The organism is Geobacter sp. (genome assembly GCF_030834625.1).
Taxonomy (GTDB): domain Bacteria; phylum Desulfobacterota; class Desulfuromonadia; order Geobacterales; family Geobacteraceae; genus Geobacter.
In genome coordinates this window covers 1-92,754 of sequence record NZ_JAUQXO010000066.1, presented here as the reverse complement: position 1 = coordinate 92,754, position 92,754 = coordinate 1, and the positions used below count along the sequence as shown (strand labels likewise).

The 92,754-nt window shown below is 61.7% G+C and carries 78 protein-coding genes and 1 pseudogene; 22 read left to right on the top strand and 57 right to left on the bottom strand.

The window, feature by feature from the left end; genetic code table 11:
* From RCH91_RS16005 to RCH91_RS15940, 14 genes are all read right to left on the bottom strand, one after another.
* Positions 1 to 197, bottom strand: a 197-nt coding sequence (locus tag RCH91_RS16005; protein ID WP_306535987.1) for a Tfp pilus assembly protein FimT/FimU, incomplete at its 3' end; no start/stop codon positions are given.
* A gap of 96 nt (positions 198 to 293) precedes the next feature.
* Complete coding sequence (locus RCH91_RS16000; RefSeq protein WP_306535986.1) at positions 294 to 1,658, bottom strand: sigma-54 dependent transcriptional regulator; 1,365 nt, start codon at positions 1,656 to 1,658, stop codon at positions 294 to 296.
* On the bottom strand, positions 1,655 to 3,247 hold the full coding sequence (locus RCH91_RS15995) for a sensor histidine kinase (RefSeq protein ID WP_306535985.1): 1,593 nt from the start codon (positions 3,245 to 3,247) through the stop codon (positions 1,655 to 1,657). The genes RCH91_RS16000 and RCH91_RS15995 overlap by 4 nt, the downstream gene beginning before the upstream one ends.
* A 10-nt stretch (positions 3,248 to 3,257) precedes the next feature.
* Entirely contained in the window at positions 3,258 to 4,037 is a 780-nt protein-coding gene (locus RCH91_RS15990) for an A24 family peptidase (protein WP_306535984.1), read from the bottom strand.
* A gap of 176 nt (positions 4,038 to 4,213) precedes the next feature.
* The gene (locus RCH91_RS15985; protein ID WP_306535983.1) at positions 4,214 to 6,115 is read right to left on the bottom strand and encodes an EAL domain-containing protein; all 1,902 of its coding nucleotides are present in this window, start codon (positions 6,113 to 6,115) and stop codon (positions 4,214 to 4,216) included.
* A gap of 164 nt (positions 6,116 to 6,279) precedes the next feature.
* Positions 6,280 to 8,943, bottom strand: coding sequence for a valine--tRNA ligase (locus RCH91_RS15980; protein WP_306535982.1), 2,664 nt, complete (start codon positions 8,941 to 8,943; stop codon positions 6,280 to 6,282).
* Positions 8,944 to 9,044: 101 nt separating this feature from the next.
* Positions 9,045 to 10,313, bottom strand: a complete 1,269-nt coding sequence (locus RCH91_RS15975; RefSeq protein WP_306535981.1) for a response regulator — start codon at positions 10,311 to 10,313, stop codon at positions 9,045 to 9,047.
* A gap of 94 nt (positions 10,314 to 10,407) precedes the next feature.
* Entirely contained in the window at positions 10,408 to 11,607 is a 1,200-nt protein-coding gene (locus RCH91_RS15970) for a serine hydrolase (RefSeq protein ID WP_306535980.1), read from the bottom strand.
* A 108-nt stretch (positions 11,608 to 11,715) separates the two neighbouring features.
* On the bottom strand, positions 11,716 to 12,024 hold the full coding sequence (locus tag RCH91_RS15965; protein WP_306535979.1) for a DUF2914 domain-containing protein: 309 nt from the start codon (positions 12,022 to 12,024) through the stop codon (positions 11,716 to 11,718).
* A 136-nt stretch (positions 12,025 to 12,160) separates the two neighbouring features.
* The gene (gene argJ, locus RCH91_RS15960) at positions 12,161 to 13,342 is read right to left on the bottom strand and encodes a bifunctional glutamate N-acetyltransferase/amino-acid acetyltransferase ArgJ (RefSeq protein ID WP_306535978.1); all 1,182 of its coding nucleotides are present in this window, start codon (positions 13,340 to 13,342) and stop codon (positions 12,161 to 12,163) included.
* 80 nt (positions 13,343 to 13,422) lie between these two features.
* The gene (gene secA, locus RCH91_RS15955) at positions 13,423 to 16,122 is read right to left on the bottom strand and encodes a preprotein translocase subunit SecA (RefSeq protein WP_306535977.1); all 2,700 of its coding nucleotides are present in this window, start codon (positions 16,120 to 16,122) and stop codon (positions 13,423 to 13,425) included.
* 131 nt (positions 16,123 to 16,253) lie between these two features.
* The gene (locus RCH91_RS15950; RefSeq protein WP_306535976.1) at positions 16,254 to 17,555 is read right to left on the bottom strand and encodes a phenylacetate--CoA ligase; all 1,302 of its coding nucleotides are present in this window, start codon (positions 17,553 to 17,555) and stop codon (positions 16,254 to 16,256) included.
* A gap of 169 nt (positions 17,556 to 17,724) precedes the next feature.
* Positions 17,725 to 18,273 carry an indolepyruvate oxidoreductase subunit beta gene (locus RCH91_RS15945; RefSeq protein ID WP_306535975.1) on the bottom strand — a complete coding sequence of 183 codons (549 nt, stop codon included), beginning with the start codon at positions 18,271 to 18,273 and terminating at the stop codon, positions 17,725 to 17,727.
* Positions 18,270 to 20,087 carry a thiamine pyrophosphate-dependent enzyme gene (locus RCH91_RS15940; RefSeq protein ID WP_373694402.1) on the bottom strand — a complete coding sequence of 606 codons (1,818 nt, stop codon included), beginning with the start codon at positions 20,085 to 20,087 and terminating at the stop codon, positions 18,270 to 18,272. The genes RCH91_RS15945 and RCH91_RS15940 overlap by 4 nt, the downstream gene beginning before the upstream one ends.
* Before the next feature lie 214 nt (positions 20,088 to 20,301).
* Here RCH91_RS15940 and RCH91_RS15935 point away from each other — a divergent pair, with 214 nt between their 5' ends.
* From RCH91_RS15935 to RCH91_RS15925, 3 genes are all read left to right on the top strand, one after another.
* Positions 20,302 to 21,342: a TRAP transporter substrate-binding protein gene (locus RCH91_RS15935; RefSeq protein ID WP_373694404.1), complete on the top strand. Its 1,041-nt coding sequence runs from the start codon at positions 20,302 to 20,304 to the stop codon at positions 21,340 to 21,342.
* A 75-nt stretch (positions 21,343 to 21,417) separates the two neighbouring features.
* On the top strand, positions 21,418 to 21,900 hold the full coding sequence (locus tag RCH91_RS15930; RefSeq protein WP_306535972.1) for a TRAP transporter small permease: 483 nt from the start codon (positions 21,418 to 21,420) through the stop codon (positions 21,898 to 21,900).
* Positions 21,897 to 23,201, top strand: a complete 1,305-nt coding sequence (locus RCH91_RS15925; RefSeq protein ID WP_306535971.1) for a TRAP transporter large permease — start codon at positions 21,897 to 21,899, stop codon at positions 23,199 to 23,201. The genes RCH91_RS15930 and RCH91_RS15925 overlap by 4 nt, the downstream gene beginning before the upstream one ends.
* Before the next feature lie 94 nt (positions 23,202 to 23,295).
* On the opposite strand, the gene RCH91_RS15920 is transcribed toward RCH91_RS15925, so the two are convergent.
* The 9 genes from RCH91_RS15920 to RCH91_RS15880 form a co-directional block, all read right to left on the bottom strand.
* Complete coding sequence (locus tag RCH91_RS15920) at positions 23,296 to 25,236, bottom strand: CHASE2 domain-containing protein (RefSeq protein ID WP_306535970.1); 1,941 nt, start codon at positions 25,234 to 25,236, stop codon at positions 23,296 to 23,298.
* Positions 25,237 to 25,265: 29 nt separating this feature from the next.
* Complete coding sequence (locus RCH91_RS15915; protein WP_306535969.1) at positions 25,266 to 26,912, bottom strand: FecR domain-containing protein; 1,647 nt, start codon at positions 26,910 to 26,912, stop codon at positions 25,266 to 25,268.
* 160 nt (positions 26,913 to 27,072) lie between these two features.
* Positions 27,073 to 28,410, bottom strand: coding sequence for a TldD/PmbA family protein (locus RCH91_RS15910; RefSeq protein ID WP_306535968.1), 1,338 nt, complete (start codon positions 28,408 to 28,410; stop codon positions 27,073 to 27,075).
* Between the two features lie 19 nt (positions 28,411 to 28,429).
* Entirely contained in the window at positions 28,430 to 28,882 is a 453-nt protein-coding gene (locus tag RCH91_RS15905) for an N-acetyltransferase (RefSeq protein ID WP_306535967.1), read from the bottom strand.
* A 52-nt stretch (positions 28,883 to 28,934) separates the two neighbouring features.
* A complete protein-coding gene (locus RCH91_RS15900; RefSeq protein ID WP_306535966.1) occupies positions 28,935 to 29,852 on the bottom strand; it encodes a diguanylate cyclase domain-containing protein in 918 nt (305 codons plus the stop codon).
* Positions 29,842 to 30,696: an HDOD domain-containing protein gene (locus tag RCH91_RS15895; RefSeq protein WP_306535965.1), complete on the bottom strand. Its 855-nt coding sequence runs from the start codon at positions 30,694 to 30,696 to the stop codon at positions 29,842 to 29,844. Before RCH91_RS15895 ends, RCH91_RS15900 begins: the two co-directional genes overlap by 11 nt.
* Entirely contained in the window at positions 30,686 to 31,015 is a 330-nt protein-coding gene (locus RCH91_RS15890; RefSeq protein WP_306535964.1) for a hypothetical protein, read from the bottom strand. Before RCH91_RS15890 ends, RCH91_RS15895 begins: the two co-directional genes overlap by 11 nt.
* Positions 31,016 to 31,086: 71 nt before the next feature.
* Entirely contained in the window at positions 31,087 to 32,751 is a 1,665-nt protein-coding gene (recN, locus tag RCH91_RS15885; RefSeq protein WP_306535963.1) for a DNA repair protein RecN, read from the bottom strand.
* Complete coding sequence (locus RCH91_RS15880; protein WP_306535962.1) at positions 32,751 to 33,602, bottom strand: NAD(+)/NADH kinase; 852 nt, start codon at positions 33,600 to 33,602, stop codon at positions 32,751 to 32,753. Before RCH91_RS15880 ends, recN begins: the two co-directional genes overlap by 1 nt.
* Positions 33,603 to 33,744: 142 nt before the next feature.
* Between RCH91_RS15880 and RCH91_RS15875 the strand changes: the two genes are divergently transcribed.
* The 3 genes from RCH91_RS15875 to pfkA are packed head-to-tail and all read left to right on the top strand — an operon-like array spanning position 33,745 to position 38,556.
* Positions 33,745 to 36,261, top strand: a complete 2,517-nt coding sequence (locus RCH91_RS15875) for a glycogen/starch/alpha-glucan phosphorylase (protein WP_306535961.1) — start codon at positions 33,745 to 33,747, stop codon at positions 36,259 to 36,261.
* Positions 36,262 to 36,274: 13 nt separating this feature from the next.
* Positions 36,275 to 37,600, top strand: a complete 1,326-nt coding sequence (locus RCH91_RS15870; protein WP_306535960.1) for a replication-associated recombination protein A — start codon at positions 36,275 to 36,277, stop codon at positions 37,598 to 37,600.
* On the top strand, positions 37,597 to 38,556 hold the full coding sequence (gene pfkA / locus RCH91_RS15865; RefSeq protein WP_306535959.1) for a 6-phosphofructokinase: 960 nt from the start codon (positions 37,597 to 37,599) through the stop codon (positions 38,554 to 38,556). Before RCH91_RS15870 ends, pfkA begins: the two co-directional genes overlap by 4 nt.
* A gap of 35 nt (positions 38,557 to 38,591) precedes the next feature.
* Here pfkA and RCH91_RS15860 read toward each other — a convergent pair whose 3' ends face one another.
* From RCH91_RS15860 to RCH91_RS15840, 5 genes are all read right to left on the bottom strand, one after another.
* Positions 38,592 to 39,212 (bottom strand): HAD family hydrolase, encoded by a 621-nt coding sequence (locus RCH91_RS15860; RefSeq protein WP_306535958.1) that lies wholly within the window; start codon positions 39,210 to 39,212, stop codon positions 38,592 to 38,594.
* A 29-nt stretch (positions 39,213 to 39,241) separates the two neighbouring features.
* Positions 39,242 to 39,556, bottom strand: a complete 315-nt coding sequence (locus RCH91_RS15855) for an HNH endonuclease (protein ID WP_306535957.1) — start codon at positions 39,554 to 39,556, stop codon at positions 39,242 to 39,244.
* The gene (gene rnhA, locus RCH91_RS15850; RefSeq protein ID WP_306535956.1) at positions 39,553 to 40,011 is read right to left on the bottom strand and encodes a ribonuclease HI; all 459 of its coding nucleotides are present in this window, start codon (positions 40,009 to 40,011) and stop codon (positions 39,553 to 39,555) included. Before rnhA ends, RCH91_RS15855 begins: the two co-directional genes overlap by 4 nt.
* Positions 39,995 to 40,648 carry a 1-acyl-sn-glycerol-3-phosphate acyltransferase gene (locus tag RCH91_RS15845; RefSeq protein ID WP_306535955.1) on the bottom strand — a complete coding sequence of 218 codons (654 nt, stop codon included), beginning with the start codon at positions 40,646 to 40,648 and terminating at the stop codon, positions 39,995 to 39,997. Before RCH91_RS15845 ends, rnhA begins: the two co-directional genes overlap by 17 nt.
* Positions 40,649 to 40,838: 190 nt before the next feature.
* The gene (locus RCH91_RS15840) at positions 40,839 to 45,218 is read right to left on the bottom strand and encodes a putative Ig domain-containing protein (RefSeq protein ID WP_373694403.1); all 4,380 of its coding nucleotides are present in this window, start codon (positions 45,216 to 45,218) and stop codon (positions 40,839 to 40,841) included.
* Between RCH91_RS15840 and RCH91_RS15835 the strand changes: the two genes are divergently transcribed.
* Positions 45,105 to 45,614 (top strand): hypothetical protein, encoded by a 510-nt coding sequence (locus RCH91_RS15835; protein ID WP_306535989.1) that lies wholly within the window; start codon positions 45,105 to 45,107, stop codon positions 45,612 to 45,614. The genes RCH91_RS15840 and RCH91_RS15835 overlap by 114 nt on opposite strands.
* Before the next feature lie 680 nt (positions 45,615 to 46,294).
* Here the strand turns inward: RCH91_RS15835 and RCH91_RS15830 are convergent.
* The 3 genes from RCH91_RS15830 to RCH91_RS15820 all read right to left on the bottom strand — a co-directional run bounded on the left by RCH91_RS15830 (position 46,295) and on the right by RCH91_RS15820 (position 50,306).
* Positions 46,295 to 47,296, bottom strand: a complete 1,002-nt coding sequence (locus tag RCH91_RS15830) for a peptidylprolyl isomerase (protein WP_306535954.1) — start codon at positions 47,294 to 47,296, stop codon at positions 46,295 to 46,297.
* 17 nt (positions 47,297 to 47,313) lie between these two features.
* Positions 47,314 to 48,786, bottom strand: coding sequence for a S8 family peptidase (locus tag RCH91_RS15825; protein ID WP_306535953.1), 1,473 nt, complete (start codon positions 48,784 to 48,786; stop codon positions 47,314 to 47,316).
* 95 nt (positions 48,787 to 48,881) lie between these two features.
* Positions 48,882 to 50,306 (bottom strand): IPT/TIG domain-containing protein, encoded by a 1,425-nt coding sequence (locus tag RCH91_RS15820; RefSeq protein ID WP_306535952.1) that lies wholly within the window; start codon positions 50,304 to 50,306, stop codon positions 48,882 to 48,884.
* Positions 50,307 to 51,507: 1,201 nt separating this feature from the next.
* Here RCH91_RS15820 and RCH91_RS15815 point away from each other — a divergent pair.
* Positions 51,508 to 51,660 (top strand): hypothetical protein, encoded by a 153-nt coding sequence (locus RCH91_RS15815; protein WP_306535951.1) that lies wholly within the window; start codon positions 51,508 to 51,510, stop codon positions 51,658 to 51,660.
* 30 nt (positions 51,661 to 51,690) lie between these two features.
* On the opposite strand, the gene rodA is transcribed toward RCH91_RS15815, so the two are convergent.
* The 12 genes from rodA to RCH91_RS15755 all read right to left on the bottom strand — a co-directional run bounded on the left by rodA (position 51,691) and on the right by RCH91_RS15755 (position 63,619).
* Positions 51,691 to 52,791 carry a rod shape-determining protein RodA gene (rodA, locus tag RCH91_RS15810; RefSeq protein WP_306535950.1) on the bottom strand — a complete coding sequence of 367 codons (1,101 nt, stop codon included), beginning with the start codon at positions 52,789 to 52,791 and terminating at the stop codon, positions 51,691 to 51,693.
* Entirely contained in the window at positions 52,788 to 54,719 is a 1,932-nt protein-coding gene (gene mrdA, locus RCH91_RS15805) for a penicillin-binding protein 2 (RefSeq protein ID WP_306535949.1), read from the bottom strand. Before mrdA ends, rodA begins: the two co-directional genes overlap by 4 nt.
* Positions 54,716 to 55,201, bottom strand: a complete 486-nt coding sequence (gene mreD / locus RCH91_RS15800) for a rod shape-determining protein MreD (RefSeq protein WP_306535948.1) — start codon at positions 55,199 to 55,201, stop codon at positions 54,716 to 54,718. Before mreD ends, mrdA begins: the two co-directional genes overlap by 4 nt.
* Positions 55,198 to 56,019: a rod shape-determining protein MreC gene (gene mreC / locus RCH91_RS15795; RefSeq protein WP_306535947.1), complete on the bottom strand. Its 822-nt coding sequence runs from the start codon at positions 56,017 to 56,019 to the stop codon at positions 55,198 to 55,200. Before mreC ends, mreD begins: the two co-directional genes overlap by 4 nt.
* 144 nt (positions 56,020 to 56,163) lie before the next feature.
* A complete protein-coding gene (locus RCH91_RS15790) occupies positions 56,164 to 56,652 on the bottom strand; it encodes a dTDP-4-dehydrorhamnose 3,5-epimerase family protein (protein WP_306535946.1) in 489 nt (162 codons plus the stop codon).
* Entirely contained in the window at positions 56,636 to 57,544 is a 909-nt protein-coding gene (rfbA, locus tag RCH91_RS15785; protein ID WP_306535945.1) for a glucose-1-phosphate thymidylyltransferase RfbA, read from the bottom strand. Before rfbA ends, RCH91_RS15790 begins: the two co-directional genes overlap by 17 nt.
* Positions 57,545 to 57,656: 112 nt before the next feature.
* The gene (gene gmhB / locus RCH91_RS15780; RefSeq protein ID WP_306535944.1) at positions 57,657 to 58,232 is read right to left on the bottom strand and encodes a D-glycero-beta-D-manno-heptose 1,7-bisphosphate 7-phosphatase; all 576 of its coding nucleotides are present in this window, start codon (positions 58,230 to 58,232) and stop codon (positions 57,657 to 57,659) included.
* Positions 58,222 to 59,694 (bottom strand): D-glycero-beta-D-manno-heptose-7-phosphate kinase, encoded by a 1,473-nt coding sequence (gene rfaE1 / locus RCH91_RS15775; RefSeq protein WP_306535943.1) that lies wholly within the window; start codon positions 59,692 to 59,694, stop codon positions 58,222 to 58,224. The genes gmhB and rfaE1 overlap by 11 nt, the downstream gene beginning before the upstream one ends.
* A 63-nt stretch (positions 59,695 to 59,757) precedes the next feature.
* Positions 59,758 to 60,705, bottom strand: coding sequence for a hypothetical protein (locus tag RCH91_RS15770; RefSeq protein WP_306535942.1), 948 nt, complete (start codon positions 60,703 to 60,705; stop codon positions 59,758 to 59,760).
* Positions 60,702 to 61,271: a D-sedoheptulose 7-phosphate isomerase gene (locus RCH91_RS15765; protein ID WP_306535941.1), complete on the bottom strand. Its 570-nt coding sequence runs from the start codon at positions 61,269 to 61,271 to the stop codon at positions 60,702 to 60,704. The genes RCH91_RS15770 and RCH91_RS15765 overlap by 4 nt, the downstream gene beginning before the upstream one ends.
* A gap of 66 nt (positions 61,272 to 61,337) precedes the next feature.
* Complete coding sequence (locus RCH91_RS15760) at positions 61,338 to 62,408, bottom strand: glycosyltransferase family 2 protein (RefSeq protein ID WP_306535940.1); 1,071 nt, start codon at positions 62,406 to 62,408, stop codon at positions 61,338 to 61,340.
* 167 nt (positions 62,409 to 62,575) lie between these two features.
* Complete coding sequence (locus RCH91_RS15755) at positions 62,576 to 63,619, bottom strand: rod shape-determining protein (protein WP_306535939.1); 1,044 nt, start codon at positions 63,617 to 63,619, stop codon at positions 62,576 to 62,578.
* A gap of 201 nt (positions 63,620 to 63,820) precedes the next feature.
* Here RCH91_RS15755 and RCH91_RS15750 point away from each other — a divergent pair, with 201 nt between their 5' ends.
* Entirely contained in the window at positions 63,821 to 65,407 is a 1,587-nt protein-coding gene (locus tag RCH91_RS15750) for a peptidylprolyl isomerase (RefSeq protein WP_306535938.1), read from the top strand.
* A 41-nt stretch (positions 65,408 to 65,448) separates the two neighbouring features.
* Positions 65,449 to 66,339, top strand: a complete 891-nt coding sequence (locus tag RCH91_RS15745) for a phosphoribosylaminoimidazolesuccinocarboxamide synthase (protein WP_306535937.1) — start codon at positions 65,449 to 65,451, stop codon at positions 66,337 to 66,339.
* Between the two features lie 71 nt (positions 66,340 to 66,410).
* On the opposite strand, the gene RCH91_RS15740 is transcribed toward RCH91_RS15745, so the two are convergent.
* The 9 genes from RCH91_RS15740 to rpsA all read right to left on the bottom strand — a co-directional run bounded on the left by RCH91_RS15740 (position 66,411) and on the right by rpsA (position 74,721).
* A complete protein-coding gene (locus tag RCH91_RS15740) occupies positions 66,411 to 66,752 on the bottom strand; it encodes a YajD family HNH nuclease (protein WP_306535936.1) in 342 nt (113 codons plus the stop codon).
* Between the two features lie 10 nt (positions 66,753 to 66,762).
* Positions 66,763 to 67,101 (bottom strand): DUF2845 domain-containing protein, encoded by a 339-nt coding sequence (locus RCH91_RS15735; RefSeq protein ID WP_306535935.1) that lies wholly within the window; start codon positions 67,099 to 67,101, stop codon positions 66,763 to 66,765.
* Positions 67,102 to 67,112: 11 nt separating this feature from the next.
* Complete coding sequence (locus RCH91_RS15730; RefSeq protein WP_306535934.1) at positions 67,113 to 67,721, bottom strand: HD domain-containing protein; 609 nt, start codon at positions 67,719 to 67,721, stop codon at positions 67,113 to 67,115.
* Positions 67,721 to 68,191: a flavodoxin family protein gene (locus RCH91_RS15725; protein WP_306535933.1), complete on the bottom strand. Its 471-nt coding sequence runs from the start codon at positions 68,189 to 68,191 to the stop codon at positions 67,721 to 67,723. Before RCH91_RS15725 ends, RCH91_RS15730 begins: the two co-directional genes overlap by 1 nt.
* A 26-nt stretch (positions 68,192 to 68,217) precedes the next feature.
* Complete coding sequence (locus RCH91_RS15720; protein WP_306535932.1) at positions 68,218 to 70,242, bottom strand: monovalent cation:proton antiporter family protein; 2,025 nt, start codon at positions 70,240 to 70,242, stop codon at positions 68,218 to 68,220.
* Positions 70,243 to 70,329: 87 nt separating this feature from the next.
* Complete coding sequence (locus RCH91_RS15715) at positions 70,330 to 71,799, bottom strand: potassium/proton antiporter (protein WP_306535931.1); 1,470 nt, start codon at positions 71,797 to 71,799, stop codon at positions 70,330 to 70,332.
* A 54-nt stretch (positions 71,800 to 71,853) separates the two neighbouring features.
* Complete coding sequence (locus tag RCH91_RS15710; RefSeq protein ID WP_306535930.1) at positions 71,854 to 72,927, bottom strand: mannose-1-phosphate guanylyltransferase; 1,074 nt, start codon at positions 72,925 to 72,927, stop codon at positions 71,854 to 71,856.
* Positions 72,928 to 73,023: 96 nt separating this feature from the next.
* Complete coding sequence (gene greB, locus RCH91_RS15705) at positions 73,024 to 73,512, bottom strand: transcription elongation factor GreB (protein ID WP_306535929.1); 489 nt, start codon at positions 73,510 to 73,512, stop codon at positions 73,024 to 73,026.
* Positions 73,513 to 74,721, bottom strand: coding sequence for a 30S ribosomal protein S1 (gene rpsA, locus RCH91_RS15700; protein ID WP_306535928.1), 1,209 nt, complete (start codon positions 74,719 to 74,721; stop codon positions 73,513 to 73,515).
* Between the two features lie 211 nt (positions 74,722 to 74,932).
* On the opposite strand from rpsA, the gene RCH91_RS15695 reads away from it, so the two are divergent.
* Entirely contained in the window at positions 74,933 to 76,471 is a 1,539-nt protein-coding gene (locus RCH91_RS15695) for a R3H domain-containing nucleic acid-binding protein (RefSeq protein ID WP_306535927.1), read from the top strand.
* 45 nt (positions 76,472 to 76,516) lie between these two features.
* On the opposite strand, the gene ald is transcribed toward RCH91_RS15695, so the two are convergent.
* Positions 76,517 to 77,614 carry an alanine dehydrogenase gene (ald, locus tag RCH91_RS15690; RefSeq protein ID WP_306535926.1) on the bottom strand — a complete coding sequence of 366 codons (1,098 nt, stop codon included), beginning with the start codon at positions 77,612 to 77,614 and terminating at the stop codon, positions 76,517 to 76,519.
* Positions 77,615 to 77,850: 236 nt separating this feature from the next.
* On the opposite strand from ald, the gene RCH91_RS15685 reads away from it, so the two are divergent.
* Complete coding sequence (locus RCH91_RS15685) at positions 77,851 to 78,642, top strand: sulfite exporter TauE/SafE family protein (protein ID WP_306535925.1); 792 nt, start codon at positions 77,851 to 77,853, stop codon at positions 78,640 to 78,642.
* A 357-nt stretch (positions 78,643 to 78,999) separates the two neighbouring features.
* On the opposite strand, the gene RCH91_RS15680 is transcribed toward RCH91_RS15685, so the two are convergent.
* Positions 79,000 to 79,482 carry a ferritin family protein gene (locus RCH91_RS15680; RefSeq protein ID WP_306535924.1) on the bottom strand — a complete coding sequence of 161 codons (483 nt, stop codon included), beginning with the start codon at positions 79,480 to 79,482 and terminating at the stop codon, positions 79,000 to 79,002.
* A gap of 331 nt (positions 79,483 to 79,813) precedes the next feature.
* Here RCH91_RS15680 and RCH91_RS15675 point away from each other — a divergent pair, with 331 nt between their 5' ends.
* Positions 79,814 to 81,223: a cytochrome B6 gene (locus tag RCH91_RS15675; protein ID WP_306535923.1), complete on the top strand. Its 1,410-nt coding sequence runs from the start codon at positions 79,814 to 79,816 to the stop codon at positions 81,221 to 81,223.
* Positions 81,224 to 81,317: 94 nt separating this feature from the next.
* Here the strand turns inward: RCH91_RS15675 and RCH91_RS15670 are convergent, their stop codons facing one another.
* The gene (locus RCH91_RS15670; RefSeq protein ID WP_306535922.1) at positions 81,318 to 82,277 is read right to left on the bottom strand and encodes a hypothetical protein; all 960 of its coding nucleotides are present in this window, start codon (positions 82,275 to 82,277) and stop codon (positions 81,318 to 81,320) included.
* A 176-nt stretch (positions 82,278 to 82,453) separates the two neighbouring features.
* Between RCH91_RS15670 and RCH91_RS15665 the strand changes: the two genes are divergently transcribed.
* The 7 genes from RCH91_RS15665 (at position 82,454) to RCH91_RS15635 (ending at position 90,814) form a co-directional block, all read left to right on the top strand.
* Positions 82,454 to 83,362: a polyphosphate kinase 2 family protein gene (locus tag RCH91_RS15665; protein ID WP_306535921.1), complete on the top strand. Its 909-nt coding sequence runs from the start codon at positions 82,454 to 82,456 to the stop codon at positions 83,360 to 83,362.
* A 64-nt stretch (positions 83,363 to 83,426) separates the two neighbouring features.
* Positions 83,427 to 83,771 (top strand): hypothetical protein, encoded by a 345-nt coding sequence (locus RCH91_RS15660; protein WP_306535920.1) that lies wholly within the window; start codon positions 83,427 to 83,429, stop codon positions 83,769 to 83,771.
* A gap of 246 nt (positions 83,772 to 84,017) precedes the next feature.
* Positions 84,018 to 84,806, top strand: coding sequence for a trehalose-phosphatase (locus tag RCH91_RS15655; protein ID WP_306535919.1), 789 nt, complete (start codon positions 84,018 to 84,020; stop codon positions 84,804 to 84,806).
* A gap of 98 nt (positions 84,807 to 84,904) precedes the next feature.
* Positions 84,905 to 86,053, top strand: a complete 1,149-nt coding sequence (locus tag RCH91_RS15650; RefSeq protein WP_306535918.1) for a Na+/H+ antiporter NhaA — start codon at positions 84,905 to 84,907, stop codon at positions 86,051 to 86,053.
* A 177-nt stretch (positions 86,054 to 86,230) separates the two neighbouring features.
* Positions 86,231 to 87,685, top strand: a complete 1,455-nt coding sequence (gene gabD / locus RCH91_RS15645; RefSeq protein ID WP_306535917.1) for an NADP-dependent succinate-semialdehyde dehydrogenase — start codon at positions 86,231 to 86,233, stop codon at positions 87,683 to 87,685.
* A gap of 13 nt (positions 87,686 to 87,698) precedes the next feature.
* A complete protein-coding gene (locus RCH91_RS15640) occupies positions 87,699 to 89,138 on the top strand; it encodes a putative nucleotidyltransferase substrate binding domain-containing protein (RefSeq protein WP_306535916.1) in 1,440 nt (479 codons plus the stop codon).
* Positions 89,139 to 89,149: 11 nt separating this feature from the next.
* Positions 89,150 to 90,814, top strand: a complete 1,665-nt coding sequence (locus RCH91_RS15635) for a murein L,D-transpeptidase (protein ID WP_306535915.1) — start codon at positions 89,150 to 89,152, stop codon at positions 90,812 to 90,814.
* 19 nt (positions 90,815 to 90,833) lie between these two features.
* Here RCH91_RS15635 and RCH91_RS15630 read toward each other — a convergent pair whose 3' ends face one another.
* Positions 90,834 to 91,205 (bottom strand): tyrosine-type recombinase/integrase, encoded by a 372-nt coding sequence (locus RCH91_RS15630; RefSeq protein ID WP_306535914.1) that lies wholly within the window; start codon positions 91,203 to 91,205, stop codon positions 90,834 to 90,836.
* Positions 91,206 to 91,284: 79 nt separating this feature from the next.
* A complete protein-coding gene (locus RCH91_RS15625; protein WP_306535913.1) occupies positions 91,285 to 91,674 on the bottom strand; it encodes a hypothetical protein in 390 nt (129 codons plus the stop codon).
* A 128-nt stretch (positions 91,675 to 91,802) separates the two neighbouring features.
* Between RCH91_RS15625 and RCH91_RS15620 the strand changes: the two genes are divergently transcribed.
* Both RCH91_RS15620 and RCH91_RS15615 read left to right on the top strand, forming a co-directional pair.
* Positions 91,803 to 92,165, top strand: a complete 363-nt coding sequence (locus RCH91_RS15620) for a hypothetical protein (RefSeq protein WP_306535912.1) — start codon at positions 91,803 to 91,805, stop codon at positions 92,163 to 92,165.
* 279 nt (positions 92,166 to 92,444) lie between these two features.
* Positions 92,445 to 92,754, top strand: a pseudogene (locus RCH91_RS15615) (SIR2 family protein); the annotation flags it as partial.

Sequence of the window (92,754 nt, the reverse complement as noted above, 5' to 3'; positions counted from 1 at the left end):
TTTGCATCCCTGATGATATCCCTTATCTCACGGACCACCGACTTGAGCCGGAAATCGCCGTACAGACTGCTGAACGCCGGCACCGCAATGGCGCTCATGATACTGATGATGGCAACCACAAGGATGAGCTCAAGGAGCGTGAAACCTTTATTGCATCGGACATTCCCAACATAACCTGAAACGTGTACTTGCCGCATCCCGGCACCCCCTGCACAGATAACATAAAAAAAAGCCGCGCAATAATTGCACAGCCCTCATTAAATTACAACACATTTATTAGCATCAACCAACTATCACTCCATGCCATACTCCTTCAATTTGTAGAGAAGAGCCCGGTGGCTGATCTCCAAAAGCCGGGCCGCGTGGGTGCGATTTCCGTTGGTCTTGTCGAGGGCGCGGCGAATGAATTCCCGTTCGAGTCGCTCCTCGGCCTTCTTGATGGAAAGATGGTCTTCCTCCGGATAGACCACCGCCCCACCAATACTACTGCCCCGCAACGCATCGGGAAGAGCCTCGGGGCCGAGGACATCAGCGTCGCACAGGATGAGTGACCGCTCGATGCAGTTCTCCAGTTCCCGAACGTTGCCGGGCCAGCCGTACCCGGCAAGGAGCCGCAGCGCCTCGGGGGAAACCCGCACCCCCGGCCTTCCCAAAGCCGTGCCGTGCTTTTCGAGGAAATGGGCCGCGAGGAGCGGCACGTCCTCAAGCCGCTCCCGCAGGGGCGGAAGGGTGATGCCGAAGACGTTGAGGCGGAAGAAGAGGTCCTCGCGGAAGCGTCCCTCCGCCACCTCCCGCTCCAGGTCCCGGGAGGTGGCGGAGATGACCCGCACGTCCACCTTCGTGGTACGTTCGGCCCCCACCCGCCTCACCTCCCCCTCCTGGAGGACCCGCAGGAGCTTCACCTGGAGCGAGGGGGGCATATCGCCGATCTCGTCCAGGAAGAGGGTGCCTCCGTGGGCCTCCTCGAAGAGCCCGGCCCGGTCGGCAGCGGCGTCGGTGAAGGCGCCGCGCACGTGGCCGAAGAGCTCCGATTCCAGGAGGTTCTCGGGAATGGCTCCGCAGTTCACCGCCACGAAGGGGCCGTCCCGGCGGCTGCCGTTGTGGTGGATGGCCTTGGCCACCAATTCCTTGCCGGTGCCCGATTCGCCGAGAACGAGAACCGATGTCTTCACGTCGCAGACCTTGCGGATAAGCTCGAAGATTTCCCGCATCCGGCCGTTACGGCTCACGATGGCGCCGAAGGAGTACTCTCGGCCGATCTCAGCCCGCAGCCGCCGGTTCTCCGTTTTAAGCCGTTCCCGCTCTTCGGCCTTCTTGAGCACGAGCAGAACCTCGTCGTTCCTGAAGGGCTTGGAGACGTAGTCGTAGGCCCCCTCCTTCATGCACTGGAGCGCCGTATCGATGGTGCCGTAGGCCGACATCATGATGATGGTGCCGCCGATGCCGGCCTCCTGGGCCTTGCGGAGAAAGCCAAGCCCGTCCAGTACCGGCATCCGGATATCGCAGATGATGAAGTCATAGGGATGCTCCCGCGCCATGGCGAGGGCCCGCTCCCCGTTCTCCGCCTCATCGGCATGGTAACCGTTCTTGCGCAGCATCGCCCACAGCATGTGCCGCAGGTTTTCCTCATCGTCAATAACTAGCACCCGTTGTTTCATTGCCCCATCCCTTCATCCGTCACGTCGCCAACGACCGGCAGCCAGATGACAAACCGGGTCCCCTTCCCCACGATGCTCTCCACGGTGATCCGACCGCCGAAGGAATCGACTATGCGGGCCGAGATGGCGAGCCCGAGGCCGGTTCCCTTGCCGGGCTCCTTGGTGGTGAAGAAGGGGTCGAAGATCCGCCCGAGCCCCTCCGGTGCAATACCGCAACCGGTATCAGCCACCTCGATGCGGACGCAGGGGACGGGTTCGCCTTCAGTGGCAAAGGGGGCATGGAATGCGCCGCCGAAATCCCCCCTGCGGCGTCCGCTACGGGGAGATGAATCTTCGGCCTGGACGGGAGGCGTGAACCGGCTTGCGCTGGTCCGGACTTCAAGGCTGCCCCCCTGGGGCATGGCGTCCCGGGCGTTGATGAACAGGTTGATGAGCACCTGCTGAAGCTGGAACGGGTCGGCCTCGAGCAGGGGAACCCCGTCAGCTGCCTTCACGGTCACCACAATCCCCTTGAAGGCCCCCTGCAGTTCAAGCATCTCCACGGTCGAGGTCACGAGAGCGGCCGCGTCGAAGGTCTCCGTGGCCCCCTCGACGGGTCGGGCAAAGTTGAGCAGGTCGCGCACGATCCGGTCGATCCGCTCCGCATCCCGCTCGATACGGCGGAGGTAATCGGCCTTCCGGGGGTCGTCGGCCAGCTCGTCCATCAGAAGCCCCGCATACCCCATGATTGCCGTGAGGGGTGTGCCGATCTCATGGGCGGTCCCCGCAGCCAGAAGCCCCACCGACGCCAGCTTCTCGGAGCGGAGCGCCTCTTCCCGGGCCTCCAGGAGCTCCCGGTTGGCACGCTCCAGGGACCGGACGTGGCGGTCAGCCTCCTCCTGCTTGGCCCGCAGGGCGTCGACCATGCCATTGAACGAATCGGCCAGCTCGGCGATCTCCCGCCCACCGGCCACCGCGGCCCGGTGGCTGAACTCGCCCCGGCCGATCCGCTCGGTGGTAGCCAGGAGCCTGCGCACCGGGACCACGATGAAGCGGGAGAGGAGAAACGAGCCGACCGCCAGAAGAAGAAGAAAATCGAGGACGCAGTAGGCCAGGAACAGGTGCCGCGACTGGGCCAGGAGCTTCTGCTCTCCCCGCAGCGACAATTCGAGCCGGACAGTCCCGACGGTGCTCCCTCCCTGCACAATGGGCGCGTAGCGACGGAGGGTTGCACGCCCCTCGGGGAACCGGCTGGCCTCGGAGCCGGTCGTTATGGTTTCGGCGAGCATCCCGTCTTTGGGCACTTCCTTGCCGAGGGTATAAAGCACCGCGCCGTCGCGCCCCACCACCGTGAGCCCCACGAACTCCCCTTCATGGGCGAGCCGGCGTGCCAGGGTGCCGGCCGGCGATGACGCGATGGTTGAGAGGTCAGGCGGGAGCAGGGCCGTGAAGGAGGCAAGAAGAATGCGGGCCTTGTCGTTTTTCTGCTGCAGGAGGTCGTTCTCGGCGGTCTTGAAGGAGATGAGGCTGAGCAGCACCCAGGTGAGGACCAGGATGAACGAGAGGGATGAGAGGATCAGGAAGCTGAGGCTGAAGCGGAACTGCTTCATGGTGGCCTCCCTAGCGGGCGCCGAGGGTCAGGTACCACGTGATGATCGCCTTGCCATAGAAGATGTAGAGCACGGCACCCGCCGCCAGGAACGGGCCGAAGGGGATGGCGAGTTTGCCGTCCTTTTTCTGGATGAGCATGAGGGTTACGCCGACCACCGACCCGATGAGGGACGAGGCGAAGATGATGAACGGCACGGACCGCCAGCCGAGAAACGCCCCCATCATGGCCAGGAGCTTGATGTCGCCTCCCCCCATCCCCTCCTTCTTCGCGAAGAGTTCATAGAGCCAGGCCACCAGGAACAGACTCCCGCCGCCAGCCACAATGCCCATGAGGGAGCTCTTCCAGCCGAGCCACGGGAGCACGAAGGAGCAGGCAAAGCCGACGACGATCCCCGGCAGGCTGATGACGTCGGGGATGATCTGGTGGTCGAGATCAATGAAGGTGATGGCCACCAGCGCCGAGCAGAAGACGAAGAGGACCAGGAAGGTGGGGGAGGGGCCGAACTTCAGAAAGAGTGCCAGGGTGAGGAGGCCGTTCAGCAGTTCGACAAAGGGATAGCGGGGCGAAATGGGAGCGCCGCAGTCGCGGCACTTTCCCCCCAGGATCAGCCAGCCGAGGATCGGGATGTTGTGCCAGGGCCGTATCCTGGCGCCGCAGGCGGGGCAACGGGACGGGGGCGAGACGATGGACTCCCCTGCCGGGAGCCGGTAGATGCAGACATTGAGGAAGGAGCCGACCGCGGCGCCGAGGAGAAAGGAGAATATGGCGAAAATTACCACTGGGGACATGAAATTATCCTGTAAGTAATCCTGAAACAGTAGTCAGAATAACACGGAGCAACGGAGCAACGGAGAAGTCAATGCTTAGACCAAAAACTTCTAGGTGTGATTCAAAGCAGGGATGCTAGAAAAGCATCTTTCTCAGATATTACTCCGTTGCTCCGTGTTTCAAATTTTTTCTTCATTCAACACCACTTGCTGAAGTTGAGGTACGACTGACCCGCGTGACCGAGGACCGGGGTGAACTGGTCGGCCGGGGCGGGCCTGCTGAACAGAAACCCCTGCATGTCCCGGCAGTTCAACGCCCGCAGCACCTCCATCTGCTCCACGGTTTCGACCCCCTCGGCCACCACCCGCAGATTGAGCACTTCGGCCATGGTGATGACGGCGCCGGCAATGGCCTCATCGTCGGGGTTGGAGGCGATCTCCCGCACGAAGGAGCGATCGATCTTGAGGGTATGGACCGGAAACTTCTTCAGGTACTGGAGCGACGAATAGCCGGTACCGAAATCGTCGATGGCGATCTGGACCCCCATCCGCTCCAGCTGCCGGAAGGTCCGGATCGTTCCCTCGGCATCGTCCATGAGGATGCTCTCGGTAACCTCGATGACGAGCCAGCGGGGGGCAAGCCCCGTCTCCGCCAGGACCCGCGCCACGGTCTCCGCCAGGTTTCCCTGCTGGAGCTGGCGGGGGGAGAGGTTCACCGCCACCTGCATGGTGGGGTAGCCCGCGTCCTGCCATGCGCGGTTCTGAAGACAGGCCGTCCGCAGCACCCACTCCCCCAGGGGGACGATGAGACCCGTCTCCTCGGCCAGGGGAATGAAGCGGGCCGGCGGCACAAGCCCCATGGTGGGATGCTGCCAGCGGACCAGAGCCTCCATGCAGGTGATCTGGCCATGCTCCACGTTCACTTTGGGCTGGTAGTGGAGGATGAATTCGTCCCGTTCCAGGGCCCGGTGCATGTCGTTTTCCAGGGAGAGCCGCTCGAAGGCCCGGGTGTTCATCTCCGGGGTAAAAAGCTGGCAGTTGTTGCGCCCCTGTTCCTTGGCCCGGTACATGGCCACATCGGCATTCTTGATGAGGGCATCGCCGGTGCGGCCGTCGTGGGGATAGACACTGATCCCGATGCTCGTGGTAACGAACAGCTCGTGTTCGTCGATGACAAAGGGGTTTCTGAAGACGTCGACGATCTTCTGGGCCACCTTGAGGGCGTCTTTCACGTCAAGAATCGCCGAAAGATTAACGATGAACTCGTCCCCACCGTGGCGCGCCACAGTGTCACCCTCGCGGCGGCAGCAGTTTCTGAGCCGCTTTGCAACCGCCATGAGGAGTCTGTCCCCCACCGTATGGCCAAGGGTGTCGTTTATGAGTTTGAAGCGGTCCAGATCCAGGAACATGACCGCAAGGAGCTGTTTGTGGCGCTGGGCCAACGCCAGTGTCTGCCGGAGGCGATCGTTGAAGAGGCGGCGGTTGGGAAGCCCCGTCAGGGAATCGTAGTAGGCCATCTGACGGATCTGATCCTCGGCCCGGGTCCGCTCCTCAATCTGCTCTTCCAACATGGCCGCGTGGTCCCTGAGGTCGTCCATCAGGCGGAAGTTGCGCAACACGGCTGAGGCGGTGTGGGCGTACTGCTGGAGAAGCTGTTCGTCAACCTGGTCAAAAGGGTTGTCCATGCGGAACGCCGAGAGGCAGCCGGCCACCCTCCCCTCGTCGAAGATGGGCACCAGCAGGGCCGTATTCATCTCAACGACCTGAAAGAGTTCACAGCTTGCACGGCAGAACGGGGAAAGGTGGTCGACCCTCAGGGGGGTGCCACAGGCAGCCACCGCCGCGCAGACGTTGCCACTACGCAGGGGGACCGTGACCCCCTTCATCATCTGGTTCCAGGCGCCGGAGGCCGCCGTGAAGGTAAGCACGCCTCCCGGACGATCGATGGCGGTGAAAACAGCGGATCCAGCGCGGACAATGTCGCAGGCCCCGTCGCAGAGGACCGTATGGAGGACATCGGGGGCCCCCATGGACAGGAGTCTCCTGATCCAGAGGTCAAGCTTCACGAGGCCGTCATTATAGCGCTTCAGATTTGCCATGGGTTATAGGTGCCGAGTTGTCACTTCCTCAGTGTCTCCCCTGAACAGTCACAAATTTGACAGACAGGGGGTATGGGGACAAGACGATGCAAAACGCTTTCCACCCGCTCCGCAATGGCATAAAAAAACGCCGTTGAGATGCTCAACGGCGCCGGATTCCCCGATTATTTCAGATTTCGAATCTTGTCGAGACTCGCCAGGAGAACCTCTTTTTTCTGACTGAACTCCGCCAGCTTCTCCCGCTCCTTGGCCACCACGTCGGCAGGAGCACGCTCCACGAAGGAGGGGTTTTCAAGCTTCTTTGCCAAAAACTCGACATCCTTGTCCAACTTCCCGATCTCCTTGAGAAGCCGCTTCTCCTCCTCCACCACGTCCACAAGCCCCCGGAGAGGAACGGCGACCTCCACATCTCCCGCAACCGAGATCGCCGCGTCGACGGGCCGTACGAGCCCCGTACCGATGGCAAGGTCTGACACCCGCGCCAGGCTCATTATGTAGACCTCGTTCTTTTTCAGAAGCTGAAGGCTTGCCTCGGAGCCGCAGTTGAGGATCACGGCGATTTCACGGGACGGTGCAACGTCCATCTCGCCGCGGATGTTCCTGATCCCCCGGATCACCTCCATGACCAGCTCCATCTCGGCGGCACCGGCGACAAAATCCCAGGCGGGGTTCGGGGTGGGCCACTGAGCGGTCATGATGGTGGCCGTGGGGCGCTTGCCGGGGATCGCCTGCCAGATCTCCTCGGTGATGAACGGCATGAAGGGGTGGAGTAGCCGCAGGAGATGCTCCAGCACCTGCCAGAGGACGTAGCGGGCCGTCCGCTGACGACCCTCGTCTCCCCGGTAGAGGTCGTCCTTCACGAGCTCGATGTACCAGTCGCAGAACTCGCTCCAGGTGAAGCGGTAGAGGGTGTTTGCGGCATCGTTGTAGCGGTAGGCCTCCAGGGCCTCCCGGGTTTCGGCCGCGGCCGCGTTGAGCCGGTAGAGGATCCAGCGGTCTGCATTGGAGAGTTGCAACTCCGCCGGATCAACGGCGTCGGGATCGAACCCCTCCAGGTTCATGAGGGCGAAGCGGGAGGCGTTCCATATCTTGTTGGCGAAGTTCCGGTAGCCGGCGATCCGCTCTTCGGCGAGCTTGATGTCGCGCCCCTGGGCCGCGAAGGCCGCCAGGGTGAAGCGGAAGGCGTCGGTGCCGTACTGATCGATGACCACCAACGGGTCAATGACGTTCCCCTTGGATTTGCTCATCTTCTGCCCCTGGGCGTCGCGGACCAGGGCGTGGATGTAGACGTCGCGGAACGGCACCTCACCCATGAAGTGGAGCCCCATCATCATCATCCGGGCCACCCAGAAGAAGAGGATGTCGAAACCGGTCACGAGGCACGAGGTGGGGTAAAAGGTCTTGAGCTCCGGCGTCTGGTCGGGCCACCCCATGGTGGAGAAGGGCCAGAGGGCCGAGGAGAACCAGGTGTCCAGCACGTCGGTTTCCTGGCGGATCTCGTCGCTGCCGCACTTTTCACACCGGGTCGGGTCCACCTTGGCCACCGTGGTCTTGCCGCAGTGGTCACAGTACCAGGCCGGAATCCGGTGCCCCCACCAGATCTGGCGCGAGATGCACCAGTCGCGGATGTTCTCCATCCAGTCGAAGTAGGTGTTCTCCCACTGCTGGGGGACGATGCGGGTGCGCCCGTCCTTGACGGCGGCCAGGGCCTCCTCTGCCAGGGGGCCCACCTTCACGTACCACTGGAGCGACAGGTAGGGCTCCACCACAGTCTTGCAGCGGTAGCACCCCCCCACGGCCAGGGCGTGGTCGTCGATCTTCTCCAGGAGTCCCTGGGCCTCCAAGTCGTCCACGATCCGTTTCCGGGCGGCAAAGCGGTCCATTCCCTCGTACTGGTGGCCGGCGGCGTTGACGACCCCCGACTCGTCAAAGACGTTGACCACGTCGAGATTATGACGCCGCCCCACCTCGAAGTCATTGAAGTCATGGGCCGGTGTGATCTTCACCACGCCGGTGCCGAACTCCCGGTCCACGTAATCGTCGGCCACCACCGGAATCTGCCGGTTCATCAGGGGCAGGAGGACGGTCTTTCCCACAAGGTCGGCGTATCGCTCATCCTCGGGGTGGACCGCCACGGCGGTGTCGCCGAGCATGGTCTCGGGACGGGTCGTTGCCACCACCACGAAGCGCCCCGGCTGATCCACCACCGGATAGCGGAGGTGCCAGAGGCTCCCCGCCTTCTCCTCGTGCTCCACCTCGATGTCCGAGAGGGCCGTGTGGCAGCGGGGGCACCAGTTGATGAGGCGGTTGTCCCGGTAGATGAGACCTTCCTCGTAGAGGCGGACAAAGACCTCCCGCACGGCCCGGGAGAGCCCCTCATCCATGGTGAAGCGCTCCCGCTCCCAGTCGCAGGAGGCGCCAAGGCGCTTCAGCTGCCCGATGATCTGTCCCCCCGACTCCCCCTTCCACTTCCAGACCCGCTCGATGAACTCCTCGCGCCCCAGCTCGTGGCGGCTTTTCCCCTCGGCGGCCAGCTGGCGCTCCACCACGTTCTGGGTGGCGATGCCGGCATGGTCGGTGCCGGGCATCCAGAGGACGTTGTGGCCGCTCATCCGCTTCCAGCGGCAGAGGATGTCCTGGAGGGTGTTGTTGAGGGCATGGCCCATGTGGAGGGCGCCCGTAACGTTTGGGGGGGGGATGACGATGCTGTAGGAGGGCTTGTCGCTCACCGCTTCGGCGCGGAAGTACCCTTCCCGCTCCCACGTCTGGTACCATTTCTCTTCAACGGCCTGGGGTTCGTAGACCTTTGCCAGTTCCTTCTCTGCCATTGGCTTGACCTCTTTCATCTGCAAAATGAAAAATGGGGATGTGGCATCCCCATTTCAGCGTCAACAATTCTTGCCGGTCCGTGATCCCCGGTCTCTGGGCTCTAACCGCCTCCCTTTATCCGGCGAATCTCCTCCTTGATGAGGGTTTCGGCCAGATCGGGCACCACTTCCCATGCAATCCGCTCGATGACCTCCCGGGAGATGCGGGAGATGGCCGCCGCAAGCTGTTCCTCGGTGAGGGTAATGGTTCCGCCGGTCTCCACGCCGGAAGACGCTGCCGCAAAGGGCGCGGGCGCCTGCTCCTCCAGGGGAACAAACGCGAGACTCTCTGCAGCCGGGGTAAACTCTTCCTGCCGGGATGCCTCGAACGGCTCAATCGCAGGAACGAGCTCTTCGGAAATCTGCTTCTCGGAAATGGTCCCATAGGGTTCGATGCCGGCAGCGCTTTCCTCGCCGAAGACAAAGGCTTCCTCCAGGGGGGGAGCGGTGAACGGCGTCGGCTCGCCGGAAGCAAAAATGGCAGTTTCGTCCGGCTCCTCCGTGAAAACGAACTCGTCACCGACAGGGGCGACGCCAAACTCCACCGCCTCGGCGGCGGCAGGCTCCGAGCCGACACCAAAGACATCCCCGGTTGGTTCCAGCCCAAGGGGGACAGAAGCCGCGGTTGTGGCTGCGGCTGCCTCACCGGTCGCCACCTGGCCGAACTCGACGACATCCTCGCCGGTGACCTCATCCTCAAGCTCGAAAGCACCCCAAAGATCATCGGTGGGGGATGCCTCCTCGATCTCGAAGGCAAAGGGTTGCGGTTCCGGGATGGAAATACCGGCAGTGGCAGGTTCTAAACGGGAAGGAGACGCCATGGCGGGTTGTGGCGTTACAGGAACGGGCTCGTCGAATTCGATGGCAAAGGATTCCACAGGCTCCGCAGCTACAGGTGCCACGGCTGCCGCAACTGCTGCCGCTGCCGGTGCCACCGCCGGGGCAGCCACGGCCCGGCTCTTGCCGAGGTCCAGGAGACCTTTGACCTTGTCGATGAGCTGCTGGGACTCGAAGGGTTTGGAGATGAAATCGTCGGCACCGCACTGGCGGGCCTTCTCCTCGTCGAAGGGCTCGAAGGCGCCGGTCATGAGGAGAATGGGAACGGTGCCGAGGAGAGGATCCTCCCGTATTGCGGTACAGACTTCGTAGCCGGACTTGCCTGGCATGAGGGCATCCACCAGCATCACGTCGGGCTTGGTTTCGCGGGCCTTCTCCACGGCTGAGTCGCCATTGTCAACGACAGTCAGATCGCAATCCTCGTTGGCGAAAATGATCCCCACGACCTTCTGGATAGTGATGCTGTCGTCGGCAAGGAGAATCCTGTTGCCCATGAAAAAACCTCCTCGGATTGGAGCGTCGCAAGCCCTGAAAAACCGCGAACAACCGCGGAAAAACTAGCACAAGCCCCTGTGGGTGTCAAGATGTTTACCGGACCGGCGGGAGATCCGACATGGCTATTTCGGCGAGCTCCCGGAGGCCCGGATAGAGCATGGCGAAGGCAACCGAGGAGAGGTCGTTTCTGAGCTTCGAGAAGGCACGGGTGTTCCGGTAGTCGAGCCGTGCCGAGAGGAATATCACGAAGGAATCGTTCTCCGGATCGATCCAGATGGAGCTCCCAGAATAGCCGGTGTGCCCGAAGGACGCTTCGGAAAAACCGCTCCCCTTCGGGGAAGAAAAGGGTGACGCGATGTCCCACCCAAGCCCCCGGCGCACGGTGCCGCCGCGGGAGAAATAGGGAGCCGTCATCTGCCGAACGGTCCGGGCCTCGAGCACCCGCCGGCCGTCAAGCTCCCCTTCGCCCAGAATCATGCGGCAGAATCGGGCCAAGTCACCGGCCGTGGTGAAGATCCCGGCGTGCCCCGCCACGCCATCCAGGAGATGGGCCGAGTGGTCCTGAACCCTCCCGAACAGGGGGTTGCCTCCGGCGTCGAGGGTTGCCGCGCAACGGCCGGCCACGGCAGGCCCGGGGTTGAAGCAGGTCGTCCCCATGGAGAGGGGACCATAGACTCCTTCAGCCACCGTGAGATCCAGGGGGGCGCCGGTCACCCGCCGGACCAGCTCGCCGAGGAGAATGAAATTAATGTCGGCGTACCTGAAACGGTTGCCGGGCTCCCCCTTGAGTTTCTGGAGTGCCACTCCCTCGACGGCGCTCAGGAGCGGATTACCGGGGGCGATCGGCAGATCGTCGAGCCCCGAGGTGTGGGTCAGCAGATGCACCACGCGCAGTTCATCCTTCCCTCTGCCTGCGAACTCGGGAAACCAACGGATTAACGGATCAACGAGTGAAAGGCGTCCCTGTTCCACCAGCTTCATGACCGCCGGCGCCGTGGCCACCACCTTGGTGAGGGATGCCGCGTCGAAGATGGTGTCGGTCGTGACCGGTACCGCGCCGGGAACACCGGAAACCCTGCCGAAGGCCGATTCGTAGACGACCCCGTGGCGGTTCCCCACAAGCACCACCCCCCCAGCGATGAGCCCGTCGGCCATTGCCTTGTCCATAAGGTGTGAGACGGCACTCTGCCACGGGGAGGGAGCGATAGGGGTGTCGCCGGCGAACGCCGGCAGAGACGTGAAGAACAGGATGACCAGGGTGAGAACTTTGCGGGACAGCATGGGGGCCACCATTATATATCCTGACGATGGAGTAGCAGGCTACAGACCCTTTGGCAAAACAGAGGCCACAACCACACTCTCCACACACGACAAAGGGGGGTCACCCCCCCCTCCGTGCTCTCAGTTTATCCTGAATTCAACCGCTTTCAACAGCTTTCCCTCGCTGTCGAGGGCCTCGACCCGCCACATGCCGACGGAATCGCGATTAATGGGCCGTTTGCTCCAGGTGCGCCACTTCTTTCCCTCGACCTGAAGCTCCTGCTCTCCCGCTACCTGACCTTCCCGGTACCAGATGTGCCGGATGGTCGCCTCTTCTCCCGAGGGGTTAACGATTCTTGTGAAGCAGTAGAGGGCAGGAACCGACCGGTGGTTGATCCGCCGGACGGCGTCAATGGGGTTGTTGCGGGTTATCTTGGTCGTAACGGCCATCTCGGTAATCCGTAAACCGCCATTCTCGGCAAATACGGGTCCAGTAACCCAAAAAGAACTCAACAGAATTACCGCCACAAACGCAAACAGCCTTCTCATCAGCGTCACCCCCCATGCGGTTGAAGCCATATGCCCCTCAGGTTCGGTAATCGGCGTTGATCTTGACGTAATCATAGGAGAGATCAGACGTGTAGACCGTGGCCTCGCCGTCTCCAAGGTGCAGGTCGACAATCACGCTGAATTCCTTCTTTTTCAGGACCTCGGTCCCCCTCGCCTCCGCGTGGCCGCCAGCGAAGACGCCGTTTCTGACCATCTGCACATCGTCGAAGAAGAGCTCAGCCCGGTCGGGCTCCACCTCTGCCCCCGAGTAGCCCACCGCCGCGAATATCCGCCCCCAGTTAGCGTCCTGGCCGAAGAAAGCAGTCTTGACAAGGCAGGAGTTGGCCACTGCCATGGCGGCCCGCTTGGCGTCGGCGTCCGTCCGTGCCCCCTTGACGGCAATCTCCACGAACTTGGTGGCCCCCTCCCCGTCCTTGACAATGAGCTTTGCCAGGGTCAGCAGCACCTCGTCCAAAAGCCGCACGAAGTCTGCGGCGCCCTCACTCCCGCCAGAGAGCATCGGATTGCCGGCGGCGCCGTTGGCCATGATGATGGCGGTGTCGTTGGTGGAGGTGTCGCCGTCCACGGTGATGGCATTGAAGGAGCGCTCCACGCCGGCGGCGAAGACCGTCCGGAGCCAGGCGGGATCCACCGCCGCGTCGGTGACGATGAAGGCGAGCATGGTGGCCATGTTCGGCATGATCATACCCGCGCCCTTGGCGATGCCGGCAATGGTGTACCCCGTGCCGCCGGCCTTACCCGTTCGCACCTCCAGCTTGGGGAAAGTGTCGGTGGTCATGATGGCGCGGGCAACATCGTCGAGGGTCCCCCCCCCGAGCCCTTGGAGAAGGGGAGGAATCCCGGCGCGCATCCGCTCCATGGGAAGCGGCACGCCGATGACGCCGGTGGAGGAGACAAGCACTTCCTCCTCGGCGACTCCGAGCCCCTCGGCCACGAGCCGCGTCGTCTCCCGGGCGTCGTCCATACCCACGGGACCGGTGCAGGCGTTGGCGTTGCCGCTGTTGACAACAATCGCCCGGCAGGTGCCGTTTTCCGTCCTCTCCCGGTCAAGAAGGACCGGTGCCGCCTGCACCTTGTTGGTGGTGTAAACCGCCGCTACTGCAGCCGGCGTTTCCGAAACGATCAGCGCAAGGTCCAACCGTCCCGGCTTCTTGATGGCCGCCTCAACGGCGGAGAACTGAAATCCTTTGATGTTCATGGCGCATCTCCCTGTAGGGGCAACCCTATGTGGTTGCCCTCAAAAGGCGGCCGCGCGGGGCCGCCCCTACAAGACACAGATTATTTCCCGCAGCACTTTTTGTACTTTTTCCCGCTGCCGCAGCTGCACGGATCGTTACGGCCGGCGGTCTTCTTGCTCTTGGCCGGCTGGGGTGCCGCGGCGGGCTCGTCGCCGAGGTTGAAGACCATCTTCTTCTGGGCCTGCTTCTGCTGCTCCTCTTCCAACCGCTCCACGTCTTCCTCCCGGGCGATCTGGACCCAGAAGATCTTCTCCACCGTCTCCTCGGCGATGCGGGCCATCATGTCCATGAAGAGCCGGTAGGCCTCCTTCTTGTACTCCTGCTTCGGGTCCTTCTGGCCATAACCCCTGAGGCCGATCCCCTCCTTCAGGTGGTCGATGGAGAGGAGATGGTCCTTCCACTGGCTGTCGATGGCCTGGAGCATGATCACCTTGATGAGGTGGTCCATGAGCTCGTCGCCGAAGGAGGCCACCTTAGCCTCATAGGCCTCGTAGACCTTTTCCCGCAGAAGCTTGCGGAAACTTTCAGGGGCAAGCCGGTCCATGGTTTCAGCCGGGATGTCGGCCTGGAAGCCGAAGGTCTTGTAGATCGCCTCGCCGATGGCCTCCCAGTCCCACTCGGAGGCATGGACCTTCTCGATGGCGAAGGCCGAGGCGATATCCTCGATGGTGTCATCGAGCACCTGGGTGAAGTTGCCACGGATGTCCTCGCCTGCCAGGATCTCGCGGCGCTGGGTGTAAATCACCTCCCGCTGCTTGTTCATGACGTCGTCGTATTCGATGAGGTGCTTGCGGATCTCGAAGTTGTGGGCCTCCACCTTCTTCTGGGCATTCTCGATGGCCTTGGTGATCATGCCGTGGGTGATGGCCTCACCCTCCTCGATCTTGAGGAAGTCCATGATCTTGGAAACCCGCTCGGAACCGAAGATGCGGAGAAGATCGTCCTCCAGGGACAGGTAGAACCGCGATGACCCCGGGTCCCCCTGGCGCCCGGAACGGCCCCGGAGCTGGTTGTCGATGCGCCGTGACTCGTGGCGCTCGGTGCCGAGGATGTGGAGACCACCCAACTTCACCACCTCGTCATGCTCCGCCGCACACTCCGCCTTGTACCTGGCCAGAACCGCAGCGTACTCCTCATCGCTCGCCTCGGGGTTCTCGCGGCGCCACTGCTTGGCCAGCGAATCGGGGTTCCCCCCCAGCACGATGTCGGTACCGCGTCCCGCCATGTTGGTGGCAATGGTCAGCATCCCCTTGCGCCCCGCCTGGGCCACGATCTCGGCCTCACGCTCGTGCTGCTTGGCGTTGAGGACGTTGTGGGGAATCCCCTGCCGCTTGAGGAGCTCCGAAAGGACCTCGGACTTCTCGATGGAGATGGTGCCCACCAGGACCGGCTGCCCCTTCTCGTGGCAATCCTTGATCTCTTCGATGACCGCGGCGAACTTCTCCCGCTCGGTCTTGTAGATGACGTCAGGGAAGTCAGGGCGTAACAGCGGCCGGTTGGTGGGGATGACGGTCACGTCCAGCTTGTAGATTTTGTGGAACTCCTCGGCCTCGGTGTCGGCGGTGCCGGTCATGCCGGAGAGCTTCTCGTACATCCGGAAGTAGTTCTGGAAGGTGATGGTGGCCAGGGTCTGGTTCTCGTTCTCGATAACCACCCCCTCCTTGGCCTCGATGGCCTGATGGAGACCATCGGACCACCGGCGCCCTGGCATGAGGCGGCCAGTGAACTCGTCGACAATGAGCACCTCGCCGTCCTTGACCACGTAGTCCACGTCGCGCCGGAAAAGGGCATGGGCCCGCAGGGCCTGGTTCACGTGGTGAAGGATTTCCATATTTTGTGGGTCATAGAGGTTATTGATTTTGAGAAGCTTCTCCACCGTCAGAACCCCCTCCTCGGTGAGGGTGGCGGAACGGGCCTTCTCGTCCACGGTGAAATCGCCGGTGTAGGCCTTTCTCTTCCCCGACAGGGTGTTGGCCTCAACCTCCTTCATCTCCCCCTTCTTCAGGTGAGGGATGATTCGGTCGATGATGTAGTACTTGTCGGTGGAGTCCTCGGTGGGGCCGGAAATGATGAGCGGCGTCCGGGCCTCGTCGATGAGGATCGAGTCCACCTCGTCGACAATGGAGTAGTAGAAGGGGCGCTGCACGTAGTCATCCAGGGAGAACTTCATGTTGTCCCGCAGGTAATCAAAGCCAAACTCGTTGTTGGTGCCGTAGGTGATGTCGGAGGCGTAGGCGGCGCGGCGTTCTTCGTCGTCGATGCCATGGACGATGACCCCCACCGAGAGGCCCAGGAAGTTATAGATCCGCCCCATCCACTCGGAGTCGCGACGGGCAAGGTAGTCGTTCACCGTGACCACGTGGACCCCCCTGCCGGTGAGGGCATTCAGGTAGGCGGGGAGGGTCGCCACGAGGGTTTTCCCCTCGCCGGTCTTCATCTCGGCGATCTTGCCGCTGTGGAGCACCATGCCGCCGATGAGCTGCACATCGAAGTGGCGCATGTTATGGACCCGCTTGCCCGCCTCGCGGCAGACGGCAAAGGCCTCGGGAAGGAGGGAGTCGAGGGATTCACCCTTTGCGCAGCGCTCCTTGAACTCGGAGGTTTTGCCCCTGAGCTGATCGTCGGTGAGCGCAGCCATCTGCGGCTCCAGGCCGTTGATCTTTTCCACGATGGGCCAGAGGCGCTTCAACTCCCGCTCGTTCTTGCTGCCGACGATCTTCTTGATTATGGCTCCAAACATTACCTGGGATCTCCTGGGGGGATATTTTTTAGGGAAATGCAACGGGGAACGGTACCACAACGGGGGGAAATGCTCAATAGAATCGTGCGATGTGCGGCGATGGCATTCCGCCGCACGTTACGGGCCATACATCAATACTTCCTGTTGTCGAACATCCTTCGGGTCTTGCCCTCCGAGCGCGGAAGCTCCCCATAGGGGAGGACTGTCACCTCGCAGGAGACCATGAGGCTGTGCTTGACGGCGGAGGCAACCCGTCGGGCCAGCGCCGGGTCGTCGGCCGGCGCGCCGTCTTCGCTCCGTTCAACGCGGATGGTCATGTAGTCGCGGCCGTCGGCCCCATGGTCGAGAACCACCTGGAACTCGCTCCCAACCCCCTCCACGGTGTCGAGGATCTCGTCGATCTGCCCCGGGTAGATGTTGACGCCGCGGAAGATGATCACGTCGTCGGAGCGGCCCAGGATCCGGTCGTGGCGGGGGAAGGTGCAGCCGCAGGGGCAGTTGCCGGGGATCAGCCGGGTGAGGTCCCGGGAACGGTAGCGGATGAGGGGTGCCGCTTCCTTGCGGAGCGTCGTGAAGACCATCTCCCCCACTTCCCCCGGCGCCACCGGTTCGAGGGTCTCCGGGTCAAGGATTTCGAGGAGGTAGTAGTCGGCCCAGTAGTGGACGGCGCCGTTTGCACCCGGAGCAGCGCAGGAAAGGCCGGTGCCGGGACCGTAGACCTCGGTAAGGCCGGTGATGTCGTGGACCGATTCCGCCCCCAGGCCCTCCCGGATCTTGGCGAGCATCGCCTCGCTGGAGCGCTCGGCCCCGAGGATCACCTTCCGGACGCGAATCCTGTCCCTGAGCCCCCGCCGCAGAACTTCCTCCGCCAGGAGAAGCCCCATGGATGCAGTGCAGCAGACCACCGTGGACTGGAGGTCCGTGAGGAACGTAGTCTGAAGCTCCAGATTCCCCGGCCCCACCGGCACAGCCAGGGCGCCGTAACGCTCGCAGGCGGCCTGGAAGCCTGTTCCGGCGGTCCAGAGCCCGTAGCCGACGCAGATCTGCACCCGGTCCTCCCGGGTCACCCCCGCCAGCTCGTAGCAGCGGCAGAACATCTCGGCCCAGTCGTCCACGTCCTTTTGGGTGTAGCAGAGGATCTTGCGCTTCCCCGTTGTGCCGGAGGAGGAGTGGATCCGGACGATCTCCTCGAAGGGGGCCGACCGCAGCGGGAAGGGATAGCCGGCCCGCAGGTCGTCGGCGGTGGTGAAAGGAAGTCTGCCCAGATCGGCGAGGGTGCGGATATCCTCCGGCGACACGCCGGCCTGCTGAAACCGCTCCCGGTAGAAGGGAGAGTTGTTCCAGGCGTGGGCAACGGTCCATTGCACGCCGGCAAGCTGAAGCCGTTCAAGGTCGGTGGGGGAAGAGAAGGTGGCGGGGAAGCGGGTGAGCATCTGACAATTGTCTCCAGTACCGAATCATTTTTACAGCAATGCGCGCAATTGCATCGGCTGATTTGCAGGGAAAAGCGATCGATGTCGTAGGGGCGAAGCAAGGTTTTCTGCTTCGCCCTGAGTACAGATGGCGTCAACGGGCGAAGCAGATAAAGCGCTTGCTTCGCCCCTACAGCGTGCCCCGTTCTATCCCGAGCCGCAACGCAGCCAACGAGGCGTCCCGAAGCTTCCCCTTCTCGGACAGACGCCGTTCGATGGTCCCGATGACCTGGTCGGCGGTGCAGAAGAGGTTGCCCGCGGCGGCAAGGCGCGCCAGGGCAAAGCCGAGGAGGATCAGGTTGAGGGACTGGGGATTGCCGAGCTCCAAGGCAAGAGCATCGGCGTCGATGACGTGGACCCGATGGCCGTCGAGGCCGGCCGGCGCGGCCTTGGCGTTGACGACGATCCACCCGCCGGGGCTGAGGAAATGGCGGTGGATCGCCACGTTCTCCCCCTTCATGGCGATGAGCCCGTCGGCGCGCCCCGGCCTCACGAGGGGGCTCGGGAACTCCCCCGCCTTCAGGTGGGAGATGACCACCCCGCCCCGCTGGGCCATGCCGTGGGTCTCGGAGGTCATGACCGGCATCCCCTGGCCGATGGCGGTTTCGGCGAGGATGCGGGTCAGGAAGAGAATCCCCTGGCCGCCGACGCCGCTGATGATGAGTTGCTGACCGGTCATTGCCCCACCTCCTCGATTGCCATCCGCGGACAGACATCGACGCAGACCCCGCAGTCGGTGCAGATGAGGGTGTCGATGACGACCCGCTTCTGCTCCTCGTCATAGACCAGGGCCGGGCATTCGAACTGGGTGGTGCAGGAGCGGCAGCCGTTGCAGGCGTCGCTGATGGCAACCTTTCGCCTCGGCGGCCGATCCCCCTTGAAGGTCCGGTCCACCACGCAGGGCTGGCGGGCGATGACCACGGCGAGCCCGTCGGTCCGGGCGAAGGCAACCGCTTCCTTCATGAGGGCAGTGAACGCCGGAAGGTCGCCGGGGCGCCCCACCTTGCAAAACTTCACCCCGCAGGCCCTGACGAGCCCCTCCATGTCGACCGTGGCCGTGGGAACCCCGCCGGCGCCCCACCCCAGGGCCGGGGTCGGCTGGTTGCCGGTCATGGCGGTGGTGGCGTTGTCGAGGATCACGAGGACGAAACGGGCATCCTGGACCACGGCGTCGATGAGGGGGGGAATGCCAGCATGGAAGAAGGTAGAGTCGCCGATGGTGGCGACGATGTCGGGGACCTCGCCGCCAAGCTTGTGGGCATGGTAGAAGCCGGCCGCCTGGGAGACCGCGGCCCCCATGCAGAGGACGGTGTCGACTCCCCCCAGGTTGATGCCCAGGGTGTAGCAGCCGATATCCGACGGGTAGATTCCCTTGGGGGCGGCCCGCTTGATGGCGTAGAAACTGGCCCGGTGTGGGCAGCCGGGACAGAGGGTCGGGCGCCGTCCCGCTTCGGCGGCGGGTGCGGGGGATTCCGCGACTTCGATCCCGGCAAAGGCGGCCATGAGACCCTCTATCAGCTCGGGGGAGAGTTCCCCCACCTCGGGGACGAAGCCGGAGCGCTTCCCCTTCACCCGGTAGCGGTCGGCGAGCTGCAGCTCCATCACCCCGGTGGTCTCTTCGAGCACCAGAATTTCGTCATACTGTTCAAGAATGTCGGCCACGAACCGTGTATGGAGCGGATAGGGCTGCACCACCTGCCAGAGGGGGAGGGTCTCCCGGAGACCCAGGTCGGCCAGCACCTCCCGGGCATGGGCCGCCGCGACGCCGGAGGCGACCACGGCCCGCCGGGCCGTTGCGGCGGGGTTGAGGAGTCGGGGGGCGGTGGGCTCCCAGGCAGCGATTTTGGCCAGCTTCTCCTCCAGTTCCAGGTGGAGACGGTGGCGGAATTTCGGTGTGGCGGCCCAGCGGGCCGGGTTCTTCTCGAAGACGGCCGTGCGGTCCGAAGGGGCCACGGGACCGGGGAGGATGTCCTGGTTGGCGTGGCATACCCGGGTGGTGGGGCGGAGCATGACCGGGATCTGGAAGGCCTCGGAGAGCTCGAAGCCGGCCTTCACCAGCTCCCGGGCCTGCTCCGGCGAGTCGGGATCCAGCACCGGCACCTTGGCGCTCAGGGCCATGAGGCGGCTGTCCTGCTCGGTCTGGGAGGAGTGGGGGCCGGGGTCGTCGGCGCTGATGACCAGAAAGCCCCCCTTCACCCCCAGATAGGCGGCGCTCATGAACGGGTCGGAGGCCACGTTGAGCCCCACCTGCTTCATGGCAGTGGCGGCCCGCAGCCCCGCCTGGGACGCCGCATAGGCGATTTCCAGGGCCACCTTCTCGTTCACCGCCCACTCCACATGCATGGGGAGCCCGTAGCGGGCCTGCCACTGGGCCACGCCGGAGAGGATCTCCGATGCGGGGGTGCCGGGGTAGGAGGCCACCACGCTGCATCCCGCCTCCACAAGGCCGTGGGCCATGGCTTCATTGCCGAGCAACAACATCCGTTCACTCACCTGTTTCATCCCTCCCGGCGTAAAAAAATCACCAGATTTTCCGCGCTCGCCCGGTGTTTGTCAACCTGAAATCATGAACCAGTCAACGTCCCCGCCGACAATCAGCTTGAATTCCCAAGGATATTTCTTTATACATGAGCAGCCCGACGCACCAACAATTCATTAATGTTTTGTTCGACACCACGAAACACCCTTGTCAAGGAGGCCCTCCATGATGAAACGGCTCCACCAGTTTGCCCTGCTCACCCTTCTCGGCACCCTCGTCCTCGCCTCGGGGACCGCCAGCGCCGCAGACGTCATCAAACTCACCTACGCCAACTTCCCCCCGGCGGCCACTTTCCCCTGCGTCCAGATGGAGCGCTGGGCCAAGGAGGTGGAGAAACGGACCGGCGGCAGGGTGAAGGTGCAGACCTTCCCCGGCGGCACGCTCCTCAACGCCAAGAACATGGCCGAGGGGGTCACCTCCGGCATCGCCGACATCGGCAACTTCGCCATGAGCTACCAGCCGGGGCGCTTCCCCGTCTCCGAGGCGGTGGACCTCCCCTTCGGCTTCACGAGCTCGAAAGTGGCGAGCCTCGTCCTCTATGACCTGATCGATAAATACAAGCCCAAGGAGTTCGCGAAGGTAAAGGTCCTCACCGTTTTCACCTGCCCCCCCACCAACCTGATGACCAAGGCGCCGGTGAAGCGGCTCGCCGACCTGAAGGGGATGGAGCTGCGGGTGGCGGGGACGAGCGCCGAAGTGGCCAAGCGCCTCGGCGCGGTGCCGGTTGCCATGCCCCAGTCGGAGACCCCGGAGGCGATCCAGAAGGGTATCGTGAAAGGGATGATCTCGTCCCTGGAGATCCTCCAGGACCTGAAGTTCGCCAGCTACACCCCCTACGCCACCATCGCCAACCTGCCGGTGGTCTCCTTCGCCGTGGTGATGAACAAGGCCAAGTGGGACGCCCTCCCCGCCGACGTCAAGAAGGCCCTGGACGGCCTCTCCCGGGAGCAGGCCGCCTGGACCGGCGAGTACGTGGACCGGCATGTCCAGGAGTCCCTCGCCTGGTCGAAGAAAAACTACCAGCACCAGGTGTTCACCCTTCCGGCCGACGACCAGAAGAAGGTTTCCCAACTCCTGGCACCCATGGTGGACGACTACGTGAAGAAGGTGAGCGCCCAGGGGCTCAACGGCAGGCAGATCGTGGCGGACGTCCAGGCCTTCAAGAAGAAATACGAAACCCCGGCGGCGAAGCCGGCGAAGAAGAAATAACCTACTCCCTCACCCCCAGCCCCTCTCCCCCAGGGAGAGGGTGGCCGCAGGCCGGGTGAGGGGAACCGGGATTCCATGGAACGCCTCTTAAGCATCCTCTCAAAATCCTTCATGGTCCTCGGCAGCGCGGCGCTCCTGGCGCTGGTGCTCCTGGCCACCGGCAACGTGGCGCTGCGCCTCACGGGCGCCCCCTTCGCCGGCACCTACGAGATCGTCTCATTCCTGGGCGCCATTGTCATCGCCGGGGCACTGGCCCACACCCAGCGGAGGAAGGACCACATCGTGGTGGACATCCTCTCGGAGAAGTTCCCGGCACCGGTGAAGCGGGTGCTCGACACGGTGAACTACGCCATCACCTGTGCCCTGTTCGGGATCGTCACCTGGCAGGTCTGGGTCTGGGGGGACAAGCTCCGCCAGTCGGGGGAGTTGTCGGAAACCCTCCAGTTCACCTACTACCCCTTCGTCTACGTGGTGGCGGCCGGCTTTGGCGTCCTGACCGGGGTACTGTTTCTCGATTTCATGAAGGCGCTGCTGCGCGGCAGGGAGGATGGGGAGTGAGCGGTCCGATGGCCGGGATCTACGGAATCCTGGCAATGTTTTTCATGCTGTTCGTACTGCGGGTTCCCGCCGCCTTCACCCTCCTGCTGGTGGGGTTCTTCGGCATCGCGGCCGTGACGAACTTCGACGCGGCCCTGGCCATGGTCGGCTCGGAACTCTGGGGGAGCTTCTCCAGCTACGGGCTCACGGTGATCCCCCTCTTCATCCTCGTGGGGGAGATCGTCCACTATGCCGGCTACAACAACAGCCTCTACCACGCCACCTACAAGTGGTTCGGCCACAAGCGGGGCGGGCTCGCCATGACGACGATCCTCGCCTCGGCGGCGTTCTCGGCCATCAGCGGCTCCAACACCGCCACCGCCGCCACCATGAGCGCCGTGGCCATCCCCGAGATGAAGCGCTACAACTACCACCCGATCCTGAACGCCGGCTCCGTGGCCGCCGGGGCCACTCTCGGGGTCCTGATCCCGCCGAGCATCGTGCTGGTGGTCTACGGCCTCTATACGGGGCAGTCCATCGGCAAGCTCTTTTTCGGCAACGTGATCCCGAGCGCCATCCTCACCACCCTGATCCTCCTGACCGTGGTCTGGATCTGCCGCCGCCACCCCGAATGGGGACCCGAAGGGCCCAAGAGCGGCTGGGGGGAGCGGTTCGCGGCCCTTCCCGAAGCCATCGACATCCTCATCCTCTTCGCCATCATCATGTTCGCCCTCTTCACCGGCGTGGTGACCGCCACGGAGGCCGCGGCGGTGAGCTGCTTCCTGGCTCTCGTGATCTGCGGCCTGCGGCGCAAACTTACCTGGAAGAAGCTCACCGGGGCCTTCGTGGACACGCTCCGCATCTCCTGCATGGTCTTCATGATCGTGGCAGGCGCGGTGATTTTCGCCAAGTTCCTCACCATCACCCGGCTCCCCTACGAGACCGCCGAGTGGATCGGCACCCTCGACCTCCCCCGCTGGATGGTCCTCTGGGTGATCCTGGGCTGTTACATCATCGGCGGCTGCATCATGGACGCCCTGGCGTTTCTCCTGGTCTCGCTCCCCATCTTCTATCCCCTGGTGACCCAACTGGGCTACGACCCGGTCTGGTTCGGGCAGGTGATCACCATCGTCACCACCATGGGCTCCATCATGCCCCCCATCGGCATCTGCTGCTACGTGGTGGCGGGGATGTCGGGGATCCCCCTCGGCACGGTCTTCCGGAGCGGGCTCTACTACATGCCCTCCTACATCGCCTCCATCGCCATCCTCATGGCCTCCCCCTACTGGACGGTTCTGGTTCTTTCGGATCTGGTGAAGTAAGATACCGATCAAGATCATGGTGTAGCCCCCCTGCCGAACAGGGCACAAAAAAACCGCTTCCGGGAGATTCCGAAGCGGCTTTTTTGTGCCCGACTCACAGGGTAAAGTAGAATGTGGCCCCCTCCCCCTGCTTTCCCTCGGCCCAGATGCGTCCACCGTGGCGATGGACGATCCGCTGGATTGTGGCAAGTCCGATGCCGGTGCCCGGAAAATCCTCGACCCGGTGAAGACGCTGGAACGGCACAAAGAGCCTGTCGGCGTAGGCAGGGTCGAATCCGGCTCCGTTGTCCCGCACAAAATAGTGCCGCGCCCCGTCGCTTTCCTCCACGCCGAACTCGATAACCGGACGTGCCGTACCTGAGGTGAATTTCCAGGCATTCTCCAGAAGATTCGTCACGACCACCCTCATGAGGGCAGCATCCGCCAACACCTCGACCTCCTCCGCAACGAGAAAGCTCACCTGGTGCTCGGGGTGGGATTTTCGCAGTTCCTCGGCGATCTCCCGTACCATCTCGCTCAGATCAACCGGCTCACGGTGCAGCTCGGCCCGGGAAAGCCGCGACAGGCGAAGGAGCCCTTCGATAAGGTGCTCCATGCGGTTAATGGCGGAAGCTATCCGCGTCAGGTAGCCTTGGCACGTCTCATCGAGCCGATCGGCACAGTCTTCGCTCAAGGCCGCGCTGTACCCCCCGACCGCCCGGAGCGGGGCGCGCAGGTCGTGTGAGACGGAATAACTGAATGCCTCAAGCTCCCGATTGACGGATTCGAGCTGTGCCGATTGCTCAACCAGTTGGTTGACCACCTTGTCGAGGAGTGCTATCTCCTCGTTGATCCCCCCCGCCGAGAGATAGCCCGGGAAACCGGGGAACCGCATCGCAGGAACGGGCGAATCCCCTTGGGGATTGAGGCGGTGAGCGATAATGGCATACTGTTCCTTGAGCCTGTCGGCAGCTTCGCTGATCCGGGAGATGAATGTGGCGAGGTAGAGGAAGCTGGCCGTGAGAAGCAAGGCAACGGGATCGATCCAGATGGTGCCGACGGTGAATGCTGCGAAGACTGTCACCCCTGTGACCGCAACGCTGGCGGCCCAGAGGAGGGCGGCCCGGATCTCCGAGAGTCTCATGAACGCCACGAACCAGAATACCGCCAGAACCAGACAGAGGCCCATGGATGCGCCCTGTCCGACAATCCGGACAGTGTCCCCCTTCAGGAGGTTGCTCAGGAGATTCGCATGCAGTTCGACGGGGGGCATCCTCCGCCGCTGGTGGGAAAATGGGGTTGCAAGCCGCTCCACAATGCCGGCAGCCGTCACCCCCGCGAGGACGATCTTCCCCTTGAGAGCCTCCGGCGGAACCCGTCCGAGAACGATGTCCGAAAACGGAACCGTCCTGAAGGTCCCCTCGGGTCCAGAAAAGTTGATCTGCAGCGGGTCGTACTGGTCGATTACTCCTTGTCGGGATTCCGACCCCTTTACTGACTCTTCGGAGACGTTAAACGCCAGCCGCTTAAGGGCCAGTGCCAGTGTCGGGAAACGCATCCCATCGGTACCAATGGAGCCGAAAACCCTCCGCACCACACCATCGACATCCTCTTCCACATGGATGTGGCCGACTGCGGCGTGGTCGAGAGACGCAACAGGACGGACCACGCGGAACTGGTCATCAATGTAGACCGGAAGGACCACCCGGCCATGGCGGGCCACCGCCTCGCCAAGCACGACGTCGCCTTCGGCCGGCTCCGCCATGATGACGGAAAAGCCGACTGCCCGGGCGCCACGGGCGGCATCGAGAAACGCAGCGTAGTGGGATCTCCGGATGGGCCATTGCCCCAGCTCCCGAAGCGTTTTTTCGTCGATGGCGGCAATGATGATCCGGTCCGAGGGGCGCTGCACTCCCCGGAGCCTGAAAGAAAGATCATAGAAATAACGGTTGGTCCCGTCGAAGAAGCCGAGATGATCCGCGAGGAGGATCAGGAGCACCCCGGCCAGACAGGTAAGAACGGTGCGGATCCTTCTTTTTTTGGCCTTCAACTCCATTATGCGCCCACCCGTGGCATCTGGCTCATCTAGAGAGCCAACAGGACGATGATCCCCATGATTCCGCCAATCACCCCGAGCGTTCCGTAGGGAAAGCGGGGCTCAATGACGAAGCTCTGGGGAGGGGAAAAGTTACCCTCACTACCCTTCGCGTCGATGCACGATGTCCTGATATAGTAGGTGCCCTCGTCAGGCCGGGGGATGACCAGTTCAGGAGCATCCTTCTTCGTATCGTGCAGAAGATCGGTGAACCGCTCGTCCCGAGCCACCTGAAACCGGTAGGTGAACCCCTTTCCGGCGTCCCTGACCCGGATCCGCATCTGCTTGCCATCGGCCTCGGGCGCCGCCGGGGTGGGGGTCGGCGGCGGCTTGACAAGGCTGAAGGTGAGGGCATCGGACCACTCCCCCTGATAACCGTCCGCAGCCACCGATGCCACGCGGAAATGGTACCTTCCGTAGCCCAGCTCCACTTCGTGCTCGACTCCTTCTACCCGCCGGTCCACCAGGGGGGCCGTGAAGCCGGGCCCGTCGCCGACCTGGATACGGTAGCCGGCCGCGCCGCCGACCCGAAGCCACCGGGCGGTAACGCTCGTGCGTCGGTACTCGGCGCCCTCCTGGGGAGCCTCCAGGTGGGGGGGCGGAGGGTTGAGCCGGATCACCACCGGCACCGGCACAGCCGGCTTCCCCTCAAGCCCCCTGTCGTCGATGCTGGTGGTTTCCAGGAAGTACGAGCCGTCGACGAGACCGGCCACCTCGAACGGCTCGCCGACCTGCACAATCTTTTCTCTGACCACGTCGCGCATCTCCCCGTCTCGGGCAAGGGCGGCCCGGAGCGCGCTGGCCCCTGCTACTGTCGTGAAGGCGATGCGAAGCGGTTCGCTCTTGTAAATCGGCTCCAGCCCAAGGGGAACCGGCGGAGGGAGGAGGGGCCGCGGCGGTTGGGGAATCTCCCCCTTGCGCACGCCGGTACCTTCCCCTTCCTGCAGCCGGACTTCCCGGCGCATCGCCTCAACCGCCACCGTGCCGGTCAGGACTTCCGAACGGGTGGTCTCTTCCGCGTCCACCGAAACCCTATACTCGGTCCCCCGTGCCCCGGCCACCGCCGAAGGAGTCCGGATATTGTACCGCTGCTCGCGGCCCGTTGCCTTGCGTATCCGCGACATCACCCGCCCCGCCCGCAGAAAGAGGTCACGCAGGACGAATTCATCGCCTTTTTGGCGGGACCGGACGAGGGAAAGCACACTGTCCGGTTTCAGGAGAAAGGAGGTGCCATCTCCGAATTGAACCTCCACGGTACCATCCTGGCCCGTCTCGATCCGTCCCCCCTCCTCCAGGGACTCGCCGACCTGGGGTGGACGCCCTTCATCACCATCGGTCCGGTAGTAGCGCACGTCTCCCTTGGTAAAGGCAACGACGCCTTTGGCCGGGATCCCCCGCAGGAGTTCAGCCGGGACCATGACCCGCTGCCCCGGCCTGATCAGGTCGGGATTCTGCATGCGGTTCACCCGGTAGATCTCACGGCAAGCGTCGGGCTCCTCCAGGTGCTGACGACAGAGGGCACGAAGCGTATCACCGGGTGCCACCGTTATCGCCACCATCGGGCCGGCAAGGGCCGCCACCGGCAATCCTGCAACACAGACTGCCGCCAGAAGCAGCACGTATTTCATCGCGCGCATTATCGACTCCCCCGTCAGGGTAAAAACTTTCCAATTGTACCGTCATTTCCCCCCAAAGCAACAGACCGCAACGAAAAAACCGCCATCCGGGATACTTCCGAAGATGGCGGCTCATTCGACCTGCGTAGGTTGTACTCTACGGAAAGTGAGGGGACATCTCCTACTCGCCGCTCACGTCAAGGGCCGCGATCCGCAGCGACGGCGACCCCACGGTGCCGTAGAGGCGAAGGTCATTCCCCACCCCCTCCACCCCCCGGAAAAGCTCCAGGATGTTCCCCGCGATGGCGATCCCCTTGACCGGAGCCGTCACCCGCCCCTCTTCGATGAGGAAACCGGCGGCCCCCACGGAGAAGTCGCCGGAGATGGGGTTGGCGGTGTGCATCCCCATGACGTCGGTGAGGAGAATTCCCCGCCCGATGCCAGCCATGAGGTCGTCGAAGGGGACGGTGCCGTTCTCGATGAAGAGGTTGGAGACCCCCATGTGGGGAGGGGACTTGATGCCGCCCCGGACGGCGTTGCCGGTGGATTCGACGCCATCCTTGCGGGCCCGGAGGGTGTCGTAGAGGTAGCCGAGGAGCACCCCGTCCTCCACGAGGACCGTGTTGCGCTTCGGCACCCCCTCGGCATCGAAGGGGGAGGTCCCCATGCCGCCAGGAAGGATCCCGTCGTCCCGGATGCGGATGAACGGGCTCACGATCCGCTCACCCTTTTTCCCCGCCAGGAGCGACTTCCCCTTCTGGACGCTCTCGGACAGGAAGGCCGAAGCGAGCACCTCCAGGATCTCGGTGGCCACGTAGCTGTCGAGGACCGCGGGACAGCGCATGGTCGGAATCTTCGCGGCCCCCAGAAGCCCCACCGCCTTGGCGGCGGCCCGGGCCGCAAGCCGCTCCACGGACAGGTCAGCGAAATGGTTGGCGAAGTCGAAGTCCCATCCCATCTGGGACTGGCCGTCTTCCTCGGCGATGGCCGAGACGCTGGCCGACACCGATGTCCCCCGATTGGTGACGTCAATACCCCGGGAATTGACGATCCGGCTCTCCACGGTCGACTCGCCGAAAGAGCACTTGCGCACCCTCTTCACGCGAGGATCGGCGGCCATGACAAGCCGCTCCAGCTCCATGGCGCGGCCCACCTTCTCCTCCTCGGGCACGGAGGCGAGCCCTTCGTCGTAGAGACCGGGAATCTCCGGGCAGGGCCGGGGTTCGGGGAAGGCGTGGTGTTCGTCCGGGGTCTGGGTCTCGGCCCCCACGAGGGCGTTTTCCACCATGCGGGCAAGGTCGGCGGGATCCATGCTGGTTGAGAAGGAGAACCCCATGCCGCCGTTTTTCAGGACCCGGATGCTCACCCCAACCGGAGCGGAGCACTTGAAGGTGTCCACCTTCTGCTCCTTCACCTCGATGGAGAGGAGGCGCGACGATGCGGCGGTAACCTCCCACCCGTCCAGGGAGCGGGCTTTCAGGAGAGCTGTGACGGCTTCGATCATCTCGTTCGTGTGCATGGGCATACCTGTCGGATAATTATTCGAGGTCAAGAATCATTGCGATTTCATCGCAGTCGGGAAATTTCACGCACTTCATGCAATCGCCCCACACCTTGTGGGGAAGCTCCGCCTTGTCCACGATCCGCATCCCGAACTTGCCGAAGAAATTGGGCTTGTAGGTGAGGCAGAAAACCCGCTTGAGCCCCAGCTCACGGGCCTCTGCTATACAGGCGTTCACGACCTGCGTACCGATCCCCTTCCGCCCCGCGTCCTCCGACACGGCCACGGAGCGGATCTCGGCCAGGTCTTCCCAGATGATATGAAGTGCGGCGGTGCCGAGGATTTCCCCCTCTTCCTCCCAGACGTAGAAGTCGCGGATCGACTCGTAGAGCTCCGAGAGGGAGCGGGAGAGCATGTCTCCCCGGCTGGCGAAGTGGGTGAGGAGCTTCTGGATGTTCTTGACGTCGCGTATCTGGGCCTTGCGGAGCATGGGCGGGTCTCCTTGTGTGGGATGGGTGGGAAAGTCCGGAGACAGTCTCCGGCTAGTGTCGCCGGTCAACGACGTAGCAGCTCTTCTGGGACTTCTTGGCCAGTCTCTTGAGCTCCGCCGCCACCTCGGCCACCTTGGCGTAGTGGCCGATCTTCGGCGAATTCATGGGAACGATGGAGATGGCGATCCCCATGAGCGGCACCTGCTCCTCGTTCCCCTTGCGGTCATGGGCCACGTAGAACCCCTTCATCTTTTCCTCCTCGCTGAAGAGTTCGGAGACGATGGCGGTGAAGTTGGCAATGATCCGCTCGGCCACGGCCTCGGCCTGCTCCGCCGGGACGATGAAGACGAAGTCGTCGCCGCCGATGTGACCGGCGAACCCCTCACCTGACTCCTTGACGGAGTTGGCCATGATGCGGCCGAGCATCCGGAGCACCTCGTCGCCGTGGGCAAAGCCGTAGACGTCATTGTACTGCTTGAAGTGGTTGATGTCCACGTAGCAGACCGCCATGGGCTTTCCCACCGCATGCTCGATGGCCCGCTGGATGGAGGTGTTACCGGGGAGTCTGGTCAGGGGGTTGTTGTCGAATACCCGCCGCAGCCGCCGCAGCGACAGGGTAATCCGGTTGAAGAGATCCCGGTAATTGAGTGGGATGGTGACGAAATCGTCGAGGGGATACTCCTCCCAGTCGAATCCCTCGGCCCCCAGCTCGGGGAGCATCCCGATGACCGGGATGGTGGAGAAGAAGAAGTCGTCCTTGAGGCTGCGGATGATCCCGAGGATCGTCCCGTCGGGTGCAGCCAGGTCCATGAGGACCACGTCGGGGGGATCCGAGTAGATAAATCCCATGACGCTGGCCGGGGCCGTGAGGGTGACCACCTGGTACCCCTTGCTCTGGAGGCGCAACTCCAGGCTCCCGTCTCCCCCCCGGGGACCGGCGACAACGATTATCCTCAGGTTAGCTCTCATCGGCGGCCTGTATCTCCAGACTGAAGTTTCTGGCCTCCACCAGCCTGTCCTCGAGGGTCTCCACGATGACGGCCAGGTCGGCGTCGGTCATGCCGAGCCGCTCCCAGGCCACGGGTTGGATGCGGGGAACGTAGTCGTCGCCGCTGAAGCCGAAGCCGCTCGCCTTCACGAGCACGTCGGCCAGGTGCACCACGGCGGTCTTCACCTGGTGGGACTGGGCCCGCGCCACGTCATGGTGGCAGGCCACCGGCTCGCTCAACTTGTCGGGGAGGTACCAGCTGCGCACGAGCCACTCCCCCACCTCGGGATGGTCCGTCTGCAGCACCGCCCGCTCCGCTTCGAGGGTGGTGAGCCCGTCCCGCTCCATGACGCCGGCGACCTGGTCATAGTCAACGGCGCACTTCTCCTTGAGGATCACCTTGCCGATGTCGTGCAGCAGCGCCGCGGTGGAAATCTCCTCCACCTCGGGGAGCTTCAGGTGCCGGGCGATGATGTTGGCCGCCACACCGGCCCCCAGGGAGTGCTCCCAGAGGCCGACGATGGTCTTCTCCATGATCTCGAAGATGGATGAGCTGAGGGCCAGGCTCTTGACGACATTCACCCCCAGGAGGATGAGTGCGTTGGAGATGGTGGAAACCCGGTAGAAACCGTAGGAGGGGGAGTTCACGAGCCGGAGCACCCGGGCCGAAAGGATCTGGTCGGAGGATACGAGCCGCGCCATCTCCTCGATGGTCGACTTGCGGTTTTCCGACAGGGCCTGGAGCCGCGTCACCACGCCGGGCAAAGTCGGCAGCGAGCTTGTGTCCCGGATGATTTCGAGGATCTGGTCGCGCTTACTTCCCACTCTCTCCCCCCATGGAACGGACGATGATCCCGCGGTAGATCTCCTTCAGCCGCCCCATGAGCGGCACGCCCGCCACCTTGCTGAACCGGCGGTCCAGATCGGCCAGCAGGTCGTCCAGGGTCTTCTCCCCCTCGACGACGACCGGATGCCCCTCCACCGTGACCGACTTGATCCCGAGGTTCTTGAGCCGCTCGATGAGCGATGCCGAAAGGGTCGTCCCCCGGCCGCAGATGGGGGGGCTCTGGGGATTGTCGGTCCGCCTCACGTCGCGGGCCAGGACCATCTCCGGCTCGGCAAGGGCTATGGGTATCGTCTGCATCTAATTGACTCCGTTTAAGACCGGGACTCGACATTGGGGGGTGGTGAAAAGCAGATGCAAGACTCTGTCCATCAGGGCCCCTGTCCCGAAGAAATCATCTCCCGGGCGTGTTCGAGGGTACGGTCGGTGATGGTAACCCCGCCCAGCATCCGCGCCATCTCCGTTACCCGCGCCTCCCCTGCCAGAGGGGTGACGGCCGTGGCGGTCCTCCCCCCCTCCACGCGCTTTTCGACCAGATAGTGATGGTCGGCAAAGGCCGCCACCTGGGGAAGGTGGGTAATGCAGAGGACCTGCTGCCCCCTGCTCACCCGCTTGAGCTTTTCCCCCACCAGAGCCGACGTGGCTCCGCCGATGCCGGTATCCACTTCGTCGAAGACGAGGGTCGGCACGTCGCTCTCCGGATGGACCTGCTTAAGGGCCAGCATGAGCCGTGAGAGTTCCCCCCCGGAGGCGATCTTCGACAGAGGTTTCGGCGCCTCCCCGGGGTTGGGGGAGAAAAGGAACTCGGCCCGCTCAAGCCCCGCAGCCCGGGGCTCCGGGAACACCTCGAAATCGACCTCGAAGAGGGCGTGTTTCATGGCAAGCTGGTGAATCTCCCGCTCCATGGCTTTTTTCAGCTCCGTCGCCGCGGCGCGGCGTTTCGCCGAGAGCTCCCCCCCCTTCGTTGCCAGCTCCTTCCGCAACCTCTCCAGGGCAGCGTCCAGTTCACCCCGGGTCCGCTCGCGGTTTTCAAGGAGCTCGATCTCGCGCTCCATCTCCTCGCCATAGGCGATGATCTCCTCCACCGTCGGCGCGTATTTCTTCTTGAGTCTCCGGATCAGATCGAGTCGCTCCTCCACCCGTTCGAGCCGGACCGGGTCGGCCTCCACGCGGGACCCATAGTCCCTGAGGGTGAGAGCGGCGTCCTCCAGCTGTGCGGCGGCCCCCGCCAGGGATTCGAGGAGCGGCATCAGGGATTCGTCGATGGCGGCAATGTCGGCGACCTTTCCCTTGACGTCAGCCAACCGGTCGAGAACCGCGCCGTCCTCGCCATAGAGGATTTCGAAGGCCTCCTGGCTCGAACAGAGGAGCTTACCGCCATGGACAAGGAGTCCCCGCTCCCGCTCCAGGTCCTCATCCTCGCCGGGGCGCAGGGCCGCCTCGCGGATCTCTGCGGCCTGGAACGCCAGGAGGTCGAGCCGCCGGGCCGCCTCCCGCTCCCCCTCCTCCAGCGCACGGATCCGGTCGAGGGTTCCCCGGTAGTCGCCGTGGAGGGCCGCATATGCCTCCCGGATGGGCAGAAGCCCCCCGAAGCCGTCCAGAAGCGTCAGGTGGTTGTCGGTCCGCAGGAGCGTCTGGGACTCGTGCTGGCCGTAGATGTTGATGAGTTCCCGGGCGATGTCGGCAAGAATTGCCAGGGTGGAAAGCCCGCCCCCCACAAAGACCCGGTTGCGCCCCGAGCGGGAAACGATCCTCTTCACGAGGAGCTCGCCATCGCACTCGATCCCTGCCTCGGCCAGACGGGCCGTGAGGGGAACCCCTTCGGGCAGGGCGAAGACCGCCTCAACGGTCGCCTCCTCCGCGCCGGTCCGGATCAGATCGGCGGAGGCCCGCCCCCCCATGATAAGGTTCACCGCGTCAATGATGATCGACTTCCCCGCCCCGGTCTCGCCGGTGAGGACCGTGAACCCGGACTGGAACGGAACATGAAGAGTGTCGATGATGGCGAGGTTTCTGATGGAGAGGTCGATGAGCACTACCGCTCACCCCACTTCAGCTTGGTCCGTAATACTTCGAAATAGTCCTTGCTCCGCGACATGACCAGACGCGTGCGGTGCTCGGCCCGTCGCACCCGGATGATGTCACCGCACTTCAGATCCATCCCCACCTGGCCGTCGAGGGTGAGGTAGACATCCTCGTCCTTGGAGATGAGGCGAATGGTTATCTCGGAGCTTGCTTCCAGGACGATGGGGCGGTTGGTGAGGGTGTGGGGGCAGATGGGGGTGATGGTGAGACATTCGAGATCGGGATGGACGATGGGGCCGTTGGCCGAGAGGCTGTAGCCGGTGGAGCCGGTTGGGCTCGAAATGATGAGTCCGTCGGACTTGTAGGTGGTGAGGTAGTGGCCGTTGACCAGGCTCTCCATGTCGACGATCCGGGCAAGGGCTCCCTTGTTGATCACCGCGTCGTTCAGAACCCGGTGGGAGAAAACGGTGTCGCCGCCCCGCTCCACGGTGACGGCGAGCATCATCCGCTCCGAGACCCGGTAATCGCCGTCGAGACATGCTTCGAGGGTAGGATAGAGCTCGTCCAGGGTAATCTCGGTCAGAAAGCCGAGGCTCCCCAGGTTCACGCCGAGGATCGGGATCTCCCGGGCGCCCAGGAGCCGGGCGGCCGAGATGAGGGTGCCGTCGCCCCCCAGAACCACCGCAATGTCGGCCAGGTCGGGAATATCTTCGGAGGCGATTCCGGAGAGCCCCAGATGGCGGGCAAAATGGGCTTCAACGAGCGGAACGATCCCCCGCTGTTCGAGCCAGGCAATCAGTTCCCCGGCCACCCCCTGACAGCGGGGGTCGTGGACCTTGGCGAAGATGGCAATTTTTTTCATCGTGCCGACCCTGCAGTTGTGGTATAAACTTGAAATTTACTAGCATAGATCAGGGGGCATGTCCAATGGAAATTCCGCTGTTTAGGGGACTGACACCCCGCCACAACGGGATTTGCGGCCAGCCCTTCCGTAAGGTGATCCCATGACCGACGAAGCACTCTTTGCCGCTCCCGAGTCCACCGAGCTCGACTCTCTGATGCTCACCATCAAGTCGTTCCTTGAGCATCTCGAATACACCCTCGGCAAAGACAAGTACTCCTCCACCCACCACGACATCTTCAACGCCCTTGCCTACGCCGTCCGCGACCGGATGGTGGAGCGGTGGCTCGACACCCAGCAGGCATACTACAACGAGAACCCCAAGCGGATCTACTACGTCTCCATGGAGTTCCTCATGGGGAGAACCCTGGAGAACAGCCTGGTGAATCTGGGGCTTCTCGGGGAATTCCGGGAGGCCATGAATTCCCTCGGCTACGATCTGGACGAGTTCATGGAGCAAGAGCAGGACGCGGGGCTCGGCAACGGAGGCCTGGGGCGGCTTGCCGCCTGCTTCCTCGACTCCATGGCCACCATGGGGATCCCGGGGTACGGATACGGCATCCGGTACGAGTACGGCATCTTCCGCCAGAGCATCGTCGACGGCGCCCAGGTGGAAATTCCCGACAACTGGCTCCGGTACCGCAACCCCTGGGAACTGGACCGCCAGGAGCACCTCCATCCGGTCAAGTTCTACGGCAAGGTCGTGGAGCGCAAGGATGCCGAAGGGAATACCGTTTTCGAATGGGTCGACACCGAGGACGTCATGGCCATGGCCTTCGACACCCCCATCCCCGGCTACGGCATCAACACCGTCAACACCATGCGGCTCTGGACCGCCAAGTCGACCCGGGAATTCGACCTGAATTTCTTCAATGAAGGGAACTACATCCGGGCCGTCGAGAAGAAGATGGTCAGTGAGAACATCTCAAAAGTCCTCTACCCGGCCGACAACGTGCCGGAGGGTAAGGAACTACGCTTCAAGCAGGAGTATTTCCTCGCCTCCGCAACGGTCCACGACGTCATCTACCGCTTCCGCAAGCAGCACGATGACCTGAGGCTTCTCCCCGAGAAGGCGGCGATCCAGCTGAACGACACCCACCCGGCCCTCTGCATTCCCGAGATGATGCGGGTTCTCATCGACCATCACCGCCTCGACTGGGAGACCGCCTGGGAGATAACCACCAAGACCTTCGCCTACACCAACCACACCATTCTCCCCGAGGCCCTGGAGAAGTGGCCGGTCTGGTTCTTCGAGCATATCCTGCCGCGGCACATCCAGATCATCTACGAAATCAACGACCGCTTCCTGGCCGAGGTGCGCACGCGCTTCCCCGGCGACACGGGCAAGCTGGAACGGATGTCGCTTGTGGAGGAGCACTGGGAGCGGAAGGTGCGGATGGCGAACCTGGCCGTAGTAGGAAGCCACTCGGTGAACGGCGTGGCGGCGCTCCACACGGAGATCATCAAAGAGCACCTCTTCGGCGACTTCTACGAGATGTACCCGGAGCGGTTCAACAACAAGACCAACGGCATCACCCAGCGCCGCTGGCTCAAGTGCGCCAACCCGACCCAGGCAAACCTGATCGGCGCAGCCATCGGCAACGGCTGGACCACTGACCTCTACAAACTGACGCAGCTCCGCCCCCTGGCCGACGATCCCGCCTTCGTTGCCCAGTGGCAAGAGGTAAAACGGGCCAACAAGGAACACCTCGCCGCCTACATCCTGAGGCACAACTGCATCCAGGTGAACATCGAATCCCTGTTCGACTGCCACGTGAAGCGGATCCACGAGTACAAGCGGCAACTGCTGAACGTACTTCACGTCATCACCCTCTACAACCGGATCAAGGCGAAACCCGACGGCGACTTCGTCCCCCGGACCGTGATCTTCAGTGGCAAGGCCGCCCCCGCCTACGCCACCGCCAAGCTCATCATCCGGCTCATCAACGCCGTGGGAGACGTGGTCAACAACGACCCTGACGTGGGCGACCGGCTCAAGGTGGTCTTCCTCGCCAATTACAGCGTCTCTTTGGCTGAGAAGATCTTTCCGGCCTCCGATCTCTCCGAGCAGATCTCCACCGCCGGCACCGAGGCATCGGGAACCGGCAACATGAAGTTCGCCCTGAACGGCGCCCTCACCATCGGCACCCTCGACGGCGCCAACATCGAGATCATGGAGGAGGTGGGGCGCGACAACATCTTCATCTTCGGCATGAACGCTGTCGAAGTGGAGGACCTGCGCCGCAGGGGGTACAACCCGCTGGACTACTACCACCAGAACGCAGAACTGAAGAAGGTCCTCGACATGATCTCCGCGGGGCACTTCTCCCCCGGCAACCGGGACCTCTTCCGCCCCCTCGTCGACACCCTCCTGATCCAGGGGGACCACTACATGCTCCTTGCGGACTACGCCTCCTACGTGGCCTGCCAGGAGGAGGTGAGCCGCCTCTATCTGGACAGGAACCAGTGGACCCGCAAGGCGATTCTCAACTGCGCCGGCATGGGGAAATTTTCCAGCGACCGGACCATTGCCGACTACGCCCGGGAGATCTGGGGTGTGAAGCCCCTTGAGGTGCACCCCGTACTGGAGTACCGCCAGCGCGACGTTACCCTCGACTAAGCAGGCCGGACCGATGCCCGATCTTTTTGACACGACCGCAGCAGTCGAGGCAGGCAGGGACGCCCCGCTCGCCGAGCGGATGCGGCCCCGCACCCTTGCCGAGTACAGGGGACAGGAGCATCTTCTGGGCGAAGGAAAGCTCCTGCGCCGGCTCATCGAGGCCGACACCCTCTCCTCCCTCATCTTCTGGGGACCTCCCGGCTCGGGCAAGACGACCCTCGCCCGGGTCATCGCCAACGCCACGAAATCCCACTTCATCTTCTTCTCGGCGATCCTTTCGGGAGTAAAGGAGATCCGCGAAGTCGTGAGGGAAGCCGAGGACGAGCGGAAGTACCGGGGCTCCAACACCATCCTCTTCGTGGATGAGATCCACCGCTTCAACAAATCCCAGCAGGACGCCTTCCTCCCCTACGTGGAGAAGGGAACCTTCACCATCATCGGCGCCACCACCGAAAATCCATCCTTCGAAGTAATCGCGCCGCTCCTTTCTCGCTGCAAGGTTCTGGTCCTCAATCCCCTGACCGACGACGACGTAACGGCAATTCTCCGCCACGCCCTGACCGACGCGGAGCGGGGGCTCGGCAACCTTGGCCTGGCCGTCTCCGACGAGGCCCTCGCCTTCATGGCCGAGCAGGCCCAGGGAGACGCCCGGATCGCCCTCAACACCCTGGAAACAGCGGTGCGGCTGGCGGAAAACGGTGAGATCGACCTGGACGCGGCCCGGGAAGCGGCCCAGAAGAAGGCCCTCCTCTACGACAAGGGGGGGGAGGAACACTACAACGTCATCTCCGCCTTCATCAAGTCCATGCGCGGCAGCGACCCCGACGGCGCCCTTTACTGGCTGGCGCGGATGATCGAGGCAGGGGAAGACCCCCTCTTCATCCTCAGGCGGATGGTGATCCTCGCCTCCGAGGACATCGGCAACGCCGACCCCCGGGGGCTGCAGGTGGCGGTGGCGGCCATGCAGGCCTTCCAGCTCGTGGGTATGCCCGAAGGGCGGATCATCATGGCCCAGGCGGTTACCTACCTGGCCACCGCCCCCAAATCCAACGCATCCTACGTGGGAATAGACGCAGCCCTGGCGGAAGTGAGGAGAAGCGGCGCCCTTCCCGTCCCGCTCCATATCCGCAACGCCCCCACGCGGCTCATGAAGGATCTGGGGTACCACGCGGGGTACAAATACGCCCACGACTACGATGAGGGGCACACCCTGCAGGAGTACCTTCCCGACACTATCCGGGGGAAGACCTTCTATGCCCCCCGGGGACACGGCTACGAAAAGACGATCCGGGAACGGATGGAATATCTGCGAACCAGACAGGAGAAAAACACACCATGAAGAAAATTGGAATTCTTTCGAGCGGCGGCGACTGCTCCGGCATGAACGCCGCCATCCGATCGGCGGTGCGGACTGCGCTCCGCTTGAACGTTGAGGTGGTGGGCTTCAGGAAAGGGTATCTGGGGCTCATGAAGGGGGATGCCGTTCCCCTCGACACCAAGGCGGTCTCGGGCATCCTCCACCGGGGGGGAACGTTCCTCCAGTCGGCCCGTTCACCGGAATTCAAGACCCCCGAGGGGCAGCAGAAGGCCATGGACAACCTGAAGGAGCTGGGCGTCGAGGGTCTCGTGGTGCTCGGCGGCGACGGCTCCCTGACCGGCGCCCTGGCGCTGCACCGGCTCGGCCTGCCGGTGGTCGGCATCCCGTCCAGCATCGACAACGACATCCCCTACACCGATATGGCCCTTGGAGTCGATACAGCCCTCAACAACATCATCTACGCCGTCGACTGCATCAAGGATACGGCAAGCTCCCACGCCCGGGCCTTCGTGATTGAGGTCATGGGGCGCAACTCGGGGTACCTGGCCAGCATCGCCGCCATCGCTTCCGGCGCCGAGTTCGCCCTGGTTCCCGAGCGCGAGTACGACCTTGCCGACATCTGCCAGCAACTCCGGGCCCGCTATGAGGAGGGGCGCGACAACGCCATCATCATCCTCGCCGAAGGTGCGGGCCATGCCCAGGGAATTTCCGACAGCATCAAGGACGCCATCGGCTTCGAGACCCGGGTCACGGTACTGGGCCACTACCAGCGCGGCGGCGCCCCGACCGTCTTCGACCGGCTCCTGGCAAGCCGCTTCGGCAAAAAGGCGGTGGAACTCCTCGTATCCGGCACCTCAGGGGTTATGGTGGGGCTCTCCTGCAACGCCATGCTCGCCACGCCGCTGGAGGATGTGATCAAGGGCGAAAAACGGCCCCAGGACGAGGTACTGCGGCTGGCGGAGGTTTTGGGGGTTTAGGGACGTTTTCAGGAAAAGCGGTGGGATTACTTGCTTCAGGGCTGAACCAGGCCGAGCACCTCTCCATGGTGGTCGATGCATGCCAGGGCTGGGAGGTCTGCCTTGTAGGCAACAAAAGGGACGCCGGCGGCTTCGGCAGCCATGCGGTCCACGGCCGAGTCACCCACGAAGAGGGCTTCCGGGGGTTCGATGCCAAAGTGTTCAAGCACTCTCAGGAGAGGCTCCGGGTGGGGTTTGGGGTTGGCCACCTTTGCAGCGGTCATGACGAAGCCGAAATAGGGGGTGAGGTCGTAACTCGCCAGGACGGTGTCCATGGAGGTGGACCGGTTGGTGCAGACGGCCAGCTCCACGCGTCCCCGGAGCGCATCCAGGGTCTCGCGGAACCCCCGCTCCATGACCATGAGCGGAATCAGGTCCCGGTAATCAATGCTTCCGGCACAGCGGACCGCCTCTTCCCAGTCACGCCCGTCGGGAAAGAAGTGCGCAAGGACTTCCCGGTTGGCATAGGTGTGGAGGATGCGCATCTGCTCCTCATCAGACCGATCAAGGGGCGCACGCCCCATCATCGCCATGATCTGCTGGTAAAAGGCGAGATTCGCCTCGAAGGAGTCGAACATCACCCCGTCGCAATCGTAGATTACTGCCTTGTACCGCACGTTCACCTCATGCCGCCCGCCGGTAAAAACTACCCTTCCCCTTCGGGCGATTCGCTTTTCAGCGTATCCAGGTACTGCTCCCACTCCACGGGGAGGAGGTACTTCTTGCGATTGTTGCACTCCTTGCAGGCCGGCACCACGTTACCACGAGAGCTCTTGCCGCCGCGGACGACGGGCACCAGGTGGTCCATGGTGAGCTCGTCGGGGGCAAAGGTCTTCCCGCAGTAGTGGCAGACGCCGCGGGCCACCCGGTTTTTCCACCACTGGCTCCGGCGGAGCTCCCGGGCCTTCTCCTTCTCCCGCTTCACCTCCTGCTCCGAAACCTCAACGATGAAGTAAGTCACTGCCTCTCCTGCCCTTTCTTCCTCAATTCATCGATGGCTCCCCGAGCCAGGGCGTCGCAGCGCTCGTTCTCGGGGTGACCGTTATGCCCCCTGATCCAGGCCCACTGGACCCGATGGATCTTCGACAGTTCATGGAGCCGTTCCCAGAGGTCCCGGTTGAGAACCGGCTCCTTCTTGCTGTTCACCCACCCCTTCCTGATCCATCCCGGGAGCCATTCGTTCATCCCCTTCACCAGGTACTGGGAATCGGTGGTAACGACGACATCGCAGGGGCGCTTCAGGGCCTCCAACCCCCTGATCGCACCGGTCATCTCCATCCGATTGTTGGTGGTTTCCCACTCGGCGCCGGAAAGCTCCTTTTCCGTGTCACCAGACCGGAGGATGGTCCCCCAGCCGCCAACGCCAGGATTGCCGCTGCAGGCGCCATCGCTGAATATTTCAATCCTGGTTGACATAGGCTCCTTCCGCCTTGAGGAGATCGGCTATGGCCGTCATGACCCGCTCAACGATCAACTGATGAGTCTCCTTGTTGTCCTCACGAGCGTACAGGTCCGCAAAATCGAGCGGTTTCCCGAAGACGATAGCCGCATCCTGGCCGGCACCGGGGAACTTCCAGCGGTTGAGCCCCACAAGGGCCGTTGGGATAACCACAGGCCGCGTGTCATAGATGATCTTGCCCACCCCCCGGTTCCCCGGTCCCAGTACTCCGTCCCGGTGCCGGGTCCCCTCCGGAAAGAGCATCACTTTTTCGGTCCGGATAAGATCGTTGATAACCTTGCCGGCGCGAATGTCACGCCCCCGTTTAACGGGAAACGCCCCCCACGAAACATAGAGCCACCGCTGGAAGCGGCTGCGGAAGAGCTCCTCCTTGGCGGGAGCCCAGACCATCTGCAGGGGATAGTGCCGCAGGACGGCCCAGGGGATGAAAATGGTTTCGTAGGCAGAGATATGGTTTGAAGCGATCAGCACCCCGCCATCCTTCGGCAGGTTATCAATCCCTTTAACCCGGAACCGGTTGATGGTGGATGCATAGAAACCGATGACATGGGCTGAGAACGTAACCCATATGCGACGAAACAGGGAAGCCTTCAAGAATACCTCTCTGTCATGTGTAATGGACTGGTTATATCATTTTTCCCAAAACAGGGGCAACCGTGAATACCGGCGACTCCCCTGAAGCCAGGAGGAGAGCAGAAAAGAAAAAGCAACGGGGAAGCGTCATAGACACCTCCCCGTCATTCAGCATGAAGTCATCAGGGTTTGTACTTAAAGAATCGAATCCTCAGTTTTGCATTTCCAAAGTGCACTTGCGTGCATCCAGGAGTGTCACAGAGCCGTCCCCGTCGATATCGAGATTGAGGTTGCCTGTCTCCCTCCCCTCAATAATCATCTTGATATCATCGGCGGTTACCAGACCATCGTCGGTAACGTCGCACGAATTAACCGATGAAGCACTCACAGCACCTTCGGCTAGTGACACAGTAACGTAAAAGCTTTGCGATGTTCTTCCTCCCTTGCTGTCTATCACCTCGACTTTTACATATTTCGAGCCGGTCTGGGATGCGGTCGGCGTCCAGGTGATGAGCCCGCTGTCAAGATCAATGGTCATTCCTGACGGTGCGGACGATAACCTGAAGTACACGGTGTCGCCATTGGAATCCGTTGCATTCACATCATAGCTATACAGGGTATCAACGACTGCCTTCGTCACTGCCGTCGAGGTGATCCTCGGCGAGCTGTTGGAAGGCCTTTCGACTACGGATACCTTGAAGCTCTGGCTCGTGGAAAGCCCGGAGGGATCACTTGCTTTCACCGTCACCGAATAGGTGCCCGTGCTCCCCGGACGCCAGTAGATGATCCCCGTCGTGGCATTGATTGTCATGCCCGACGGGCGGGTGGTCAAGGAGTAGCTGACTGCATCGCCATTCGGATCTGAAGCCACAACCTGATAGTAGTAGTAACCGTCCTTGTAGGCAGTGGTCACTGGTTGCGAGGTAACCACAGGGGCCTTGTTGACCACCTGATTGCTAACAGTGATCGTGAAGGTCTGCGTTGCCGTCTGGCCACCAGCCGTTACAGTTACGATGACATTCTGGGTACCGGCCTGGTCAGTCGCCGGGGTCCAGCTGATGACGCCGGTGGTTGCGTTGATGGTCATCCCCGTCGGCGGAGTAACGAGGCTATAGGTGATGATGTCTCCGTCGGCGTCAGTGGCATTGACATCATAGGAATAAGAACTTCCAACGGTGGCAGTTGTTACCGGTGTTGAAGCAATCACCGGCGGACTATTGGTGTTGGATGACTGTGAAACCGCGATGTAAAAGCTTTGAGATGTTTTCCCACCCTTGGTGTCGAGTGCCTCGACATTTACATATTTCGAGCCGGTCTGGGATGCGGTCGGCGTCCAGCTGATGAGCCCGGTAGCCAGGTCAATGGTCATTCCTGACGGTGCGGACGATAGCCTGAAGTACACGATGTCACCATTGGAATCCGTTGCATTCACATCATAGCTATACAGGGTATCAACGACTGCCTTCGTCACTGCCGTCGAGGTGATCCTCGGCGAGCTGTTGGAAGGCCTTTCGACTACGGAAACCTTGAAGCTCTGGCTTGTGGAAAGCCCGGAGGGATCACTTGTTTTCACCGTCACCGAATAGGTACCCCTATCCTGGGGACGCCAGTAGATGATCCCCGTCGTGGCATTGATTGTCATGCCCGACGGGCGGGTGGTCAAGGAGTAGCTGACGGCATCGCCATTCGGATCAGAAGCCGTCACTTGATAGTAGTAGTACCCGTCCTTGTACGCGGTTGTCACTGGTTGCGAGGTTATGGCAGGGGCCTGGTTTACAACCTGATTGTTGACGGTGATTGTAAAGGTCTGCGTTGCTGTCTGGCCACCAGCCGTTATGGTTACTACGACGTTCTGGGTACCGGTCTGGTCAGCCGCCGGGGTCCAGTTGATGACGCCGGCATTGCTGATTGTCATAGTGGCAGGCGCAGTGGTGAGGGTGTAGCTGATGGCATCCCCATCAGGATCGTTGGCCGCGACGGTATAGCTGTATGCGGTGCCAACGTTGGCAGTGGTAACAGCCGCGCTTGTAATCGCCGGAGCACGGTCGGTGTTGGTTACGGTCCAGGTAAAAGAGACGGTGGCGGTGGCGGTGGCATCCTTCGCCGTTACGGTAACGTTATAGCTGCCGGCGGCGCTGTAGCCCAGGGTGCCGCTGATGACGCCGGTGCTGCTGTTGATGGTGAGGCCCGCGGGAAGCCCCGTGGCTCCGTAGGTGAGGGCGTCTCCGTCAGGATCGGTAGCAATAACCTGAAGGCTGACTGCAGCACCCTCGACACTCGTCTGGTTAGCGGGGGCAGTGATTATCGGCTCGCGGTTGGCATTGTTCACGGTCCAGGTAAAGGTGGCAGTGGCAGTAGTGGTGGCATCTTTTGCCGTCACGGTGATGTTGTAAGTGCCGGCGGCGCTGTAACCCAAAGTGCCTGAGATAAGACCGGTGGTGCTGTCGATTGTAAGACCAGGGGGAAGCCCTGTGGCACCGTAGGTAAGAAGATCGCCGTCGGCATCAGTGGCCTGGAGTTGGAGGCTAACTGTGGTTCCCTCGTTACTCGTCTGACTAGCAGGCTTGGTGATGGTCGGAGCCTGGTTCATATTAGCGACTGTCAGTGTGTAAGTCTGGTCGGCGGAGGCTCCGCGACTGTCCGTTGCACGAACGGTCACCGGGTAGCTGTCCGCCTGGTCATATGTCGGTGTCCAACTGATGGCGCCGGTGCTGGTGATGATGGTCATCCCCATCGGCGGAGCGACGAGACTGTAGGTAATGGTGTCGCCATCGGCGTCGGTGGCCTTGGCGCTGTAGCTGTACGCACCCCCTTCGGTGGCAGTGGTGGCCGGCGTGCTTGTGAACGTCGGCGCGTTGTTCTTGCTTACGGTGATTATGAAGCTCTGATCGGCGGTGGCGGTGCCGTCACTGACCCGCACGGTGACGTTGTGGGTGCCGGATTGAGCGGCCGTCGGCGTCCAGGTTATCACGCCATTGGTTATGGTCATGCCCGTGGGCGCAACCGTGAGACTGTAGGCAAGTGTGTCGCCATCAACATCGCTGGCGGTCGGGGTGTAGCTGTAAGGCTTCGCTTCGGTGGCGCTGGTGAGCGGGGTGCTCGTGAAAGCCGGCACCTGGTTAGTATTGGTTACGGTCCAACCAAAGCTGACCGTTACCGGAGCTGTTCCGTCGGTTACGGTGACCTTGGCGGTGTAGCTGCCGGCGGCGGTGTAGCCCAGGGTCCCGCTGATCAGGCCGGTAGCACTGTTGATGGCGAGGCCAGTCGGCAGGCTCGTGGCGCTGTAGGTCAGGGTGTTGCCGTCAAGGTCGCTGGCCGATACCTGCAGGCTGACCGCCGCTCCCTCGGCACCGGTCTGTGCACCCGGGTTAGTGACAGAAGGCGCGTCATTGACGGCACCGACGGTGACGGTGAAGCTCCGGCTGTTGGTGCCACCCTTGCCGTCGTTAGCGGTGACGGTGAAGCTGATCGCGGTGGCGGTGGTGTAGTTGGCGGCGGGGGTCAGGGTCAGGGTGGCGCCGCTGATGCTGGCCGCTACCGTGGCGGCGCTGCCGCCGCTGACCGTGTAGCTGATGGCGTCGCCGTCGGCGTCGGTGGCGGAGAGGGTGACGGTTGCCGCGGTGTCTTCGGTCAGGGTCTGGTTGGCGATCGTTGCCAGGACCGGGGGACTGTTCACCGTGCCATTGGTTATGATCCAGTAAAATGTTGTAGTTACTGCCGCGTTGCTCGGATCCTTGACCGTCACGGTCACGGGAAAGGTGCCCGGTGTCACGGTGGTGGCAGCCTTTCCCATGATGATACCAGTGTAATAATCGATCCCAAGCCCTGACGGCAGACCTGTTGCCGTATAGTAGAGTTCATCATTGTCGGGATCGGATGCAAGTATCTGGAATGAAACTTCCCCCCCCACCGTGCTGGACTGGTCAGTGGGTTTCGACACGGTTGGGGCATGGTTTATATCTACCAACAGTTTGTAGCTCTGGGTGCTAGAGAGAGTTCCACTGGTTGCCTTGATGACCACATCGTAGGTGAGCCCCGCGTCGGTAGTAGCAGGGGTCCAACTGACGACACTGCCGTTCACCTGCATTCCCGCAGGGGCGGTCACCAACGAGTAAGTAATACCCAGACCGCTCGTAGTGGTGGCAGCGATAGAGTAGTTATAGGTCCTCCCGATGAGGGCGGTAGTCTTTGGGGTTGATATAAAGACCGGGGGACCAATGACATCAAGCGTAATAATCTGCTGGGCCGCAAGGGTTAATGATTGCGCCCTTATGGTAACCGTATGCTTACCAACCTGATCGGCAGCGGGAGTCCACGCAATCACGCCCGTCGACTGGTCGATTGTCATGCCGGCTGGTTTCGCGTCCAGATAATACTTAATAGTGTCAGCATCCTCATCCGTGGCAAGTACCGTATAGGAATAGGGTTGCCCCACCGTAACCTTAAGAGTTGAAGGATTTGATGTAATTATCGGGGGATGGTCGCACAGGACCGTCGGATCATAGGCATATACAGGAAAAACTTCGTCACTGTAGATGTAAGCCTGGTTTGTGAAATCCTTCGTTGCACTGTTCTGCAGCGTAGTCTGCACGGTTTTCAGGGTCGCGTTGGCCGGGACGGACGGGATGTTCCATTCAACCTGTTTTTTCAGAGAATTGAAAACACCTCCGTCGGTTACCGCCTTGAACACCGTGCTGGCGGGAAGCGGATCAACGATCTTGACATTGGTGAGGCCACTGCCATTCAGGCTATTATCGTACGAAAGCGTATAGGTGACATCTCCGCCATAATTGACACAGGATGCGTGGCTCTTGGAGAACGAAACCGGCGCGGTTTCAGAAAACTGGTCATTGATCTCGAAGGTTATCGACCCATTGGCGGGAATCTGCAGATCCCACCTCAATATGAACTGGTAATCGGCATTATCCAGCTGACCTTCAAAAAGAAGTGGACCCGTTGCGTTGTTAAGCGTAAGAGGGTCTTGTAGCGCAAAGTTTTGGTCAACGATCGTCCCCGCATCGATATCATAGGCGCTAGGCTTGAGTGTTGAAGTCTGAGTTAGAGTCAGGCTGGCGCCATAGACGGAATAGCCCTTCTGCAGTACCCGCTCGCCATTGATCACGAAAACGTTGTCGGTAACTTCGTCGGAAACTTCAAAATCGGAGTAACTGTAAAAATGATAATCAAGGACGCTGCTGGTAAGGTTGGTGATGGTTATCGTCTTTTTTATAGATGAGTTGAATCCGGCGCCATCGGTAAGCTGAAATTTGACATATGCATTGAATCGCCCTTGGGGATCGGCAAAACTTATTCCATGGGTCGGCGAATTCGCGGTGAATGTATCAGGCGTCATGGTCAGGGTATGAAGGGATAACTCCGGATCCAAAGGATTGGAGCCAACTTTGTACCAAAACCACTGCTTATAGAGACGCGATATCGGGTCGCCGTTAAACGTCCAGGTATTGACGCCGCTTGCAACGTTAGTGGTGGTCTGTGCATCATTGACTACCACTGACGAGTCGCCGCTCTTAAGAATCCATCGCGCAGCGAGGGCGTTTCCGGTCAAAGTCATGATCAGGATTCCGAGGGACAGGATGATTACTGCTACTTTCTTCCCTAGTGAAATCATTCTTGTTGCTCCTTATGTGTTAATTTCCTGTATCTCGATTAATCCAGAAAGATTTGAATCTTCGCGCTATGCTTCAGGTTAGCGATATGGGCATTCATTTGCTCCTGTTGCTTAACGTTACTCAGGTACTTTGCAATAAACCCTTTAACTTCGGCAAGGGATTTGGGCGATTCTCCCTTACGCTCCATCACTTCAATGATATGGTAGCCGAATCTCGTCTTCACCGGCTCACTGATCTCCCCCGGCTTGAGCTCGAACGCGACCTTGTCGAAGGCTGCGGGCATATAGCCGCGCTCGATGAAACCCAGGTCGCCCCCCTCCGCAGCCGATGAACAGGAAGATACCTCCTTGGCCACCTCGGCGAAGTTTTTCTCCTTCAGTATCCTCTCGCGCACTTCCCGGGCCTTCTGGAGGGCCTTCTCCGCCGCCTCGGCACCCGCCTTCGCCTCAGCAGCGATTATAATATGGCGCGTTTTTATCTGTTCAGGGTTCATGAAGGATTTCATGTTCTGCTTGTAGTACTGTTCGATTTCCTGGTCGGAAACGGTGACCTCTTTCAATTTGTTTCGCTTGATGTACTCCTCAAAGAGGATGGTTTCCCGGACCTCCTCCTTGAGAGAGTCGAGATTCTTGTTTGACTTGGCGAGACCTTTGAGAAACTCCTCTTCGGAGTGGGCTTTACTTTTAAGCTCGTTGATTCGCTCGGACATCCGGGCCTCAACATCCGGCACCGGCTTCGCGTGGACCGCCTGACGGACGAGTTCTACCGTGATGAGCTTGTCGAGAATGGAACGGTACTGACGCTGTTCCGCCTCCTTTGAGGCGAACTTCGTGCTGCTTATTTTGTATTTCCTGACCATGGCTTCCCATTCATGAAGGAGGGAGCTACGGTAAATCGGTACGCCATTGACCGAGGCAACCACATCGGCCTGTTGGCTCGCTTGTTCTGTCGAAGCGTGGGCGGCACTGACGCCGACGACTGTCCATCCAAAAAAAACTGCAATGATGAGAACCGCCGAGTAATACACGCACTGCCGCATGATTCGTATCCTCTCCACTAATTCTTCCGGGTGATCAGGATTTCTGCCGAGGCGCCCCGTTTCCCGATAGGCACTACTACTATCTTCCCTTCTCCACCCGGGAACTCGAGGCCGACCGCGAATGTCTGAGACTTATTCCGGCCAAACCAGTGAATGAAAGACTGATTTATATCGATAATTCCATTTACCTCTACTTTGCCGAGCACCGCATTCAGACCACTGTTTGTGACCGACATCTCATAGGTGCCGGCAGGGAGAGTAAACTTTATCGCATTCTTGAGAGGATCGGAGAACGTCGTCTTCAGCGTGTAACGGTAGGTCGCGGGCTGGTCGGCAGTCTCGGTTGCCTTGGCCACGTCGACAAGGCCGTATCCGAAAAACGGGTCGCGGCCGATGGCTCCCAGGTCTGTCGCCGTGGAATTGAGGCGACTCCGCACCTCATCCACGCGGGTACCGTTGCCGTTTGCGTCCTGTATGCCCTGCGAGATCACGAGCGCCGCGGCCCCGACCACATGGGGGACAGCCTGCGAAGTACCGGACAGAGTAGTGTACCCTCCATCCCGAGCGGTTGAGGGGATGTCTACACCAGGCGCCGCCAGTTCCACCGCACTCCCGTAATTGGATGAAGCAGCCCGCTGATCGTTTCTGTCAACTGAACTGACGGCAATGGCCGATTCATAGGCTGCAGGATAGTTAACCTGCTCGATCCCCGAGTTGCCAGCCGCGGCAACTATCACAATACCCGCTGCAACAGCTCTGTCACACGCATCCTTGAAAGGAGGGAGATCTACCGTAAGGCCACCCAGGCTCATGTTGATGACGTCCATTTTGTTGGTAATGGCCCATTCGATTGCGGCGATAAGGCCGCTCAGACTCCCAAAACCCAGATGGTCAAGAACCTTCAGAGCATAAATTTCCGCATCGGGTGCCACGCCGACGACGCCCGTACCATTGTCTTTCGCTGCTATGATACCCGCAACGTGGGTACCATGACTGTTTGAACTGTCATCCAAGGGGGGGGCGGTCTCTGTGATGAAATTGTACCCGCCCCTGTAGTTTTGATTGAGGTCGGGATGGGAGGAGTCAATGCCAGTGTCGATAATCGCCACCTTAACCCCCGCGCCCCTGACATTCCGCGATGCAGCCGTGGCGGCTCCTATCCTCTGGACTCCCCAGGACTCGGCATACTCCGGTGTGACAACCGACTGGGAGGAGACCGGCGGCAAACTGACGGTCACATCCTCGACGACATACGCCACCCGGGGATCACGGCGCAGGGACTCAATCTCGGTGTCGGGCAATTCTGCAGTCAAGGCGGGAATCAGTTTATGGGAGCGTTTGACATGCCCCCATAACGAAGTGATTTTCGCGTGGTCCTGAAGGCCAGGTTTCTGGCGATATCCGACGATCACATTCTTGCGGGCGGCAAAAGCATCCTGAGGAATGAGGGTGGCGGCGCAGAGCACCACAACCAGCATGAAACGAATCATTGCGTTGACCTCATTTTGTGTTCAACGAGAGAGCAGGAGGAGGTATAGGGGAGAGTGTGTCTCTCCCCTATACCTCTCGGGTTACAACCGGTTTACTAGAACTGCTTCTTGGAAGCCGCAGTCATGAGCTTGGAGATGCCACCATTGAGGGTCTTCACCGTAACCGGCTCACCAGCCTTGGCGCTACGGACGGACACCACGATTTTGGCGTCGCTCCAGGAGACGATCTGCGCTTGTACGTTCGCAGCACCAACGATTACACCCATGCCCGAATTGTAGTCGGCCGGGGGTGCCTGGCCAAAGCCAGCGCCGGTGATGGTGACGGTCCTGCCGGAAATGGAAGCGGACTTGATGCTCGTGGGGGCGATAACAACCAGTTTGACCGGGTTGCTGAACGTCCCCTGCTTGTCGATGCGCAGCTCATAGTTGCCAGCGACGAGAGCCGGAACAGTGACCTTCACCTCGGTGTCGGTGATGGAAACCGGCTGCACGGTAAGGGAGACGGAACCGTTGGTTACCGTGACTACCGGCTTGACGATAACAGAACCGGTCGAATCGCTGTTGACGAAGCTCTGGCCTTGAACAGTCAGGACGTTTTCAACATTTGCGGCAAGAACCTGCTTGCTCACGCCGCTCACCGACGGGATAGTCGCCGGAGCAGTGGCCGTATCGGCCATGCCGAAGAAGCCGTGGCAGCCGAAGCAGTCGCTGTTGTTGCCGATGTGGCCGTAGCCGGCACTTTCCTGGCCAGGAACGATCGTACCGACGTTGGCGGCGGCAGGGGTGTCAACCTGGATGTTGTGGAGCGACTTGATACCGTGGCACTGCTCGCACTTCCTGATGTCCAGGAGGGTAGCGTTGTTGGTCACGTTGCCATGGCACCAGCTGCAGTCACCGACCTGCATGGGAAGACCGGTCTGGGAGGGGGGGAAACCGATACCCGTGCCGTGATGGGTATCCTGGTTGGAGAGGATCGGGCGTGGCGTGGTGGTCAGATCCGCTTGGTGGCAAACCGCGCAGCCACCGTAGGTCTTCGGGTCGTTCGGGTTGTTCCCGAACCACTTGGTGTTCGGCGTGACGCTCGACTTGGCGTAGGTGGGGATGAAGTGCCCGTCGCCGGGGTTGTCGATCAGGCTGCCGTGGCAGGCCTGGCAATTCTGCTGCTGTGCCTGCGTGGTAACGTGGTGCGGAGAAGAGATATGGCACCCAACCTGAAGACAGTTTCTGAAGTCGGCGAAGCCGAAGATGCCGGTATTCGGATCCTGGACCAGCCGGTGGCAATCAAGGCACTGCTTACCCTCGGTCTCAACGAGGTTGTGGTGCCGCGGGACGAGAATTTCGTCGCTCACGTGGCAGGGTGCCGCGGTGAGACAGTCCGGTCTCGTAAGCTGGCCGAACTGGGTGTCGAAAATACCGATGGTTTGATTGACCGGGGGAGGCGGAACATTCGCCCAGATGACGGCTGCTCCTAGAAGCGTCGTAACGGTGAGCGCTGCGCTCAGCAATACTTTCTGTTTCATATCCTTTCTGCTCCTTTCGTGTTTTTTCCTGCAATGCACTTCATTAGCTGACTGCAATTGAATGAACTCACCTTCTCTGTTCATCACCTCCTTCGTGTTGTATGTGTGAAAACCCTGCGTAAAACCGCCCATCGCATCTCATGAAACCAACGGGGATTCCACTGCCCGCTTCAACGAACCGCAGCCTTGACGAGGACACACCCAACCTTGGATAGCAACGAATCATTCGCTTGCACGTAACTGGATGCGTTTCTTTTCCCACCTGCGCGGCTCGGCCTATGTACTCTTGAGCCTGAATAACGGGAGGTCGTCAGTGGGAGGGTCTGCAACAGGCTGTCGAGGCAGTTGGCAGTTGAATCAGGTTTCGAGTTAGCTATCGCTAACCTAATAGAATACAGTAACGTGTCGATATCTTTTGTCAAGTCGATTATGAATTGCATTTTAACGGCACCAGCCAAATTAGCAACGAAAAATTCATTATCCTTAAAGTTGTTATTTTGACACGGCATGGTCGACCCTATCTGTAACACAGCAAAAACACTCCGTAATCGCCTCAATGAATACTAACGACTTCTCTCCAATTCGAACCCCCGCACCAAGTGCACCGTCAAATAACCGGATATCCGGTGATATGACTTACCCTGCAACCCCTTTTAACCGGAAAAAGTCAAACTGGATACCATGAAATAACTCAATGATTAGTGCTACATTCGGAAAACAACTGACACGCCCGAACGATTAACCACATCTAAGATATGTTGTAATCTGCAACCTTCGGACCGGAATTGGATAGATACAAAAGGATGATTGGGATTGCGGCGCTAACCGTGCTTGGGGAAAAAGAACGTTAGAACATTGCGGGGAACCAGGGGTTCCAAACAATGGTTCGAAGCCTTAAGGGGGATTTTATTTCACAATCGCAGCAGAAAATTTCAGCAATATGGGTCGATTACTTTAAATTTTCGAATAATTACGTTCTAGATGCAATTTACGATTAATATTCATTATGTTGCAGGTTCTGTCTCAATAGTGTCACCCTGACCATCGTCGGCTGTTTTATAATTGCAACCCACGCGACAAAACAGCAAAACGGTCTAAACTATTGTTTTAGAGCTATTTTATATAAAATGGCCCATTGCAATGCCTGTGACCGTTGCCGTATAGTGCAGCGAATATACTACCGAGAAGGAGATGAAACACCATGAAATGCCCCATCTGCAACGATCACACAAAAATCGAAATCGACATGCATTCTGACGGATATGCCGACAACCTGCTTGAATGCACCACCTGCGGGACCATCTGGATTGCCGGCCTAGAGGGGATCATCTTGCTGAACAACAAGGTGGCCTAACTTAACTAGCGGGACGAAAGGGATACTAGACTAGAACATAAACCTGCGCATGCTGATGTTGAGCAGTATCCCCACGCCAATCATTGATGTGATCATGGATGTACCGCCGTAGGAGAAAAGCGGCAGGGGGACGCCGACCACCGGAAAAACCCCGATGACCATGCCAATATTAATGATGGTATGCCAGAAGAGCATGGCCGTTACCCCAACGGCCATGAGACTGCCAAAGCGGTCGTTACACCTGCCGGCAATGTGGAGCCCCCACAAAATGAGGGAAATATAGAGAACCAGCAATGTCAGGCATCCAATGAACCCCCACTCCTCCCCGAATACCGAAAAAGCGAAATCGGTGTGCTGCTCCGGAAGGAATCGGAGCTGAGTCTGGGTTCCCTGCATGTAACCCTTGCCGAAAAGTCCCCCTGAACCAACTGCAATCTTGCTCTGGATAATGTGATAACCGGTCCCGAGCGGATCGCGCTCGGGATTGAGGAAGTTGAGCACGCGGTTTTTCTGGTAATCCCGCAGAAAGAAGTGCCACCCCAAATAGACCACGGGCACCGTTGCCGCAAGACAGGTAACGAGGGCCGAAATGCGTACCCCCACGTAGGCGATCATGGAGCAGGCGATGAGGATCACGACGATGGCAGTGCCGAGGTCGGGCTGCTTCATGATGAGAACCGCCGGCCCCCCCACAAAGAGGAAGGGATAGACCAGATCCCGCAGAGTCAAGCCGTCTACGGCCGGATAGCGGGAGAGGAACCGGGCAAGGGTCATGATCATAACCACTTTCATCGGTTCGGACGGCTGGATGCTGAAAAAGCCAAGATGAAGCCAGCGGGTAGCCCCCATGGATGTCTTTCCCATCAACAGCACGACAATCAGAACGACACAGAGTATCCCGTAAAACCAGTAGGCCACATCCTCGAAGAGATGGTAGTCGATGCTGCAGGCAAGGACCACAAGGATCAGGCTGGCAACAATCCAGTAGAACTGCTTGAGATAATACGGTGCCCCTGCAAGGGTGTATGAGGCAGATGCACTGTAGATATTAACCACGCCGATGGCACTGATGAGGAGCACGAGCACGAGGAGCGTCCAGTCGAAGTTGGTAAAAAGTCTGCGATCGATCATTGTTCTTCCTGTCCCTGCGGCTCGCCGCCGCTCTGTTCAGTCGACGCCGGCTCCTGCTCAGACCCTCCTCCCGTATCGGCAGCTGCCCCCTGCCTGACTGGCCTCCGGATGGTTCCCTTCCCCTCGAAATAGGCGCGAAGGATTCTCCCTGCAATCGGTGCAGCTGCGGAGCCGCCGTGCTCGCCGTGCTCAATCACCACGGCCACTGCCACTTCGGGTTTATCATAGGGGGCAAAGCCGACGAAGAGGGCATGGTCCCGGTATTGGTAGGGGATGCCACCTTTTCTGTCACGGAGCTTCACCACCTGCGACGTCCCGGTCTTGCCTGCCACGTGCACCTCATAAAGCCGTGCCATCCCGCCGGTCCCCCCCCCCTCGTTGACGACAGCGGAAAGCCCCTCCTTCACCAGCCTGAAACTCCGCGTGCCGATTCCCGACCTGGCAAGAATCTCCGGCTTGAACTCCTGGATAACCCTGCCGTCCTGATCAATGATCCGCTTGATGAGGTGGGGGCGGTACACGACACCATCAGTGGCAACGGAAGCAATCATGGAGGCCAGCTGGATCGGGGTCATGAGGACATACCCCTGACCGATTGAAGCAGGGAGCGTGTCACCTTGCAACCATTTCTTCTTGTGACGCTTCTCCTTCCATTCCGACGTCGGGATGAGCCCCCCCTTCTCATTGTCAAGCCCTACCCCCATGGGGGCACCAAGGGCTAACGCGCGGGAATAAGCGGCAATCTTGTCGATCCCGAGTTTTTCACCCAGTTGGTAGAAATAGACGTCGCACGATTCCTTAAGTGCTCGCCTCAGGTTGACCGCGCCGTGCCCCTTTCTCTGCCAGCAGCCAAACGTGCTGCCTCCAAGGGTGTAGGAGCCCCGGCAGACGACCGTGGTCCGCTCGTTTATGAGCCCCTCCTCCAAGCCGGCCAGGGCCGTTATGATCTTGAAGGTGGAGCCGGGCGGATACTGCCCCTTGAGAGCCTTGTTTTCCAAGGGATGGCGCTTGTCCTCCAGGTACTCTTTCCACTTGTCGGGGGGCATCCGGCCGGCAAAGAGGGCGGGATCGAAATCGGGATTACTGGAGAAGGCGAGGATCTCGCCGGTGTTCACGTCGATCGCCACGGCAGCGCCCGCCTGCTCGCCGAAACTCTGCTCGGTCCTTTTCTGGAGTTCCGCGTCAATGGTCAACACTAGGCTCGAGCCAACGACCGGTGAATTTTCGGAGATGGTCCGCAGGATCCGGCCCCGGGCATCCACCTCGATCTGCCTCCCACCATTCTTGCCGTGAAGCAACCGTTCCCAACTCCGTTCTATGCCACTCTTCCCCACGTAGTCACCCGAATTGTAGCCGGCATAGCCTTCGGACTTCAGCTCATCGTCGGATATCTCGCCAATATAACCAAGGAGGTGTGAAGCGAGTACGCCAGCCTCGTACTGACGCACCGGCTTGACCTCAACATCGAGCCCGGGGAGCCAAAGCCGTTTCTCCTCAAGGAGCTCAAGCTGGTCGCGGGTAATGCCCGACGCGAGGACGATGGGGTAGTACCGTGCGCGCCCCTTTCCCTTTTCCCATTTTTCAAGGAGCTCGGTCCGGTCGATGCCGAGATAGGCTGAAAGCTGGTCCAGGAGGGCGTCGCGGTCCTTCACCTCCTGGGGAATGACGGCAACACTGAAGGAGGGACGGTTGCTAACAAGCACCGTGCCGTTTCGGTCGAAAATGGTTCCCCGGGACGCCGCAACGGGGACCAGGCGCAGGCGGTTGCTCTCCGATTTGCTCTGGAAATCCTGGGTCTTTACAACCTGAAGATACCAGAGCCGCGTAAGGAGCAGAAAAAAGAGGGACGCCACGAAGCACGAAAGAAAAATTACCTGTTTCTGTCTGCGGGGGTCATGGGTCTGCCGGATGAAAATCTTCTCGTTCATCGTGCCTCACCCATCCGAGCCAGCGGTGAGAAGGTAAAGATAACCGAGGCAACCAGGGCGTTGACAAGCGCCTGAGGGATCAGGCTTTCGAGGAGGGTTGCGTAGATGCCCTGGGCAGAGGAGAAGAGAAACAGCAGGAGCAGGTTCAGGAAGCCGTTGACGATGGTCGCGGAAAAGACGCCGAGGATCATGAGGGAGCGCCGGTCGGTGAAGAGGCGTCCGGCCACCATGGTCAGCCCCAGAAAGATGATCAGATATGAAAATCCGTTCAGCCCCAAATAGAGGCCGCTAAAGCTGTCATGAATAAGGCCGAGCACGTAGGCGAGCACGCCCCAGGCCACCCCCTCCCGCAGCCCCATGTAGACGACGAAGATAATCAGGAGGTTCGGCTTGAAGGGATCCGCGAGATAGGTCGGGAAAAGGGTCACCTGCAGGACGAGCGCCGCAAAAACAAAGATGGCGTACCAGAGGGTCTTGATCATGGAGCCTTCTGCAACAGGACGAGGACTTCCTCAAGCTTCGCCATATTCACGGCCGGCCGTACGTTGATGGTCTGGAAGATGCCGTACTCTCCCTTCTTCACCATGGTCACCTCGCCAACGACAAGGCCCTTGGGGAATATGCCCCCAATGCCGGAGGTAACAACCACATCGCCAACCTTCACATCCTCATCCCGAAGGGAGAATTCGAGGGAGCAGAGGCTCCCCCCCTTCCCCTTGACCACTCCCCTGGCCCGGGAACGCTGGACCACCGAGGCGATACCGCTGGCATTGTCGGTGAGGAGGAGCACACGGGAACTTCCCGCCGCAACCTTGACTACCTGCCCCACCACCCCGTTGGCAGCGACCACCGGCATCCCTTCCTGGAGGCCATCCACCGAACCCCGGTTGATGACAAGGGTCTTGAACCAGGGGGAGCTGTCTTCGCCAATGACCATGGCAGCCACGGAGGGGGCCCGCTGTATCGCCTTCAGGTCGAGGAGCATCCTCAACCGCTCGTTCTCACGGACCGCTTCGCGGTTTTCGATCACCCGCGAGTTGAGGGTCTTCACCGCTTCACGCAACTGCTTGTTTTCCGTCCGGACGTCAACCAGGTCGATGTAGTCATTCCAGGCAGTGGAAAAGAAGTCGCCAACCCCGGCACCGACGTTGTGAACCGGCGAAAAGACGTTGAGAACCACGCGCTCGAAACCACTCGCATGTTCCTTATCCCTCAGGCTGAGGGAATAGAAGGCAAGGGCCGCCAGCAAGGCAGCGCCGGTCAGCAGGAAGACACGGTATTTCTTGATCAGATCAAGCATGGGGTGATGTCCGGGCCGCACGAAAACCGGGGGAGGTGCATACAGCCGGGGTGGAGAATATACCCGTCAGGAGAAACCAGGTTAGGATTTCCTTGGTTCCCTCTCAGGGAGCTGGCTGTTGTGCCATCGAGGACGTTCAAGCGGTCAATCGAGGGTGAAGGGTGAGCCCTCAACCTCCTCATGACGGATCTCGTCCACCGGCGACTTTTTTCCTTCGCCGGCGTAGAGGCGGTTCGGCGCGTTGAACACGATCCCGTTCTCCCCGCCGACGTTCTTGTAGGCATGGACCACGCCGGGGGGTACGATCACGGCCATGGGCGCGTCGATGCCGGCGTAGAGGGTCTGTTTGACCCCGAAAGTGGCAGAACCGGGCCGGGCGTCCCAGAGATAGACCTTGAAGTTGGAGGGGCCGATGAAGCAGAACCAGTCGGTCTGGTCCACGTGCTCGTGGGGTCCGCGGGCCACGCCGGGCTGGGTCATGGAGAGATAGGCCATGGTCGGCATGGTGGCCGGATCGGTTTCGTCGCTGCGGAACAGCTCCGCGAGCCATCCCCGCTCGTCCAGGAATTTCGCGAGGGGGCGGACCACCACGTCGTTGATCTTCCCCTTTTTGAACTCAGGAAAATTTTGCATCGTCCCTCCCGCCGCACAGTTCGGTTTCGTTGTGGACCCTCACCAGGTATTCCCGGTACGAGGAGTTTGGGGTCGCGGCAATCACCTCCTCCATCTTCCGGCAGTCGATGTACCCCCTCCGAAGGGCTATCTCTTCGAGGCAGGCGATCTTGAGCCCCTGCCGGGCCTCCAGGGTGCCGATGAAATGGGATGCCTCCAGGAGACTCTGGTGGGTGCCGGTGTCGAGCCAGGCGATCCCCCTGCCGAGCTTCTCCACCATGAGTTCGCCGCGGCGCAGGTACTCCAGGTTAACGTCGGTGATTTCCAGCTCTCCCCGGGGGGACGGTGCCAGGTTGCGGGCGATCTCTGACACCTTTCCGTCGTACAGATAAAGCCCCGGCACGGCGTAATTGCTCTTGGGAGCCGCCGGCTTCTCTTCGATTCCGATGGCCTTGCCGGTGGCATCGAATTGCACCACCCCATACCGATCGGGGTCGTTCACGTAGTAACCGAAGATGAGAGCCCCCCCCACGAACTCGCGTATGGCCCTGTCGAGCCCCATCTTGCCGTAGAATATATTGTCGCCGAGGATGAGGCATACCGGATCGCCGGCAATGAACTCCTCCCCCACGAGGAATGCCTGGGCGATCCCCTTGGGCTCGGGCTGAACCTTGTAGGAGAGCCTGATCCCCCAGCGGGAGCCGTCGCCGAGGAGCGCCTGGAAACGGGGTGTGTCGTGGGGGGTGGAGATGATGAGGATGTCGCTGATCCCGGCCATCATGAGAGTCGCCAGGGGGTAGTAGATCATCGGCTTGTCGTAGACCGGCTGCAGCTGCTTGCTGGCGACAAGCGTAAGCGGATAGAGGCGGCTGCCGGCTCCGCCGGCGAGGACGATCCCCTTCTTGATGGCCATCGTAAACTCCGTAACTCGTTAAATAAAAATAGTCCTTTGACTGAACAGCTATAGCACGACAGGGAGAAATGCGTCAAACCGTAACTCCCCCCTGCCTCTCTTCCGTTTGCCATCAGCTCCGCAGGTGCGTGATGATCGCCCGGGCGGCGGCGAAGATGTCATCGCAGACCGTCACGTCGGGCGGCACCAGGTGCTCTTCCGCGGCGCCATAGCCGGTCCTGACAAGAATCGTTCGGCACCCGGCGGCCAGCCCCGCCTCCACGTCGGCCGCCTTGTCCCCGACGATCCAGGAGCGGGAGAGGTCGATCCCCAGATCCGCAGCAGCACTGAGGAGCATTCCGGGGAGGGGCTTGCGGCAGGCGCATTCGGTGCGGTACGGTCCGATGCCGTGGTGAGGGTGGTGAGGGCAGAGGTAGTAGGCGTCGACGGAGGCGCCGACCGTTGCCAGCTCCAGATCCACGAAGCGGTGGAGGCGGTGGACCGCCGCCTCGTCGTAGTAGCCCCGGGCCACCCCCGACTGGTTGGTCACCACCACCACCAGGAAGCCGGCTTCCTTCAGGAGCCGGATGGCCTCCGGCGCGCCGGGAACGAACTCGAACTCCTCGGCCCGGTGGAGGTATTCCTTCTCCACGTTGATGGTGCCGTCACGGTCGAGAAAGACGGCCGTCCTCCCCTTTTCACTCGTCACCGTAGGCCCTCAGGATCTTGTCGATGATGTTCGTGGTGGAGCGACCATCCACGAAGGTAACGAGCTCGATCCGGCCACCATAGGACTCCACAACATCCTTCCCCACGACCCCTTCCGGGGTGTAGTCTCCCCCCTTGACGAGGACCGCCGGCTTCAGGGTTTCGATGAGGCGCAGGGGGGTATCCTCGTCGAAGATCACCACATAGTCGATGCAGTCGAGGGCCGCCAGGATGTGGGCCCGTTCTGCCTCGCCAATGAGGGGGCGCTTCTCCCCCTTGAGCCGGCGCACCGAGGCATCGCTGTTAAGCCCCAGTACCAGGACGTCGCCGAAACTCTTCGCCTTCTGCAGGTACTTCACGTGTCCCACGTGGAGGAGGTCAAAGCAGCCATTGGTAAAGACGATCCGTCTGCCCCGGGCCTTTTCCGCCTCGATGATACCGGCCAGGACATCCAGGTTCTTGATCTTGGTGTCGCTGTCGCCATGCTGAAACCCCAGGGAGCCGACAATCTCGGCGGGCGAAACCGTGGAGGTCCCCACCTTGCCGACGGCGATTCCCGCCGCAACGTTGGCAAGACGGGCCGCATCGGCGAACCCCACCCCCCCGGCGAGGGCAAGCCCCAGCACCGCCAGCACCGTGTCGCCGGCGCCGGTCACGTCGAAAACTTCCCGGGCAAAGGTCGGGATGTGAACCACGCCGCCATCCCGCAGGAAGAGGGACATCCCTTCCTCGCTCCGGGTGATGACCAGCGCCGTGAGGTCAGCCGCTTCCAGAAGCCGCGCGCCGGCCCGGCAGAGCCCCTCCTCGTCGCGAATGGCGATGTCCGAGGCGGTTTCCGCCTCCTTGCGGTTCGGGGTAAGGAGCGTGGCGCCCCGGTACTTGGCGTAGTCGCTCCCCTTGGGGTCCACCACCACCGGAATCTTCCGCTCCCGGGCAAAGGCGATCACCGCGGCCAGGAGCGACGGCGTGAGAACACCCTTGAGGTAGTCGGAAACGAGGATGACGTTGAACCGATCCCCCTGCTCCCGAAGGTAGCCGACAATCTTCTGCTCGTAGTCGGCGCCGATGGGGTCACGGGACTCCCGATCGATCCGGACGATCTGCTGGTTGGCCGCCACAACACGGGTCTTGCGGCTCGTGGTCCGCAACGGGTCCTCGAATACCGCCGACACGTCGACCCCCTTGCCGGAGAATGCATGGAGGAGGATCGTACCGTTCTCGTCCCCCCCCACGACGCTGGCCACACTCACCCGGCACCCCAGGGCCACCAGATTGTTGGCCACGTTGCCGGCGCCGCCGATGCGGATCTCCTCGCGGGTCACATCCAGCACCTGCACCGGGGCCTCGGGGGATATCCGTTCGGCCCTTCCCCAGAGGTACTCGTCAAGCATCAGGTCGCCGATGATGAGGGCGTTGATATCCCGCGCATGGGCGAAGAGTGATTCGACGTTTTTGCGTTCCATACGTCCTCTCTAATGGCTCCCCGTAGGGCGCCCTGATCGGCTGGGCGCACGACCCGCCCTTGTTCAGTTCAGCCGGTCCAAAATCGCCGCAGCCAAAAGCGGGATCATGATCTCGTGATGGCCGGTGACGGTGTAGCCGCGCCCCTTCCCCGACGTGGGACGCTTCACCACGTTCTGCAGGGGGCGGTAGTGCTGCTGCATGTCGAAGTTGGCGGTGGAGAAGTGGTCCACGTGGTGCCCCAGGTTCTGGGCGATGGAGAGGGCCTTGAGGAATACCTCGGGGAGCAGCACGGCGCTCCCCACATTGAGGTAGACCCCGCCGTCGCCGAGATCGGCCACCACGGAGGTGAGAAGCCGGAAGTCCCGGAAGGTGGCCTCGCCGATGACCGCGCCATCGGCGGCAGGATGCTGGTGGATGATGTCGGTGCCGAGGGCCACATGGACCGTGAGGGGAATATCCCGCTCCACGCAGGTCGCCATGAGGCTCCACTCCCGGAAGGGGTTCCCGTTCTCGATGATGAAGCGCCCCACCGCCTCGCCGTACCCCATCCCCCGGGCAAGCCCCTCCTTCAGGGCCCGGTTGATGTCGCGGCCGGTCTCTTCGGCCATGCCGAAGGTGCCGCAGTGGAGAACCGCCCCCACGTCCTCGCTCGTCTCACCGATGAGCGACAGTTCGTAGTCATGGATAGAGCCGGCGCCGTTCAGGGCCACCGCCGTGATCACGTCGGCCTCGATGAGCTTCTTCAGCACCGGCTGGAGGCCGCACTTGATCACATGGGCACCCATGGCGAGAATGACCGGCTTTCCCTTGGCCCGGGCAGCCACCACGGCGTCAGCAACGCCGGTGAGGGCCTCGGCGCCCAGCTGCCGCGGCAGTGCAGCCATAAGACCGGCAACGCTCATTCCCGCGGCGATCGGACCGGCGAAGTCGTTCCGGATGCTCACCTTGTTCTTCCGCTCGGCGATGGGATAGGTAGAGACCCCCGCGAGATCGACAGGACGGTAGTTCATGCAAAAAGCCCCTTCTCCACCAGGTCGCAGACAATGTGGATGATAGTGATGTGCGCTTCCTGGATGCGGGGGGTATCACCGCTCGGCACGGTGAGTTCCAGGTCGACGATCCCCCGGATTGTCCCGCCGTCGCGCCCCAGGAGCCCCACGGTGATGCAGCCGCGGTCGTTGGCGAGGGCGAGGGCCTCGTACACGTTCCTGGACGATCCGCTGGTGGAAAGGCCCACCACCACGTCCCCCTCGTCGGCCAAGGCCTCCACCTGGCGGCGGAAGATGGCGTCAAAGCCGTAATCGTTGCCGATGGCGGTGAGGATCGAGGTATCGGTGGTAAGCGCCACGGCCGGCAGCCCCCGGCGCTCCATCTTGAAGCGGCCGACGATCTCGGCGGCAAAGTGCTGGGCATCGGCCGCTGACCCCCCGTTCCCCATGACGAGGAGCTTCTTACCCCCCCCCAGGGCCGTGATGAGCATCCCGGCGAACGCCGCGATCCGCGGCGCAAGCTCCCGCTCCACCGTCTCCATGACCTCGCGGTGGGACCGGAGCTGGGTCGTGATTTCCTCGATCATCGCATCCTCCTGGAAAGCAGCGTGGTTGTCTAATCTAGCCGAATCGGCCGGAGGTGTCACCCGATTTCACTCAGGGGGACCGGGGTGGTACAGTGCCCCTTCCCGGTGCCGGATCACATCCCCAAGCCAGCCAAAGGATTTAGCCCCCTCCACCCCCGGGATGGAAAGACCGTCGACACCGGCGACGGTCACCATGTCGCCCCGTGCCGCCAGGAGCCGGCCGATGATCTTGCGGATTTCGCCGGTGGCAAAGAAGCGCGGGAGGAGCACCATGTTGATAGAGCGGTGAAGAGAACCGTGTCCGGTCTCGACGAGGACCTTATGAAGCGTCGGATGAACAATGACGGTAAAGCGGTACCCCATCCGGGCGCCCTTCAGGATGATGTCGAGCTTCTCACGTACCGCTTCGGGCTCGACGTCCTTGGGGAAGTAGACGCAGAAGGCGTCCTCACGCCCCCACCGGGCCTCGCAGGTTTCGGCGCTCCGGCGCACGGTTTCCTCCCTGCGGACAATGGAGCCGAAGAGAACCTCGTCAGCGTAGGTGACCGCCACCCCCTCGGCGGCAAAGGTCAGATACCCGTTCCGGAGGGCACGGCGGGAAAAGTCCCTGAGGCACCAGAGTCCGCCGTCGAGTTCTTCGTCGAAGCCCCCCTGGCGCTCCATCAGCTCCCTGCGGAGCAGAAGGGCAGCAAAGGAACCGTGGGATACCTCAGTAACCGTTTTGGAGGAGAGAGTGGCCCGTTTCCGGCGTCCCTGCCCCCCCTCACGTTCCAGGCGCGGCACGATGATTCCTGCATCGGAGCGGGAATTGGCCAGCTCGACCATTGGCTCCAACCATCCCCCCGCAACCAGCGTCGTGTTCCGCACGATGACAGCAAAGGGAGCCTCGACCTGGGCGAGGCCCCGGTTCACCGCCTTGACGAAGCCTTGATTGGCGCTGGTTTTCAGGGAAAGTGCCCGTTCCCCCAATATGTCGGCAAACTCCTCAAGGAGCCGTTCGGTCTCCCGGTCGCTGCCATTGTCGATGAGGATGAAGCGGGCTGAGGGTGTGATGTCCATGAGGGTAACCAGGCAGTTGCGGGTTTCAACGGGCCTGTTCCAGACGGGGATGAGTATGTCGACGTCAAAGGGTGCCATGGGGAATTGTCACGCCCGAGGGCAAATGGCCTGAGCGGCGGGTCGGGAAAAACGCGGAAACCGCACGGACAGCCCGTCGGTGGAGTCATGACTGCTCCTGCCGACGCGGCATCGATGCGGTTTTCGCTGGACTGCTGCCGCGCTGGACGCGCGGCAGATACACATGGTCAGGACGAGACAGCCACCCGGCGGAGCAGGTTCAGCTCGTCAAGGACCTTGCCGGAACCAAGAACAACGCAGGAGAGGGGGTCCTCGGCGGTTACGACCGGCAGACCCGTCTCCTCGCGGAGCAACGCATCCAGGTTACGGAGCAGCGCCCCGCCGCCAGCCAGCACGATTCCCTTGTCCACGATATCGGCCGCCAGTTCGGGCGGAGTCCGCTCGAGGCAGATTTTCACCGCCTCCACGATGGCGTTGACCGGCTCGGAGAGGGCCTCGCGGATCTCGTCGGAGTTGATCTGCACGGTCTTCGGGATGCCGGAGACCAGATCGCGCCCCTTCACCTCCATGGGCCGAACGTCGCCCAACGAGTAGGCCTCGCCGATCTCGATCTTGATGAGCTCGGCGGTCCGGTCACCGATGAGGAGGTTGTACTTGCGCTTGATGTAATGGACAATAGCCTCGTCCATCTTGTCGCCACCCACCCGGACACTCCTCGTGTAGACGATGCCGGCCAGGGAGATGACCGCCACCTCGGTGGTCCCCCCGCCGATGTCGACGATCATGTTGCCGGAGGCTTCGGTGATGGGCAGCCCCGCCCCGATGGCAGCCGCCATGGGCTCCTCGATGAGGTAGACCTCCCGGGCGCCGGCCGACTCCGCCGACTCCTTCACGGCCCGCTTCTCCACCTGGGTAATCCCCGAGGGGACGCAGATGACGATCCGCGGGCGGACCAGGGTCTTGCGGTTGTGGACCTTGTGGATGAAGTAGCGGAGCATCTCCTCTGTGATGTCGAAGTCGGCAATGACTCCGTCCTTCATGGGGCGGATGGCAGTGATGCTCCCCGGCGTCCGGCCGAGCATCTTCTTTGCCTCCATGCCGACGGCAAGGACCTTCTGCTGGCCGTTGTTCATCTTCTGCACGGCAACAACGGAAGGCTCGCGGACCACGATCCCCTTCCCTTTAAGGTAGACAAGGGTGTTGGCAGTTCCGAGGTCTATGGCCAAGTCGTTGGAGAAAAGCCCGAAGAGGGCGTCGAATATTTTAAGCATGCATTAATCCCTTCCATTCATGGGCGAAAGTGAGCTTTTTCGAAGCGTTGCATCGTAGCAGAAACCCCCTGAGCATGCAAGGGGGAAAAGCTGACGCCACGCAATCATGTTGCTTTTGGGAGGCGGGTTATAGTAGTATGCGGACCCATTGTTTAACGGGTTACGGCACCGATTTCTGCGAACGCAAAGGAGTTCTCGCGAATGCTCGGCATCATGCGCAAGTACAAGCAGTCGATCGTCATCAAGGTGGTTTTCGGAATCATCGTTCTCAGCTTCATCGGCACCATCTTCCTCGTCTGGGGGAAGGGCGATGGGGGACTCACCCCGTCGAGCTACGCCGTCAAGGTGGATCGCACAAAGATCAGCTACGAAGAGTTCCAGCGGACCTACTACCGTCTGCGCGACATCTACGCCCAGATCTACGGCCCGGCCCTCACCCCCGAGGTAGAAAAGCAGCTCAACCTGAAGAAGCAGGCCCTCGACTCCCTCATCCACGCGGCCCTGGTGCGCAGCGCCGCCAAGGAAATGGATATAAAGGTGTCGAAGGATGACGTGCAAAAGGCCGTCGCCGCCATACCCGCCTTCCAGAAGAACGGCGCCTTCAATTCCGAACAGTATTTCCAGGTCCTCAAGGCGAACCGGATTACCCCCAAGGAGTTCGAGGCAAGCCAGAAAGACGAGCTCATGGTGAAGAAGGCCCAGGACCAGATCAAGGCAAAGGTCCAGGTCACCGACGATGCGGCACGGCAGCTCTTCCGGAAAAAGAACGACCGGATAAGCCTCCAGTTCGCCTCCTACTCTCCCGAAGAGGTAAAGGGTGAGATCAAGCTCTCCGACCAGGAACTCACCGACTTCCTCGCCAAGAACCAGAACGATTTCAAGACTCCTGAGCAGATAAGCGTCTCCTTCGTCCTCGCCGACCCGGCCAAGGTGGCCGGCAACCTGGAGGTGACCGAGGCCGACATCCAGTCCTGGTACCAGAAGCACATCGACCGCTACCAGGGCAAGGGCGGCATCCTCCCCCTGGCCGAGGTCAAGGAGCAGGTGAAGGCCGACGCCCGCCGCTTCCATGCGGGGCAGAAGGCCTACGAGCTTGCCGCCGCCTCCCTGAACAAGCACAAGGCAGCCGGTGATCTGGCCGCCATAGCCCGGGAACTGGGCGGCGCCGTCAACGAAACGCCGCTCTTCACTGGCCAGTCTCCCGCACCGGCCCTGGCCGGCGAAAAAGAGGTGCTGTCGCGGGCCTTTCTTCTCAAACAGAACGAACTGGGTGGTCCGGTGGAAACACCGAAAGGAATCTACATCCTGAAGCTCAAGGAGCGCAAGGCTGCCGAAGTGCCGCCCCTGGCCCAGATCCGCGCCAAGGTCGAGGATAAGGCCAAGGCCGTCAGGGCGGTGGAACTGGCCAAGAAGAAGGCCGAGGAGGCCCAGGCGAAACTCGCCAAGGGAGACACGAAAGGTCTCGCATTGCAGGAGACCGGAAGCTTTGGATTCGATGCCAAAGGGAACGTTCCGGTGGCAGGGACCTCCCCTGAACTCATGGAGGCTGCCTTCACTCTGACCGACAAGGCGGCTGCACCCCAGAACCCCATCAAAGTTGGCAACCGCTGGATCGCCGTCAGGCTCAAGGAGCGCACCGAGCTGAACGCAGCCGCCTTCCCGACCGAAAAGGAGAAGATCAAACAGGAACTCCTCCCGGTGAAACAGGAAGAGGAGCTTCAGAAGTGGCTCAAGGAATTGCGCGCCAAGGCAAAGATCGACATCAACCCAGCCCTCAAGGATACGTAGCGGGCACCATCACACGATTACGAACAAAAGGAGACTGAGCCATGGCAAACCTGGTTCTCAAGACCGACTTCCCCGATCTGAAGCTTGTGGCCCGCGGCAAGGTCCGCGACATCTACGACCTGGGCGACGCCCTGCTCATCGTCACCACCGACCGGATTTCCGCCTTCGACGTCATCATGAATGAGGGGATCCCTGACAAGGGATACGTGCTGACCCAGATCTCCACCTTCTGGTTCCGCCAGATGGAGGACATCATCCCGAACCACATCATCTCCACCGAGGTAAAGGACTTCCCGGCCCAGTGCCAGAAGTACGCCGCCGACCTGGAAGGGCGCTCCATGCTGGTCAAGAAAGCAAAGCCCCTGCCGGCGGAGTGCATCGTGCGCGGCTACATCTCGGGGTCGGGCTGGAAGGACTACAAGGCCACCGGCGCCATCTGCGGCATCAAACTCCCGGCGGGGCTCGTGGAATCGGACAAGCTGGAAGAGCCGATCTTCACCCCCTCCACCAAGGCTGAACTCGGCACCCACGACGAGAACATCTCCTTCGACACGATGGTCGAACTGGTGGGTAAGGAACTGGCCGAAAAGGTGCGCGACGTCACCATCGCCATCTACAAGCGGGCCCGGGACATCGCCGACGCCAAGGGGATCATCATCGCCGACACCAAGTTCGAGTACGGCATCCACAACGGCGAGCTGATTCTCATCGACGAGTGCATGACGCCGGACTCCTCCCGATTCTGGCCCAAGGACAGCTACAAGCCGGGCGGGGCCCAGCCCTCCTTCGACAAGCAGTTCCTGCGGGACTACCTGGAGACCCTTGACTGGAACAAGACCGCCCCTGCCCCGCCGCTCCCCGCCGAGATCGTTCAGAAGACGGGAGAAAAGTATATGGAAGCATTAGTGCGGCTCACGGGGAAGGGAAAGTAGCCTCCCGCTACGCTTCGGCACAACATACTCCAGACGCACGAAAGCCCCGGCCTCTTCAGACCGGGGCTTTTTCATTTGTCCCCCATATCTCCGCCGCTCAGGTAATCCCCCAGCACTCCCCGGCTGTGCTCGTCCTCGTGGCACCAGACGCAGAGGTTCTCCCAGTTGCTCCCGTCGGGGGGGTTCCGATCATGATTCCCATCCCGATGATGCACCGTGAGGAGGTGCAGGTTGGCAAGATCGAACTCCCGGCCGCACTTGGCGCAGATCCAGCCGTGAATCTTCAGCGACTGCTCCCGGTAATTGTCTGATGAAGTCTGCTCTCCCCGCATGCGCCGCACCATCTCGTCAAGCTCTGCCTGAGTCTTTTCTGCCGGCTTTCCCGGCCGGCGCGGTCTGAACGTCTGTCCCATGGTTTCCTCTTCAGTATCCCCATTCCAGGCTCTCGATCCGCGCCACGTTGCCGTTCTCGAAGATGACCCGGTACATGAACTCGTTCGACCCGAAGTTGTAGGTCCAGTCGTCGACGGTGATCCGCGTAAACGTCCGGGTGACTCCGGGTTTGGTGCTGCCGCCGACTTCCACCTGATCGCGCTGGGTGGAGAAGGCAGGGGGGCCACACTTTTGGAGCACCTGGGGGATGGCGTCACCGATGGAGACGATGCCACCCTTGCAGATCATGGTTCCGGTGTCGGTGGCGCCGGCGGCACACGGCGCCAACGCAAGCAGGGTGACGGCGATGATTCCCGCTTTCCCGAACATGATATACCTCCTCAGGGCTCCGCCCATCCTTTCGTCACGTCGCCGTACATGTCGGCCAACTGCCCGATCTTCACCCCCTTGTCGCTTCCGCCCCGGGAACCGGCGGCATCGGCGTCACACACTTCCAGAAGCAGCGGGAAGAGCGGGTGCTCCATGAACCGGCGCTGTTTGGGGGAGAGACGGGCGCCGGGAGTAAGGTTCCAGGTAAAGTGAAAGGTGTGATGCTTGACGAGCCACGCCACATCGGCGGCGAACTGCGGGAGGCCGAGCCGCTCCATGATGGCTGTCACTAGGTCGGCACCGGCTTCTGAGTGCCCCCAGGAGCGCCACCGCCCCCTGATGAAGGCGGTAGTTTCGGCCTTGCCGATGTCATGGAGGAGAACCCCCCAGAAGACGCGGGGGTCGGCATCGTCGGGGACGGCGTCCATGGCGAGCATGGTGTGGTTCCATGCGTCCCCTTCGGCGTGGTACTGCTCGGGCTGGGGGACGCCACGCAGACGGGCCACTTCGGGTAGCCTTGCGTCAAAGCTCCCGTCGGCGAGCCACTGCTCGATCAGCTCCCGGCAGTGGCGGGCAGTTTCCAGCCCCCTGATCCCGCTTTGGACATCTCCGGCCGTCATCAGATCCTGTTCACTAGTGCCGCGAATTTCTCCACCATCACCACCACCTCGTTGGCGATCCGCCCGTCGGGGGCACCCACGGCCACGGGTCCGTAATGGCCGGCGCTGGTCAGTCCCTGGACGATACAGCCATGGATGAGGAACGCCTTGAGTATGTCGAGGACTACGGTGTCGCCACCGCCGCCGATCATCCCCTCGGAGGTGAAGGCGGCGGCCGCTTTGCCGTCCAGCCTCTTGAAGTACTTGACGCTTTCATCCACGAACTTCTTCACGGGCCAGGCCATGGTGCCGAAGTAGTTGGGGGAGCCGATGATGAAGCCGTCGTAGGAAGGGAGCGTGTCGATGTCCACCTCTTCCACCGTCTTCAGGTCCACCGCCAGATCCTTCGTCGAAAGCCCGTCGGCGATCATCCGCGCCATCTTCTCGGTGTTGCCGCTGCGGGAGTAGTAGGTTACGAGAACTTTTTTCATTGTTTCCTCCTGTCGGTTGCGTCGTGTCAGTGCGCGCTCGAAGCCTGAGCCGCTTCCGGCTTCCTGTTTCCCGCCGGCGACTCGAAGAGCCGCGCCGCGGCCCCCAGCTGCTCCGGCGTACCAAGGAGCAGCACGATGTCTCCTTCCTGCAGCACCCACACCGGGTCGGGATTGGGGGTCACCTCCTCCCCCCGCTTGATGACCAGCAGTGAAGCACCCGACCGGCTGCGGAGGGTTCCCTGTCGGAGGCTTTCACCCTCAAGAGGTGCCCCCTTCTTCACCCGAAAGGTGCCGATCTCGGCGCCGGTCAGGTAGCCGGCGATGCCGACTGCGTGGCTGTGGCGGCGGCTCAGGGTGCGGAACATGTCGTAGGAACCACTCCGGATCTCGGCGACGCAGTGGTCGATCTGGTCGTGGGGAACGAGGAAGTTGCGCAGCACCCGCGAAAAAATCTCGATGGAGGTCTCGAACTCCTCGGGCACCACCTCGTTTGCCCCTATCTTGTAGAGCGGTTCCATCTCGGCGATGTAACGGGTCCGGACGATGATGTGAATCGTTGGGTTCATCTGCCGCGCCTGGGCCACGACCCGGCGGCTGGCGGCGGCGTCGGAAATGGCAATGACGATGATGCGGGCCCGCTCCACGGCGGCATGGGTCAGGACCTCGGGTCGCGTGGCGTCGCCGAACATGATGCGGGTCCCCTTGCTCTTTTCGGTGGAGACGGTAAAGGGATTGGTCTCGATGACCACGTGGGGTATCTTCTGAACCTTGAGCACCCGGGAGAGGTTCTTGCCGTTGACGCCATAGCCAATCACGATCACGTGGTCCGAGAGGGTGAGCTTCTTCTCCTTTCCCGCCAGGACCCCCCGCCCCCGGGTCAGGGGAGCCGGCAGGATACCCACCAGCCAGGCGGCCACCGGCGCGCCGATCTTCAGGCAGAGGGGGGTGAGGGCCATGGTGGCCACGGAGGCAGCCAGAAAGACCTGGTAGTGTTCCTTGGAGAGAAGGCCGTGCTGCATGCCCGTCTGGCAGAGGATGAAGGAGAACTCACCGATCTGGGCCAGGGCAAGCCCCGCCACGATGGCGACGCGGGCAGGAACGCCCATGGCCACGGCCGCCCCCCCCGTGACCAGAAACTTGACCACCAGGATGGTCAGGACGAGGGAGCCCACCAGCAGCGGATGCTTCACCAGGACGGAGAGGTCCAAAAGCATTCCGACGGAGATAAAGAAGAGGCTCATGAAGGCGTCGCGGAAGGGGATGATGTCTCCCAGGGCCTGGTGGCTGTACTCCGATTCGGAGATGGCGAGGCCGGCGATGAAGGCCCCGAGGGCCAGCGACAGTCCCACCTGGGCCGTGAGCCAGGCGGTGCCGAACCCGATAAAGATGATGGTCAGGATGAAGAGCTCACGGCTGCGGGCCTTCACCACCTGCTCGAAAATCCAGGGAACCGCGAACCGGGCTCCGAAATGGGCCACCACCACGACGGCCACCGCCTTGGCCGACACGAGAAAAATTCCCGTCCAGCCGTTGCCTGCTCCGGCCAGGAAGGGGGTAAAGAGCATGAGCGGCACCACACAGAGATCCTGGAAAATCAGGATGCCCAGGGCCATCTTGCCGTGGGGGGTATCCATCTCCCCGTTGTCCATGAGAAGTTTCATGAGGATGGCAGTGCTGGAGAGGGCCACGAGGAAGCCGAAAAAGGTGGCCTGGGGGAGTGGAATGCCAAATGCCAAGCCCAGCAGCGCCACGATGAGGATGGTGAACCCCACCTGCATCCCCCCCCCCCAGAAGACCAGGTGCTTGATCCGCATCAGTTCCTTGAGGGAAAACTCGATGCCGATGGTGAAGAGGAGCAGCACAACCCCGATCTCGGCCATCTGCTCCACCTGGTGGGTGTCCTTGATGAGCCCGAGGGCATAGGGGCCGGCCAGGATGCCGGTGGCGAGAAAGCCGATGATGGAGGGGAACATGAGGCGGCGCAGGAGCACCACCGTGAACACCGCCAGACCGAAAAGGATCTCCATATCTTTGAGGACTTCGTAACTCATTGCTGTCTCTCGTCAAACTCCCTCAGATTCGATCCCCCTCAAGGGTACTACCATGCCGTCAGGCAAAACTCAAGCCCGTCAGGGGTATCAGGGCGCCCCCTTCCGGGACAGAAGAGCCTGAACCTCGGCCAGGACCTCGTGCCGGGCGAGGAAATGGAGGACATCGCCCGCGGCCAGCACCGTCCCGCCGCTGGGGACGACGAAATCGTCCTGCCGGGTGATCAGCACCACGAGAGTCCCCTGGGGAAGCCCCAGTTCCACGATCTGCCTCCCCACCGCGAAGGAGTCGGCAGGAATCTCCACCTCTACCAAGTCTCCCCTCCCCTGATCCAGGGATTCGAAATCGAGGCGCACCCGGCGCCCCGGCGGGCAGGGGTCCTCAAGGCCGAGCCAGCGTGCCGCCAGGGGAAGCGATGCCCCCTGCAGGAGTGCGGAGGTGAACACGATGAAGAAAACGATGTGAAAGATGGTGTCGGCCATGGCCATGCCGGACAGGAAGGGAAACGTCCCGAGGATGATGGGGACCGCACCCCTGAGTCCCACCCACGACACCATGAGCTTTTCCCGGAGGGAGAGGCCGGTGGCAGCAAGAGCGATGAAAACGCTCGCCGGCCGTGCCACAAGCATGAGGAACGCCGCGGCCGCGAGCCCAACTCCGACGATGGGTACCAGCCGCGACGGATACACCTGGAGCCCCAGGATGAGAAACATGGCAATCTGCATGAGCCAGGCAAGCCCGTCGTGAAACCGGGTCAGGCTCTTCTTGTGAACAAAATCGCTGTTCCCCATGACGATGCCGGTCACATAAACCGCCAAAAACCCGTTTCCCCCCACGACTGCCGCGACCCCGTAGGTGAGGAGTACGAGGGTCAGGGTCAGGACCGGGTAGAGCCCGTCATACTCAAGGCGCAGACGGTTCACAAGGATAACGCCACCCCTTCCCAGGAGGTAGCCGACGGCGGCGCCGCAGGCCATCTGCCAGACCGCCAGTGGCACGAGGGCCCAGGGGTTGGCGGCCGGCTGGGTGACGAGCATAATGAAACCGGTGGTCAGGAAGACCGCCATGGGGTCGTTGCTTCCCGACTCCAGTTCCAGAAGCGGCTTGAGATTGCCCCGCAGGCAGACGCTGCGGGAACGGAGCACCGCGAAGACCGCCGCCGCGTCGGTGGAAGAAATGATGGCACCGAGAACGAACCCTTCGAACAGGGAAAAATCGAGGAAGGTGACGGCAAACCACCCCATGAGAAGGGCGGTGATGAGAACTCCGAGAGTGGAGAGGGAAAGCCCCTGGCGAATGACCGGCCTGACGGAGCGCCAGGAGGTGTCGAGGCCTCCGGAGAAAAGGATGCAGGCCAGGGCCACGACCCCGAAGGACTGCACGAGACGGGGGTCGTCGAAATGGAACCCTCCGGGTCCGTCGGAACCGGCCAGCATGCCGACGCCCAGGAAGAGAAGGAGCGATGGGATCCCGAGCCGGCTCGACACCTTGCTGGCAAGGATGCTCACCAGCAGGAGGAACGACACTCCGAGGAGGATGAACTCAAATGACGACGGCATGGGACTCCCGAGGGGTGGTGGGCGCGGGGCCGGAGGCGGCGCCCCGAGAGCAGATCAGAGGTAGCGCTTCAGACCGCGCCGCTCCAGCTCCTCCACAACTTTCTTCACCTCCTGGGCCCGTTCCCGTGCGCAGACCAGCAGGGCGTCGGGGGTGTCCACCACGACGAGGTCCCGAACGCCGACGAGGGCCATGAGCTTCTCGCCACGGACGATGCAGCCGGTCGCATCGGCAATAACCGTCTCCGACGCGCCGATCACCACGTTCCCGGCGGTGTCGGACTCCATCACATCGGGGAGCGCGCTCCAGCTCCCCACGTCACTCCAGCCGAAGGCGGCCGGGATCATCGCCACATTGTCCGCTTTCTCCATAACGCCGTAATCGATGGACTCACCCCTGACCATGGCGTAGACCGCCTCAATCTGGGGGGCCAGGTCGGCCGGTTCCCAGATGTCAGGCGAAAAGGTGATACCGGCAAAGGCCCGGGCCAGCTCCGGCATGTGGGCCACCAGCTGGTCGAGGATCACGTCGGTCCGCCAGAGGAACATGCCGCTGTTCCAGTAAAACGTATCCGCGGCAAGGAACTCCAGGGCACGCTCCCGATCGGGTTTCTCCACGAAGCGCTTTACCGGGTAGGGCCCCTCGCCCCGTAGTTCCTTGTCGGCCTCAATGTAGCCGTAGCCGGTCTCTGGGCGGTCCGGAGCGATCCCGAGGGTGACCAGGTAGCCGTTCAGGGCCGCCTCCCTCCCTTTCTGAATGGTTGCGCAGAATTCATCCTCGTCGCGGATGAAATGGTCGGCAGGAAGCACCGCCATCACTGCTTCGGGGTCGTGCCGGGCGATGAGGGTGGCGGCAAGGCAAATGGCCGGGGCCGTATTGCGCCCCAGGGGCTCCTCGATCACCTCGACCCGGACCCCCCGCAGGTACTCCAGCTGGCGCCTGGTCTCCTCGGCCTGCAGGTGATTGGTGACTACGAGGATCCGCTTGGGATTCAGGGGAAGAACGCGCTCCACGGTCCGCTGGAGCATCGACTTGCCGCCGAAAACCGACATGAGCTGTTTCGGGTGAAGTTTGCGCGACAGGGGCCAGAAACGGGTGCCGGAGCCGCCGGCGAGGATGACGACGTACATGGGGGAGCCCTCCGGGGTGAAAAGTGAGGAGTCAGAATTCAAGGAGTCAGAATCCAGAAGGCGTTAGTGCAGCGGTTTCATTCTGGATTCTGAATTTTATACCGATAATGGCTGGTAGGCAACTTCGAGCACCGTGAAGACCGCTTCCCCGGCCGGCCGGCGGACGTGAACCTCGTCCCCCTCGTGCCGGCCCAGGAGAGCCTTCCCCATGGGTGAATCGATGCTGATGAATCCGTTGGAGGCGTCGGTCTCGTCGGGGCCGACGACGCGGTAGACCACCTCGTCTCCCTCCTCGGTTTCGAGCCGGATCCAGGCGCCGAAGAAGATCTTGCCGTTGGCGGGGGGAGGGGCGTCGACCACGGTGAGGTGGTCGAGGCGTTGGGTGAGGAAGCGGATGCGGCGGTCGATCTCCCGCAGCCGCTTCTTGCCGTAGATGTATTCGGCGTTTTCCGAACGGTCCCCCTCGGCGGCGGCGTCGGACACACCCTGGGTGACGCGGGGGCGTTCCTCCCTCCAGAGCCAGGTGAGCTCATCGCGGAGTTTTTTCGCCCCCTCGGTGGTTATGTAGTTGGACTGCTTCGCCACCTACCCCTTCTCTTCGATTTTAGCCTTGAGAAGGTCGCCAAAGGAGCCCATGGACTCTTTTGAGGAGGTCGTAGCCTGCTGACGGAAGGAGTCGATACTCTTCTCCTCCTCTTCGGCGGCCCGGCTCACTTCGGCAAGGGCCAGCGAGAGGCGGCGGGCCTCACGGTCGACGCCGTCCACCTTCACTTCAACCGATTCGCCCTCTTTCAACACATCGCTGGGATGGTTGATCCGCTTCCCCTTGCCGAGCTTGGAGATATGGAGCAGCCCGTCGATGCCGGGAGCGAGGGTCACGAAGGCGCCGAACGCCGCAAGCCGTGCCACGGTGCCGGTGTGGTAGGAGCCCTCGGGGAACTGGTCGGCCACCGATGCCCACGGGTCGGCGAGGGTATCCTTGAGGCTCAGGGAGATCTTGCCGGCGTCCCAGTCGATCTTCTTGATGACGACGCTCACCTGCTCTCCCACGGAGAGGACGTCGCGGACGTGCTTCACCCGGGTCCATCCCACCTCGGAGATGGGGATGAGGCCATCCACACCGCCGAGATCCACGAAGGCGCCGAAGTCGGCCAACCGGGTCACCGTACCGGTGACGGTCGTCCCCTCCTTGAGGGTTTCCTTGAGGGCCTCCCGCTTGCCCCGCTGCTCCTCCTCGAGGAGTTGGCGATGGGAAAGGACGATGTTGCGGCCCCGCTCGCCGTATTCCGTAACCCGGAAGAGGAGGTGCTTGCCCACAAACTCGGCCGGATTCTCGGCCCGGCGCAGCGAGATCTGGGAGAAGGGGCAGAATGCACGGGTGGTGCCGCTGAGCCTCACCTCGAACCCCCCCTTGATCTCCTTGACAACGAACCCTTCAACGGGGATTCCCGAGCGATGGGCTTCCTCGAGCTGGGCGTTGGCTGCGGCGCCGGCCCCCAGCTTGGTGGTGAAGCGGAGCTCGTTGCGTACGCTCCCCGTGTACCAGACGGTGACGGTATCACCCTCGGCAATAGTCAGGTTCCCCTCGGCGTCCAGGAGTTCCTTGCGCTCCATGACCCCTTCGCCCTTCTTGCCGATATCAAGGAAAACCCAGTCAGTGCTGATTTTGAGGACCTTCGCCTCCACCTTCGAGCCGGGCCTCAGGCGGGTGGTCTCGCTGTTGCTCTTCTCAAAAAGCTCGGCAAAGCTCTCCTCTTCGGTTGTTTCGATTCCGTCTTTCTCGTCCATGTCCATGTGATATAGCTCCGTCGTGAAATGGCAACAGTTGGATAAAGTTGCGAATAGCACAAAATAGTCGAAATAAGACGATTAGTCAAGCATGTGAAGCCCTTTCCTCTCCAGAGGGGAAACGCCGGACCGACCTTTCCTTGACCAGGGATGGCTGAGGCCGTAAAGTTGAAAGAAGATCACCGTGCAAATGCAGGCCCGGCAGTGGAGGGACGGAATGAGCAGTTCACGAAGGAAACCGAGCGCCGACGGAAACGACACCCTGCTCCTGGTCGCCACTCTTCCGGTGGAACTCCAGTCGGCCCTCCACCGGATACCGCTGGATGAGCTCCTGGAGGTGGTCATGGACCTGGGGCGCCCCGCCGAGGCCCGTCTTGCCGGCCGGACGGTGCAGCTCTCAGACCAACCGGTGAACCACGAGGAGCTTGCCCACGTGACCGCCCTGACGGGAGAATTCGGCGACGACAACCGGGCCGGGATCGAGCGGACCCTCCACCGGATCTCCGCCATCCGCAACCGCAAGGGGCAGATCGTGGGGCTCACCCTCCGGGTGGGGAGAGCGGTCTTCGGCGGGATCGATCTGCTGCGAGACCTGATCGAAGGGGGCCAAAGCCTCCTCATCCTTGGGCGGCCCGGGGTGGGAAAGACCACAAAGCTGCGGGAGATGGCGCGGGTTCTGGCCGACGACTTCGGCAAGCGGGTGATCGTAATCGACACCTCTAACGAGATTGCCGGCGACGGCGACATCCCCCACCCGGGGATCGGGAGCGCCCGGCGGATGCAGGTGCCCCGGGTCGATCGCCAGCATGCGGTGATGATCGAGGCAGTGGAAAACCATATGCCCGAGGTGATCATCGTGGACGAGATCGGCACCGAGGCCGAGGCCGCCGCGGCCCGCACCATCGCCGAACGGGGGGTGCAGCTGATCGGCACGGCCCACGGCACGACCTTGGAGAATCTCATCAAGAACCCTACCCTCGCCGACCTCGTGGGAGGGGTGCAGGTGGTCACCCTCTCCGACGAAGAGGCCCGACGACGACGCTCCACCAAGACCGTGAGCGAGCGTCGGGCGCCCCCTACCTTCGATATCGTGGTGGAGATGGTGGACCGGGACGAGCTGATCGTCCACAGCGATACGGCCGCGGCAGTGGACGCCATCCTGAGGGGCTACGCCCCCCGGGGGGAACGGCGCGAACAGGGGGCCGACGGACAGGTTCACGTTCGTGACGAAGAGCCGGCCGTTGTGACAACCCCGCCACCGTCGGCAACGGAGCTTGCCGAGCGCCGGGGGCCGGCGCGAGTCTACCCCTACGCCCTCTCCCGCGATCTCCTTGAGCGGGTGATCCGGAGCCTGCGGCTCGATGCCCGCACCGTGGGGGGAGTCGAGCAGGCAGATGTCATTATCGCCCTCCGCTCACGGGCCGACGACCTGAGGCTCAAACGGATCATGGACACAGGCGGAGCGTCGCTTCACTTCATCAAGCGCAACACTGCCAACGAGATGCGGAGGCTTCTGGAGCGGATTTTCCACGTGATGGGGGGTGAGGAGGACGACCTGCTCGCCGCCGTGGTCCGCGAGACGGAAGAGGGGATCAGGTCAGCAATGGAGGAAGGTGTGGCAGTGGAGCTCGCCCCTCAGCGGCCGGCGCTCCGCAAGATGCAGCATCGGCTCATCGCCGGTCACGGCCTCGTGGCAGAGAGCGAGGGACGCGAACCGGAACGCCACCTGGTGATCCGGCCGCCGGAGAAGGAGTGAGGCTCTGCTCCCACTCCCGGGTCCGTCCCGCAATCATGGCCCCATTCAGGGGAAGCGGCGACACGGCTCCCCCATGGCCTCCGCCAGGACGGGGTGGGTTATCCCGCCGCGCCAGGTATTGAGGGCGCCGGCCAGGGCCGGGTCGGCCCGCAGCGCCCCTTCTATACCCCGGTCGGCCAGGAGCCGCACGTAGGAAAGGGTGGCGTTGGTGAGAGCCAGGGTCGAAGTGCGGGGGTAGGCACCGGGCATATTGGCGACGGTGTAATGGATAACCCCCTCCGCCGTGTAGACGGGGTCGTCGTGGGTGGTGGGGCGGCTCGTCTCGGCGCATCCCCCCTGGTCGATGGAGACGTCGACGAGGACGGCTCCCCGCTTCATGGTGCCGAGGGCAGGCCGGTCGATGAGAAGGGGGGTCCGCCCCCCCGGCACGAGCACCGCGCCGACGACAAGATCAGCCCTCGCAAGCTCTTCCGCCAGGGTCTCCCGGTTCATGATCACGGTCCGCACCCTGCCCGCCAGGAGCTCGTCGAGGCGCTGGAGCCGGTCGATTCCCCGGTTCATGACCACCGTTTCCATGCCGAGTCCGGCGCAGACCCGCGCCGCGCCGCTTCCCACCACCCCCGCCCCCAGGATGAGGGCCCGGGCGGCAGGCACCCCCGGCACGCCGGTGGGAAGGACCCCCGTCCCCCCCAGGACCCGCTGGAGATGGTACGCCCCCACCAGCGGCGCCATCCGGCCGGCCACCTCGCTCATGGGGGCCAGGAGGGGAAGTGTCCCCCCCTTCTCCAGGGTTTCGTAGCCGATCCCCGTTACCCCCTTGCCCAGGAGCAGCTCCGTGAGGGGGCGGTTGGGTGCGAGATGCAGGTAGGTGAAGAGGGCCTGCCCCTGGCGCATCAGCTCGTACTCGACCGGAAGCGGCTCCTTGACCTTGACGAGGAGTTCCGCCCCCCCGAAAAGCTCGTCCCGGCCGCAGACCTCGGCACCGGCCCGCCGGTATTCCCCGTCGGAGAAGCCGCTCCCCTCCCCGGCGCCGGTTTCCACGAGAACCGTGTGTCCCCCGCGCGCGAGTTCCGCGACCCCGGCCGGGGTCATGCCGACCCGGTACTCGTGGGTCTTTATTTCCCGTGGTACTCCGACGATCATAGCGTTGCCCTCCTGCCCGGTGACTGGTGAGCCTCAATTGCCACGATACCCATGAAAAAGTATACCTGCCCAATCATCGCCGTCCATGGGGCAACCGCCGCACCTCCGGCAAATCTTCGCGACAAGTCGGACCGTTTCGGGTATAACAGCTTCCGCAAGGGCCTCGAACGGCTGAGGACGGAGTACGAACGGAACAACCGAAACGGCAAGAATAACCGAGGAGGGAGAGGATAACCGTGTTTCTGCTCGCCTACCTGGCTCTGGGCGCCTTCGCGGGGGTGCTGGCGGGGCTTCTCGGCGTTGGGGGAGGGCTCGTTATCGTGCCGATCCTTACCTTTCTCTTCTCCGCCCAGGGGCTCCCCGCCCCCTACATCGCCCACCTGGCGCTGGGAACCTCCCTCGCCACCATCATCTTCACGTCGGTGTCGAGCCTGCGGGCCCACCACGGCCGGGGAGCCGTCGACTGGCAGGTGGTGCGCCGCATCTCCGCCGGCATCGTCGCCGGAACCCTGGCAGGGAGCTGGGTGGCGGCCCAGCTGTCGACCCGGTCTCTCAAGGTCTTCTTCGTGATCTTTCTCTACTATGTGGCCCTTCAGATGCTCCTGAACATTCGCCCCAAACCCTCCCGCCAGTTGCCGGGTACGGGGGGGATGCTCGGCGTCGGCGGGATCATCGGCGGGGTTTCCAGCCTCGTGGGCATCGGCGGCGGCAGCCTGTCGGTACCGTTCATGGCCTGGTGCAACATCCCAATGCACACCGCTATCGGCACCTCGGCCGCCATCGGTTTTCCCATCGCCTTGGCCGGTGCCGTCGGCTACGTGGCCAACGGCCTCACCGTCGCGACCCTCCCTCCCTGGTCCCTGGGGTTCGTCTACCTCCCCGCCCTTGCCGGCATCGCCCTGGCAAGCGTCATCACCGCCCCCTTCGGTGCCCGCCTTGCACACAGCCTCCCGGTGGCAGGGCTCAAGAAAACTTTCGCGTTCCTCCTGATGGTCATGGGAACGAAGCTCCTTGCCGGTCTTCTCTAACCTCGGAGCCAACAACCTCCACTCCTGCCCATTAAATTCCTCAGAGATACCGGCACATCATCTCCTGGAAAAAATATAATTATCGCGACAGGGTGACTCCCCTCCTGACAACGGGGGGCAACTTCGCCATTTGGCCAGTTTTGCCGACGACCATGCCCAAACGCGTCACCATCTCTGAGAGATACCCATTCTAACCGATTATTTCTTAACGCCGAGAACCGGCTCCAGGCCCGTCCCGCATCCGCGAGGCAGGACCACGAGTTCGGCCGCTAGCGCCGCCAACACAAAGGGCGGAACGTTTCCGTTCCGCCCCCATGCAATGCTCTGATCTGTTCCTGTTATTGCAGACCCGCGACCCTACCGGCCGCGGGTTTTGACTTGCTCGTCATAGACCTCCTGAAGGCGGCTTGCGTGGGAGTTATCGCACGCCATCATGGCATGGAAGAACTTTCGGTACTGCTCGTCCTCGAAGTTCACGACACAATCCACATGGAGGCATGACAGATGCTCCTCAAGCTTGATGGCCGAACGAAGAGCCTCCTCCAGCGAGGGGCGGCTCCGCTTAACTCCGTCAATGATGGACTGAACAACCCGGAGGGTGTTGTCGACCTTCCACGGATCGACGGTTACCGCCCTGATGGCCCCTTCCTTCATCTTCACGGCCAGCCGGAACTGGTTGGCATGATTTTCCTCTTCACGCGCCACCCTGCGCCACATCCGTGCAACATCCACGTCATGCTCAAAACAGTCGGCATAGAGATCGTAGAGTTCCATACTCTTGAGCTCGATCTCGGCGCACTTGCCGAGTACCACCATCGTATCCACCGACATCCTGGCCATGGCTTCACCCTCCATCTTCTGTAACAATCTGGCCGACGAAAATTGCTGACTCGTCCATTTATTTGCTGCTCGTATCCGTGCAATTCTGATTCCCATCTATCGGCTGATTCCATCGCCACGCCGGTGCCAACGCTTCGCTCCCTCTGACACTGGAAATTGACAAGAGCTCATTATGGGGTATCTATCTATAAGCACCCGTAATCAGTAGCGTTCACACGAATTCCCGATAACCAGGCCCTCACCCGGCGGCAGAGCGGTTTAACAAGGAATTAAGGTGACGAAGGCACGGTGAAACGACGCCGATGCCGCATCAGAGGAAAGGAGAATGCACATGGAAGGGAAAAACCGAATCAGTGCCCGCAGCATATCGCTGCTGGCAGTAACGGCCGTATTGGCGAGCGCAACATTCACCCTGGCCGCAGAACAGACGGTGGGCAAAACAAGCTATGCACCGGTCGCCGCCACCGAATCATTCTCGACCGTCAAACAGGAGATGGAGAAACAGAAAAAGGCAGTTATGAAACGTCAGATGGACCTGCTCGGCATGCGGTACGACCTGGTTGACAAACCGATGCAGGGGGTGACCATGTCCCGGGGCAAGGCCGTGCAGGACGGTGCGCGGGTCAAACTCCCCCCAGGGACGACCTTGCAGCAGCTTGCGGCCATGACCCCGGAGGCAATCCGCGAGAAGGGACTATTCCCCAAGGGCTTCATGCCGCTGCCCCACCCCAATCACCCCGAAGGTGGCATGCTCTTCCCCAAGTTTCATATCGATGAGATCAAGAAGCAGACCGGCCGGGACCTGACCCGTTTCGATCTCGACTTCGATATCCCTGACCATTTCCTCCCCGAGTTTCCGCCTCCCATCTATCTGACTACCCGCCCCGATCTGGGCGACGTCTCCCAGGGCAAGCTGGTGACCACCCAGAACTTCTTCGAGCTGTTCAACGGCATTCTCAACCCGAAGCAGCTCGAAGGGCTGCGGCTTCTGCTCACCCCCTTCCCCCAACAGCAGTTTAACGCCACCAACGACCGCCGCTCGGCCGAACCGAGCCTGGGGGTGACCTGCTTTGACTGCCACGCCAACGGCCACACCAATGCCTCCACCCACCTGGTGGGGGACATCCGGCCACAGGAACTGCGCCACCGCCTTGACACGCCGCCACTTCGCGGGGTCAACATCCAGCGATTGTTCGGCTCCCAGCGGGCTCTCAAGAGCGTCGAAGACTTCACCGAATTCGAGCAGCGCGCCGCCTACTTCGACGGCGACCCGGTGATCGCCACCAAGAAGGGGGTGAACATCCTCGAGCGCGGCAGCCAGGTCCACTTTATGGGAGAGTTCCAAAATATTCTCGATTTTCCGCCTGCACCAAAACTCTCTGTCTTCGGCAAACTTGATCCGGCCAAGGGCAACAAGGCCGAACTGCGTGGACAGGAGATTTTCTTCGGCAAGGCGCGGTGCGCCGAGTGCCACCCCGCCCCCTATTACACCGACAACCAGATGCATAATCTGCGGGTGGAGCGCTTCTACAAGCCGGAGATGATTAACGGCCGACTGGCCAGTGCAGACGGTCCCATCAAGACATTCCCCCTGCGAGGCATCAAGGATTCCCCCCCCTACCTGCACGACGGGCGGCTTCTGACGTTGACCGACACCATCGAGTTTTTCAATCTGGTTACCGGCGTCAAGCTCACCGACGAAGAAAAGAAGGATCTGCTCGCCTTCATGCTGACCTTATAGGTTCTTCCGGCGCCGAACGGTCGGGCCCACGAAACAATGAAAGGGCGGGGAATACCCCGCCCTTTCGTATGCCAGACTCGTCATCAAACAGTCGCTACGGTTTCACCGCCGCGGCCAGAGCCTCGCGCTTCAGCCGCGCCTTGGCTTCGACCTCTCGCGCCAGGTCGTCATAGGCCACCAGGTTCTTGATGAGCGGCAGATCCTTGCGGGCCGTATCCTCGAAGAGCCTGAGCCTGCCATTGAACGTCCCAGCCCGGTTCGTAAGCCCCTCTATGCTGGTGGCCAGGTAGCTCTTGTCTTTCTTGTATGCATCATTGCGGGTGACGAAAGCCTTGGTCTTGGCCCAGTATTCGTCGCTGTTCCCCACATAGTGGTCAAGGGTCTCCAGGAACGAAAGGGTGGAGGCGGAGATGTCTGCGGAGGTCCGCAGCTTGGCCTGCACATCGGTCATGGCCCGCAGGAACTCCCCGTCGGCAAAGCGGGCCGCGGCGGAAACCTTTACGGCATCGGGATGCTTCGGATCAATGGCGTCGACCATGGCCAGGTACCGGCCGGAGGTCTTCAGATAGGAAGCGATAGAGCCCGAGGCGGCGTTCAGGGAGAGGACCCCCTGAGAGACAAACTTGGTCAGCATCGAAGCCTGCCCCGCGTAGGGGATGGGAAGGACCTTGGCAACACCGGCCGCCACGGAGCCCGCCTGGATGTACTTCTCGTAGCCGGCAAGGCTTGAGCTCATCCAGGTGACGAACTTCTCGAAGTCGGCCATGGACTGGCGCTGGGCGCGGGTATTAGCCGCCAGCTCCTGGAGCTGCCGCAAGTTTCTTGCCAGCAGCTCATCGCTGGAAACGATGGGGGCACACTCCATCTCCCGAATCTTTTGCTCCAGCCTGGACTGTTCCGCCGTGAGCGCCGCCAGAGCCTCTTCCTGGCGTTTGAGCGTCTCCTCGCAAAGGGGAGCATCCGGCTGCGGCAGGATAGTTTCGGAGGCGTGGGACGTGGGGAACTGGGCAAGAACGAGAGCCATGCAGGCCATGGCGATCAGCGTGGTTTTCAAGGGTCTGGTTCCTTTTTTCGTGTGATGCACAACGGATTAAAATAGTACCCCCGCCCCACCACCTCTGTCCAGCGTTTCATGGCACCCATGCCGGTTGAAGGCGGCACCCTCCATGATAGTATTGAATCAGCCGAAACATCGTGCCGGGGCAGTCGGACATCACAAAGGAGCTAACCATGGGAAAACTGATCAAGAAGGCCAGGTCATTGGCGAAGAGTTTCCGGGTCGAAGACGGTAGAAAGTTCAGGCTCAAGGACTTCGATCCCGACGAAACCCTCGGACTCGAGCACGAAGAGGGGATCAAGGACCGGGCAGCCAATCTCCTGCAGCAGGGGGTCGACATTCTTGCGGAAATGCAGGAGAAGCTCTATGCTCAGGACCGGTGGGCGCTCCTCCTCATCTTTCAGGCCATGGACGCAGCAGGAAAAGACGGCGCCATCAAACACGTCATGTCCGGAGTCAACCCCCAGGGATGCCAGGTCTTCAACTTCAAGGCTCCGTCTCCGGAGGAACTGGACCACGATTTTCTCTGGCGGACCAGCAAGTGCCTCCCCGAGCGGGGCCGGATCGGCATCTTCAACCGCTCCTACTACGAAGAGGTCCTGGTCGTCAGGGTCCACCGGGAACTGCTGACAAAGCAGAAGCTCCCTGCGTCACTGGTGACGAAAAAAATCTGGAAGGAGCGTTTCGAGGATATCAATGCCTATGAACGCTACCTGACCCGCAACGGCATCGCTATCTGCAAGTTTTTCCTCAACGTGTCGCGGGGTGAACAGAAGAAGCGGTTCCTGGAGAGGCTCGACAATCCGGACAAGAACTGGAAGTTCTCGGTGGCCGATGCCCAGGAGCGCGGCCACTGGGACGACTACATGGAAGCCTACGAGGATATGATCCGAAATACGGCCACCGACTACGCACCCTGGTACGTGGTGCCGGCGGACAACAAGTGGTTCAGCCGCCTGGTGGTGGCGGCCGGCATTGTCGAAGCCCTCGACGGGCTGAAGCTCGCCTTCCCGAAGGTGGACGAGGAGAAACGCAAGGAGCTTACGGCTGCCCGCATAATACTGGAGGAGGAGAAGCCTTGACAGCCGAAGCCGAAATCCCTATCCTTTCATTAAATTGTGTCGCGGCACTCCCTCACTGAAAACCATGAAAAATACGACTATCCCCCATAAAGTACTCGCGTCCGTCCTGGTCGTGGTCCTTCTGCTCATCTCAACGGCAGGTTTCGGCCTCGCCATCTCCCTCTCCCTGAAGGAGCAAGCGCCCTCCAATCATGTCAGCTGCGGCTGCATCTCGGCCGACGACGATGGAGGAGAGTCCGGCTGCCCCACCTCCGAGGCATCCCACGGCGACTTCAATCCATCCTGCGACGCCACGCCGACCATGCCGCTCTATGCACCGCTCGTGGAAAATCTCCGCGCCTACGAGCCGTTCCACGCGCCTCCCCAGGTCTACTTCGAGTTCTTCGTCCCCCCAAAAAACCGCTGCTGATGACGTCTGACGTGCGTACCGCGGTGGTCGTTGCCGCGATCTTCTCGCTTCGCCCCGACCCCGCGCCGACGACGTCCAACGTCCTCTCTGTTGTCACTGAACCCTGACCGGTGATCCGGCCCATGTCACGCACACCATTTCCCGTGACGAAGGCCACCACGAACCCGGGAGCCGCCACCCCATGGCGGCTCCCGGACAATGCCGCACATGGCTGTCACCAGCCATGCTGCGCAGGGAGGTGTAACCATGACGACAAACGACAGGTCACAGAGACTTTGGGTATTTTCTTTTGACGGTGCCCTCACGGCACCGGGGGCGGACCGGACCAAGGCCCGACTGCACCGCCTCACCCGCCAGCTCCTGGAGGAACTCGCCGGCACCCCCGGCGAACTCGTTGCGGTCCTCTCCAGCCGCTCCCTTGAGGACCTCGTCTCCCGAGTTCCCATACCGGGGGTCTTCCTCGGGGGAGGCTGCGGAACCGAATGGCACATCCCCGGAGGAGAATCCATGACCCTCTCCGGGCGCCCCAAGGAACTCCTCATGGAAAAGCGGGACGAACTGCTTCCGACACTGCGGGAGCTGGCCGACCTGCCGGGAGTGACCTTTGACGACCGCCGCTGGTCGGCGGCCATCCATACCGCCGGTACAGTGCCCAAGGTGAAACGGACCCTCGACGACCGGCTCCAGCAGGTCTGCCGGGAAAGGGGCGTCGCCCTCTATCGCTGCCCCGACATGGTGGAGGTCCAGTTTCTCCCCGAAATAACCATGGAATTCGGCGTGCGTGCCCTCTGCCGCTTCCTCAAGCACAAGGGGGCAATGGTTTGTGCCGGCAGCGACGCGAACGACGCCACAGCTCTCCGTTGGGTGGTGCGCCAGGGGGGGACCGCCCTCTCCATCGGCAGACGTCCCCTTGTGCCCGGGGCATCGGCCGTGGTAGACCTGCGGTCACTGGTGCGGCAGACCCGGGACCTCGTCAGCATGAGAGACCCCCTCCCGACGCGGCGGCCCGAACACCGATACAGTAAGGCTGCGTAGCTTAAAGCACTCTTCTCCCGGCGGTGTCGTAGAGGGGACGGGACTCCTGCCTTCCCCTCCCGGCACCGCCGAATTGACACTGCCAGGAACCCGATCACATGAGAAAAAGGATCAACCTGCTGAGGGAGTTTTCCGTCCCCCTCATCGCCGGGGTCATAACGGCTCTCGTCTGGGCCAACCTCAATCCTCAGGAGTATCACTCCTTTATCAACCAGCCGTTTCTGGGGGGATTGAACCTCCACTTCGTGGTCAACGAACTCTTCATGGTGCTCTTTTTCGGAATTGCCGCCGTGGAGATCACCCAGAGCTGTCTCCCCGGCGGCGACCTGAACCCTCCCCGCAAGGCGATCAATCCCCTTCTGTCGACCCTCGGCGGCGTCATCGGACCGGTGGCCGTCTACCTGGGGCTCAACGCCATAATCGGCGATCCGGCCCTGACACGGGGTTGGGGAATCCCCACCGCCACCGACATAGCCCTGGCGTGGCTCGTGGCGCGGCTTGTCTTTGGTGCCGGCCACCCGGCGGTGTCATTCCTCCTCCTGCTGGCCGTAGCCGATGACGCCATAGGGCTTGCCATCATCGCCGTCTTCTACCCCGACCCGAGCCATCCCACCGAACCGATGTGGCTCTTCCTGACGGTGGTCGGCATCGTGATTGCCTACATCCTGCGGGGCGCCAAGACGAAAAGCTACTGGCCCTACGTGCTCCTGGGGGGTGGACTCTCCTGGACCGGACTGTTCATGGCACATCTCCACCCGGCCCTGGCCCTCGTCTTCATAATCCCGTTCCTCCCCCATCCCCCGAAGGAAACGGCACACCTGTTCGAGGACGACCCCCGTGACACCTCAACCCTCGCCCGGTTTGAGCATGACTGGAAGATCGTCGTCGACTTCGGTCTCTTCCTCTTCGGTCTCGCCAACGCGGGAGTCGGCTTCTCCTCCATGGGGACCGCCACCTGGCTCGTGCTGACGGCTCTTCTGGTCGGCAAGACGGTGGGGATCTTCGCCCTGGGCTCGCTGGGGCAGATTCTCGGCTTCCCCCTTCCGGACAGGGTTGGAACAAAGGAACTGGTGCTGACGGGGCTCGTGGCGGGAACAGGCCTGACCGTCGCCCTCTTCGTGGCAGGGGTCGCCTTCGTTGAACCCGACATCCAGGGCTCCGCCAAAATGGGGGCGCTCCTCTCGGGAGGAGCAGCGCTTCTGGCAGTGGTCCTCGGAAGGGTCCTGAACGTGAGAAGGATTCCCTGAGGGAAATAATCGAGGCATCCCGCCCTGGAAACCATCTACTTCGACTCTTGGCGCTGGTATTTCGACCTCGATATGGGAGAATTGACGGAGTACGTACCCGAACGGGAAGCTTTCGAGAAACTCAGGTAATAACGGCCAATCACGGCCGTCACTTTCACGAACAAAGGAGAGGAAACCATGCGCACCCTGTCCGACCCGTCACTTCTGAAACAGCTCTGCTACCTTGACGGCCGGTGGCTCCCTGCCGATGGGGGGCAAACCATCGACGTCACCAACCCCGCCACCGGGGACGTCCTGGGCACCATCCCCCGGATGGGGACCGGGGAAACCCGCCAAGCCATCGAGGCGGCCAACCGGGCATTTCCTGCCTGGCGGGCCAGGACTGCCAAGGAGCGGGCCGTGATCCTCAGGCGCTGGTTTGAGCTGATCATGGAAAACCAGGAGGACCTGGCCGTCATCATGACCGCCGAGCAGGGGAAGCCGCTGGCCGAGTCCCGGGGCGAGATCGCCTATGCCGCCTCCTTCATCGAGTGGTTTGCCGAAGAGGGGAAGCGGCTCTACGGTGAAACCATCCCTGCCCACGCCCGTGACAAGCGGATAGTGGTCATCAAGGAACCGATCGGCGTCTGCGCCGCCATCACCCCCTGGAACTTCCCTGCCGCCATGATCACCCGCAAGGCCGGGCCGGCCCTGGCCGCCGGTTGCACCATGGTGGTCAAGCCCGCCACCGCAACCCCTTTTTCTGCCCTTGCCTTGGCCGAACTGGGAGAACGGGCCGGCATCCCGGCCGGGGTCTTCAGCGTCATTACCGGCTCATCCAAGGAAATCGGCGACGAGATGACCGCCAACCCCATTGTCCGCAAGCTGACCTTCACCGGCTCCACCGAGATCGGCAAGCAGCTGACCGCCCAGTGCGCCGGGACCATGAAGAAGGTCTCCATGGAACTGGGGGGCAACGCGCCGTTCATCGTCTTTGACGACGCCGATCTGGACGCCGCAGTGGAAGGGGCCATCGCCTCCAAGTACCGCAATACCGGTCAGACCTGCGTCTGTACCAACCGCCTGCTGGTGCAGGCCGGGGTCTACGATGCCTTTGCCGGGAAACTGGCGACGGCCGTGGCAACGATGCGGGTGGGCAACGGCCTGGAGGCCGATGTCCAGCAAGGTCCCCTGATTGACGAGGCCTCGGTGCGGAAGGTGGAAGAGCATATTGCCGATGCCGTGGCCAAGGGGGCCAGGATCATCATGGGGGGCAAACGACATGAGTTGGGGGGGACCTTCTTCCAGCCCACCATCCTCTGCGATGTCACCCCCCGGATGCTGGTGGCCAGGGAAGAAACCTTCGGCCCGGTGGCGCCGATCTTCAGATTCACCACCGACGAAGAGGCCATCCAGATGGCCAACGACACCGAATTCGGGCTGGCCTCCTACTTCTACACCCGCGACATGGGCCGGGTCTGGCGGGTGGCCGAGGCGCTCGAGTACGGCATGGTCGGGATCAACACCGGTCTCGTCTCCACCGAGATTGCCCCCTTCGGCGGGGTCAAGGAATCAGGCATTGGCCGGGAGGGATCCAAATACGGCATTGAGGAATTTGTCGAGGTGAAATACCTCTGCATGGGAGGAATATAAGGGAGGAGCCCCCATGACCGAGGAAAACATCCTGTTCCAGCCGGTAAAGGGATTCTGCCAGCGGCAGGTGGTGACCTGCGCCCCCGGCGACCGGCTGGTGGCGGTGGCCGCAACCATGCGAGAGCACAACATCTCCAGCGTGGTGGTCTGCGAGGGTGATGCCCCGACCGGCATTGTCACCGACCGGGACCTGCGGAACAAGGTCGTGGCCCGGGGCGTCGACTGCCACACCATGACGGCGGGGATGATCATGAATGCGCCCCTCATATCGGTCGGCGAGGATGACTCTCTCTTCGAGGCGCTCCACCGGATGTCGCGCCACGGCATCCACCGGGTCTGCGTGCTCGACGGGGCTGGCCGGCTCACCGGGATCATCACCGATTCGGACATCCTGCGGCTCCAGACCCGCTCCCCCCAGCAGATGATCCGGGAGATCGAGGAGGCCCGGTCTGTGGCGGACCTGGGGAAACTCCACGTCCGGGTCCAGGACCTGGTGGTGCATCTTGCCGGGACGGGGGTGCCGATCCGGGATCTGGTCCGGATGATCGCCCACCTCAACGACCAGATCCTGGTGCGCCTGATGACGCTGCTGCGCCGGGAACGCTACCCCGACCTGACGGACCGCTTCGCCTTCATCGTCCTGGGGAGCGAAGGGCGCCAGGAACAGACCCTCACCACCGACCAGGACAACGCCATCGTCTACACCGACGACCTGGCCGAAGCCGACCTCAAACGGCTCGAAGCCTTCTCCCACGACCTGATCGACAACCTCGTCGCCATCGGCGTACCCCCCTGCCCCGGCGGCATCATGGTCAGAAACGACGCCTGGCGGCGGAGCCTCGGCCAGTGGAGGGGGGTGCTGGACCAGTGGCTCTCGGCCCCGACCCCGGAAAACATCCTCAACTGCAGCATGTTCATGGACCTGCGCTTCATCGGCGGCGATCCCGCCCTGGAGCAGACCCTTAAAGCGCACATCACCGGGCAACTGGAGGGGGATTCCGCCTATCTGGCCCACATGGGGGCCAACATGGTGCGGTTCAGCCCCCCCCTTGGCATGTTCGGCAGGATCAAGGTGGAGCGCAGCGGTGACCACCGGGGGCTCCTGGACCTGAAGAAGGGTGGAATCTTCGCCATCACCGAAGGGGTGAAAATCCTGGCTCTGGAGGCGGGGCTCCTCCAGGGGGGGACGTGGGAGCGCCTCCAGTCCCTGGTCACGGCCGCAGTCTTCACCGCCAAGGAGGCGGAGGATCTGGAGGAGAGCTTCAACTTCCTCGTTCTCCTGCGGCTGCGGGGGCAGGTGGAGGCCATCCGGCAGGGAGAGCGTCCCACCAACCACATAGCCCTGGACCAGCTCAACCGGATGGAACAGGGACGGCTGCGGCTCGCCTTCGAGGAAGTCAGGAGACTGCAGGAGCTCATGACCCGCCGGTTCCGGCTGGATCTGTTCACTTAGGGGAAGGTACCATGACAACAATGGGTCTGCGTGGCGTCTTCATCATCCTGGTGCTGCTCGCCAGCAGTCTGGCAATCCCTGTCTACCCCGGGTACGCCGGGGACCTCACCAACGAGGTGGGCAAGCGGCTGCGGGATCGCATCGCGTCTGCCGGTGCTCCCCCGGGGATCGTGGTGGAGCGGGAGCTCATCCTCACCTCGCGACTCATCGGGAGATTCTACCAGAAGCGGGCATTTCGACCGGCCTGGAGTGGCGCCGAAGGGCCTACTCCCCTAGCCGATGCCCTCGTGGAGGCACTCCGACAGGCCGACGCCGAGGGGCTCAGGTCCGGCGACTACCATCTGGAGCAGATCGAGACGGGACTGGCGGCGGCGCGGCAACAACCGTACCTGCCGGAGACGCTGGCGGATCTCGACCTGCTCCTGACCGACGCCTGGCTCCTCTATGCCTCTCACCTCCTGGCGGGCCATGTGAATCCGGAAACCCTCGGGGCGGAATGGTACATCCGTCGTCCTGAAGCCGACCTGGTGAAACGTCTCCGCGACGCCCTCGAATCCGGCGACATCGCCGGGAGCCTCAACGCCCTCATCCCCGACGGACCCGGCTACGGGATGCTCCGGCACGCCCTTAAGCAGTACCGCGACCTGGCGGCACAGGGGGGGTGGCTTGCCATCCCGGACGGTCCCACGCTCAAGGCCGGCGACAGCGACCCCCGCGTAACGGTCCTGCGGGCCCGGCTCATCGTCACCGGAGAGCTGGACCCCGCCTTGGCCGAGGGGGAGGAGTTCGACGACGAGGTGGAGCAGGGCGTGATCCGCTTCCAGCAGCGCCACGGCCTCGATCCCGACGGAACCGTGGGGCCCCGGACCCTGGCCGCCCTGAACGTGACCGCGGAAGAGCGGGAGAAGCAGATCGTGGTGAACCTGGAGCGGATGCGCTGGCTCCCGGCGGAGCTCGGCAGCCGCTACATCATGGTAAACGTGGCGAACTTCGGGCTCGACGTAGTGGAAGAGGGTCAGCCGGTGCTGACGATGCGGGCCATCGTGGGCCGGACCTATCGCCAGACCCCGTCGTTCACCGCCAAAATGAATCACCTCATCTTCAGCCCCTACTGGCACATACCCCACAGCATCGCCGTGAAGGATCTCCTCCCCAAGATCCAGAAAGACCGCCGCTTCCTGGCGAAGCAGAAGATCCGGGTCTTCCGGGGCTCCAGCCAGATCAACCCGGCGAGCGTCAACTGGCGCAGCCTCAGCGAGGCCAATTTCCCCTACCGGCTCCGTCAGGACCCCGGCCCCCTCAACTCCCTGGGGCGCGTCAAGTTCATGCTCCCCAACCGCTTCAACGTCTACATCCACGACACCCCGACACGGGAGTTGTTCGACAAGGCCGTGCGCGACTTCAGCTCGGGCTGCATCAGGATCGACATGCCCGTGGAGCTTGCAGAATACCTGCTGGCCGATGACCCGGAATGGACCAGCGAGAACATCCTCGCCGCCATGGAACAGCCGAGGGAGAAGCTGGTCCGGCTCCGCCGGCCGATTCCCGTCTACTTCCTCTACTCCACGGCATGGGTCGACGCCGAGGGGACGATCCAGTTCCGCGACGACCTCTATGGCCGCGACGCACTGGTGGCAACCGCCCTGGAGGCGCCGCCACCCGGCGCCATCCGATAGCCATCCCGCCGCCCTGAGGTCACCGGCCCCCCGGGAGAGACTTCAGATATCCAGCGGGCTCACCGCCTCCTTCACCGTCCTCACCGGAACGCCGCTGCGGAAAGAACCACTGATGGATCAACTCCCTCGGGGCATTGGGATACTTCTTCTCCACCACGTCGTCGAGAAACACCCCCGCATAACCTGCCGCAAGGTCCTCTTCGTGGAGCCTCTTCACGAATTCTATCTGAGCTTTCATCTCCGGCAGGATCGATTCCGGCAGCGGCAGGGTCCGGTCTTTCTTCCCCTTGCCGTGCACCGTCAGAATGCCGGCGTCGAAGTTGAAATCCCTCACCCGCAGCTGCAAGCACTCGAACAGCCGCAGGCCGCAACCGAAAAGCAGATTGACCACGAGATTGAACGGTCTCCTTGATTTCGGCTGCCAGCGTGGCTACCACTTCATCCCATTCCGGCGAATCGGATTTCACTTGTTATCCGGCCTCGGAGTATTGAGAAACCCTTGGCGACGTCGGTCCCGGTTTCGCAAGCTGCCGGAGAGTCGATGGTGATGGTTCTTGAGTCTTATGGGGCTGGGGCTGGTCAGCCGGTGAAGACGCCCGTTCCAGCCGTCTCATCTCGAAATAGAGAGAAACCGCTCGGGAGGCGCGGCGTAACTGCTCATTCGACTGATTCTTTTCCCGCAACTTGTCCAGGAAAAGGTGAAGGCAGTGGGACTCGGCGGCAGAAACCTTGTACTTATGGCAATAATCCAGAAAAAATCGAAGCCACTTCAGGCATTCCACCAAATTGCCGTCCTTGATCCCGCCTTTGGCGAGATGGGATTGATAGCGTGCGATGAGCTGGCCTGGAAGCTGGAGCATTGCCATTCCTTTACGTGAGAATTTTAATTTACAGCCTAACAAAGAATACGTATATTTTCGAGAAAAATGCCCTGAATCAAAACACTAATGACAACCTTGTCCGGATGGAGGTCCGATGTTGAAAAGATATGAAAACACACTGCCACCTGAAACCGGGGCAGAAGGGAACAAGGCGACTTGTCGAGCAGTACGGCAAGTCGCTGCTTTGTGTCCGTTATCGGTATGACCAAGACCGCGGAATTAGGCTGAAGACCGTTGAGATCATAGTAGAAGAAAAGCCCTGGCGCCCCATGTTCCGCTTTAGGGATGGTGACATGGCTCCGGTTGCTGTAGGGTTCGGAGAGACAGAGTTGAGAGAAAAGCTACGCAAAGCCCGAGCAAAATGGGATCCGCAGGCGAAATTGTGGCTCGTACCGTATCGATTGATTCGTGGCACTGAACTTGAGAAGAGAATTCCAGAGGAGTTCATGAACGGTAGCAAGAGGCTGTAGGTTTCTTATATAGGAAACAAGCATCCTATATAGGAAGCAAGTTTCTTATATAGGAAAACCTATTATTTACGAGTTGAGTGATTTAGTTAGGAAACCCAATAGGGTCTATAGATATTAAAAATTATATCTGTAAGCGCGTCCCCCCACACTTTCACTGGAGGGGAAAATATAGTCTGATGGGCTCACTTGGTACGAATTCTGGATAAACGCTGAGTAAAATACAAACTGACAAAGCCACACAATCTAATTGGTTATATTTATAACAAACAAGGAAATCACATGAAATTACCACAAATTGACAACCTGAAGGTGGCATCTGCTGATACAGAATCTATTGGTAGACTGATATCCATAATAAATACCGGCCGAGCCGTTCTATTTACAGGGGCAGGGTTCTCGCTTGGTTGTGAAAATATTTTCAAAAAAGCACCCCCTATGGCAAAAGATTTAGCAAGGTTGATTTCAAAAAAAGGAGGGTTAGATGAAGATGATGACTTAACATATGTTTCAGATTTTTTTCTAAATTACAAAAGTAAATACGATTTATTACATTTACTGAAAGAAAATTATACGATTATTAATAGTGAAA

Bases quoted from the DNA above. Each gene is read 5' to 3' on its own strand.
- mreC (WP_306535947.1), bottom strand. From the start codon at position 56,019: ATGCTTGATCTGATCAAGAAATACCGTGTCTTCCTGCTGACCGGCGCT.
- RCH91_RS15620 (WP_306535912.1), top strand. From the start codon at position 91,803: ATGAAAACACACTGCCACCTGAAACCGGGGCAGAAGGGAACAAGGCGA.
- RCH91_RS15905 (WP_306535967.1), bottom strand. From the start codon at position 28,882: ATGCTCCGCAAGGCCCAGATACGCGACGTCAAGAACATCCAGAAGCTC.
- RCH91_RS15825 (WP_306535953.1), bottom strand. From the start codon at position 48,786: ATGATTCGTTTCATGCTGGTTGTGGTGCTCTGCGCCGCCACCCTCATT.
- RCH91_RS15995 (WP_306535985.1), bottom strand. From the start codon at position 3,247: ATGAAGCAGTTCCGCTTCAGCCTCAGCTTCCTGATCCTCTCATCCCTC.
- RCH91_RS15985 (WP_306535983.1), bottom strand. From the start codon at position 6,115: ATGGCAAATCTGAAGCGCTATAATGACGGCCTCGTGAAGCTTGACCTC.
- RCH91_RS15715 (WP_306535931.1), bottom strand. From the start codon at position 71,799: ATGCCGTCGTCATTTGAGTTCATCCTCCTCGGAGTGTCGTTCCTCCTG.
- RCH91_RS15650 (WP_306535918.1), top strand. From the start codon at position 84,905: ATGAGAAAAAGGATCAACCTGCTGAGGGAGTTTTCCGTCCCCCTCATC.
- RCH91_RS15835 (WP_306535989.1), top strand. From the start codon at position 45,105: ATGGTCGCACAGGACCGTCGGATCATAGGCATATACAGGAAAAACTTC.
- RCH91_RS15970 (WP_306535980.1), bottom strand. From the start codon at position 11,607: ATGGTGGCCCCCATGCTGTCCCGCAAAGTTCTCACCCTGGTCATCCTG.
- RCH91_RS15730 (WP_306535934.1), bottom strand. From the start codon at position 67,721: ATGACGGCCGGAGATGTCCAAAGCGGGATCAGGGGGCTGGAAACTGCC.
- RCH91_RS15660 (WP_306535920.1), top strand. From the start codon at position 83,427: ATGAAAAATACGACTATCCCCCATAAAGTACTCGCGTCCGTCCTGGTC.
- RCH91_RS15725 (WP_306535933.1), bottom strand. From the start codon at position 68,191: ATGAAAAAAGTTCTCGTAACCTACTACTCCCGCAGCGGCAACACCGAG.
- RCH91_RS15760 (WP_306535940.1), bottom strand. From the start codon at position 62,408: ATGGCACCCTTTGACGTCGACATACTCATCCCCGTCTGGAACAGGCCC.
- ald (WP_306535926.1), bottom strand. From the start codon at position 77,614: ATGATCGTCGGAGTACCACGGGAAATAAAGACCCACGAGTACCGGGTC.
- pfkA (WP_306535959.1), top strand. From the start codon at position 37,597: ATGAAGAAAATTGGAATTCTTTCGAGCGGCGGCGACTGCTCCGGCATG.
- RCH91_RS15945 (WP_306535975.1), bottom strand. From the start codon at position 18,273: ATGACCGGTCAGCAACTCATCATCAGCGGCGTCGGCGGCCAGGGGATT.
- rfaE1 (WP_306535943.1), bottom strand. From the start codon at position 59,694: ATGGAACGCAAAAACGTCGAATCACTCTTCGCCCATGCGCGGGATATC.
- RCH91_RS15680 (WP_306535924.1), bottom strand. From the start codon at position 79,482: ATGGCCAGGATGTCGGTGGATACGATGGTGGTACTCGGCAAGTGCGCC.
- RCH91_RS15975 (WP_306535981.1), bottom strand. From the start codon at position 10,313: ATGGGCAACAGGATTCTCCTTGCCGACGACAGCATCACTATCCAGAAG.
- RCH91_RS15720 (WP_306535932.1), bottom strand. From the start codon at position 70,242: ATGAGTTACGAAGTCCTCAAAGATATGGAGATCCTTTTCGGTCTGGCG.
- RCH91_RS15915 (WP_306535969.1), bottom strand. From the start codon at position 26,912: ATGCGCGCGATGAAATACGTGCTGCTTCTGGCGGCAGTCTGTGTTGCA.
- RCH91_RS15625 (WP_306535913.1), bottom strand. From the start codon at position 91,674: ATGCTCCAGCTTCCAGGCCAGCTCATCGCACGCTATCAATCCCATCTC.
- RCH91_RS15695 (WP_306535927.1), top strand. From the start codon at position 74,933: ATGAGCAGTTCACGAAGGAAACCGAGCGCCGACGGAAACGACACCCTG.
- RCH91_RS15990 (WP_306535984.1), bottom strand. From the start codon at position 4,037: ATGTCCCCAGTGGTAATTTTCGCCATATTCTCCTTTCTCCTCGGCGCC.
- RCH91_RS15765 (WP_306535941.1), bottom strand. From the start codon at position 61,271: ATGATCGAGGAAATCACGACCCAGCTCCGGTCCCACCGCGAGGTCATG.
- RCH91_RS15790 (WP_306535946.1), bottom strand. From the start codon at position 56,652: ATGCAAAATTTTCCTGAGTTCAAAAAGGGGAAGATCAACGACGTGGTG.
- rodA (WP_306535950.1), bottom strand. From the start codon at position 52,791: ATGATCGATCGCAGACTTTTTACCAACTTCGACTGGACGCTCCTCGTG.
- RCH91_RS15935 (WP_373694404.1), top strand. From the start codon at position 20,302: ATGAAACGGCTCCACCAGTTTGCCCTGCTCACCCTTCTCGGCACCCTC.
- RCH91_RS15665 (WP_306535921.1), top strand. From the start codon at position 82,454: ATGGGAAAACTGATCAAGAAGGCCAGGTCATTGGCGAAGAGTTTCCGG.
- RCH91_RS15870 (WP_306535960.1), top strand. From the start codon at position 36,275: ATGCCCGATCTTTTTGACACGACCGCAGCAGTCGAGGCAGGCAGGGAC.
- RCH91_RS15980 (WP_306535982.1), bottom strand. From the start codon at position 8,943: ATGGCAGAGAAGGAACTGGCAAAGGTCTACGAACCCCAGGCCGTTGAA.
- RCH91_RS15745 (WP_306535937.1), top strand. From the start codon at position 65,449: ATGGCAAACCTGGTTCTCAAGACCGACTTCCCCGATCTGAAGCTTGTG.
- RCH91_RS15635 (WP_306535915.1), top strand. From the start codon at position 89,150: ATGACAACAATGGGTCTGCGTGGCGTCTTCATCATCCTGGTGCTGCTC.
- RCH91_RS15740 (WP_306535936.1), bottom strand. From the start codon at position 66,752: ATGGGACAGACGTTCAGACCGCGCCGGCCGGGAAAGCCGGCAGAAAAG.
- RCH91_RS15750 (WP_306535938.1), top strand. From the start codon at position 63,821: ATGCTCGGCATCATGCGCAAGTACAAGCAGTCGATCGTCATCAAGGTG.
- RCH91_RS15820 (WP_306535952.1), bottom strand. From the start codon at position 50,306: ATGAAACAGAAAGTATTGCTGAGCGCAGCGCTCACCGTTACGACGCTT.
- RCH91_RS15930 (WP_306535972.1), top strand. From the start codon at position 21,418: ATGGAACGCCTCTTAAGCATCCTCTCAAAATCCTTCATGGTCCTCGGC.
- RCH91_RS15900 (WP_306535966.1), bottom strand. From the start codon at position 29,852: ATGAGAGCTAACCTGAGGATAATCGTTGTCGCCGGTCCCCGGGGGGGA.
- RCH91_RS15830 (WP_306535954.1), bottom strand. From the start codon at position 47,296: ATGCGGCAGTGCGTGTATTACTCGGCGGTTCTCATCATTGCAGTTTTT.
- RCH91_RS15875 (WP_306535961.1), top strand. From the start codon at position 33,745: ATGACCGACGAAGCACTCTTTGCCGCTCCCGAGTCCACCGAGCTCGAC.
- RCH91_RS15880 (WP_306535962.1), bottom strand. From the start codon at position 33,602: ATGAAAAAAATTGCCATCTTCGCCAAGGTCCACGACCCCCGCTGTCAG.
- RCH91_RS15770 (WP_306535942.1), bottom strand. From the start codon at position 60,705: ATGAACTACCGTCCTGTCGATCTCGCGGGGGTCTCTACCTATCCCATC.
- argJ (WP_306535978.1), bottom strand. From the start codon at position 13,342: ATGAACATCAAAGGATTTCAGTTCTCCGCCGTTGAGGCGGCCATCAAG.
- RCH91_RS15920 (WP_306535970.1), bottom strand. From the start codon at position 25,236: ATGGAGTTGAAGGCCAAAAAAAGAAGGATCCGCACCGTTCTTACCTGT.
- RCH91_RS15710 (WP_306535930.1), bottom strand. From the start codon at position 72,927: ATGTACGTCGTCATCCTCGCCGGCGGCTCCGGCACCCGTTTCTGGCCC.
- rnhA (WP_306535956.1), bottom strand. From the start codon at position 40,011: ATGTCAACCAGGATTGAAATATTCAGCGATGGCGCCTGCAGCGGCAAT.
- RCH91_RS15675 (WP_306535923.1), top strand. From the start codon at position 79,814: ATGGAAGGGAAAAACCGAATCAGTGCCCGCAGCATATCGCTGCTGGCA.
- RCH91_RS15910 (WP_306535968.1), bottom strand. From the start codon at position 28,410: ATGCACACGAACGAGATGATCGAAGCCGTCACAGCTCTCCTGAAAGCC.
- mreD (WP_306535948.1), bottom strand. From the start codon at position 55,201: ATGATCAAGACCCTCTGGTACGCCATCTTTGTTTTTGCGGCGCTCGTC.
- RCH91_RS16000 (WP_306535986.1), bottom strand. From the start codon at position 1,658: ATGAAACAACGGGTGCTAGTTATTGACGATGAGGAAAACCTGCGGCAC.
- RCH91_RS15640 (WP_306535916.1), top strand. From the start codon at position 87,699: ATGACCGAGGAAAACATCCTGTTCCAGCCGGTAAAGGGATTCTGCCAG.
- mrdA (WP_306535949.1), bottom strand. From the start codon at position 54,719: ATGAACGAGAAGATTTTCATCCGGCAGACCCATGACCCCCGCAGACAG.
- RCH91_RS15965 (WP_306535979.1), bottom strand. From the start codon at position 12,024: ATGGCCGTTACGACCAAGATAACCCGCAACAACCCCATTGACGCCGTC.
- RCH91_RS15655 (WP_306535919.1), top strand. From the start codon at position 84,018: ATGACGACAAACGACAGGTCACAGAGACTTTGGGTATTTTCTTTTGAC.
- RCH91_RS15950 (WP_306535976.1), bottom strand. From the start codon at position 17,555: ATGCTCACCCGCTTCCCCGCCACCTTCTCTTCCCCCACCGACCTTGAA.
- RCH91_RS15815 (WP_306535951.1), top strand. From the start codon at position 51,508: ATGAAATGCCCCATCTGCAACGATCACACAAAAATCGAAATCGACATG.
- secA (WP_306535977.1), bottom strand. From the start codon at position 16,122: ATGTTTGGAGCCATAATCAAGAAGATCGTCGGCAGCAAGAACGAGCGG.
- rfbA (WP_306535945.1), bottom strand. From the start codon at position 57,544: ATGGCCATCAAGAAGGGGATCGTCCTCGCCGGCGGAGCCGGCAGCCGC.
- gabD (WP_306535917.1), top strand. From the start codon at position 86,231: ATGCGCACCCTGTCCGACCCGTCACTTCTGAAACAGCTCTGCTACCTT.
- RCH91_RS15890 (WP_306535964.1), bottom strand. From the start codon at position 31,015: ATGCAGACGATACCCATAGCCCTTGCCGAGCCGGAGATGGTCCTGGCC.
- RCH91_RS15755 (WP_306535939.1), bottom strand. From the start codon at position 63,619: ATGCTTAAAATATTCGACGCCCTCTTCGGGCTTTTCTCCAACGACTTG.
- rpsA (WP_306535928.1), bottom strand. From the start codon at position 74,721: ATGGACATGGACGAGAAAGACGGAATCGAAACAACCGAAGAGGAGAGC.
- RCH91_RS15735 (WP_306535935.1), bottom strand. From the start codon at position 67,101: ATGTTCGGGAAAGCGGGAATCATCGCCGTCACCCTGCTTGCGTTGGCG.